Source organism: Bacillus sp. FJAT-27986, from assembly GCF_001685035.1.
In the GTDB taxonomy this organism is placed as follows: domain Bacteria; phylum Bacillota; class Bacilli; order Bacillales; family Pradoshiaceae; genus Pradoshia.
Genome location: NZ_MAYV01000001.1, coordinates 692,057 through 807,399, shown reverse-complemented (window position 1 = coordinate 807,399; position 115,343 = coordinate 692,057). Strand labels below are relative to the sequence as shown.

Annotated in this window: 121 protein-coding genes, 3 pseudogenes, 2 riboswitches and 2 other annotated features (2 of these 128 running past the window's edge); of the genes and pseudogenes, 92 read left to right on the top strand and 32 right to left on the bottom strand. The window is 37.2% G+C overall.

Features of this window, described 5'->3' with window-relative positions; all coding sequences use genetic code 11:
- The 10 genes from A8L44_RS03860 to A8L44_RS03815 form a co-directional block, all read left to right on the top strand.
- Positions 1 to 492, top strand: the 3' portion of a protein-coding gene (locus A8L44_RS03860) for a GNAT family N-acetyltransferase (RefSeq protein WP_175354226.1). 9 nt of this gene lie to the left of the window's left edge; the window shows 492 of its 501 coding nt (coding positions 10-501); its start codon lies beyond the left edge, outside the window; the stop codon is at positions 490 to 492.
- A 285-nt stretch (positions 493 to 777) separates the two neighbouring features.
- Positions 778 to 1,965 carry an MFS transporter gene (locus A8L44_RS03855; RefSeq protein ID WP_225983657.1) on the top strand — a complete coding sequence of 396 codons (1,188 nt, stop codon included), beginning with the start codon at positions 778 to 780 and terminating at the stop codon, positions 1,963 to 1,965.
- Positions 1,966 to 2,373: 408 nt separating this feature from the next.
- Positions 2,374 to 3,252, top strand: coding sequence for an SMP-30/gluconolactonase/LRE family protein (locus A8L44_RS03850; protein WP_066101746.1), 879 nt, complete (start codon positions 2,374 to 2,376; stop codon positions 3,250 to 3,252).
- A gap of 188 nt (positions 3,253 to 3,440) precedes the next feature.
- A complete protein-coding gene (locus A8L44_RS03845; protein ID WP_077247964.1) occupies positions 3,441 to 3,680 on the top strand; it encodes a helix-turn-helix transcriptional regulator in 240 nt (79 codons plus the stop codon).
- On the top strand, positions 3,670 to 4,014 hold the full coding sequence (locus A8L44_RS03840; RefSeq protein WP_066101743.1) for a DUF2178 domain-containing protein: 345 nt from the start codon (positions 3,670 to 3,672) through the stop codon (positions 4,012 to 4,014). The genes A8L44_RS03845 and A8L44_RS03840 overlap by 11 nt, the downstream gene beginning before the upstream one ends.
- Before the next feature lie 194 nt (positions 4,015 to 4,208).
- Positions 4,209 to 4,559 (top strand): hypothetical protein, encoded by a 351-nt coding sequence (locus tag A8L44_RS03835; RefSeq protein WP_066101738.1) that lies wholly within the window; start codon positions 4,209 to 4,211, stop codon positions 4,557 to 4,559.
- A gap of 381 nt (positions 4,560 to 4,940) precedes the next feature.
- Positions 4,941 to 5,564, top strand: coding sequence for a hypothetical protein (locus A8L44_RS03830; protein ID WP_066101735.1), 624 nt, complete (start codon positions 4,941 to 4,943; stop codon positions 5,562 to 5,564).
- Positions 5,557 to 6,318, top strand: a complete 762-nt coding sequence (locus tag A8L44_RS03825) for an ABC transporter permease (protein ID WP_066101732.1) — start codon at positions 5,557 to 5,559, stop codon at positions 6,316 to 6,318. The genes A8L44_RS03830 and A8L44_RS03825 overlap by 8 nt, the downstream gene beginning before the upstream one ends.
- A 25-nt stretch (positions 6,319 to 6,343) precedes the next feature.
- The gene (locus A8L44_RS03820; protein ID WP_175354225.1) at positions 6,344 to 7,012 is read left to right on the top strand and encodes an ABC transporter ATP-binding protein; all 669 of its coding nucleotides are present in this window, start codon (positions 6,344 to 6,346) and stop codon (positions 7,010 to 7,012) included.
- Positions 7,013 to 7,026: 14 nt separating this feature from the next.
- Positions 7,027 to 8,013 carry an ABC transporter substrate-binding protein gene (locus tag A8L44_RS03815; protein WP_066101726.1) on the top strand — a complete coding sequence of 329 codons (987 nt, stop codon included), beginning with the start codon at positions 7,027 to 7,029 and terminating at the stop codon, positions 8,011 to 8,013.
- A 119-nt stretch (positions 8,014 to 8,132) separates the two neighbouring features.
- Here A8L44_RS03815 and A8L44_RS03810 read toward each other — a convergent pair whose 3' ends face one another.
- Positions 8,133 to 8,561, bottom strand: a complete 429-nt coding sequence (locus tag A8L44_RS03810; protein WP_066101725.1) for an RrF2 family transcriptional regulator — start codon at positions 8,559 to 8,561, stop codon at positions 8,133 to 8,135.
- A 136-nt stretch (positions 8,562 to 8,697) separates the two neighbouring features.
- Between A8L44_RS03810 and A8L44_RS03805 the strand changes: the two genes are divergently transcribed.
- The 3 genes from A8L44_RS03805 to A8L44_RS03795 all read left to right on the top strand — a co-directional run bounded on the left by A8L44_RS03805 (position 8,698) and on the right by A8L44_RS03795 (position 11,072).
- Positions 8,698 to 9,456, top strand: coding sequence for an SDR family NAD(P)-dependent oxidoreductase (locus tag A8L44_RS03805; RefSeq protein WP_066101722.1), 759 nt, complete (start codon positions 8,698 to 8,700; stop codon positions 9,454 to 9,456).
- Positions 9,457 to 9,715: 259 nt separating this feature from the next.
- Positions 9,716 to 10,105, top strand: coding sequence for a hypothetical protein (locus A8L44_RS03800; RefSeq protein ID WP_066101721.1), 390 nt, complete (start codon positions 9,716 to 9,718; stop codon positions 10,103 to 10,105).
- 154 nt (positions 10,106 to 10,259) lie between these two features.
- Positions 10,260 to 11,072: an alpha/beta fold hydrolase gene (locus tag A8L44_RS03795; protein ID WP_066101718.1), complete on the top strand. Its 813-nt coding sequence runs from the start codon at positions 10,260 to 10,262 to the stop codon at positions 11,070 to 11,072.
- A gap of 70 nt (positions 11,073 to 11,142) precedes the next feature.
- Here the strand turns inward: A8L44_RS03795 and A8L44_RS03790 are convergent, their stop codons facing one another.
- Positions 11,143 to 12,348 carry an MFS transporter gene (locus tag A8L44_RS03790; protein ID WP_066101712.1) on the bottom strand — a complete coding sequence of 402 codons (1,206 nt, stop codon included), beginning with the start codon at positions 12,346 to 12,348 and terminating at the stop codon, positions 11,143 to 11,145.
- Positions 12,349 to 12,412: 64 nt separating this feature from the next.
- Positions 12,413 to 12,683 (bottom strand) — a binding site (T-box leader).
- 542 nt (positions 12,684 to 13,225) lie between these two features.
- Between A8L44_RS03790 and A8L44_RS03785 the strand changes: the two genes are divergently transcribed.
- Positions 13,226 to 14,128 carry a patatin-like phospholipase family protein gene (locus A8L44_RS03785; protein WP_066101709.1) on the top strand — a complete coding sequence of 301 codons (903 nt, stop codon included), beginning with the start codon at positions 13,226 to 13,228 and terminating at the stop codon, positions 14,126 to 14,128.
- Between the two features lie 166 nt (positions 14,129 to 14,294).
- Here the strand turns inward: A8L44_RS03785 and A8L44_RS03780 are convergent, their stop codons facing one another.
- Entirely contained in the window at positions 14,295 to 14,888 is a 594-nt protein-coding gene (locus tag A8L44_RS03780) for an SCO family protein (protein WP_066101706.1), read from the bottom strand.
- 197 nt (positions 14,889 to 15,085) lie between these two features.
- On the opposite strand from A8L44_RS03780, the gene A8L44_RS03775 reads away from it, so the two are divergent.
- The 5 genes and pseudogenes from A8L44_RS03775 (at position 15,086) to A8L44_RS03755 (ending at position 18,880) form a co-directional block, all read left to right on the top strand.
- Positions 15,086 to 16,342 (top strand): M48 family metallopeptidase, encoded by a 1,257-nt coding sequence (locus A8L44_RS03775; protein ID WP_066101703.1) that lies wholly within the window; start codon positions 15,086 to 15,088, stop codon positions 16,340 to 16,342.
- Between the two features lie 129 nt (positions 16,343 to 16,471).
- Positions 16,472 to 17,008 carry a DinB family protein gene (locus A8L44_RS03770; RefSeq protein ID WP_066101702.1) on the top strand — a complete coding sequence of 179 codons (537 nt, stop codon included), beginning with the start codon at positions 16,472 to 16,474 and terminating at the stop codon, positions 17,006 to 17,008.
- A gap of 65 nt (positions 17,009 to 17,073) precedes the next feature.
- Positions 17,074 to 17,538: an NUDIX domain-containing protein gene (locus tag A8L44_RS03765; RefSeq protein WP_308810514.1), complete on the top strand. Its 465-nt coding sequence runs from the start codon at positions 17,074 to 17,076 to the stop codon at positions 17,536 to 17,538.
- 46 nt (positions 17,539 to 17,584) lie between these two features.
- Positions 17,585 to 18,042, top strand: a pseudogene (locus tag A8L44_RS03760) (GNAT family N-acetyltransferase).
- Positions 18,043 to 18,064: 22 nt separating this feature from the next.
- Complete coding sequence (locus tag A8L44_RS03755) at positions 18,065 to 18,880, top strand: aminoglycoside adenylyltransferase domain-containing protein (protein ID WP_066101692.1); 816 nt, start codon at positions 18,065 to 18,067, stop codon at positions 18,878 to 18,880.
- A gap of 112 nt (positions 18,881 to 18,992) precedes the next feature.
- Here the strand turns inward: A8L44_RS03755 and A8L44_RS03750 are convergent, their stop codons facing one another.
- Positions 18,993 to 19,223 (bottom strand): IDEAL domain-containing protein, encoded by a 231-nt coding sequence (locus A8L44_RS03750; protein ID WP_066101689.1) that lies wholly within the window; start codon positions 19,221 to 19,223, stop codon positions 18,993 to 18,995.
- A gap of 258 nt (positions 19,224 to 19,481) precedes the next feature.
- Here A8L44_RS03750 and A8L44_RS03745 point away from each other — a divergent pair, with 258 nt between their 5' ends.
- Positions 19,482 to 20,078, top strand: a complete 597-nt coding sequence (locus A8L44_RS03745; RefSeq protein ID WP_066101684.1) for a competence protein ComK — start codon at positions 19,482 to 19,484, stop codon at positions 20,076 to 20,078.
- A gap of 12 nt (positions 20,079 to 20,090) precedes the next feature.
- On the opposite strand, the gene A8L44_RS03740 is transcribed toward A8L44_RS03745, so the two are convergent.
- Positions 20,091 to 20,465: a hypothetical protein gene (locus A8L44_RS03740; RefSeq protein WP_066101681.1), complete on the bottom strand. Its 375-nt coding sequence runs from the start codon at positions 20,463 to 20,465 to the stop codon at positions 20,091 to 20,093.
- A 214-nt stretch (positions 20,466 to 20,679) separates the two neighbouring features.
- On the opposite strand from A8L44_RS03740, the gene A8L44_RS03735 reads away from it, so the two are divergent.
- The 3 genes from A8L44_RS03735 (at position 20,680) to abc-f (ending at position 23,532) form a co-directional block, all read left to right on the top strand.
- Positions 20,680 to 21,291, top strand: coding sequence for a TVP38/TMEM64 family protein (locus A8L44_RS03735; protein ID WP_066101678.1), 612 nt, complete (start codon positions 20,680 to 20,682; stop codon positions 21,289 to 21,291).
- A 99-nt stretch (positions 21,292 to 21,390) separates the two neighbouring features.
- Positions 21,391 to 21,510 (top strand): RAxF-45 family protein, encoded by a 120-nt coding sequence (locus A8L44_RS19425; RefSeq protein WP_368072416.1) that lies wholly within the window; start codon positions 21,391 to 21,393, stop codon positions 21,508 to 21,510.
- Between the two features lie 129 nt (positions 21,511 to 21,639).
- Positions 21,640 to 23,532, top strand: a complete 1,893-nt coding sequence (gene abc-f, locus A8L44_RS03730; RefSeq protein ID WP_066101673.1) for a ribosomal protection-like ABC-F family protein — start codon at positions 21,640 to 21,642, stop codon at positions 23,530 to 23,532.
- 596 nt (positions 23,533 to 24,128) lie between these two features.
- Here the strand turns inward: abc-f and A8L44_RS03720 are convergent.
- Positions 24,129 to 25,139 (bottom strand): IS1595 family transposase, encoded by a 1,011-nt coding sequence (locus tag A8L44_RS03720; RefSeq protein WP_066101667.1) that lies wholly within the window; start codon positions 25,137 to 25,139, stop codon positions 24,129 to 24,131.
- A gap of 139 nt (positions 25,140 to 25,278) precedes the next feature.
- On the opposite strand from A8L44_RS03720, the gene A8L44_RS19140 reads away from it, so the two are divergent.
- From A8L44_RS19140 to addA, 5 genes are all read left to right on the top strand, one after another.
- A complete protein-coding gene (locus A8L44_RS19140) occupies positions 25,279 to 25,707 on the top strand; it encodes a hypothetical protein (RefSeq protein WP_225983659.1) in 429 nt (142 codons plus the stop codon).
- A gap of 7 nt (positions 25,708 to 25,714) precedes the next feature.
- Positions 25,715 to 26,335, top strand: a complete 621-nt coding sequence (locus A8L44_RS19135; RefSeq protein WP_254654685.1) for a hypothetical protein — start codon at positions 25,715 to 25,717, stop codon at positions 26,333 to 26,335.
- 32 nt (positions 26,336 to 26,367) lie between these two features.
- Positions 26,368 to 26,781: a GNAT family N-acetyltransferase gene (locus A8L44_RS03710; protein WP_066101664.1), complete on the top strand. Its 414-nt coding sequence runs from the start codon at positions 26,368 to 26,370 to the stop codon at positions 26,779 to 26,781.
- Positions 26,782 to 27,271: 490 nt separating this feature from the next.
- Positions 27,272 to 30,751, top strand: coding sequence for a helicase-exonuclease AddAB subunit AddB (gene addB, locus A8L44_RS03705; RefSeq protein WP_066101660.1), 3,480 nt, complete (start codon positions 27,272 to 27,274; stop codon positions 30,749 to 30,751).
- Positions 30,744 to 34,484 carry a helicase-exonuclease AddAB subunit AddA gene (gene addA / locus A8L44_RS03700; RefSeq protein WP_066102393.1) on the top strand — a complete coding sequence of 1,247 codons (3,741 nt, stop codon included), beginning with the start codon at positions 30,744 to 30,746 and terminating at the stop codon, positions 34,482 to 34,484. The genes addB and addA overlap by 8 nt, the downstream gene beginning before the upstream one ends.
- 123 nt (positions 34,485 to 34,607) lie before the next feature.
- On the opposite strand, the pseudogene A8L44_RS03695 reads toward addA, so the two are convergent.
- Positions 34,608 to 35,011: pseudogene (locus tag A8L44_RS03695) on the bottom strand (SMI1/KNR4 family protein).
- Positions 35,012 to 35,146: 135 nt separating this feature from the next.
- Positions 35,147 to 36,055, bottom strand: a complete 909-nt coding sequence (locus A8L44_RS03690) for a 3-hydroxyacyl-CoA dehydrogenase (RefSeq protein WP_066101657.1) — start codon at positions 36,053 to 36,055, stop codon at positions 35,147 to 35,149.
- A gap of 243 nt (positions 36,056 to 36,298) precedes the next feature.
- On the opposite strand from A8L44_RS03690, the gene A8L44_RS03685 reads away from it, so the two are divergent.
- Positions 36,299 to 36,601: an HNH endonuclease signature motif containing protein gene (locus A8L44_RS03685; RefSeq protein WP_066101654.1), complete on the top strand. Its 303-nt coding sequence runs from the start codon at positions 36,299 to 36,301 to the stop codon at positions 36,599 to 36,601.
- Between the two features lie 4 nt (positions 36,602 to 36,605).
- Here the strand turns inward: A8L44_RS03685 and A8L44_RS03680 are convergent, their stop codons facing one another.
- The 6 genes from A8L44_RS03680 to A8L44_RS03655 are packed head-to-tail and all read right to left on the bottom strand — an operon-like array spanning position 36,606 to position 38,487.
- Positions 36,606 to 36,824 (bottom strand): spore germination protein, encoded by a 219-nt coding sequence (locus A8L44_RS03680; RefSeq protein WP_066101652.1) that lies wholly within the window; start codon positions 36,822 to 36,824, stop codon positions 36,606 to 36,608.
- A complete protein-coding gene (locus A8L44_RS03675; protein ID WP_066101649.1) occupies positions 36,824 to 37,219 on the bottom strand; it encodes a spore germination protein GerPE in 396 nt (131 codons plus the stop codon). The genes A8L44_RS03680 and A8L44_RS03675 overlap by 1 nt, the downstream gene beginning before the upstream one ends.
- Before the next feature lie 13 nt (positions 37,220 to 37,232).
- Positions 37,233 to 37,412, bottom strand: a complete 180-nt coding sequence (locus A8L44_RS03670; protein ID WP_066101647.1) for a hypothetical protein — start codon at positions 37,410 to 37,412, stop codon at positions 37,233 to 37,235.
- A 5-nt stretch (positions 37,413 to 37,417) separates the two neighbouring features.
- Positions 37,418 to 38,035 carry a spore germination protein GerPC gene (gerPC, locus tag A8L44_RS03665; protein WP_077247963.1) on the bottom strand — a complete coding sequence of 206 codons (618 nt, stop codon included), beginning with the start codon at positions 38,033 to 38,035 and terminating at the stop codon, positions 37,418 to 37,420.
- Positions 38,032 to 38,253 (bottom strand): spore germination protein GerPB, encoded by a 222-nt coding sequence (locus A8L44_RS03660; protein ID WP_066101641.1) that lies wholly within the window; start codon positions 38,251 to 38,253, stop codon positions 38,032 to 38,034. The genes gerPC and A8L44_RS03660 overlap by 4 nt, the downstream gene beginning before the upstream one ends.
- A gap of 12 nt (positions 38,254 to 38,265) precedes the next feature.
- On the bottom strand, positions 38,266 to 38,487 hold the full coding sequence (locus A8L44_RS03655) for a spore germination protein (RefSeq protein ID WP_066101638.1): 222 nt from the start codon (positions 38,485 to 38,487) through the stop codon (positions 38,266 to 38,268).
- Between the two features lie 186 nt (positions 38,488 to 38,673).
- Here A8L44_RS03655 and A8L44_RS03650 point away from each other — a divergent pair, with 186 nt between their 5' ends.
- The 9 genes from A8L44_RS03650 to A8L44_RS03610 all read left to right on the top strand — a co-directional run bounded on the left by A8L44_RS03650 (position 38,674) and on the right by A8L44_RS03610 (position 46,191).
- Positions 38,674 to 39,864, top strand: a complete 1,191-nt coding sequence (locus tag A8L44_RS03650) for a DUF418 domain-containing protein (protein WP_066101635.1) — start codon at positions 38,674 to 38,676, stop codon at positions 39,862 to 39,864.
- A 125-nt stretch (positions 39,865 to 39,989) separates the two neighbouring features.
- A complete protein-coding gene (locus A8L44_RS03645; protein ID WP_066102390.1) occupies positions 39,990 to 40,874 on the top strand; it encodes a fumarylacetoacetate hydrolase family protein in 885 nt (294 codons plus the stop codon).
- An 80-nt stretch (positions 40,875 to 40,954) separates the two neighbouring features.
- The gene (locus A8L44_RS03640) at positions 40,955 to 41,311 is read left to right on the top strand and encodes a YisL family protein (protein ID WP_066101632.1); all 357 of its coding nucleotides are present in this window, start codon (positions 40,955 to 40,957) and stop codon (positions 41,309 to 41,311) included.
- A gap of 123 nt (positions 41,312 to 41,434) precedes the next feature.
- Positions 41,435 to 42,283 (top strand): GNAT family N-acetyltransferase, encoded by an 849-nt coding sequence (locus A8L44_RS03635; RefSeq protein ID WP_175354224.1) that lies wholly within the window; start codon positions 41,435 to 41,437, stop codon positions 42,281 to 42,283.
- 236 nt (positions 42,284 to 42,519) lie between these two features.
- Entirely contained in the window at positions 42,520 to 43,233 is a 714-nt protein-coding gene (locus A8L44_RS03630) for a copper homeostasis protein CutC (RefSeq protein WP_066101628.1), read from the top strand.
- A 442-nt stretch (positions 43,234 to 43,675) separates the two neighbouring features.
- The gene (locus A8L44_RS03625) at positions 43,676 to 44,236 is read left to right on the top strand and encodes a hypothetical protein (protein WP_066101624.1); all 561 of its coding nucleotides are present in this window, start codon (positions 43,676 to 43,678) and stop codon (positions 44,234 to 44,236) included.
- A 182-nt stretch (positions 44,237 to 44,418) separates the two neighbouring features.
- Positions 44,419 to 44,925 carry a DNA topology modulation protein gene (locus A8L44_RS03620; protein WP_066101621.1) on the top strand — a complete coding sequence of 169 codons (507 nt, stop codon included), beginning with the start codon at positions 44,419 to 44,421 and terminating at the stop codon, positions 44,923 to 44,925.
- A gap of 31 nt (positions 44,926 to 44,956) precedes the next feature.
- Entirely contained in the window at positions 44,957 to 45,427 is a 471-nt protein-coding gene (locus A8L44_RS03615; protein ID WP_066101617.1) for a DinB family protein, read from the top strand.
- A 227-nt stretch (positions 45,428 to 45,654) separates the two neighbouring features.
- Complete coding sequence (locus tag A8L44_RS03610; protein ID WP_066101614.1) at positions 45,655 to 46,191, top strand: DUF1572 family protein; 537 nt, start codon at positions 45,655 to 45,657, stop codon at positions 46,189 to 46,191.
- Positions 46,192 to 46,362: 171 nt separating this feature from the next.
- Here A8L44_RS03610 and A8L44_RS03605 read toward each other — a convergent pair whose 3' ends face one another.
- The gene (locus A8L44_RS03605; RefSeq protein ID WP_066101611.1) at positions 46,363 to 46,932 is read right to left on the bottom strand and encodes a DUF2777 family protein; all 570 of its coding nucleotides are present in this window, start codon (positions 46,930 to 46,932) and stop codon (positions 46,363 to 46,365) included.
- 221 nt (positions 46,933 to 47,153) lie between these two features.
- Here A8L44_RS03605 and asnB point away from each other — a divergent pair, with 221 nt between their 5' ends.
- From asnB to A8L44_RS03585, 4 genes are all read left to right on the top strand, one after another.
- Entirely contained in the window at positions 47,154 to 49,004 is a 1,851-nt protein-coding gene (gene asnB, locus A8L44_RS03600) for an asparagine synthase (glutamine-hydrolyzing) (RefSeq protein ID WP_066101608.1), read from the top strand.
- A 130-nt stretch (positions 49,005 to 49,134) separates the two neighbouring features.
- Positions 49,135 to 49,341, top strand: a complete 207-nt coding sequence (locus tag A8L44_RS03595; RefSeq protein ID WP_066101605.1) for a helix-turn-helix transcriptional regulator — start codon at positions 49,135 to 49,137, stop codon at positions 49,339 to 49,341.
- A complete protein-coding gene (locus A8L44_RS03590) occupies positions 49,338 to 49,745 on the top strand; it encodes a hypothetical protein (RefSeq protein ID WP_066101603.1) in 408 nt (135 codons plus the stop codon). The genes A8L44_RS03595 and A8L44_RS03590 overlap by 4 nt, the downstream gene beginning before the upstream one ends.
- Before the next feature lie 109 nt (positions 49,746 to 49,854).
- Entirely contained in the window at positions 49,855 to 50,781 is a 927-nt protein-coding gene (locus A8L44_RS03585; protein WP_254654684.1) for an aminoglycoside phosphotransferase family protein, read from the top strand.
- 122 nt (positions 50,782 to 50,903) lie between these two features.
- Here the strand turns inward: A8L44_RS03585 and A8L44_RS03580 are convergent, their stop codons facing one another.
- From A8L44_RS03580 to A8L44_RS03570, 3 genes are all read right to left on the bottom strand, one after another.
- Positions 50,904 to 51,386: a hypothetical protein gene (locus A8L44_RS03580; RefSeq protein ID WP_066101599.1), complete on the bottom strand. Its 483-nt coding sequence runs from the start codon at positions 51,384 to 51,386 to the stop codon at positions 50,904 to 50,906.
- Positions 51,376 to 51,759, bottom strand: coding sequence for a hypothetical protein (locus tag A8L44_RS03575; RefSeq protein WP_066101598.1), 384 nt, complete (start codon positions 51,757 to 51,759; stop codon positions 51,376 to 51,378). The genes A8L44_RS03580 and A8L44_RS03575 overlap by 11 nt, the downstream gene beginning before the upstream one ends.
- A 794-nt stretch (positions 51,760 to 52,553) precedes the next feature.
- Positions 52,554 to 54,296: a glycoside hydrolase family 13 protein gene (locus A8L44_RS03570; RefSeq protein ID WP_066101596.1), complete on the bottom strand. Its 1,743-nt coding sequence runs from the start codon at positions 54,294 to 54,296 to the stop codon at positions 52,554 to 52,556.
- A 334-nt stretch (positions 54,297 to 54,630) separates the two neighbouring features.
- Here A8L44_RS03570 and A8L44_RS03565 point away from each other — a divergent pair, with 334 nt between their 5' ends.
- From A8L44_RS03565 to A8L44_RS03540, 6 genes are all read left to right on the top strand, one after another.
- Positions 54,631 to 55,896 (top strand): extracellular solute-binding protein, encoded by a 1,266-nt coding sequence (locus A8L44_RS03565; RefSeq protein ID WP_066101595.1) that lies wholly within the window; start codon positions 54,631 to 54,633, stop codon positions 55,894 to 55,896.
- 196 nt (positions 55,897 to 56,092) lie between these two features.
- Positions 56,093 to 57,382: a carbohydrate ABC transporter permease gene (locus A8L44_RS03560; protein WP_066101593.1), complete on the top strand. Its 1,290-nt coding sequence runs from the start codon at positions 56,093 to 56,095 to the stop codon at positions 57,380 to 57,382.
- On the top strand, positions 57,382 to 58,227 hold the full coding sequence (locus tag A8L44_RS03555; protein WP_066101590.1) for a sugar ABC transporter permease: 846 nt from the start codon (positions 57,382 to 57,384) through the stop codon (positions 58,225 to 58,227). Before A8L44_RS03560 ends, A8L44_RS03555 begins: the two co-directional genes overlap by 1 nt.
- Positions 58,228 to 58,263: 36 nt before the next feature.
- Positions 58,264 to 59,805 carry an alpha-amylase family glycosyl hydrolase gene (locus A8L44_RS03550; RefSeq protein WP_066101587.1) on the top strand — a complete coding sequence of 514 codons (1,542 nt, stop codon included), beginning with the start codon at positions 58,264 to 58,266 and terminating at the stop codon, positions 59,803 to 59,805.
- Positions 59,806 to 59,882: 77 nt separating this feature from the next.
- On the top strand, positions 59,883 to 61,562 hold the full coding sequence (locus A8L44_RS03545) for a glycoside hydrolase family 13 protein (protein ID WP_066101584.1): 1,680 nt from the start codon (positions 59,883 to 59,885) through the stop codon (positions 61,560 to 61,562).
- An 18-nt stretch (positions 61,563 to 61,580) separates the two neighbouring features.
- Positions 61,581 to 62,600: a LacI family DNA-binding transcriptional regulator gene (locus A8L44_RS03540; RefSeq protein ID WP_066101581.1), complete on the top strand. Its 1,020-nt coding sequence runs from the start codon at positions 61,581 to 61,583 to the stop codon at positions 62,598 to 62,600.
- Between the two features lie 66 nt (positions 62,601 to 62,666).
- On the opposite strand, the gene A8L44_RS03535 is transcribed toward A8L44_RS03540, so the two are convergent.
- Positions 62,667 to 63,533, bottom strand: coding sequence for an SDR family oxidoreductase (locus A8L44_RS03535; RefSeq protein ID WP_066101578.1), 867 nt, complete (start codon positions 63,531 to 63,533; stop codon positions 62,667 to 62,669).
- A gap of 211 nt (positions 63,534 to 63,744) precedes the next feature.
- The gene (locus tag A8L44_RS03530) at positions 63,745 to 64,617 is read right to left on the bottom strand and encodes an SDR family oxidoreductase (protein WP_066101576.1); all 873 of its coding nucleotides are present in this window, start codon (positions 64,615 to 64,617) and stop codon (positions 63,745 to 63,747) included.
- A 209-nt stretch (positions 64,618 to 64,826) separates the two neighbouring features.
- On the opposite strand from A8L44_RS03530, the pseudogene A8L44_RS19130 reads away from it, so the two are divergent.
- Positions 64,827 to 65,007, top strand: a pseudogene (locus A8L44_RS19130) (hypothetical protein); the annotation flags it as partial.
- A gap of 83 nt (positions 65,008 to 65,090) precedes the next feature.
- Here the strand turns inward: A8L44_RS19130 and A8L44_RS03525 are convergent.
- The 3 genes from A8L44_RS03525 to A8L44_RS03520 form a co-directional block, all read right to left on the bottom strand.
- Positions 65,091 to 65,582, bottom strand: coding sequence for a YajQ family cyclic di-GMP-binding protein (locus A8L44_RS03525; RefSeq protein WP_066101573.1), 492 nt, complete (start codon positions 65,580 to 65,582; stop codon positions 65,091 to 65,093).
- A gap of 125 nt (positions 65,583 to 65,707) precedes the next feature.
- Complete coding sequence (locus A8L44_RS18405; RefSeq protein WP_077247962.1) at positions 65,708 to 65,842, bottom strand: DUF3941 domain-containing protein; 135 nt, start codon at positions 65,840 to 65,842, stop codon at positions 65,708 to 65,710.
- Positions 65,843 to 65,933: 91 nt separating this feature from the next.
- Positions 65,934 to 66,791 (bottom strand): DegV family protein, encoded by an 858-nt coding sequence (locus A8L44_RS03520; RefSeq protein ID WP_066101572.1) that lies wholly within the window; start codon positions 66,789 to 66,791, stop codon positions 65,934 to 65,936.
- A 135-nt stretch (positions 66,792 to 66,926) separates the two neighbouring features.
- On the opposite strand from A8L44_RS03520, the gene A8L44_RS03515 reads away from it, so the two are divergent.
- From A8L44_RS03515 to A8L44_RS03450, 14 genes are all read left to right on the top strand, one after another.
- A complete protein-coding gene (locus tag A8L44_RS03515) occupies positions 66,927 to 67,769 on the top strand; it encodes a YitT family protein (RefSeq protein ID WP_066101567.1) in 843 nt (280 codons plus the stop codon).
- A 458-nt stretch (positions 67,770 to 68,227) separates the two neighbouring features.
- A complete protein-coding gene (locus A8L44_RS03510) occupies positions 68,228 to 69,037 on the top strand; it encodes a YveK family protein (protein WP_066101564.1) in 810 nt (269 codons plus the stop codon).
- Positions 69,027 to 69,716 carry a CpsD/CapB family tyrosine-protein kinase gene (locus A8L44_RS03505; RefSeq protein WP_077247960.1) on the top strand — a complete coding sequence of 230 codons (690 nt, stop codon included), beginning with the start codon at positions 69,027 to 69,029 and terminating at the stop codon, positions 69,714 to 69,716. The genes A8L44_RS03510 and A8L44_RS03505 overlap by 11 nt, the downstream gene beginning before the upstream one ends.
- A gap of 18 nt (positions 69,717 to 69,734) precedes the next feature.
- Entirely contained in the window at positions 69,735 to 71,105 is a 1,371-nt protein-coding gene (locus A8L44_RS03500; protein ID WP_066101560.1) for a sugar phosphate nucleotidyltransferase, read from the top strand.
- Between the two features lie 275 nt (positions 71,106 to 71,380).
- Positions 71,381 to 72,052: a sugar transferase gene (locus A8L44_RS03495; protein ID WP_066102381.1), complete on the top strand. Its 672-nt coding sequence runs from the start codon at positions 71,381 to 71,383 to the stop codon at positions 72,050 to 72,052.
- A gap of 87 nt (positions 72,053 to 72,139) precedes the next feature.
- A complete protein-coding gene (locus tag A8L44_RS03490) occupies positions 72,140 to 73,594 on the top strand; it encodes an oligosaccharide flippase family protein (RefSeq protein ID WP_066101556.1) in 1,455 nt (484 codons plus the stop codon).
- A gap of 24 nt (positions 73,595 to 73,618) precedes the next feature.
- Positions 73,619 to 74,371 (top strand): sugar phosphate nucleotidyltransferase, encoded by a 753-nt coding sequence (locus tag A8L44_RS03485; protein ID WP_066101553.1) that lies wholly within the window; start codon positions 73,619 to 73,621, stop codon positions 74,369 to 74,371.
- A gap of 84 nt (positions 74,372 to 74,455) precedes the next feature.
- A complete protein-coding gene (locus A8L44_RS03480; RefSeq protein ID WP_066101550.1) occupies positions 74,456 to 75,214 on the top strand; it encodes a WecB/TagA/CpsF family glycosyltransferase in 759 nt (252 codons plus the stop codon).
- A gap of 13 nt (positions 75,215 to 75,227) precedes the next feature.
- On the top strand, positions 75,228 to 76,145 hold the full coding sequence (locus A8L44_RS03475) for a glycosyltransferase family 2 protein (RefSeq protein ID WP_066101547.1): 918 nt from the start codon (positions 75,228 to 75,230) through the stop codon (positions 76,143 to 76,145).
- 66 nt (positions 76,146 to 76,211) lie between these two features.
- On the top strand, positions 76,212 to 76,856 hold the full coding sequence (locus A8L44_RS03470) for a CatB-related O-acetyltransferase (RefSeq protein WP_066101544.1): 645 nt from the start codon (positions 76,212 to 76,214) through the stop codon (positions 76,854 to 76,856).
- Between the two features lie 59 nt (positions 76,857 to 76,915).
- Positions 76,916 to 78,577 carry a right-handed parallel beta-helix repeat-containing protein gene (locus tag A8L44_RS03465; protein ID WP_066101542.1) on the top strand — a complete coding sequence of 554 codons (1,662 nt, stop codon included), beginning with the start codon at positions 76,916 to 76,918 and terminating at the stop codon, positions 78,575 to 78,577.
- A gap of 45 nt (positions 78,578 to 78,622) precedes the next feature.
- Positions 78,623 to 80,059, top strand: coding sequence for an O-antigen ligase family protein (locus A8L44_RS03460; RefSeq protein WP_066101539.1), 1,437 nt, complete (start codon positions 78,623 to 78,625; stop codon positions 80,057 to 80,059).
- Complete coding sequence (locus A8L44_RS03455; RefSeq protein ID WP_066101538.1) at positions 80,056 to 81,219, top strand: NAD(P)-dependent oxidoreductase; 1,164 nt, start codon at positions 80,056 to 80,058, stop codon at positions 81,217 to 81,219. The genes A8L44_RS03460 and A8L44_RS03455 overlap by 4 nt, the downstream gene beginning before the upstream one ends.
- Before the next feature lie 27 nt (positions 81,220 to 81,246).
- Positions 81,247 to 82,386 carry a glycosyltransferase family 4 protein gene (locus A8L44_RS03450; RefSeq protein ID WP_066101536.1) on the top strand — a complete coding sequence of 380 codons (1,140 nt, stop codon included), beginning with the start codon at positions 81,247 to 81,249 and terminating at the stop codon, positions 82,384 to 82,386.
- A 47-nt stretch (positions 82,387 to 82,433) separates the two neighbouring features.
- Here the strand turns inward: A8L44_RS03450 and A8L44_RS03445 are convergent, their stop codons facing one another.
- The 3 genes from A8L44_RS03445 to A8L44_RS03435 form a co-directional block, all read right to left on the bottom strand.
- The gene (locus A8L44_RS03445; protein WP_066101532.1) at positions 82,434 to 82,628 is read right to left on the bottom strand and encodes a DUF3813 domain-containing protein; all 195 of its coding nucleotides are present in this window, start codon (positions 82,626 to 82,628) and stop codon (positions 82,434 to 82,436) included.
- The gene (locus tag A8L44_RS03440; protein WP_066101530.1) at positions 82,629 to 82,769 is read right to left on the bottom strand and encodes a competence protein; all 141 of its coding nucleotides are present in this window, start codon (positions 82,767 to 82,769) and stop codon (positions 82,629 to 82,631) included.
- A 77-nt stretch (positions 82,770 to 82,846) separates the two neighbouring features.
- Positions 82,847 to 83,665, bottom strand: a complete 819-nt coding sequence (locus tag A8L44_RS03435; RefSeq protein WP_066101526.1) for a Cof-type HAD-IIB family hydrolase — start codon at positions 83,663 to 83,665, stop codon at positions 82,847 to 82,849.
- Positions 83,666 to 83,795: 130 nt separating this feature from the next.
- On the opposite strand from A8L44_RS03435, the gene A8L44_RS03430 reads away from it, so the two are divergent.
- The 4 genes from A8L44_RS03430 to A8L44_RS03420 all read left to right on the top strand — a co-directional run bounded on the left by A8L44_RS03430 (position 83,796) and on the right by A8L44_RS03420 (position 86,371).
- The gene (locus A8L44_RS03430) at positions 83,796 to 84,560 is read left to right on the top strand and encodes a prolyl oligopeptidase family serine peptidase (protein ID WP_066101523.1); all 765 of its coding nucleotides are present in this window, start codon (positions 83,796 to 83,798) and stop codon (positions 84,558 to 84,560) included.
- Positions 84,561 to 84,631: 71 nt separating this feature from the next.
- Positions 84,632 to 84,940, top strand: a complete 309-nt coding sequence (locus A8L44_RS03425) for a metal-sulfur cluster assembly factor (RefSeq protein WP_066101520.1) — start codon at positions 84,632 to 84,634, stop codon at positions 84,938 to 84,940.
- Positions 84,941 to 85,090: 150 nt separating this feature from the next.
- Positions 85,091 to 85,192, top strand: a riboswitch (TPP riboswitch).
- Between the two features lie 65 nt (positions 85,193 to 85,257).
- Positions 85,258 to 85,360: riboswitch (TPP riboswitch) on the top strand.
- Between the two features lie 222 nt (positions 85,361 to 85,582).
- Positions 85,583 to 85,717, top strand: coding sequence for a hypothetical protein (locus A8L44_RS19305; protein ID WP_257468970.1), 135 nt, complete (start codon positions 85,583 to 85,585; stop codon positions 85,715 to 85,717).
- Positions 85,718 to 85,900: 183 nt separating this feature from the next.
- Positions 85,901 to 86,371 (top strand): GNAT family N-acetyltransferase, encoded by a 471-nt coding sequence (locus tag A8L44_RS03420; RefSeq protein WP_254654683.1) that lies wholly within the window; start codon positions 85,901 to 85,903, stop codon positions 86,369 to 86,371.
- A 117-nt stretch (positions 86,372 to 86,488) separates the two neighbouring features.
- Here A8L44_RS03420 and A8L44_RS03415 read toward each other — a convergent pair whose 3' ends face one another.
- On the bottom strand, positions 86,489 to 87,139 hold the full coding sequence (locus A8L44_RS03415) for an MOSC domain-containing protein (RefSeq protein WP_225983662.1): 651 nt from the start codon (positions 87,137 to 87,139) through the stop codon (positions 86,489 to 86,491).
- A 238-nt stretch (positions 87,140 to 87,377) separates the two neighbouring features.
- Between A8L44_RS03415 and A8L44_RS03410 the strand changes: the two genes are divergently transcribed.
- The 7 genes from A8L44_RS03410 to A8L44_RS03380 all read left to right on the top strand — a co-directional run bounded on the left by A8L44_RS03410 (position 87,378) and on the right by A8L44_RS03380 (position 93,609).
- Complete coding sequence (locus A8L44_RS03410; protein ID WP_066101510.1) at positions 87,378 to 87,584, top strand: twin-arginine translocase TatA/TatE family subunit; 207 nt, start codon at positions 87,378 to 87,380, stop codon at positions 87,582 to 87,584.
- Between the two features lie 535 nt (positions 87,585 to 88,119).
- Positions 88,120 to 89,157 (top strand): N-acetyl-gamma-glutamyl-phosphate reductase, encoded by a 1,038-nt coding sequence (argC, locus tag A8L44_RS03405; RefSeq protein WP_066101507.1) that lies wholly within the window; start codon positions 88,120 to 88,122, stop codon positions 89,155 to 89,157.
- A gap of 25 nt (positions 89,158 to 89,182) precedes the next feature.
- Positions 89,183 to 90,409 (top strand): bifunctional ornithine acetyltransferase/N-acetylglutamate synthase, encoded by a 1,227-nt coding sequence (argJ, locus tag A8L44_RS03400; protein ID WP_066101503.1) that lies wholly within the window; start codon positions 89,183 to 89,185, stop codon positions 90,407 to 90,409.
- Between the two features lie 14 nt (positions 90,410 to 90,423).
- Positions 90,424 to 91,194 carry an acetylglutamate kinase gene (gene argB / locus A8L44_RS03395; RefSeq protein ID WP_066101500.1) on the top strand — a complete coding sequence of 257 codons (771 nt, stop codon included), beginning with the start codon at positions 90,424 to 90,426 and terminating at the stop codon, positions 91,192 to 91,194.
- Complete coding sequence (locus A8L44_RS03390) at positions 91,194 to 92,357, top strand: acetylornithine transaminase (protein WP_066101497.1); 1,164 nt, start codon at positions 91,194 to 91,196, stop codon at positions 92,355 to 92,357. Before argB ends, A8L44_RS03390 begins: the two co-directional genes overlap by 1 nt.
- 57 nt (positions 92,358 to 92,414) lie before the next feature.
- Entirely contained in the window at positions 92,415 to 93,377 is a 963-nt protein-coding gene (gene argF / locus A8L44_RS03385) for an ornithine carbamoyltransferase (RefSeq protein ID WP_066101496.1), read from the top strand.
- 46 nt (positions 93,378 to 93,423) lie between these two features.
- Positions 93,424 to 93,609 (top strand): YjzC family protein, encoded by a 186-nt coding sequence (locus tag A8L44_RS03380; protein ID WP_066101493.1) that lies wholly within the window; start codon positions 93,424 to 93,426, stop codon positions 93,607 to 93,609.
- A gap of 25 nt (positions 93,610 to 93,634) precedes the next feature.
- Here the strand turns inward: A8L44_RS03380 and A8L44_RS03375 are convergent, their stop codons facing one another.
- Complete coding sequence (locus A8L44_RS03375) at positions 93,635 to 93,826, bottom strand: YjzD family protein (protein ID WP_066101490.1); 192 nt, start codon at positions 93,824 to 93,826, stop codon at positions 93,635 to 93,637.
- Between the two features lie 264 nt (positions 93,827 to 94,090).
- Between A8L44_RS03375 and A8L44_RS03370 the strand changes: the two genes are divergently transcribed.
- The 3 genes from A8L44_RS03370 (at position 94,091) to A8L44_RS03360 (ending at position 95,890) form a co-directional block, all read left to right on the top strand.
- Entirely contained in the window at positions 94,091 to 94,813 is a 723-nt protein-coding gene (locus A8L44_RS03370) for a hypothetical protein (RefSeq protein WP_077247958.1), read from the top strand.
- Positions 94,814 to 94,872: 59 nt separating this feature from the next.
- Positions 94,873 to 95,625 carry a hypothetical protein gene (locus A8L44_RS03365; RefSeq protein ID WP_066101488.1) on the top strand — a complete coding sequence of 251 codons (753 nt, stop codon included), beginning with the start codon at positions 94,873 to 94,875 and terminating at the stop codon, positions 95,623 to 95,625.
- Between the two features lie 76 nt (positions 95,626 to 95,701).
- Positions 95,702 to 95,890, top strand: coding sequence for a ComZ family protein (locus A8L44_RS03360; protein ID WP_066101485.1), 189 nt, complete (start codon positions 95,702 to 95,704; stop codon positions 95,888 to 95,890).
- 7 nt (positions 95,891 to 95,897) lie between these two features.
- Here the strand turns inward: A8L44_RS03360 and A8L44_RS03355 are convergent, their stop codons facing one another.
- Positions 95,898 to 96,143, bottom strand: coding sequence for a hypothetical protein (locus A8L44_RS03355; protein WP_139063793.1), 246 nt, complete (start codon positions 96,141 to 96,143; stop codon positions 95,898 to 95,900).
- A gap of 185 nt (positions 96,144 to 96,328) precedes the next feature.
- On the opposite strand from A8L44_RS03355, the gene A8L44_RS03350 reads away from it, so the two are divergent.
- From A8L44_RS03350 to A8L44_RS03335, 4 genes are all read left to right on the top strand, one after another.
- Complete coding sequence (locus tag A8L44_RS03350; protein WP_066101479.1) at positions 96,329 to 97,264, top strand: beta-ketoacyl-ACP synthase III; 936 nt, start codon at positions 96,329 to 96,331, stop codon at positions 97,262 to 97,264.
- 33 nt (positions 97,265 to 97,297) lie between these two features.
- Positions 97,298 to 98,539 carry a beta-ketoacyl-ACP synthase II gene (fabF, locus tag A8L44_RS03345; RefSeq protein WP_066101476.1) on the top strand — a complete coding sequence of 414 codons (1,242 nt, stop codon included), beginning with the start codon at positions 97,298 to 97,300 and terminating at the stop codon, positions 98,537 to 98,539.
- Between the two features lie 121 nt (positions 98,540 to 98,660).
- Positions 98,661 to 99,431, top strand: a complete 771-nt coding sequence (locus A8L44_RS03340; RefSeq protein ID WP_066101474.1) for a DUF2268 domain-containing protein — start codon at positions 98,661 to 98,663, stop codon at positions 99,429 to 99,431.
- A gap of 105 nt (positions 99,432 to 99,536) precedes the next feature.
- Entirely contained in the window at positions 99,537 to 100,298 is a 762-nt protein-coding gene (locus tag A8L44_RS03335; protein ID WP_066101471.1) for a YjbA family protein, read from the top strand.
- Between the two features lie 467 nt (positions 100,299 to 100,765).
- Here A8L44_RS03335 and trpS read toward each other — a convergent pair whose 3' ends face one another.
- Positions 100,766 to 101,755, bottom strand: a complete 990-nt coding sequence (gene trpS / locus A8L44_RS03330) for a tryptophan--tRNA ligase (RefSeq protein WP_066101468.1) — start codon at positions 101,753 to 101,755, stop codon at positions 100,766 to 100,768.
- A gap of 46 nt (positions 101,756 to 101,801) precedes the next feature.
- Positions 101,802 to 102,040 (bottom strand) — a binding site (T-box leader).
- Positions 102,041 to 102,087: 47 nt separating this feature from the next.
- Positions 102,088 to 102,468 (bottom strand): DUF3899 domain-containing protein, encoded by a 381-nt coding sequence (locus A8L44_RS19420; RefSeq protein WP_077247957.1) that lies wholly within the window; start codon positions 102,466 to 102,468, stop codon positions 102,088 to 102,090.
- A gap of 359 nt (positions 102,469 to 102,827) precedes the next feature.
- Between A8L44_RS19420 and A8L44_RS03320 the strand changes: the two genes are divergently transcribed.
- The 6 genes from A8L44_RS03320 to A8L44_RS03295 all read left to right on the top strand — a co-directional run bounded on the left by A8L44_RS03320 (position 102,828) and on the right by A8L44_RS03295 (position 109,975).
- Entirely contained in the window at positions 102,828 to 104,483 is a 1,656-nt protein-coding gene (locus tag A8L44_RS03320; protein ID WP_066101466.1) for a peptide ABC transporter substrate-binding protein, read from the top strand.
- Between the two features lie 125 nt (positions 104,484 to 104,608).
- On the top strand, positions 104,609 to 105,538 hold the full coding sequence (opp3b, locus tag A8L44_RS03315) for an oligopeptide ABC transporter permease (RefSeq protein WP_066101463.1): 930 nt from the start codon (positions 104,609 to 104,611) through the stop codon (positions 105,536 to 105,538).
- Positions 105,538 to 106,566 carry an oligopeptide ABC transporter permease gene (gene opp3C, locus A8L44_RS03310; protein WP_066101462.1) on the top strand — a complete coding sequence of 343 codons (1,029 nt, stop codon included), beginning with the start codon at positions 105,538 to 105,540 and terminating at the stop codon, positions 106,564 to 106,566. The genes opp3b and opp3C overlap by 1 nt, the downstream gene beginning before the upstream one ends.
- Before the next feature lie 18 nt (positions 106,567 to 106,584).
- Entirely contained in the window at positions 106,585 to 107,655 is a 1,071-nt protein-coding gene (locus A8L44_RS03305; RefSeq protein WP_066101460.1) for an ABC transporter ATP-binding protein, read from the top strand.
- Position 107,656: 1 nt separating this feature from the next.
- Entirely contained in the window at positions 107,657 to 108,604 is a 948-nt protein-coding gene (locus A8L44_RS03300) for an ABC transporter ATP-binding protein (RefSeq protein ID WP_066101457.1), read from the top strand.
- Between the two features lie 183 nt (positions 108,605 to 108,787).
- Positions 108,788 to 109,975 (top strand): putative glycoside hydrolase, encoded by a 1,188-nt coding sequence (locus A8L44_RS03295; RefSeq protein WP_375138407.1) that lies wholly within the window; start codon positions 108,788 to 108,790, stop codon positions 109,973 to 109,975.
- 253 nt (positions 109,976 to 110,228) lie between these two features.
- Here the strand turns inward: A8L44_RS03295 and A8L44_RS03290 are convergent, their stop codons facing one another.
- Positions 110,229 to 110,417 (bottom strand): hypothetical protein, encoded by a 189-nt coding sequence (locus A8L44_RS03290; RefSeq protein ID WP_066101454.1) that lies wholly within the window; start codon positions 110,415 to 110,417, stop codon positions 110,229 to 110,231.
- 293 nt (positions 110,418 to 110,710) lie between these two features.
- On the opposite strand from A8L44_RS03290, the gene A8L44_RS03285 reads away from it, so the two are divergent.
- From A8L44_RS03285 to A8L44_RS03265, 5 genes are all read left to right on the top strand, one after another.
- Positions 110,711 to 111,292, top strand: coding sequence for an acetyltransferase (locus A8L44_RS03285; RefSeq protein WP_066101450.1), 582 nt, complete (start codon positions 110,711 to 110,713; stop codon positions 111,290 to 111,292).
- A 355-nt stretch (positions 111,293 to 111,647) separates the two neighbouring features.
- Positions 111,648 to 112,043, top strand: a complete 396-nt coding sequence (gene spxA, locus A8L44_RS03280) for a transcriptional regulator SpxA (protein WP_066101447.1) — start codon at positions 111,648 to 111,650, stop codon at positions 112,041 to 112,043.
- 259 nt (positions 112,044 to 112,302) lie between these two features.
- Complete coding sequence (mecA, locus tag A8L44_RS03275) at positions 112,303 to 112,962, top strand: adaptor protein MecA (protein ID WP_066101444.1); 660 nt, start codon at positions 112,303 to 112,305, stop codon at positions 112,960 to 112,962.
- A 193-nt stretch (positions 112,963 to 113,155) separates the two neighbouring features.
- The gene (gene cls, locus A8L44_RS03270; protein WP_066101441.1) at positions 113,156 to 114,673 is read left to right on the top strand and encodes a cardiolipin synthase; all 1,518 of its coding nucleotides are present in this window, start codon (positions 113,156 to 113,158) and stop codon (positions 114,671 to 114,673) included.
- Between the two features lie 122 nt (positions 114,674 to 114,795).
- A protein-coding gene (locus A8L44_RS03265; protein ID WP_066101438.1) for a competence protein CoiA crosses the window boundary here: on the top strand, positions 114,796 to 115,343 show its 5' portion. The gene runs 598 nt beyond the window's last position; 548 of the gene's 1,146 nt are visible here — the first part of the coding sequence; its start codon is at positions 114,796 to 114,798; the stop codon falls past the right edge of the window.

Below are 115,343 nucleotides of genomic sequence, written 5' to 3'. Positions count from 1 at the left end.
CTATCAGACCGTTTATTGCTGAGACCATATAATAATCATGATTTAGATTTTCTTGAATCACTTTTAACGAATCCTAATATTGTGCGATATATAGGAAACGGACAAATAAGAGATCAAGAAGGAATTCAAAAATTTTTGAATTGGATTATTGATACATATGCCATTAATCCTAATTATGGATTGAAGCTCATTTTAGAAAAAGAAAGCAACAACAGAATAGGTCATGCAGGATTGGTACCCCAATTGATAGATGGAAAAAAAGAGATTGAAATTGGTTACTGGATTTCACAGGAATATTGGGGTAGGGGATTTGCAACTGAAGCAGCCAGAGGGGTAATGGAATATGGGAAGAATAAGCTGAAGCTTGAAAAAATGATTGCCCTTATTCAAAAAGACAACACTGCCTCTCAAAAAGTTGCTCAAAAGATTGGTATGCGAATAGAAAAAGAACTACTATTAAATGGAAAAGATGTTTTTGTGTACTATTGCTAATTTTCTTTTTTGGTCTGAAGCCGATGCAGATTTTATTGTGGATGATTTATCTGAAATTCCTGTGATTATTAAAAAGATGAACAATGTGTATTGTTGATTCAACATGAATTTAGTGCATAGGTTAATAAATGAAGATATATTAGTTTAACGATATGTAGTTAACTACTATCAGGTTCTGATTAAAGATAGAGAACAATGGTGAGACACGCTATATTGATACCAGACTAAATCAGGCGCTCACTGTGCTAAAACTTTATACATAAGCGAATAATGGAGGACTGCTTTTTGCGGAAGATAATTTTTATATTTATCATCTATGCCACTTATATTAGTTTAGGGTTACCCGATCCCCTTTTAGGGATAGCTTGGCCTGAGATGGTGGGAGAATTTAATGTAGCACATAGTGCGGCAGGCTTAATCTCAATGACTATTGCAATTTGTACTGTTATTTCTAGCTTGTCGACTATGCGAATTAATAAAAAAATCGGAACGGGAAGACTAGTTCTAGGTAGTGTATTGCTTACTGTGATTGGATTGATAGGGTTTGCGTTTACACAAAATTTCTTATTATTAATTGTCTGTGCATTACCTTTAGGTTTTGGAGCTGGCGCTATTGACACCTCTGTAAATGACTACGTGGCTGCTAACTTCAAAGCACATCATATGAATTGGTTACATGCTTTTTGGGGAGTAGGAGCAACTCTCGGCCCAGTTATTATGGGTGTCGTTTTAAATAATCAATTTTCCTGGAGAAACGGTTATTTTATTATTGGCGGTATTCAAATTGTATTAGCTATTATTCTCTTCCTATCTATTCCTCTCTGGAAGACAAATCAACAAAAGGGATCCGAAAAGTCTGAAGAGAGTCCCGTGTCCAATGGCTCGGTTTTGAAAGAAAAGGGAGTTGTTTTTGCGCTATTATCTTTTGTATTTTATGTTGGTTTAGAAGGTACAATATTTTTGTGGGGAAGTAGTTATTTAATAGAAATGAAGTCATTATCAGTAGCTACTGCTAGTTTCATAATATCAGTATTCTTTGCAAGTTTAACCATGGGAAGGTTTATTTCTGGTTTTATTACGTTTTGGCTATCTAATCAGAAATTGTTACTGTTTAGCGAAATTGCACTACTCATAGGAATTATTACGGTTGCTTTTGGAACAGGCAGCGTTTTGTACGGTGGATTCATATTAATTGGTCTTGGATGTGCGGCAATTTTTCCAACCATGATACATGAAACTCCAAGAAGGTTTGGGAAAAGGAGTGCAAGTGCAATTATTGGGCTTCAAGTAGCTTTTGGCTCTGTTGGGGTAACCATTTTACCTCCGTTAGTAGGAATCCTGTTTCAGAATTATACAATGAATCTATTTCCGGTCGTTTTAGTAATTTTTGCTCTTACGTTACTTGGGGCAACCATTATTATTGAAAAGAGGAAAAGAGCAACTGAGTTTGATACTTTATCTAAACAGTTGTAAAAAACTCTGGGGTGTATGAGTGCTTACTGATCTGAACATTAAGGAGAATCTTTACAACCTTGCGGGGTTATCATTTCTTTTGATTTACTTACAGAAAGTCCAAGCAACTTTTACCTTTTAAAGAATTATAAAGAAACAGGATTAATCATCATGACAAACACAGATATAGGTGTCCGCCAGCTGAAAGGAATTATTGGAGAAGTATTTCATTCATTCAATTTCAAGCTCTGAAGGAGATACCCAAAATAGGCACAGATTTCATCTTTAAATGAATGAAATCCGTGCCTATTTTTATTGCCGGGCCAATTTCTAGTTAGTAAAATGAGCCAGTTTAGCGAAAGAAGGATTACTTCTTATCGTTATAGAATAAAGGACATAGAGAAAATAATACTAAACGAGGTGTTTGGCTTGGTAGGAGTTTTAGAATTGGTTCTAGATGTAAAAGCGACACTGGGAGAAGGTCCATGCTGGGATAGGCAAAGACAATTGTTATATTGGATTGATATTTTAGAAAAAAAGATATACATCTTTAATCCAAATACAAATGAAAACCACGGAATTCAGTTAGAACAATATATTGGGGCAATAGTACCTCGAAATATAGACGAAGCAGTAGTGGCATTAGAAAATGGTTTTTATTTTTTGAATTACTCCACGGAAAAAGTAACCCTGATAAATGAACCGGAGAGTCACTTGATTAATAATCGGTTTAATGATGGAAAATGTGATGCTTATGGACGCTTTTGGGCAGGTACAATGGACAAATCTTATATTAGAGAACAAGGTTCCCTTTATTGCTTAGATACAAATAGAAAAGTAGAGAAGAAGCTGAGTAAGATTGGCTTATCCAATGGCATGGCATGGTCACCTGATAATAAATTTATGTATCACATAGATACTCTATCTAAAAAGGTTAGTTGTTTTAATTTTAATCTTGTTACGGGTGATATTGAAAATCCCGTGGAAATTATCAGTTTCAAAGAAGAAGAAGGAATGCCTGATGGTATGACTATAGATGAAGAAGGAATGTTGTGGATTGCCCATTGGGGTGGTTCAAAAGTATCTAGGTGGAACCCTAAAACAGGTGAACAGATAGGCTCCATAGAGGTCCCAGCACTAAATGTTACATCTTGTACTTTCGGAGGGAAAGATTTAAATGAATTATATATAACTACAGCAAAATCGGGACTTAGTGAAGAACAACTTAAGAATTACCCATTATCAGGAGGACTTTTCAGGATCAAAATGGATGTAAAGGGAAGTCCATCTTATTCGTTTAAAGGGTAATAAACCTGATTGTTGAAAGAACATCTCTAGGCTGTTTTTTTATAAATATAAAAAGGGTGAGAATCGATGATAGGATTCTAACCCTTTTTAATTTGCATAATAATATTTATCCCTTGTATAAGTTTACTTTACTTTTATAAAAGTGTAGTTTATTATATATTTATGGTAAAAAAAGGAAGGTGTTGACCTTGAAAGAAAAAATGGAGGATTACGTTGAAAATAAAGTATATGAGCATCGAGTTTTAAAAAGATTGTCCCAAAAAGAGCTGGCTGACGCTGTGGGAGTATCCAAACAAACCATATATGTGATGGAGAAGAATAATTACTCTCCTTCCCTTGTTTTAGCTTTTCGAATTGCTGAGTTCTTTAACGTAGATATTAACCATATTTTTACTTATGTGAAAGGGTGCGATCAAAATGAAAAGTGAGGAAATATCAAATACAACTTTTTATCCATTAAAAACTTGGGCGGAAGCATCAACTGGTAATTGGAATATGCTTATTGGCATCGGTATTTTATTGCTTATAGTCGGAGTAATTCTGTTGTACGTATTTTATAGAAAAATAGGTAAGGCTGACGAAAGAACAAATCAAATACACTTAAAAAGTACCTTCATTATGTTAAGCGTAGTAATTTTATGTGACGTAATTTTCCCGAAAGAATATATGTGGCAAATTTTCTTCTTATTTAAATATTCTCTTGCATTCATTGCTTCAGGAATATTTCTAGCTGTTCAATATAAAAAGGATTTTTTAAACTAAGTAGGAAACAGAAGATCATTTAATTCATACAAATTTAAAAAACGGGATATTACAATACTATCCAGAGCTGTGAACAGCTCTATTTTTTATGCAGCAAAAAGGGGATGTTTTGTAATAATATGTATATAACAGATATAATCATAGTATTGTATATTTGCAAGCTTCATTTATAAAGTTGAAATGGGGATTAACTAATGATTTGGAAACAAAATAGAAATTGCAACCATACTTCATATAAATTTGAAGCTGATTTTATGAGTGACCCAATTTGGTGTAATGATTGTGGAGTAAATTTGGAGATAGATAATTTCCCTATATCAGATAAATTACAGGAAGAACTATTGGAATGGATATCGGAATATGGCAATTGGATTGAGTTAGAAACCGACCTATTAAAGGAAAATGGAGTAAAGCTAGAGGAATGGCACAATGAAAAAGGATTGCGGCTGTTCCAGGAAGTGAAGAAACAATTACGCGGAAAATATCCAATCGTATTTGTCCCATCTAGTTCAGCACAACAATATAACGAGTTAGAAAATGGTTGAAGCAGTTAAAAGTTGAAGACCAAGACTGCTACTGAGTAGTAATTATGGAGGCTAATGGGACAGATTCTCTATTAGCGAAATAATAAGTTTTTATGGATAAAAGTATTTAAACAAATGAAGTCTTTCTAGAAATAACAAAGGACATAATCTATTATCCTAATAGGTTATGTCCTTAATTTATATATCTATTTTAAATTTGGTGATGATAAATTAAAGCTAACTGTAAGGACAGTAGATATTTTAAGGTTTAACAGATTTTACTTTCTTTGGCAATGATATAAATGAATATGAACTTCATTGATAACCATTATCATTTATGATAATATTATTCAGAAATAATTTTGTTAATCTTTATCACTTCTAATTAGAAAGGAGAAGGAAGTGAAAAAATATATTTGGCTAAATCCTGTTGTTTTAAAAATGTATGAACAGGAAGAATTATATTCTACCTTAGAATGCTTAGATTTTCAGGTTGTTACTTGTGAGGAAAATCACTTGATGACTGTGAAAAATAAATACAAAGAGCGATACGAAGGATGTAATCAGCTCCTTTGTGATAATAGATGTCCTAAAGCAATTTCCTATGTAAAAACTCATTATGATCAAATTGGCCAGGAGTACGCTACTATCCAACCAATCTTAATTCATTGTGCTGAAGAACTGGCTAATAGATATAAAGATGATGATGCAGAACTATATATCATCACTCCTTGTACAGATTTAAAAGACCTAGGAACTAGCTTGGCATTGAAAAATACGATATTTCAAACATGGACTGAATTTTGCAGAGATCACCAAATCAAGCTTAATAGTAAACCAACTGAAAACAGTCCGATTCCACCAGGCTTTTTTGATAATATCCCTAATGTAGTCAGCCTTGCATCGAAGGATGATATTGATTGCTTTTTCCAGAGTACTCCTAAGCAAGAAAAACAATTAATAGAAATGTTATATTGCCAAGGTGGCTGCCATAATGGAGATGGAGTTAGGATAACAAATGAATAATCTTATAAAAAGATTGATACCGATTGCTTGTATTTTAATCGCATGGTATTTATGCAGCTATTTCGAAGTTTGGAGTGCCTATATTCTGCCTAGTCCAATGCAAGTATGGAATACCTTTGTATCAATGGTACAAAACGGAGAATTATTTATTCATATCTTTGCAAGTTTATATAGAGTACTAGTCGGCTTTTCGATTGCCTTTGTATTCGCCTTTTTTCTAGGCATCATTGCTGGTTTAAAGCCTGCCCTTTCTCCTTATTACAATCATATTGTGGAGTTCTTCAGAAATGTACCTCCACTTAGCCTGATTCCCTTGCTAATTTTATGGGTTGGTATCGGAGAAGAATCCAAAACAATCATAATCATTTTAGCTTCCTTTTTTCCAATGTTTTTAAATATAAAAAAGGGCTTTGGTTCTTGTGATTATAAGCTTTTGGAGGTCGGAAAAGTTTTAGGATTAAATCCAAGGCAACGTTTTCTGAAAATAATTCTTCCGTCTGCTGTCCCAGATATTCTTTTAGGAATGAAGGTTGGCCTGGGATATAGCTGGAGAGCTATTATTGGTGCTGAAATGATTGCCGCTGCAAGCGGTTTGGGGTACTTCATATTGGATGCGCAGACGATGTCTCGCTCTGATAAAGTGATTGTGGGAATTCTGGTGATCGGCCTCCTGGGAGTCATCTGCGATAAAATTTTCTCGTTCTTTAGCAAGAAATTCACTCGTATTGGAGGTATAGACAATAGCTGGGATTAAAATAAATCAACTTTATAAAAGTTTTATGGTAGATGGAAAAAAGCATGATGTTTTAAAAAATGTTAATGTCGAATTCCCTCAGAATAGCATCAGTGTCATTCTCGGAAAAAGCGGATGTGGGAAGACGACACTCCTGCGCATATTAGCCAATCTGGAGCAATGCGATGCAGGAGAAGTGTCCATTAATAGCAATGAAAAAATTAGCTTTGTATTTCAAGAACCCCGTTTGATGCCATGGTTACCCGTATCTAAGAACATTACATTCGGTTTAGAAAAACAAAAGATTAATGATGTGGAAATAGAAGAGTTAATGAATTTGATAGGATTAAAAAAGTTTGAAAAAGCCTATCCACACCAATTATCCGGAGGCATGCAACAAAGAGTCGCATTAGCAAGAGCATTAGCCTATGACCCATCCTTTATCTTAATGGATGAACCATTTGCTGCACTCGATTATTTCACACGTGAGGCAATGCAGAAAGAATTAATAAGAATTAACCAACTAAAAAAGAAAAGTATAATCTTTGTTACCCATAGTATCGAAGAAGCCATAGCAATAGGACAAAATATCTTTGTAGTTAATGAAGGAAGGATTCATGCTCAATTTAACTTAGAGCAATATGAATATCCAAGAGATGTATTATCGCCTTCTCTAATAGAAATAAAGAAAAACATCATAGAAAAACTAGCGTGAGAGTGGGACATAAAATGAAAAAATGGTTATTATCTTTACTTGCTTTACTGAGCATATCAGTTATCGTTGCTTGTGGAAAAGATACCGATTCTGATAAGAACAGTACAAAAAATAACGAGGAGAACACGTATACTGTTGATAAGGTGCAGACAACTTATGTGCAATCTCCTTTAAATATTCCTTCTATTGTAGAAAAGGAAAAAGGATTGTTGGCCAATTCTTTTGCGGAAGAAGGGATTGAATTCGGCTATTCCAATTTAACAACCGGCCCTGAACAAACTCAGGCTTTGGCTTCAGGTGATATCCAATTCCTGAATGCAGTCGGTGCCACATCTGTCATTTTATCTGCATCGAATGGAGCGGATATCAAAATTATGAGCATGTATAGCCGTTCTCCTGAGGCTTTCATGTTATTTACAAACCTGAAAGATATTAAATCACCTGAAGATCTAGCAGGGAAAAAAGTTGCTGGTCCAAAGGGAACAATTTTACATGAACTGCTTATCAATTATTTAGCAACTGAAGGCTTAACAGAAAAGGATATTGAATTTGTTCAAATGGATATACCTTCTGCACAAGCAGCGTTAGTAGCAGAGGAAGTCGACTTTGCGTTACTAGCTGGCCCTACCGCATATAATATGATTCAAGATGGGTACCAGGTGGTTACAAATGGTGAAGGGCTGGTCGATGGAACAATTGTAGTTGCAACTAGTGAAGATTTCTACTCGAAGAATCCTGGCTTAGTAAAGAAATTTTTACAAGTACAAGAAGAGACACTGCAATATATCGATGAAAATTATGAGGAAGTCATGGAAATTACAGCAAAGGAAACCGAACTACCTCTAGATGGTGTAAAAGAAATGTATGAAATGTATGACTTCAATATGGAAATCAAACCATCAGATATCGAGAGTATGGAAAAAACAGTGAAATTCATGAAAGAGAATAATATGATCGAAAATGATATAGATATTGAGTCCTTAATTTTAGATGTAGAATAATAGTAAAAAGCATGTTTCTGTATCAAGAAGCATGCTTTTTTGATTAAAAGATATGGCAATACTAAACGGCCTCAATTTGATAGTGTAGAGGTGTTTTATTGTAAAATATAAAGGTAAAATCAAAAAAGATTCTTTTTTAAAGAACTATTTGCAAGATCATTAATAGAATATTGGCTCAAGACATCTTTTATTTTATGTTGTGCTTCTAGTAGAATATCTAAAATATTTTTGTCCATTTCATCGATTTCTTTATCCATTTTAGTCGGATGTGCGTCTTTCACAATGGCAACATACACATCATAAAGAGTTGTCTTTTCGGGATTAACAACCAGCTTATAACCACCGTAGCGCCCTTCAAAACCTTCAACCATTTTTTCCTGCATTAATTTAGCTAATACCTTCCTAATAAAGCTCGATTCAACATTTAGTTTTTCAGTTAAAGTGCTGCTAGTTACAAGCTTTTTTTCGTTTGCAAGTATTGCTAAGGACTTAATGGCAACGATGAAGTTCGTTTTACCTAAGTAGCTTAATTGTAAGAGGTCTTCCATACATTCACGTCCAATCTGTTACTATTTTAGCAATGAATTGTTTGAAATTAAAGATAAAATGATTGACCTTAAATGGATGGATTGTTAAGTTTTAAGTGTGATAAAAAATCACATTTAATCGAATGGAGGGATTTTGATGGGACGTTTAGATAATAAAGTAGCAATTATCACGGGTGCTGCGTCAGGTATGGGGTTAGCTGCAGTTCAATTATTCATAAGTGAAGGCGCAAAGGTTGTAGCAACAGATATCGCATTTGATAAGTTAGAAGAAGTAACTGCTGTAATAGAAGGCGATATACTATGTGCTCGTTTAGATGTCACTTCTGATGAAGATTGGAAAACTGTAATGGAACAAACAAAAGAGGCATTTGGTAAAATTGATATTTTAATTAATAATGCCGGTGTATCGTTTCATAAAACACTTTTGGAAGAAACATTAGATGGATGGAATCGTACTATTAACTTAAATTTAACCTCCGTGTTCCTAGGAATGCAATCCGTTATTCCTTATATGCAGGAAAATAGCGGTGGATCAATCGTCAATTGTGTATCTTTAGCAGCGATTATTGGAAGCGCTGACAATGGTGCAGCTGCGTATGCTGCAGCAAAAGGTGGTGTCCGTGCCCTATCAAAACATGCAGCTATCAACTTTGCTAAAGATAATATCCGAGTAAATTCTATTTATCCAGGAGCCATTTTAACAGGTGCTGCCGAGCGTCATGGTGTGACATCCCGAGAAGTATTGGGGAAAGCATTTGAAGGTACAATACCATTACCACCATTCGCAGGTGAAGCGATTGATATTGCTAACGGTTATTTATATTTAGCCTCTGATGAATCCAAATTTGTTACTGGTGAAGAATTAATCATTGATGGTGGATGGAGTTCTAAATAGTTTTATTTACCTTACTGAATTTACGGGGTAAAAACGGTAAATAAAAAGAGATATTTTACATTACTGGTGCTTTGACTTTGAATATGTATAATGAACCAAATGTTGCGTTGATTCAAAAGGATTAACGCTTTTTTCTGTTGAACCTCTTATGTGGTGGAGAAACAGTTAGCTGAAGAAGGATTTCTTAAACCTAATAGAGAATTTACTTGTTTAGAGTGACTTTTTGGAAGAGTATGCTCGTGATAAAGGGGGAAATATGATGCGTTTCACTGTCACAGGTCATGAGTTGAATACGGTACATGATATGAAAAAAATAACTTTATTATTAACTCAAGCAACCTTAGATGAGCTACATAAAGAAGAAAATAAAAAAATCCAAATAACGACTTCTCATTGTTTAATCATTGCCGACAAAATCAATACAAAAGAACCTATTATGGGTGAGATGTCTTTATTGGAACAATCAATCCTTGAAGCAGAAGATGATATACACAGCATTATTAATGAAGGCAATACTACCAATTTATCTGGAATGATATTGCTTAGAAATGTAAAAATAATTCCATTTTCAGCACCTGATAACTTCATTGAATTAGAATCCTATGCACTTTATACGGATCATATTATGGGCTTTAGTCTTACTGATTGATATGTATAGGTGAGAGTGATACTCCGAGCAGTCCGCTTCATATGATGTGACCAGCTCTTTTTTTCTAATTCTATAAACTGGGCAAGAAGGCCATGGAACGAATTATAGAGAATATTGAATGTAGGATTTACTGCTTAGAAATGAGGTTAATAGGATGCCATATTGCAAAGTCTGCCAGGCAGAAATATATTATGAAGACATAGGTGAAGGTAAACCCATTTTAATGTTACACGGGTATTCCCTCGATCATCGATTAATGAAAGGGTGTATGGAACCCATATTTACTGATAGAAATGGGTATCGCCGTATTTATTTTGACCTTCCTGGCATGGGTTTGACGAAAAACTATGATGACATTACAAATGCTGATGATATGCTGAATACCGTTCAAGATTTTATTCAAGCCATCCTGCCTGACCAAGAATATATCATTGCAGGTGAGTCCTATGGGGGATATATAGCAAGAGGAGTTATTCAAAATCAATATGATAGTTTATTAGGTGCTGCTTTTATCTGTCCGGTTATCTTCCCCTATTTAGAAAACAGAAGAGTGGAGAAACATCAAATATTTAAGACGGATGAAGAATTTTTAGCCACATTAACAACGGAAGATGTAGAGAATTTCAGCAAAAATAATGTCATACTTGATGAATACACATGGTTGAGGTATAAACGAGAGATTGTAAGCGGCAGTAAACTAGGTGATGAAAAATTTTTGATGGCGTACATAGACCAATATGGATTTTCCTTCGAGATTGACCAAACAAATTTTATTAAGCCAAGCGTTTTCCTGCTGAGCAGACAAGATTCGTCTGTTGGCTATCAGGACGCACTCGAATTAATTAAAAAGTATCCTAGAGCAACTTTCGCTATTTTGGATAAAGCAGGCCATAATTTACAAATTGAACAGCCCGAAATTTTTAACGTTCTAATAAATGAATGGTTGGATCGAATTGAAGGATTATGATAGATTATTAAATAATACAAAAAACAGGTACTTTCTCTTTTCTAGAAAGTACCTGTATTATTATTGTTTTTTATACTTGAATATAATAACTTCTTTTCGAATGATCAGATATAACAAAATTAATGACCAGCCCCAACAGGAAAAAAATAAAGGAACCCATGATATAAACAGGGCGAATATCAAATAGTTCGGCAGATAATCCAATTAAGGCTGTACATATGATGATTAAAACTGCCTCTAGCATCCCTAAGACACTGGAGAATCTGCCCATAATATCTACAGGCACATTGTTTTGGTAGAAGGTTAAAAAGCCTGTATTTGCAAATGATAAAGAAAATGTTAAAACGAAAAATCCTATTGAAGCCCATATAAAATCGTTTGAAAAGGCAAAGATTAGATAACCAATCGGAGTGAAGAACGCTCCAAGTCCCATTAGTACATTTATTTTCAATTGATTCGCAAAGATTGTATTTACTAGTGAACCCCCAATGATTCCTGCACCGGCAATACTAACAAGAAATCCATAGGTACTTTCGGATAAAAAGAGAACTTTGGTTGCAAATGCAGCCTCTAATGAATCTAAGGCAGACATACATACAGACATTCCGCTAAACAGAATATATATTAATGTTATATGTTTATTTGTTTTATTGAATTGAAGGATGATTCTCCAATCATTCACCATTAATGAAGGTTTAATTTTTTCATATATACGATCTTCACTCCCAAATTCTACATTTGGAAGAAACAAAATAATGATTACTGAAAAGAACAAAGCGAAAGAATTTATTTGGATTGCTAAATTAGGAGAACCAATGATAAAAAGGAAGCCCGCTATGGAAGGCCCTAGTATAAAACCACAGGAATTAATAAAATTTCGCATGGCATTAAATCGTTGTCGATTTGTTTTTGGAATTAATTTTGTCATGTAGACCATTGAGGTTGGTTCAAAAATAGACCTGGCAATATTGATGATAAATACAATGAAGTAAATAAATGGAAGTGAATCTAAAAACGGTAAGATAAAAATAAAAATGGCTCTTATAATATCTAGATAAATCATGAGCTTTCTTTTATTGAACCGATCAATTAAAGTCCCAGACCAGAAATTTGTACATAAGGATGCAATAGGCAATAGGATATATAGGATAGAAACGGCTAAGGGTGATTCTGTCTTATCCAAAATAATTAAATTTAATGCAATCAAATAAATCCATGCACCAACATTCGATACTCCAATTCCAAGTAAGAGTAAAAGGGGGTATTTCCACTTCATTTAATCCACTCCCAGACATTGATTTTTAGGCCAATAAAAAAGTCTCACCTCCAAGGTTAACAACCTTGGGGACGAGACTTTTGGAATTTAGTAGTTCGCGGTGCCACCCCAGTTTATTCCTGTGTCGCCACAGAAATCTTTTCGAGTACGCAGGACAAGGCCTGGTTATACTCTATCTCTTTAACGGGAGAAACCGACGCATAATCAATATCAGATGAAATATCCTATACGAAGCTCCGAGACTTGGTTCGGCGGGCTATTACATCCTCCATTCTCAGCTACTGGAGTTCTCTGTTATGCTTAAGCGCGCTTACTCTTCTTTTCATCGCTTTTTCCTTATTATGGATTTATAACATTATATATTGTTTTGGATAATATGGAAATACTAAAATAAAAATAAAAATGGGGATGTACTTCCTGATTTATAATTTTGTATTTACTAAGATTGAAATAGTATTTTTTTCAGTCACCACTTTGGCAGTCATTACAGTTAGAAAAATATATATTATTTGCCTTATAATAAATGTAAAGGGTCATAGCATAACTTCCTTGTTGAGGATTAGTTGTTCAACTTATTTAGTGGTATCAATAGATATATCAACAACGTCCTTGTATTATGGTGTTATGTGACCGGATTGTAGTGGAAGAATAAGTTTATTACTATCCTACCATTTAAATAGAATGTAAGAGCTGTCCTCTTATTAGCCATACTTCCCTGGCTTTCGGGACAGCTCCTTTTTACTAGGAAAAATAGTATAGATTAACCAGCGTTATAGAAGTTTTGATACGTTACAATTGATTGTGGATGAAGAGAGGCTTATGGCTTAAACAACATCTATAAACATCTATAATGAGCATGAATAAAGGAGACTTTTTGATGATTCCTATCAATATAAAAAATACGAGCTTGATCTTAGAGGGCGGAACATTCCGCATGGTATATACAGCGGGTGTCTTAGACGGTTTTTTAGAGAAAGAGATGATGTTTCCTTACATATTGGGAATCTCTGCGGGCGCTATTAGTGCTTGTTCCTATATTTCTGAGCAAAAAAACAGGACGATTCGCTTTATATCTACTTACCGGAATGATAAGCGCTATGTCGGAGTGCGCAATTTTCTAACGGAGCGAAGTCTGTTTGGGCTGACGTTTGCCTATGATACGGTTCCTAATCAGTTGGATTTCTTTGATTGGGAGACATATCAAAACTATCAAGGTCAAGTTTTGTTTGGCGTGACAAATGCCTATACCGGACAGGTAGAATACATGGATGGTAAAACAATGGACAAAGGGGCTACAATTTTGCGGGCCACATGTGCTATTCCAGTCCTGTTTCCTGAAATTAAAATAAATAATGTTCCTTATTATGATGGAGGATTAGCTGATTCGGTACCAATCCAAAAGGCGATAGCAGATGGCTATGAAAAGCATGTCATCATCTTGACCAGGCCGCGGGGCTACAGGAAGAAGCTCGACAGTCAGACAAAATGGGCAGTGAAGCTATTGCGTAAGAAATATCCGCAACTGGTTCAAGCCATGGAGAACCGTGCACATCATTATAATCAAACCATGGATTTGATAGAAAAGCTGGAGCAAGAAGGGAAAGCATTCGTTTATCGACCGCCGTTTGAACTTAAGAGTTTTGAAAAAAACACAGAGATTATGTGGAAATCACATAATAAAGGGTTAGAACAATTTCATGACCGAAATCAGGAATTACTAGATTTTCTTGGAGCTGATTATGCAGGCTGCAAAGCTGAAGCTTCTCTCTTGGAAATATAGGTTTCTCTAATTGTGCGAGGGATAGTATTTCCGCATAAGAACAAGACTGTCAATGGACAGTCTTTTCTTATACTCTTAGAGTGGATGGAGAAGGTTGATTGGTTTGATAATTAAAAAAGCTGTCTTTTTTTGCCTACACCTTTATATACAAATCTTCTGGAATCAGCTACATCTTTTCAGCATTCTTAACAATTTTCTTGTAAACTTCTTCTCGGTCAAAATCCTTTTCTCCCATTCCAAATACTTCAATGACACGGTTTTTTTCATTAATAAGATAAGTGGCATTTCTGTGGATTAGGAATCCTGAACCGGGGTCTTTATATTGGAAACGGAATGCATCTGCGAGCTTTCTTGTATCCTCTGCATCTCCACGCAATACATACCATCCGTCTGCAGCAGTTGTTTTAAAGGTCTCACCGTACTCTTTCATAATCGGGAGTGTATCCCGAGCTGGATCAATTGTGACTGTCAGGAATTCGACTTTATCGCCAAACAGACCGTCTTTCACAAGCCGATCGCGTATATCGACCATTTGATAGGTTGTATTTGGACAGACATCAGGACAGTTTGTATACATAAATTCCAATAGGCGTATTTTTTGTGGAATTTCCTTGAATGAATAATCCGTACCGGTAGTGGATTCCATTGTAACTTCATTAGGAAACTCCATTTGTGACTGCCTATAACCAGTGAAGTAGTATATACCAGCACCGATACTTAAAATTAATAAGATAGTAAAACCTATATATAACTTTTTCATATCGTTTAACAGTTCCCCTCTGTTTGTTATTCCTCCCCTATTTTACCATTATATAGATAGTGGTTATGGTAAAGTTGTTGGAAACTTGTGAGAAATGAGTGTCTATTTTGTGTCGTATGGAGAAAGAATGAATTAAGGTTCTAACTTGTACAAATGCCGGTAAACTATATAGATGGAATGTTTGAGGAGGGGTATATTTGCGGAGAAAATGGATTTTAATCATATTAGGCCTTTTTCTAATTTATGCATTGGCGATATATGTTTATCTTTTTCATGGTGCCAATACAGCTATTCCTGAATCGATGAGGGGAACCAATGCAGATCCCTCTACGTTTATGAATAAGGAATTGTTAGAAAAGAGTGAAACGTATTCTAAAATACGAAACTTTTTCTTTTTTATCAGTACACCGCTTGAGTGGCTATTCTATGCGATTGTTCTGATATCTGGATTGTCCAAAGGGCTAGAGAAATGGGGGAAGCAATCCTGGAAAAGACGTTCCGTTCAAATTAGCGCCTATGTCTTTTGGCTTTCACTCCTTTTATTTATTGTCTTCCTGCCGCTTTCATACATTCGATATAAAATATCGCTTGCCTATGGCATATCCTCTCAGGTTTTTTCCTCCTGGATGAAGGATAATTTTATTGAGTTTTGGGTGGATCTAGGAATGACTTTAATTGTTGTTCTTGTCTTGTATTGGCTCATTCGGAAAAGTCCCGCTCGCTGGTGGCTGTATAGCTGGCTTTTATGCATTCCATTCACGATATTCGTCATGTTTATTCAGCCGGTTGTCATCGATCCGCTTTACAATGATTTTTACCCGCTGAAAGATAAAGTATTGGAAGAACAAATCCTTGATTTGGCAGCAAAAGCCAATATTCCGGCTGAGCATGTGTATGAAGTAAATATGTCAGAGAAAACCAATTCTTTAAATGCTTATGTAACAGGGGTTGGCTCAAATTCCAGAATTGTACTCTGGGACACCACATTGAACAGCCTAGAGGATGATGAGATTTTATTTATCATGGCTCATGAAATGGCTCATTATGTGGAAAAACATATATACCTCGGTATTGCCGGGTATTTGGTTCTCATGTTGGTTGGTTTATGGCTGACAGATAAATGGATGAAAAGAGCCATACGGAACAGAGGGGAATTGTATCACTTAGAATCCATGAGTGATATTCGGTCATTGCCGCTCTTTTTACTGATTACGTCCATTCTGTTGTTCGCAGCAAGTCCCGTTACAAATTATGTATCCCGTGTGCAGGAAACAAGAGCAGACACCTATGCATTAAACATGACCGATAATCCTGAAGCAGCTATTTCCTCCTTTCAGAAACTTTCTGAAAAGGGGCTAAGCCAAGTGAATCCGCCTTTACTGATTAAAATATTCCGGAACAGTCATCCAACCATGCTTGAACGGATTGAAATGGCAGAGAAGTATAAAAAATAAAAAGTTATAATGAATAAAATGAAGAGCCCTTCGTTAGACGGAGTGGCTCTGTTTTTGCTATCGTGCAATAAAGGAATTTAAGCAATGAAGGTGGAATAAATAGAGGAAATACATAAAAGGAGAGGGAATATGCGAAAACAATTAAAACAAAATGAATATGCTCCTTATTATCAACCATATGTAGAATTAGTTCCGGAAGGTGATTTGATCCAAATTTTATCCGAACAAATAAAACAGACGATTGCCAATCTGGAAAAAACAACTGATACTCAGGCGGAATTCCGTTATGCCGAAGGAAAATGGAGTATCAAGGAAGTTATTGGGCATATGATTGATACAGAGAGAATCATGGCATACAGGCTTCTTGCAATCGCGCGAGGAGAACGCAGAAACTTGCCAGGTTTTAATGAAGAAGAATATGTTCAGCAAGCATCCTTTACAAAACAAACAGTAGAAGAGCTCCTACAAAACTTTTCTATCGTCCGTCAGTCAACGATTATATTATTAAAAAGTCTCCGCAGTGAAGAGTGGCTGCGCCGAGGCACAGCTAATGATTGCGATATAACGGTTCGGGCTCTGGCTGTTATCATTGCCGGGCATGAATTACATCATCGCAGTATCATCAGTGAACGATATATGAACGCTGACTCAATTCCAAATCAATAACCATATGAGCTGGATTTTCAGCTCTTTTTGTAATTTAAAATACATAGATAAAGGGATGAACGATGATGCCGATTCGAAATTCTGCTAAAGCCATTATTATTCAGGATGATCAATTACTTGCGATAAAAAAAGAAGATCAGGAAGGTGTCTATTATATATTGCCTGGTGGCGGGCAAGAGCATGGAGAAACCTTTCATCAAGCGTTAATAAGAGAATGTATAGAAGAAATAGGACAGGAGGTTGAAATTGGTGATTTAATCCTGATTCGTGAATATATCGGACAAAATCATGAACATGCTGCTTTTGATATGGAAACCCATCAAATTGAATATATGTTTTTATGTACGATTAAAGGAAGGAATACAGTGATTCAAAATGGACTAAATCCTGATGAGGGACAAATCGGAGTAGAATGGCTGCCGTTAAGTGATTTATTAGCATACAGACTCTATCCTCAAGCAATGAGAAAACAGGTAATCAACTATCACAAAGGTGATAAGGTTCCCGTCTATTTAGGAGACATAAATTAAAGATTTGTATATTCTTTTTGGGGCGTCAAAGGTGAGGGATGATTGAATGAAGATTAAATTGGATGATTTAAGAGGAACTGAAGTGGCTGCTTTAATTAGTAGCCATCTTTACAGTATGGCCGAGCATTCTCCACCTGAGAGTATACATGCTTTAAATCTGGAAGAGTTGAAAAAAACAAATATCACGGTTTGGAGTGTCTGGGAGAATGAGGAGTTAGTTGGCTGTGGGGCCCTGAAAGAACTTGATATGACTCATGGAGAGATTAAATCGATGAAAACTTCACTGAATCATTTAAGAAAAGGGGTAGCTAGAAAGCTGCTAGAGGACATTATCAATATAGCGAAGGAACGTAACTATAAGAAACTAAGTCTGGAAACCGGATCAATGGCTGCCTTTAAACCAGCCCAAAGGCTTTAGAGAGTGTTGGATTTCAATATTGTAAGCCGTTTGCAGATTACAAAGAGAACCCGAACAGTGTGTTTATGACAATAGAATTATACTAACTATAGTAATAGAGGGATAGGTATGTTGAAAATACCAAAAATCGTAGAAACTATTTTGAATGAATACGAAGGATTATTCAATGAATATCTGCCAAATGAGTTGGAGGGCTTGTATTTACATGGCTCCATTGCACTGGATGCCTTTGAAAAAGGTAAAAGTGATATCGATTTTATTTCTGTCACAAGTCGGCATTTCACAGAAGATGAAGCTGGTATTCTCTCAAAGATTCATAGAATGATCGCTCAAAAATATAAGACTCCAGAGATGGACAGTGTCTATATTACTTGGGGAGACTTAGGGAAAGTGAACAATAATCATCAAAATCATTTTTATTATAATAGCGGAAATTTAAGCTTTGGCCCCTATTTTAATTTCAATCCTGTGACATGGACACTTTTTGCTAAAAAAGGAATTACTGTTCTTGGGCCTGCTTCCTCGGATTTTGAACTGGAATTCCGCTCGAAACAATTACAATCCTATGTATTCGCGAATATGAATACATACTGGGGCGATCGAGTTCAGTGGTTGGAATCCTCATTCGATGAATTGCTGAACATGCCTGCTCACGATATACGGGAGGAAATAGAATGGACAGTTCTTGGGCTGCTTTGTCAATACTATACGTTAGCGGAAGACGATATCATTTCCAAGACAGGGGCAGGGAGATATGGTTTAAGCCATATGCCAAAAGAGTATCATCAGATTATTAATGAAGCTGTTCTTGCTCGCACAACTGATAAGGAGACTTTATATAGTTCAAACAAGGAACGTTTGGATTCGACCCTAACATTTTCAAAGTATTTGATTAAATACTGTCAACGTTTTCATTTTATTTAGGGAAATACCGTGATTAAAGAGTGAAAACAAGAAAATCACAGGGCGGGATTAAATGATCCTCGCTCTGTGATTTTGTTTATACACCGTATTTATTCGTTACAAGTTGTTTGAATTAATTCCCAAAGTTTTTCTCCAATTCAATTAGCTCGGCGGAAAGTTTCATAAATGCTTCTTTGTCCTTATTGTCCAAGGCATGATCGATTTCTTCTTTCAGTTTCCTATGTGCATGGGTTAGTTGAGCTTCGTAAATCATCATATCCATCAGTAGATCTTCCATGGTCCCCTGGTCAACAGTCACATCAACAGCTTTTACGATATCTGTATTTGCTTTTTCGTGATTCATGGATATCCCCCCGTTGCTTTTTTTTATTATAAGTCAGATGAAAAGAAAAATCAACTAAATATTTAAATTATTCAGAAAATTTACTTTGGTAGTTTGAAATAGTTATTTATCATATACCCAGAATATAAAATGAATTAACCGTAACAATCATGGGGGTTCTGGGTTAAAATTGAAATTTTGGTGAATAAACCAATTATTTTAAAATATTATGTTATATTGAAATTGTAGTTTAATTGCAGGATTTATAAGGAGGAAGCTATGGAAAAGAACGTGATTACCAGGAGAGAGGATTACGAAATAAGTCCATTTACATTTGCTGTTGTTCCAGTAGAATACGGATCGAAAACGTATTCTAAAGTGATTGAATTTGATGAAGAAATTTTAGTACCTTTTAGGCCATCGGAAGTAGTAAAATCCAGCTGTGATTATTTTGGGGCTGATTATCCTGGGAGGTGCCAGTCGACGAAAAAGCTCCTCGGTATCTCGCATAAAGTGCCGATATCGTTAGAACCGGCTAATCGATTATTCTTTTTTCCTACTACATCTCCTGCAAAAGAATCATGTATTTGGCTTTCTTATGAACACATTGTATCCAGAGTTAAGATTGACGCGACTAAAACCCAAATTAATTTTCATAATAAGCAATCTATCGTTGTTCCAGTTTCATATAGTATCATTGAAAACCAGATGCTCAGAACTGCAATGCTGAAGTCGAAGCTGCTTCAAACCTTAGCAGAGACGGAGCGAAAGACACATTATTTATATAACGCCATGCAAGTTAATGATAGGAATTCGGATTTCCAAGCAAAGCATGGTTTAATGCATTCATCAAATAGTTATAAGGAAGGTCGATGAAACTTATTGCTGTTAATTTTTCAGTTGGTCAGTCCACTGCTTCAAAAAATAATACTCCAGTAATTCCTGTACTTTATTTCGAATACGGGGATTGAAATAATTATGGTATTCCTCATAGCCTTTATACAGAAATAAAAAGGAGGTGAATGATTCGTCTCTTTTTGTTTCTTCCACTTTGAGTTGATGTGTCCTCATATAGTGGCTTGCTTGCTTCAATTCTGCTTGGACCTGTTTCATGGTTTCATCAATTAATAATATGTATGGTTGTTTTAATTTAAGGGGCGATGCTTTTACCACTTGAAGGTCTCGGGCAAGTACGGTGAGGACCATGGGTAGATAGATCGCTTTTTCCATTATATTGCGCTCTTCTGTAGGGATGCGGGTCATGTAAATCGCGTCCTTTCAATGTCTGTAAAAAAAAACGAACGTATGTTCCTATATAGAATAATCGCTTTTCACATTTTTGACAAGTTTATTTTCTAACTAATTCTCTCCTTACAGCAATCTGATATAATAGGGGTAAGGATTGTTTCAATCTAATGTATATGGGGATATTTATATAGTATGGACTGAATTTGTTATTTGTTTGTGAGGAGAGACTATGGATCTTAATTGGTTAACAGAATGGCTAACATTGGAGCATTTAGCCGAATTAATAAGTGATTATAGAAACTTAGGTCCCATTCCGGGATTGTTGCTCCCGTTTGTTGAAGCGTTCCTTCCTTTTTTGCCTTTGTTTGTTTTTGTGACGGCTAATGCCAATGCTTTTGGCTTATGGATTGGATTTCTTCTCTCCTGGACAGGTGCTGTCGCTGGTGCGATGGTTGTGTTTTATTTGTCCAGAAAATATGGAAAGAAAAAAGCCCTTTCATTTTTACATAGACATTCGGCTGTGCAAAAAGCGATGCTCTGGATCAATCATCATGGATTTGGCCCGTTGTTTATCTTGCTTTGTTTCCCATTCACTCCTTCCGCGATCGTAAATATAGTTTGCGGATTATCTGACATTAGTCCAAAACAATATATGCTTGCTGTCTTTGCAGGGAAATTGGTCATGATCTTTACTATTAGTTATATTGGCCATGACATTATGTCTTTAATTCGCGAACCAGTAAAAAGTATTATTGTTGGTATCGTCATTTTCCTTTTATGGCTAGTAGGCAAACAAGTAGAAATCCGTTTGAATCGGGTGGAACAGAAGGACCATTCGTAGAATGGAAGGATATCTGTGAAGAGTGAAAAAAGCAGTTGTTAATAGTTGACTGAAAGTTTATAATTATAACTAAATTATTCCATTAAAGGAGGTGTAGAGATGAATCGTTCTGTGAAGGTATGTTTGCAATGGCTTGAAAACTTGTCATTGATCCGTGCCATTTTTCATGTGCAATTTCGCCAAGGGGGTAGTCTGCCCTTTTCAGGAAATTTCATATGAAAAAGAACGATAATAAGTCTCTATACCCTTGATAAAATAGGAATTCAAAAGCCATGGGGAAGTCTTATATCGACTTTCCTATGGCTTTTTTTCATGTACAGGGTATGAGCATGAGAGGGGTTCATACACATGATTGTATGCAGTGTACAGCAAATTGAAAAAAACTATGGCGGAACAAAGCTATTTGAAAATATTACGTTTGAGATCAAGGAAGGAGAACGAGTTGGATTCGTCGGTCGGAATGGCTGTGGGAAATCAACAATTCTAAAAATGATAGCAGGCGTCGAAACAATTGATGAGGGGGCTATTCACATTAAAAAGGGTGCAGCAATAGGCTTGCTGTCACAAATCCCTGACTTTACTGACGGCATCACGGTATATGAATGCTTGCAATCTGCTTTTGGCCATATGATTGAGCTGAAGGAGAGACTGGATAAATTAGAACATAGTATGGCTACTGAGACCAATGATAGCTCATTGGCTCGCAGTATAGAACAGTATGGAGAAGTTCAGGAGCAGTTTGAACGGCTTGGTGGCTATGAGATGGATAGCACGATTATGAAGATAGCCAATGGGCTGATGCTCGATTTGATGCTCGATAAACGTTTTGTTTCCTTAAGCGGAGGTGAGAAAACAAAAGTTTGTTTAGGAGTGCTGCTTCTGCAAAAGCCAGATCTCCTATTGTTGGATGAACCAACCAATCACCTGGATATTGGTGCAGTTGAATGGCTTGAAGGATTCCTCGAAGACTATGATGGGACAGTTCTGATTGTCTCGCATGATCGATTTTTCCTGGATCGAACAGTTAAGAGGATTTTAGATTTGGACGATGGAGAGGTATTCGTATACGAAGGAAACTACTCTGAATTCGTGCAAGCAAAAGAAAAGCGGCTTTTGGAAGAATTTAATCAATATAAGGAACAGCAGAAGAAAATCAAAAAAATGAAGGAAGCGATAAAACGATTGCGGGAATGGGCCAATCAGGCGAATCCACCGAGTGAAGGATTGCATAAACGTGCCCGCAATATGGAACGTGCCTTAGAGAGAATGGAGAAAATTAAACGGCCCATTTTAGAAAGACGTAAAATGGATCTAGACTTCGACCAATCTGAGCGAAGCGGTAAAGATGTCCTGCAGCTTCATGGAATTACGAAGCGATTTGGTACGCAAACACTGTTTGAGAATATGAACCTGCTTGTTCAATACGGTGAACGAATTGCGATTGTTGGTGCTAACGGCACCGGGAAATCAACCATTCTTAAACTGGTTCTGAATGAGTTTACACCTGACGTTGGAGAGGTCAAACTGGGCAGCAATGTGAAGATTGGATACTTGTCTCAACAGCTATTTCAAGAAGGAAAAGACATGACCGTTTTGGAGGCCTTCCGCCAAGAGGTCCATGTTACAGAAGGGGAAGCCCGTCATATTCTGGCCCGGTTCCTTTTCTATGGTTTTCAAGTCTTTCAAAAGGTAGAAAAATTAAGCGGGGGTGAGCGTATGAGATTACGACTCGCTCAGCTAATGTACCAGGATATTAATTTATTGATACTGGATGAACCAACGAATCATTTGGATATTGATTCGAGAGAAGTGCTGGAAGAAGCATTAAGTGAATTTTCGGGGACCATTATTGTGGTCAGCCATGATCGATACTTGCTGAATAAGCTATTTCAAAAAACATATTGGCTACAAAATCGAATATTACAGGTTTATTTAGGAAATTACTCTTGGGCGAGAGAGCATATGCTTGCAGATATGTTACAAGTAAAGCAAGCAAGTCAATTGGTGACTCAGAGTCAGAGTAATGTGAAGCTTGTACACCATGTAATTTCGAATGAGACTTACGAATCACTGGAGAAAAAAATTGATAAAGTGGAACATCGCTTATCAGAAATCATTCGTGATATGGAGAAGGAGACAGCGGTAGAAGCACTTCAACTACTATATGTAAAAAAGAAAGAAGCAGAAGAAGTACGTGAAGACCTTTATGAAGAATTGGATAGGTTGGATTGTGGAGAGTAGATCACCTAAAATAAATCAAATAAAGGCTGAAGAGACGGCAAGCTAATGATTGCCGTCTTTTTCTTGCTTTTGAAAAAGAAATTGTGCAGGGAAAAAGTGGAATTTGTCGAATGAGATTGTTGTAGGCGAAGTGATTGATATTTTTATTTTTGGCTCTTTTCGTATAGATTGTTGCTTTTAGGTACAAAAAGGAATTATTTTCTTTTTATGGTATATTATAATATAAATGAAATAGGTGAGTAAATAATAGGAGGTTGAGAATTATGAGGGAAAAATGTATTAAATGCGAGTCGGCAATGGTTGAAGCTAAATTAGATAGCTACCCAATCAGGGTTTATAAATCAACAGAGAAGGCGAACTCAAAAACTATGAGTGAGGTCTCTCCTTGCTATGTTTGTTCTAACTGTGGCTTTATAGAACTTTACGCTTTAAATCCTGAAAAATTGAGTTAAAGCCAGCTTTAACTGAATAAGAAATACAGTCGTTCCGACATAGGAATGGCTGTTTTTTAATACCTCATTCAGGGATACTGAATATTACAAGTGCAATAGGTTTATTCCTTCACGTTCGGTACAGAAACTTAATAAAAATTGAAGTTACATTATCCCTCTTAATGTATTTACAGTTGTTTTATCAGATTTCTGACAGGCAGAAATAAGCATTTGATTGACTCGTTCATCAAGTGCTATTTTTTTGCCAATTTCAAGCCATCGGAACCAATAGAGATAGTTGTCCAGATATTTCGTTGCAACACCTTGAAAACGTTCCATCCAAATTTTTAGGCGATTATGAAAGTTATTGACGTGCTGAATGTGGTATATGCCTTTCTTTACACGCTGTTTTTGTCGCTCATTGACCGTTTCGTGCTGTAATCCCTTTACCTTTGCAAACTTTTTATAATTGGTTGCGGTATCTGTACATAACAAAGCAGACGGGTGAATATACTCACCTATCACAGCGTCAATTTCTTCGGCTTTTACACGCCCTGTTCCTGCTTTACGAGCAATTACACTACCATTACGGTCTTGTGCAACAACAACAGCAATTTTAAGGTTAGAAACCCCTCTTTTTTCGTCTTTTTCTCCACGCTTCTTGGGTTTTCTATGGGTGATTTCGTTACCTTTCATAGACTCACGAAAGAAGGTTTCGTCACTCTCAACGATACCTTGCAATTGATTAAATCCAAGACTTCCTAATGCGTTCAAGATTTTATGTCTCCAATAGAATGCAGTAGAGATGTGTATATGAAGTTTTTCAGCGATTTTTGGTAGGGTGTATCCTTCTACCATTAGTTCAATGTATTTCACCCATTTTTCGGGGTAGCGAGAGCCTGAAAATGGCGTATTCGTCATATCATTGAAAGATTTTCCGCAATCATTACATAGATAGCGTTGTCTTGAACGATATTTACCGTTTCGTTTAACCGATGTGCTACCACAATGAACACAACCCAAACCAGACGCAAATCGGGCTTCACGAATGCTTTTAAGTAGTCTCGTAATTTTATCTGGTTCATCTGGAAACAAGTCCTGCTTCATAGCGTTAAACAACGCCATTTGCTCTGATTTAGTTAATTCGCTGAAGTCTTCATACACATCTGTCCACATATCCGAACGCCTCCCTAAACCCCATTATAACCTTTAAAAGTATGGGCAAGAAAGCAACAATCTATACGAAAACAGCCTTATTTTTTAACACATATAGACAGAAAAAAGTCGAATTGTTTCGGAGAAAGGTGTGAAAATGGTGATTGTGAAAAGATTCTTATATCGAGAGTTTTTATTGATTATGCTGTTTCTGCTTGTTCTAATCTCTAATGTTTGTTTATATCGTACAGCGTTTGGAGTTGAAATTTTACAATACAATCCAAATGGTGCAGTGGTAGGCTCCATAATTGATTTGGCATTGGTTTTGCCGGTTTTATTTATGGCATGGAAGAGAAGCTGGGGATGGAAAAATATGATTTTATTGGCGGCCAGCGGTCTCGTTTTAGTCCGCTTCCTAATTCCAATGGAATATTTGGCGCCATTTGAATCAATCACTTGGGTCGGCTTTCTGATTGAAGGTTTATTAGTATGTTTTGAAGTGCTGCTCATCGTCTCATTGTTCAAATATATGCCGTACATTATCCGTGCTGTTAAAAATAGTCCACTATTCATTCTCGAATGCCGTTGAGCAAAAAATGAAAAAAACGCCTGTTATTATTCAAATGATTTGTTCAGAAATGCTGATTCTTTATTATGCTTTTGCAAGCTGGAACAAAAAGATGAAGCTGAGCGAAAATCAATATACCTTGCATCAAAAATCAAGCTATATTGCTTTCCAAGTGATGTTGATTCACGCGATTGTTTTTGAAACAGCAGCAATTCATTGGTGGCTGCATGAAAAATATTTTCTATTGTCCATGATCTTACTCCTTCTAAATTTATACTCGGTCATTCTATTTGTGGCAGATATACAGGCTGTCCGTTTGAATCCCTTAAAGATTACGGAGGACCATATGTATATATCTCTTGGATTAATGAAACGTATGGAAATAAAGTGGACAGATATTGAATCCATAATTGATGAACAAGAACAACTTAAGCAAAAGGTTACTGAAAAGACGATTGAATTCATTTACCGAGATTTAGAAGAAGTTTATCCAAATGTTATTTTAAAATTAAAACACCCCGTTCAAGCCACTCTCATAATGGGCATAAAGAAAGAATATGAACAAGTTGCGATTCGAGTGGATGAACCAGAAAGATTCAAGGTTATTCTGAGAGAAAAGGTCACATTAGATAGGGATACTAATCATTAGGAGTAACGATAAAAAAGGCATTGGGGGATATCATGATTCACATAGAGCATGGGCAGCCCATACAAATCCGCAAATATAGTGAGCAAGACTTTGTTTCTGTAAATAAGCTGAATGCGGAAGAACAATGGACAAACTTGGTTGCGGGGAAAGATAAAACAAAGCAAGCCTGGAACAATTCTAATATAGCATTTGTTGTACTTTCAAAAGAGGAAGTTATCGGATATATAAGGGGCTTTACTGATAAACATGTCACTCTCTATATTTGCGAACTTTTAATCGACAAAAGATACCGGGGGCTAGGGATTGGTCAGTATCTGCTAAAGTTTGTACATGGATTGTATCCCTCTACGAGAATAGAGATGCTGGCAAGCAGTGAATCTCAATCCTTTTATAACCAAATTGGTTACAGACCTTTTTATGGATTTAGAAAAACATTTGGTGAGTAATTTTAGTCATCTGTTTTCGTTTTTTTGAAAAGTTTAAAGTAAGGATAGCGCCTAATAAGAAACAAATATAAAGTGAGATATCCCAACGTATGTAAGTAACAGTAGATACTTCTAAAGTCGTACATCATTTAAAACTTAAAATGGTCTAAAGTATTTCATTAAATGACAACCCTTTTATCCATATATCGCTAATTAATAGTGGCTTAGAATTCAATAAAGAAACTAACCAAAACAATGATCACAATCCAGATGGTCATTGTTTTATTTTTGCAGTGAAAGTTTTCCACTTGCCGATTGTCATTTTCATATTAGTGCCTATTTTGACTTCTCCTCTTTCTCTCGTTTCCTGTGATATAACAAAAACGAATCTTCTATTCACCATTGAAATAAACCATTTTTTACAATGCTGGGATATAGAGTCAATTGAGGAGAAAACGCCATTAATTATGATAAAATAGAGAGATAGATATAAAGGGGGGAGGCACATTTAATGTCTTTGCAATTTTATATTGGAAAAACAGGTACAGGTAAGACAGAGACTATTTTAAATGACATTAGGACCAAGCTGGAGAGTGATCCGGAAGGTTCTTCGATTATATATATTGTTCCAGATCAGATGACTTTTCAGGCTGAGCTGGAATTAATTAATACGCCTAATCTGGGCGGGATGATACGTGCTCAAGTGTTTAGCTTCAGCCGTCTGGCATGGAAGGTTTTGCAGGAAACAGGCGGTATGGGCAGACGGCATTTAAATAATGTCGGTGTCAACATGGTGATTCGCAAAATCATGGAGGAAAATAAGGACGAGTTAAAGACCTTTCAACGTTCCAGTGATAAGCAGGGCTTTATTACCCAGCTGAGTGATTTACTGAAGGAATGTAAGCGATATTGCCTGACTCCTGAGGAAATGCTAAACCAATCAGATGGAAAGGTATCACCGATTTTACGATCAAAGCTTGATGATCTATCCCTTTTATACAATGGATTTGAGCGTGAATTAGAGGGTCAGTACGTGGATTCAGAGGATTACTTTACTTTATTAGTAGAAAAGATGCCTGAATCAGCTTACCTTCGCGATGCTGAAATTTATATAGATGGATTTTACAGCTTTACAGCCCAGGAATACGGCATTATGGCAGCTCTAATGCAACACTGTAGGAATGTGACGGTTTCGTTGACATTAGATCAGCCCTTTAAAGAATGGGCGCCTGATCCACTTCATTTATTCAGGATGACAGGGGAAACTTATTTTGATCTATACCAGATTGCGCTCCAAAACGGAGTAAAGGTGGAGGAGGATCGTTTATTTAAGGAACCGCATCGATTTATTCAAAATGAATCCATGCAGCATTTGGATAAATGGTTTGCCAACAGACCGGCACCAGTTTATGATCAGGAGCCGAATTTTGAATTTTGCCCAGCTGGTAACAGAAGGGCTGAGGTGGAAGGAATCGCACGTAAGATTCTAAAGAGTGTTAGGGAAGGATATCGATACAGAGATATCTTTGTGTTAATGAGAAATAGCCAGGAATATGCTGAAGTGGTGGAAACCGTCTTTATGGACTATGGTATTCCTGTCTTTATCGATCAAAAGAGACCTATGCTTAATCACCCTTTGATCGAGCTTATTCGTTCTACACTTGAAGCCTTAACGAATAATTGGCGTTATGAACCGATGTTCCGTGCTATAAAAACAGACCTTTTGTTTGATAAGAATGCCTATATACCAAAAGAGCGTGAGAGTGCTGCTCTGCTAGAAAATTATGTATTATCCAGAGGCTATTATGGTGACCGTTGGAGTAAGAAGCAGGGCTGGAAGTATAAAAGAAATCGCGGTCTTGAACTGGTTGCCAGTGTCCAGACAGATGAAGAATTGAAAATGGAATTGTTGCTGAATGAAACGAAGGAACAAGTGGCAGAGCCCATCCGTCGACTTGCAAATCGTTTTAAAAAAGCAACATCCGGAACGGATTATGCTCAGGCTTTATATATGTATTTAGATGAGCTTAACATACCGGAAAAGCTTGAAAAAATGGCTCGAAGCGATGAGCAGGAAGGCCGACTCATCCATGCAACCGAGCACGACCAGGCATGGAATGGTGTCATGGATTTGTTGGATCAATTTGTAGAAATTGTTGGGGACAGGCCGGTTACGTTAAAGAATTTTGGTGCAATCCTAGAAAGCGGGATTGAAACACTGAACTTCTCCTTAATTCCACCTTCCCTTGACCAAGTAGTCGTGACCAATATGGATTTATCACGTCCTCAAAATGTAAAGATTGCTTTCATAGCAGGCCTAAATGAAGGGGTGATTCCTTCAAAAGTAAGTGAAGGGGGAATCCTTTCAGATACGGATCGAGAAACACTGAAGTCTACCGGAATAAAGATGGCACCGACATCAAGTACCAAATTATTAGATGAAGAGTTTGCTGCATACAAGGCATTCCTGCTTGCATCCGACTATGTATATTTTTCTTATCCACTGGCTGATGACGAAGGAAAGCAATTATTGGCTTCCTCTTATATGAAACGAGTGAAGGATTTATTTGGTTCGGTGAAAGAAACTTTCTTTGTGCATGATCCGGCTGAAATGAGTGATGAGCTGCAACTGGAGTATGTGGTTCAGACGAGAGCAACGCTGTCATTCCTGGCAAGCCAGCTTCAACAGAAAAAAAGGAATTATCCGGTATCGCCTGTTTGGTGGGATGTATATAACGAATATGTTAAAGACGGTCCGATGAAGGATCAGGCGGCCTTTGTTCTTTCAGCGCTTTCGTATCAAAATAAAGCGAAGAAAATCCCTGACCAAAAAGCGGTTGAATTGTATGGAGATACAATCCAGGGAAGTGTGTCAAGAATGGAGCTATTCAATAGCTGCCCATTTGCGCATTTTTCCTCACACGGCTTAAAGCTTAGGGAACGGGATATCTACCGTTTAGAAGCTCCTGATATCGGAGAAATGTTCCATGGTGCTCTGCAATGGATGACGGAACAAATTATCGAACGTGGGACAAGCTGGGGAGCTTTATCACGGGAGCAATGTATCCAATTAGCCAGAACGGCTGTAGAGGTAATGGCACCGAAACTGCAGAATGAAATCTTATTATCTTCCAATCGATTCCATTATTTAAAAAGGAAACTGGAACAAATTGTGGCGAGAGCCTCAATCACTTTAAGCGGACAAGCGAAAAACAGCCAATTTTCACCGATTGGGCTAGAGCTTGGATTTGGCCGGAGAGGTTCTTTGCCGCCTCTGACCTTTGAGCTTAAAAATGGAACAAAGATGGAACTGGCTGGGCGAATTGATCGGATTGATCAGGCGAAGACAGATGATGGAACCTATTTGAGAATCATTGATTATAAATCGAGCTCGAAGGATTTAAACTTCACGGAAATCTATTATGGAATCGCCTTGCAAATGCTGACTTACCTCGATATCGTGGTCACACACTCACCACTGTTGGTTGGGGAACAGGCTAAGCCTGCAGGTGTCCTGTATTTCCATGTTCACAATCCATTAATTAAAAACAATGGAGTTTATACGTTAGACCAGATTGAACGTGAAGTCTTTAAAAGCTTTAAGATGAAGGGATTGCTTTTAGGGGATGACCAGGTTGTTAAAATGATGGACAGTGATTTGGAAAATGGGGAATCCCTGATTGTACCTGCTGGATTTAAGAAGGATGGGCATTTTACGGCGGCTTCACGAATCGCAAGTGAAGGAGAGTTCTCTCTTTTAAGCCGGCATGTGAAGAGAATGTATGCCGATACGGGTAATGCAATTACGAGCGGTGTAGCTGATATCAAACCTTATCGTTTGCAAAATAAATTACCATGTACCTTCTGTAATTATAAAACAGTTTGCCAGTTTGATCCTTCTCTTGAGAGCAACGAGTACAGAGTATTTAAACCGGCTAAAAAAGAAGAAATCTTTGAGGCTATACGGGAGGAGGAAGAAGATGATGAATAACCGTAAACAAATTCCCGTAAAACCGGCAGATGCCTTATGGACAGATGACCAATGGAAAGCTATCACTGCGGATGGAAATGATATTCTAGTAGCGGCTGCGGCCGGAAGTGGTAAAACAGCTGTACTGGTTGAGAGGATTATCAGGAAGATTATTTCAGAGGATAACCCTCTTGATGTGGATCGTTTATTGATAGCCACCTTTACCAATGCTTCAGCTGCTGAAATGCGCCACCGTATTGCGGAGGCGCTGGAGAAGGAAATTAAAAAGAATCCGGACTCCAGACATTTACGTAAGCAGCTCAGCTTGCTGAATAAGGCGAATATCTCAACCCTTCATTCCTTCTGCTTGGATGTAGTCCGGAGTCATTATTATTTGCTGGACATTGATCCTGGATTCCGAATTGGGGACTCAACGGAAATCGAATTAATTAAAGATGAAATTCTTGAAGAAGTATTGGAAACACAGTATGGAATATCTGATAATGAGCCGTTTTTCAGGCTTATCGATGCATTTACGGATGACCGCAGTGATCGTACGATTCTCGAAATTATCCGAGTGCTTGATGATTTTTCAAGATCAAATCCCAATCCTAAAGAATGGCTGGAAAGCCTTGCGGATATGTATGAGATAGGGGAACATACCAGGATTGAGGATCTGCCATTTTATCCAGTCTTGAAATTTGATATCATGATGCGCCTCGCTGCAGCTAAAGAAATGATCCATGAAGGCTATCAATTAACCTTGCTACCTGATGGTCCAGCTGCCCTGGGTGAAACATTTAAATTAGATGAAGAGCTTATTAACAAGTTATCCGAGTCGCTTGAAGCAGATTGGCAGTCGATGGCAGATGCATTTTCAGCGGTTAGCTTTGCAAAAGCAAAAACGATTCGCAAGGGAACCTGTGATGAAGACTTGGCAAAGCAAGCCAAGAAAATGAGAGATGATGTTAAGAAATTGCTGAATGGAATTACGAGCGATTTATTCTTCCGGAAAGCAGATAGTTTTTTAAAGGATATATCAGATATGAAGCCGTATGTAGTGACGCTTGCCGGGTTGGTCACAGCGTTCCAAAAACGATTCCTGGCAGAAAAGCTTGAACGCGGGATTGTTGATTTTTCCGACTTGGAGCATATGGCGTTAGAAATTCTTGGGACTTATGAGTATGGAACATTAAAGCCAACAGATGTTGCGTTGGAGTACCGTGATAAATTCAAAGAGGTACTTGTCGATGAATATCAGGATACTAATATGGTGCAGGAAACAATCCTTCAGCTTGTTACACAGGACGGTGAGTCAACCGGCAATATGTTTATGGTTGGGGATGTTAAGCAATCTATCTATCGATTCCGCCTGGCTGAGCCTAATCTTTTCATGGGGAAATACAGCAGATTTTTAACAGAGCCGACAGATACCGGAATGAAGATTGATTTGAATAAAAATTTCCGCAGCCGAAGTGAAGTATTGGCAGGTACGAACTTTTTATTTAAACAATTGATGGGAAAAACGGTTGGTGAAATAGAATATGATGAACCCGCTGAATTGAAAAAAGGAGCAGCCTATCCTGAGGATGAAGAGTACCCGGTGGAACTTTATTTGATTGATAAATCGGCAGAAGGAGCTGGTTACGGATCTGAGGATGATGACGAGGCAGACGAAGATCTTGAAACGGTACTGTTAGAAGCTAGGCAAATGGCTGAATTAATTAAACAAATGATTAATGAACGCCGTAAAGTGTATGATGCCAAAACGAAAACATACCGAAACATTACCTATCGGGATATTGTCATCTTGCTGCGTTCCATGCCATGGGCTCCTCAAATTATGGATGAATTCAGAGCGCAGGGTATCCCGGTTTATGCCGATCTCTCAACAGGATACTTTGAGGCGACAGAAGTAGCTATTATGATCTCTCTCCTGCAAATTATTGATAATCCATATCAGGATATTCCGCTTGCATCCGTGCTGCGTTCTCCTATTGTGGGGCTGGATGAAGAAAACTTGTCAGATATCCGGATTACCCTGCCAAAGGGGCAATTCTATGATGCGTTAAAGGCCTATTGCCAGTATGGTTCATTTGAAAAATACGGGACTGTCTATTTAAAAGTGAAGCGATTCTTTGATTATCTTCACGAATGGAGAAACCAGGCACGTGAGGGGGCACTATCCAGTTTAATTTGGCAGCTCTACCGGGACACGGGCTATTACGATTTTGTTGGCGGTATGCCTGGCGGCAAACAAAGGCAGGCCAATTTATTGGCACTATATAACCGGGCCAGACAATATGAGGAAAGTTCATTCAGAGGAATATTCCGCTTTCTCCGTTTTATCGATCGGATGAGAGAAAGGGGCAGTGATTTGGGTGCGGCACGTGCCCTCGGTGAACAGGAAGATGTTGTCCGGATTATGACCATTCATAAGAGTAAGGGACTGGAATTCCCTGTCGTGATTTTGGGCGGTTTGTCTAAGAAGTTTAATCAGATGGATCTAAAGCGTTCCTATTTAGTGGATAAGGATCTGGGCCTTGCATTTCGATATGTGAATCCGGAGTTAAGGATAACCTATCCATCCTTACCGCAGATTGCTTTTAAAAAGAAGCAGCTCCTTGAAAATATTGCGGAAGAGATGCGCGTTCTGTATGTTGCGTTAACCCGTGCAAAAGAGAAGCTGTACTTAATCGGAACACTCTCGGATGCTGAAAAATCGTTTAAGAAGTGGTCTGCCTACGAGAATAAAGAAGGCTGGCTTCTACCTGATTATACAAGGGCAAATGCCACTTCCTATATGGATTGGATTGGTCCGTCTCTAGTGAGGCATCGTATCTTTAAAGAAGGGGCAATCGCCAGTGATTCACTTGCTGAGATTGCTAGTCATCCATCAGAATGGCAGGTACATGTCCGGAAATCGAATACGTTGCAATCAGTTACAGAGGAAGAAAACATGGAAAGTAAACGATTATTTAAATCAATTGAACAAATGGAACCAATTGAGGTAGAGTCTGAGTTTAAAGAACGGGTCAGGGACCAAATGGAATGGGATTATCGATTTAAAAGCTCGACAACTGGGCGTTCTAAGCAGTCTGTGTCCGAATTGAAACGATTAAATGAATCAAAGGATGAATATAGTGCAACTGATTTGGTTCGGGCGACCTTTAAACGGATGAATTTAAAGAGACCGGCTTTTATGCAGCAAAAAACAATGTCACCTGCTGAAAAGGGAACGATGATGCATTTAGTAATGCAGCATTTGGACTTTACAAAGCCAGTCACGGAAGAGTCTGTTCAGACGTTACTGGGGTATTTGGTGATGAAGGAATACGCTACGAAGGAACAAGTCAGTGAGATAAGAACTGACCAGATTTTGAGCTTTTTTGAAAGTGAATTGGGTCAACGCTTGCAGCAAGCAAATAAAATACGCAAGGAAATTCCATTTACAATGGCACTTCCTGCACATGAAGCGTATCAGGATTGGCAGGATGGCGACGAGAACATTCTTGTTCAGGGGATAGTGGATTGCCTATTTGAAGATGAGAATGGGCTTGTACTGCTTGACTATAAAACAGACGCGATAACAGATCGATTTAAAAATGGATTTGAAGAAGCTGAGCCTGTATTAAAAGAAAGATATGAAAAGCAGATTCAGCTATATACAAGAGCGATTGAACAAATCCTGAAAAGAGAAGTTTCAGAAAGATATCTGATGTTCTTTGACGGTACACACGTATTGAAGCTTTAACTGCTGAAGGCGGCACATTTGGACGGGAAACCGTGCAGTTGTGTCGTCTTTTTTTATATTTTCTCTTTCGATACTGTCTAATTTGGGAAAATAAATGGCCAACAGGAATCGCTATATCATTTATTATTGGACCGATACGATAAATTTTTTCAAGTTAGAAGCTACTTCTTCTAGTTCGCCGGTTTCGTGATACCAAATATAAATTTTATCATCCAGGTTTGTATCTACAATCTTATAGCATAATTTGTCCCCTGTACCATCCTCGCCAATAGATATGAGATTTTTATCCATTTCTTCGTCTCGCATATCTTTATTTTGTCTTACAATATCATCCCATGTTCTTTTTAAATTTCTAGGATCTTTAATTGGGAAAAGGATCCATTCATCAATCTGTGCTTGGTTAGATAGTTTAAAGAGATCTTTATACTGTTTGGGGAAATTTCATCTAAGTGTTCTTCTGCTAATTTTATATCTAAATCTGTAACTCCAGGTTTTTTTGTATCAAGCAAATCGACAATATCATTCATTTAATACATAACCTCCCTTTTAATCTTATATAAAGATTCTTGATATATTTTTAAAATCCTTCTTCAGTGGACCTAAAGAAATCCTATTAGCATTTATGCCAATAGGATTTATCTTAGAAGTATCCGTGATCTGGTTTAAGGCTGTAGAAAGTCTTTTTTCTTATAGGCTGGATTCGGATATTTATAGAATCCTTCCCCTGTTTTCATACCCAATTTGCCTTTGTTAATAAATTCTGTTTTGACTAAATCTGCAATGTCCTTGAATGGATTTTGCTCTGGATTTGGATGCTTTGCTGCTTTAGTACTGACGATGTTATAAACTGTTTCCAAACCGACTACATCAATAATCGCAAATGGTCCAAGAGGTGCACCTGTAGCAATCATCCATGTTTTATCGATTGTATATGGATCCGCTACTCCATTTCCCCATAGATTTTGGGCTGCATCCAGTAATGGAACGAGTAAGCTGTTTAGAATATAGCCAGGTTGCTCTTTTTTTATATGGAGCGGAACCATTCCAATTGCGGCTGCGAATTGCAATACATCTTCAACCACTTGGTCATCAGTTTGAGGATGTGGCATGACTTCTCCAGTATTATTCATCCAAACGCGGTTTGCGAAGTGCAGGGCCAGGAATTTCTCCGGACGTCCGGTATATTCGGCAAAATCACTAGGAAGCATCGTAGAAGAGTTTGTTGCAAACACCGTATGTTCAGGTGCAACTTTACTCAACTCAGTGTAAAAGTTAATTTTGATTTCTTTTAACTCTGGAATAGCTTCGATGACCAAGTCGGCATTAGCTGTTGCGATTTTTAAGTCTGTTGCATATTGAATACGTGATTGAGCAGACCGGGCTGCTTCCTGTTCATTTTTAAAATAGGCAATGTAGGTATCTTCTAAATCGGTGATACGATTCTTTGCTTGTTCAATGGCGCTCTCATTAATATCATAAATGGTGACATTAAAGCCTTTAAAGGCTGTTTGAAAAGCGATTTGACTCCCTAAAACCCCACTGCCTGCAACTGTCACATTTTTATAATTCATGAATAAGTTCCCCCAATCTGTAAATTGGATATTAAGTTCTTACCAGTAAATATCCATACCCTTCAAGGAAAATATACTACTATATTGTTAAAAATAAAAATAGTAAGACTTTAGACTTGTTCAAGTGAAATAAAACGATATAGATAGGAGTAAAACAGGAATGGATGTCACTTAATAATGGAAATATAAATGAATACGATCATTGTGCTAATTTAGGAAAAGGTATGAAAAGGAGGGGATTATATGAGTAAAGCAAGGAGCGGTGTATGTGAACTCTGTCTACGAAATGATGTCGAACGGACGATTCACCATTTAATTCCACGCGAATATGGTGGGGGCCCCAATGATACCTCCAAGCTATGCATTCCATGCCATAAACAGATACATGCTCTTTATCCAAATTTGGATTTGGCTGTCAGACTTAATACGATTGAGAAACTGAGAGATGATCCTGAAATCAAGAAATATTTAAAGTGGATTGTAAAGCAGCCGGCAGGTAAATTACCGCGTATAAAAAAATCCGGCTATAAGGCCGGAAAAAGGTGATTGATTAATTATTCGCAGAGATGGGCTGATCAACCCCATTTATACCAATAACGGAGTTTCCGCTAAGTCCATTTGTATCAAAAATAATTCCACCGGTAATTCCAGAACCTGATCCATTCACACTTTTAGTTGCATATTTTGGGGAGATAACCAGAGAGTCGCCGAATTGAATAATTCCGCTTCCTGCATTAAGGACTTGAACGGAACCTACAAGAGCAGGCATTAAGTTTCCTCCCTTCTTTCATTTTTGGGCCGATTAAGAAGCTGTCTTACATTCATGACTCTAGTTTCGGATCGGATAAACCGGCCGTTTCCTACCTGTAATAAAGAGGAAGCAGAGATGGCCTGTGTTCGGATGCAATCAACAAAAAGGTATGGATTAACATTCTCAAAATTGATATGGACCATTTCTTCAATTGGTTCAAAGTCAGGAACTGTGTAAAATACTTTGTAATCTCCGAAATCACCTTCCTGTCCGTAAAAAATTTCCTGTTCCCGCTGATAGGCAAGGACATTGTCAACTGAGTAACTATATTGAAGTTCTCCTATATCAAATGTAGATCCCCTTGATAAAATGGATACATGAATATGATCGACTATCGATGTTCTTTCCCACATGGCATGGTCCTCTTTAACGATTAACAATAGGCTGCAAGGGTCCAAATTCTAATGCGTTTAATGGCGTGTCAGAGGCAGCAAATAGCTGCATGGTTTCTGTATCGCCGACTTTAATAGCAGAGGCGCTCGATACAGATATCAACTTTATACAGCCAACCTTAATTTGTTCGTTTACGACATGGAAATTCATCACATTGCTCACTGCTCCTTCATTGAATCAGGATAAACCTCTATAAATCTGATGATGGCGTTTTCGATATCTGTTTTGAGTACTTCTAATATTTGCTCCCGAATTGCCGGGATTTTTTGCTCAGTCCGGTTATGAGGTGGCGTTTGGTCCAAATAATGATGAATGCGCTGAGGAAGCTGCCGGGCTAGATCCTCCATGATAAAGGAGCGCATGGTTTCATCCGCTTTTTGTTCGCAGATATGTTCGGCTCTTTTAAAGATTTCATCCTTCTGATTATTTAGGTCAAGTAAAACCTCGCTCGTTAGTTGATGGACAAATTCATCCCTGGATGGAAAGAGAAATGGACCGGGAGGAGTGTGATTATTGATGGCCAACTCATCGATTTTTTCTAAATCTGATGGGGTTAGCCCAATATTTAAGGTACCCTCCAATCTTTCCACTTTCAGTTGGTCAAATTTATATTCTATCCGATCGACTCGAATCGGTGCCTGATGTTTTGCCTCTGTTAATTCTTCTTTTAATCTCTTTACGTCTTCTTCCAGTTTGCGGATAGCCTGCTGTTGATATTCCAGCGTATTTTGTAAGTAGTGTAGGAATTGGGTTAAATCCTGCTGCACATGACTCATCCTTTCCTATTCTGGACTTGAACCTGCGGAGAATCTTCTTCAGTCTCAAAAAGGGGATGGTGCGCTTCCGGAGCAGGTGCCTCAAAGCCACCGGAATTGGTCATGAGTGACTTGGACTTGATGATACCGGCACTGCCGATTTGCAGGACGGATGCATTGGCGATTGCGTTAATTTTAATGGTATTAATCATAATCGTTTGCTTAACAAAGATGTTCAATTTTTTTCACCTCTATAACGTAAATGCAATTGGTTGATCGACAACATCTGCATCAAACGTATTCGTAGCACTGTAAGGATTGTTTACAGCCACATAATCACCCGTATTAAATGAACCCGCTCCGGAAAATGTTTTAGCATTAGAGTAGGGAGTGACCTTGTAAATATCCCCCACATTAAATACACCGCTGCTCCCTACACTGAGAATTTGGACAACACCTACAATACCTGGCACATTTAACACCTTCCTTGGGTATACCTATATCTACCATCTTAACGTTCTTTAACAGTATATGAGGAATGGGCTGAAAGGTGAGGGAACCTCTGTGCTTCAGAAAAAACAGATAATTATGTAGGGGATTTTAGCAGAAACTGCTAAACTGGTTTTATAAGAAATTTTTAGGAGAGATGGGGTGTTCTATTGCAATCCATAACGGATAAACAAAGGATACATGTGGTTGATTTTCTGCGTGGGATTTCAATTGTAGGAATTTTATTGGTCAATATGCTCGATTTTCATTCGCCTTTTTTGTATCTTGAATTAGATTATTGGGATAACAATCTAGATCTCTATACATATGCACTCATTGATATTTTGGCACAGGGGAATTTTTATCCGCTTTTTGCCTTTTTGTTTGGGTTCGGTACGATTATTTTAATGACTAGGGCAGAACAAAAGGGGATATCGTTTCCTGTTTTATTTACAAGGCGGATGATCTTTTTACTATTGCTGGGCATAATTCATGCATTTTTAATTTGGCATGGTGATATTTTAATCACATATGCCGTCTGTGGATTACTTTTGCTGCTTGTTTATCGATTAAAGGGTAAAACATTGCTTCGTTTATCAGTATGGTTATATACCATTCCTTATGGAATATTTGGGCTGCTCATTCTACTGCTCGAATTATTGACCCCAACATCTGGATTGTTAAATACCGATTTTTCAAAAATAAATAAAGCCATTGAAATCTATTCAAGCGGGACGTTCACTGAGATTTTTTCACTGAGATTTAATGACTGGGCTGCTGTCAATGGACCGGCAAATATGTTTTTTTTATTTTTATCCGTTTTTCCATGTATTTTGGCAGGAATGGCATTTGCCAAATTGGAATGGCTCACCAATCTGAAGGTTCATCAGAAAAAGTTACAGATCATGTTCCTTGTATCATTGCCTATAGGACTGCTTTTGAAAATGTATCCGTATCTGTCGAGCCAAAATTATGCTACTGAATTTTGGCAGGATATTTTTGGTGGGCCCCTCCTGACACTGGCCATTATAACAGGGATTACTCTTATTTATGAGCAATCTCCAAAGGTTAGAAAAATGGCTGTTCCTTTTGTCAGACTGGGAAGAATGTCGCTTACAAATTACCTTATGCACTCCATTCTATGTACGCTGATCTTTTATTCATATGGACTAGGGCTATATGGCGAAGTGGGAGCTTTTATGGGTACTTTATTAGCTGTATTGATTATCCTGTTTCAAATGGTATATACAAAATATTGGTTACGCTCTTTTAGAATGGGACCAATTGAATATGGCTGGAGAATCGTTACTTACTGGGACAAAGCATCATTCAAGCGGGAAAAGGTATATGATACATTTTAATAAAGGTGGAACGCAGTTTAATAAGAGTATAGCTTAAAAGGATAGAGATACGTAATTTATCATTTTAGTAGCAGGGAAGAGCTGCATAAATGGTTTTAAACCAATATGAAAGGAATGTGGGAAGGATGAAATTTTCAACCGTCAATGATAATGGACAAGCAGTAGCAGGACTGATTGATCAGGATTTATTTTATTCTTTAGAAGTAATTAGGCAATCCAGTGAGGTACTGAAAGGATTGCCAACTTCTTTACAGGCTTTGATTGAAGAATCTGAAACATGGCTGCCAAAGCTTCAGGGATGGGTACAAGCTGCAGAGAAAACAGAAGGTAAATCAATCGACTCTTTAATATGGCTGGCTCCTCTTCCGCGTCCGCACAAAAATATTTTTTGTGTAGGTAAAAATTACGCTGCACATGCTACTGAATTTGATGGCGGGGTTCCACCGGAGGATATGATTGTATTTACGAAGGCTCCAACCGCAGTCAATGCCCATAAACAAGTTGTGCCTCTTCATACAGAAGTAACGAATGAGCTGGACTATGAAGGGGAATTGGCTATTGTAATTGGCAAAAAGGGAACCTCTATTTCCCGTGAAAAAGCTTATGATCATGTTTTTGGATATACCATCTTAAACGATATTACAGCAAGAGATTTGCAATCAAAGCATCAGCAATATTTCCTGGGAAAAAGCCTGGATGGTACGTGTCCAATGGGTCCATGGATTGTTTCAAAAGATCATGTGCCACATCCGTATGATCTGGAAATTAAAACAAAAGTAAACGGGGAAACAAGGCAGCATGCCAGAACGTCATTATTTTTGTTTCCAATTGACGAAATCATCGCTACTATTTCGAAGGGAATTACGCTGGAGCCTGGCGACATTATTGCGACCGGTACACCGGCAGGAGTAGGAAAAGGGTTTAAACCACCGCGTTATTTAAAAGACGGGGATGTGATTGAAATAACTATAGAATCGGTTGGGACTTTAAAATCTATCATTTCTAAATAAATTGTAAATACATAATGTTCGTAGAATACAACCTAGTATGCTACTATTATGTTGAATATTGCTGAAAGTGGGGGGATTTTATGAGCGGGTCTACTTATGAACATATTTTTATGTGGGTATTATCTATTGTTGTGTTCTTAGTATCTTTAAAAATGACAGGTAAAAATTTAAAAATAATGATGATGATTAATAGGGTACTATACATATTAATTATTGCAACAGGTATCATGATGTTAATGAATGTTTCCAATATTAGTGGTGAATACATCGCCAAGACGATTATTGGTGTTTGGGTAATCGCTGCAATGGAAATGACAAACGTGAAGCGATCAAAAGGAAAGAATCACAAATCTTTCTTCATCCAGTTTTGGATTGCGTTTGTTTTAGTGTTATTGCTAGGCTTTAGATTACCTATTGGTATTCAATTATTCGGATAAGCAGTGGCTCAGTCGATAGAGACTGGGCTTTTTTTATTTAATCTAATTCCTAATTTATTATAATAAAAGGTTTTTTCATTTTACTTCTAGAATTAATTTAAATTCAGAAGGGAGATGAAGTTCTTGAGATTTACGGAACGTACCTTGAGAATTTTTAAATATGCAGAAATAGAAGCCAAAAGGACAACTAATATCATTTATCCAGTTCATTTAGTATTAGGAATGTTGCTTGAAAGGACAGGTGTCTGTGCTGAGCTATCTATTAAGAATCCAGAACTTCGGGAGCTATTAGTTAAGCGGATTAAAGAAGTGTACTCGAATACTTACGAACATGGAATCAGTTATGAGCCCTTTAAAATGAACATTTCTTTATCGACTAATCAGGTGTTAATACATGCAAGTAACCGAATGAAACGCTTTAACCAGATTTATTTAAATGAAGGACATCTTTCTGATGCAATATTTAAAAGTAAGGATTTTTCAACCTATTCCATATTGGATGGCTTAGATGTTTCCAGCATACTTGGAATAATGTCTTCCCCGAGAGATATGGCTGTTCCTCTGAAGGATTATGAATTCCTAAGTATTTTAACAAGTAATATAAATTATCGGAAAGCGGAGCCAAATGATGCCGCATCGTTAAAAGTCTTTGTGGAAAGTGAATTTGGAGCTAGGTGGCTAGACTCAATTGAAAATGGGTTTTTAAAAGATAATATTCCTATTTTCATCGCTTTAGACGATAACCAAATTATTGGATTCGCTTGCTTTGATGTAGTAAGAAAAAGAAAGGGATTGTTCGGTCCGATGGGTACTACTCTATCAAATCGAGTCCAAGGAATAGGATTCATTCTCCTTCATCATTGTTTAAGAGAGATGCAGGAAATAGGCTATGAATATGCAATCATCGGGCAGGCTGGACCACTGGAATTTTATGAAAAAGCGTGCAATGCTGTCGTGATTCCAAGGAATTAGTGACTGTGATTTTGAACTTACAGATACTTACAGAGGGAAGGGGTTAAACCTATATTTGTAAGGTGAAAACCCTTATAGTATTCAATCTTACTATTTAGACCAATGGTTATATTTTGATTGTTTTATAAAATAACGCTCGGTTCGTTTTGTTATAATGAAGTTTATAAAATAATAATTTTCTCTATAGGGATATCATCCCGTGGATTAAATAATGTGAACTAGCAGCAGGTGATAATATGATTTTGGAATGTATAGTGGAAAATGAAAAAGATGCCATTAAAGCAGAGCAGCTTGGATTTAACCGTTTGGAATTAGTGTCTGCCATGTCGGAAGGCGGACTAACCCCAAGTTATGGAACAATAAAACGTGTAATCGAAAATGTGAAGATACCTGTTCAGGTGATGCTGCGACCGCATAGCTATTCTTTTGAATATGATGAGTTCGATTGGATGTCGATGAAAGAAGAGCTTCAAGCCTTTTCAGATTTGGGTGTACAAGGGATTGTATTTGGCTGCTTGAGGAATGGGAAAATCGACCAGGATCTACTGGAGAAAGTGATAAAGGAAGTACCGCATTTTGATATTACGTTCCATAGGGCGTTCGATGAACTAAAGTCTTATGTAGAGGGACTCGAAGTGCTTTGTCAGTACTCCCAGCATGTAAAGCGGATTCTAACTTCCGGCGGTGAAAGTAGAGCCTATGAAGGCAGGGAAACACTGCAGCAGCTGATTACGTTATCAGATGGATGGTCGGGTCCTGAGATCTTAATCGGCGGTGGCCTGGATAAGGAGCATATTCAGGAATTGCATTCATTCCTGAATGCAAAGGAATACCATTTTGGGTCCGGGGTCCGAAAAGACCGTTCTTTTGCCAATGGGTTCGACACCGAAAAAATAGAGTACTTGCTCGAGTTATTTGAAAGTAAATGTCGAAGAAATACTACTCTATGATTCATAGAATATTAATTTTAGTTTATCCGGTATCTTGGATATTCAAAGAAACTATTAAAACTATATGGTCATTATGTGGATTGTCCGTTATGGTTCTATAACCTAGTGAATGAAGGTAGCTAGAAACAGTCAGAGGCAATGGCTAAGCCGCTTTTTTATTATTCAGTCAGGATAAATACTTGGTAGTTTCATATCAATTTAATAGGATAGAAGCATTTTTCTGTGATAATGAAGTGTGTGAATATCATGCAACATAGCGGTGTTCATATATTTTCTTACCAAACAATGAGAAATGTTAATTGAGCTAGTTGTTCAAATGGATCTTTGATGCTGCCGCCAAATGTGCGGCTTTTTTTATTTATTACGAATATAAAACGCATCCATACATTCAGCATATTTTATTACTAAATATAATTTTTTGACAGCGAGAGGAGAAACAGTGATGCATAGAATTAAAATCGAAACAATCACTTTTTGGATAGTTACACTGTTAATGGGGGCTGCAACGATAATAATGTTCATAGAAGGTGACGGTACGAAAGGATTCATGGGTATTTTAACTTGTATAAGCTTAGTAGTATTAGGGGGGTGGCAATGGAAAGCAAAAAAGCCGCTTGACGGGCCGCTTATGATGATGACGTATTTATTTATTTTCATTTCAGTAGGTATTGGTACATTTGGCGGAGCGTACGCGATTAAGCACTTTGATGATTTCCTCCATGTTACCTCAGGTATTTGGCTTGGGTATGCAGCATTGGTACTCACTAGGCAAATAATTGGTGAGAAGCTTACACAAAAATTGCCGAAAGCGTTTCTGGCTAGTATCATGGTTATCTTTGCGCTTTGCCTAGCTGGTGCATGGGAGCTGCTCGAGTTTGCGGGCGATCAATTATTTCATTTTACCGCTCAAGGGCGAGATCATAAGGATACGATGTTTGATATGATGGATGGATTGATTGGTGGGATTATTAGCGCAGTTTTTTACCTTATCATCAGAAAATAATAAATGAAGTCGGCCGCATGATTGTGGCCGGCATTTTTACTATTTTATTATTTTTCGTTTGAGTTAGTTAGATACGTTGATTTTAGAAGGAGTAACACTAATTTTGTTGAAATTATAATATTGAAGTTCGGTAATAGAAGAAGGATATAGTCTAAAACTTTTTATTTTGACAGGGGATTCATATGAAAAAAATCATGCTTATTGGTTCTGGAGGTTCAGGGAAATCAACTTTAGCAAGACAACTAGGTGGAAAGTTGAATATAAATGTCTATCATCTCGATTCATTATTTTGGAAACCTAAATGGGTAGGCATTCCTAAAGAGGAACAAATACAGGTTCAAAATGAGCTAGTAACAAAAGAATATTGGATTATTGATGGTAATTACAGTAGCACGATGGATATAAGGTTAAATGTAGCCGATACGATAATCTTTCTTGATATACCGAGAACAATCTGCATTTACAGAGCATTTAAAAGAATGCTCCAATATCGAAATAAAACAAGACCAGATATGGGAGAAGGCTGTGAGGAGAGATTTTCTTTCGAGTTTTTAAAATGGATCTGGGAATATCCAAAAAAGCAAAAACCAAAAATTTTAAACAGACTCAAACAGCTAGCGGAAGACAAAGAGATTATCATTTTGAAATCAAAAGGAGAAGTTGAAAGGTTCTATGAAAAGATTAAATGATTATATTTACTGAAAAAGGGGGAGGATTTTTTTGCAAATCTTTTTTAAATATAACTGGATGGTAAGAGAAGAATGGTATCGTTGGTGCGAAGGGGTAAGTGAACAGGAACTTCTGCAAAAAAGAACGGGTGGAATGGGAAGTATATTACATACACTTTTCCATATAGTTGATGTTGAATGGAGCTGGATACGTTTATTGGAAGGTAAAATAGAATTTCAGGAGAGTTTTGAGGGTTATAGAAGTTTGGATAAGGTCCGGAAATTGGACGCAGAATTTCATCTGGAAGTGGCAAGCTTTGTGAATAACTGGAATGCTACAATGGAAAATCGGTTATTGTATGGTACCTCATATGATGGAAAAGTTGTAACAGATACTTGGGGAGAAATCATGAGACATACCATTGCCCATGAAATTCACCATATGGGACAATTATCAATTTGGGCAAGAGGAATCGGAAAAACGCCGGTTTCTGCAAACCTTATTGGACGGGGTCTTTCATGAATTCAAATTGAATTTACTTTAGTCGGTATCTGTAAGTGCAGTAATTAAAATGATACTGAATAGCTTATATGTAAAAGTTGGATGGATAGGAGGGTGTCTATTTTCTTCCGCAGCATAGAAAACTTTTTTTATTGATATTGGTTAAATTGTTCAAAGTAGATTTTAAACAAGAAATGTTTACGGGTAATGATATAAAATTTCCTGACTTATGATGTGGGAGGATACTGATGAGTATGGAGAATGAGTATTTAAGGATTATTAAGGAACGATTTAAAAGTGTTAAAAGTCTTGGAGATAAAGCAATTTCACAATTATCAGAAGAAGATATACATTGGGCTTTAAATGAGGAATCCAATAGTGTAGCTGTTATCGTACAGCATTTAAGCGGCAATATGGTATCTAGATGGACCGATTTCTTGAATTCGGATGGAGAGAAGCCTAATCGGAATCGGGAACAGGAATTTATAACTCATCTTTTAACAAAGGATGAAATGATCGGTATTTTAGAAGACGGATGGAATACTCTCTTTAAAGCATTACATAATTTAGGCGGTGAAGATTTATTAAAGAAAGTATATATACGTGCGGAAAGCCATTTGGTAATAGACGCTATTGAGAGACAATTAGCTCATTATGCGTATCACATTGGACAAATCGTCTATATAGGTAAACAAATAAAGAGTAAAGAGTGGGAAAGTCTTAGTATACCAAAAGGCCAATCAGAAGCTTATTTGCAGCAAATGCTGAAAAAACATCAATCCTGAAATAGGGTATCCTCCTAATAAAACCCCTCTAAAAATTGCCTATAGCAGACAGCCTTTCACTTGAAGTAAACAGTATATAACCTAAAGTGCTCACGAGCTGAAAGTACTTTAGGTTATCACGATTTAAAATGGATTGGAGATGTGTGAAAATGAAATGAGCTGCCAGTGTCCTTAATCCTTGTTCTTTACTAATTTTTCAATGATCATTCGTTTTCCAGTATTCAGGGTAAATTCAAAGCGGTTTTGTTCTTTGTTGTGCTCGTTAAAATGGTGGTGGACAGAGCAGATATAATCACCATTATCAAAAATGAAAAAGTTCGTGCCTGATGACTGGGCTGTAGATGAAAAGGATAATTGGTTATAGCCATAGATACAGTCATAAGCAGAGAAATCCATGCTGTTTAACGTCGTGATGAATTGAAAGAAAGCATCATCCCTTAATTCCTCCAGTAAACGTTCCAAAGAGTATTGTAAATTTTTTTTAATACGAACCTGGTCTTCATCTTTTATAAAAATAAGCTCTTTGCCCGATAAAAGCTTCCCGTCTTCTACTAATGTCCCTTTTCTCCAACGATTATTACGATAAATGGATATCTCATTATTCATATATTCCTCAAGTGGGTATGCCTCATCTGTTTCTTCATCGAAGAAGACCCATTGATCATTGATGTTTTCAAAGATTCCTTCTGTATATGCTCGCAGCTGTTTACTTAATAGTTGATTTCTAAGTTGATTTTTCATTTGTGCGCCTCCAAGTGCAGATAAAAGAGTCTATGTAGAACTCAAATTACTGCATATCCGTTTTGTAATGATAAAATTTATGGCACTGTTTTCTATTTCTTAACATAAGCATCTTCTTTTATAACCCCACCCCTTAAAGTTGGACAATTAACAACTTTGTGTAAGATGCATATCATGTTAGCAGGAATGGGCCATTTGCTTGTTTGAAAGGATGATGCATTTTGTGCGGTATTACTGGCTGGGTTGAATTTAATCGATCTATTGATCAAGAGAAAGAGATTCTCATTAAAATGACAAATACACTCTCAAAACGTGGACCGGATGACACGAATATTTGGGATAGCCAACATGTCGGTTTGGGACATAAAAGGCTCATTGTGGTGGATCCGCTCTGTGGAAAACAACCTATGATCCGTGAAAAAAATGGGAATCAATTTGTACTATGCTATAATGGTGAACTTTACAATACAGAAGATATACGAAAAGAACTATTATTAAAAGGATATTCATTCACTGGCCATTCGGACACTGAAGTTCTGTTAACTGCCTATATGGAATGGCAAGAAAAATGCGTGGATTTTTTTAATGGGATATTCGCCTTTGCGATTTGGGATGAAGCCAAACAACAATTATTTGTGGCAAGAGATCGATTAGGGGTAAAACCTTTTTTTTATTCCCTACAAAATGGCCAATTTTTATTTGGTTCTGAAATAAAAGCTATTATGGCTCACCCGGGAGTCAAGCCGGTTCTGACAAGAGAAGGACTTGCAGAAATATTCGGACTTGGTCCTTCACGATCACCTGGTTCAGGGGTTTTTAAAAATATTCATGAACTCCGCCCAGGACATACCTTAACCTTTAATAGAGATGGACTTAAAATTAACCGATATTGGAATGTGAAGAGTGAAACACATCAGGAGAGTCTAGATGAAACCGTGGAAAAGGTCCGTTTTCTAGTGACGGATGCTGTAAAAAGACAATTGGTTTCAGATGTTCCATTATGTACATTCCTATCAGGCGGACTTGATTCAAGTGCCATTACAGCAATTGCTGCCAAGCAATATCAGATGGCCGGGAAACCTGCTCTTAATACGTATTCGATTGATTATGAGGATAATGCTGCTCATTTTCAAGCGAATGAATTCCAGCCCAATGCGGATGGTCATTGGATTGAACTAATGAATCAGGAATTTGGCACGAAACATCACTATTGTGTCATCAGTCAGGAAGAACTGATTAATAATTTGGGAGAGGCCGTAATCGTAAAAGATTTACCGGGTATGGCAGATATCGATTCTTCTTTGCTTTGGTTTTGCAGAAAAATCAAAGAGGACTATGTCGTCGGTCTTTCTGGAGAATGTGCGGATGAGATTTTTGGAGGCTATCCATGGTTTCATAATCCTGAACAATTATCAAACGATACTTTTCCATGGATGCGCTCTATCCATGAACGAAATCAATTACTTAGACAAGACTGGAGAAAAAAGCTATCTCTTGAAGAGTATGTAAAGCATAAATATCAAGAAAGTCTACAGGAGACGCCTTTGCTTTCGGGAGAATCTGACTTAGAAACAAAAAGAAGGCAGTTATTTTATTTAAATATGACCTGGTTTATGACCAATCTGTTGGATCGTAAAGACCGAATGAGTATGGGAGCAAGTTTAGAAGTACGTGTTCCATTTGCAGATCATCGTCTAGTGGAATATGCCTGGAATATACCGTGGGATATGAAAATGGCAGGTAACCGGGAAAAGGGAATTCTAAGGAAAGCCTTGAAGGGAATCCTACCGGAAGATGTTTTATACAGAAAGAAAAGCCCATATCCGAAAACGCATAATCCTCTTTATACAAAGCTTGTGAAGGATTGGCTTGAGGAATTATTAGAGGATGGGGATTCCCCCCTATTCGAATTCTTCGATAAAGATCAGCTGAAAGCCCTTGTTGATACTGGAGGATCTTCATTTAAAAAGCCATGGTTTGGGCAATTGATGTCCGGTCCGCAATTACTTGCTTATTTGATTCAAGTACATTTATGGTTTAAGCATTACAATATTACTTTGGAGGATTCATAAGTAAAACTAAGGCTGCCTATATCATGGCAGCCTTTTCTCGTGCAAAATACGGTATAACTGAAGAATCTCGTTATGTAATTTATATTTTACATTATGGAATATATATGTTACTTTAACATCGAGGTGTATTATGGAAAATTTAGTAAAAGTTGCTCGTGTAAGAGTAGGTTTGACGCAACAGCAATTGGCTGAAGCTGTTGGTATTACAAGGCAAACGGTTAGTCTTATTGAGAAAGGGAAATACAACCCATCATTAAAGCTATGCTTGCAAATTTGCTATACAGTAAATACAAAATTAGATGAAATCTTTTGGATTGAAAAGGAGGATATTGAATGAAAAAGATTACAGATGAGAGGCTTATCTTCAAAAATTTACAAAATATTAAAATAGCTTATACCATACAAACACTTGGTATTCTATGTATACTTGGATACGATTTTTTTCAGGGCGGCCTTGAACAAATGCGTTCAAATCCTTTTTGGTTTTTATTTATATTAACTTCTGTTGTGTCTGCTTATTTATCAATGAGTGTAAGTATCGAACATGAGAAAGAAAACATTAATCCTAAAAAATCATTTATGATAAGTTTAACAGTATTGACAGCTATTGTAGTCATTTCTGCCTCTCTCATTTCAATTACACCTGGCTATGGATGGGGGGAAGGTCTGCTTGTAGGAGGTGTTATTTTTATCTGTGGTCTTACACCTTTGTATTATGTTTACCGGTTAAGAATGAAATAAGGAAATAATTTTGTAGATGAATAAGTATATAGAGATATGGTTTAGCAGCTTTATAAGGTCTAAGAAAAAAGTGATTCTACATAAAAAAACATGAGACGGAGGTAGTATATTGATCGATTTCTCTTTTTGCTTCAGTCAAACCGAAAGTGAAAAAATAATTAATCGCTTTGGGTTGGATTTTTATAAGAAGGTCTTGTTAGATCTTGTATATTATGCTGACAAGTGGAGTTTAACAGCTATTCAATTCATTCCGTCTTATTCCGCAAAGGTAGTGTTTAAGTGTCAATCTAAAAAATATGGTGATGTGGTCCTGAAACTAGGTGATCCTTCTTTAGGAGAGATTATTTCAGAATATCATACATTATGTCAATATCATGCGCGGGGATTTTGTAGAGTGATTGAAGCGGACATTGAAAATGGTGTCATTCTTGAAGCCCGTATACAGCCTGGTACATCTTTGAGAGAAGAGAATTCACTTGAAAAAAGATTATCTGTTTTTTGTCACTTTTACAAAGGACTTCATATCTCCCCATCTAAATCTGTGGTTTATCCTAGTTATATGCAATGGGTCGATCGAATAACAGAATACATGAGCAAACAAAAAGATTGTAGAGAGCTATATTTATATATGAAAAAAGCGAGGAATATTTATTTATCGATTTCAGCTATGTATTCTGAAAAGGCGTTGCTTCATGGTGATTTACATCATGATAATATCCTTCTTGGTATGGATGGAGAATATATAATTATTGATCCTAAGGGTGTCATCGGTGACCCAGTGTTTGATGTTCCGCGTTTTATATTAAATGAATTTGATAATAAAAAAGATAGGGAAACGTATAAGAAAATAAACAATATCATTGAAGTTTTAGAAAAAGAGCTTACTATCCCAGATTCTATTATAAGGCAATGCCTATATGTCGAAACTCTTATGAGCGTGTGTTGGTGTATAGAGGATGGTGGAGAATATTCAAGTGTTAAGAAAGATATTATATTAGCAGAAGCTTTGTTGAATAGCTGCTCTTTAAATCTCTGAACTAAATAGAAAGTTATTGGAGGATTAATCCATTATACTAGAAGAAAAACAGAATGAAACAATATATATAAAGCCGGAAACCTTCAGAGTAAATTTAGTCTCCAAGACTCCCGGCCATTATATTACTTGAATATATGGTTAATGACTTCATCCATGGACATTGTACTATCAACTTCAAATACGCCAGGCTTCAGTTTGTTTTCCAGCTTTCTGCTTTCAATTGTTTTCGTAAAGCTAGAAGCATCATTAATGATTTTTCCTTTAACCAACGCTTGAGCAACATCAATACTGGTCATTCCGCTAGCTACATTTATTACTGTTTTGTAGATAACTTTTTGATCCTGCTGTTCAGAGGTTTCTTTTGCAGTTTGCTCTGCTTCTTTCAGTTCAGCGGAATATTCATCCTCTGTTTTTATAACATATCCCAAAGAAGATAGCTCATCTTTCATTTCATTTTCTGTCATTTCTTTAGTGATGGTATTTTTGGGAGATTCTGCAGCTTGAGTAACCGTTTCTTCCTCAGAGGAGGAATAATATACGGCGCCGCACACACCTGCTGCCACAATGATCCCAGCAGCAAAGCTACTTAGAACTTTAGGCGTCATTGGCTACTTTCCTCCTTCTTTGGCTAGGGCCTTCGTATGGAGCAAGCAATTCTACTACTTCTTCCTCCGTAAGTTTGTGCATAGAGGCAATACTTTTAGTGGAATAGCCGCGCTTATATAAGTCTAGCATTTTCACCATAGCTTGGCGTTCTTCAGAGTGATGAGTCATGATACCAGCTTCCTGAGCAGTAACCTCTGCATTTAATTCTAGTCTATTGATTTGCTCCTGCAGTTTGTTCGTTTCATCGAGCATGACTGCATAATAACTTTCTAACTGCCTTTTTTCCTCTTTCGTTTGCTTCTTCATTTTCATAAATGCAATAAGAAGTAAAACGACAGCTGTACTAAATAAGATAATTAAAGCTATATTCATTTGTTTATATCCTCCTATAAAAATCCTCTATTTATTATACATATAAAAATAGCATTTACGACAGAAATTGCCCAAAAGAAAAAAATTTGTAATCTTCTTTTCAAAAAAAGTGCTCTTTAACAAGCGATATGGATGACTGTTATACATAACTTGTTATTTTATTGGTAATATAGTAAATATTTAGGTGTGAGTTAAAGCAGGTAAGTTATAGATAAGTTTCATTTAATAGGAGGAAGGCAATGGTTAGATTGGAAGAAATGAAATCAGATGAGTTTCAAAATTATCAAGTTATGCAATTAAAAACTATGCAAATGAACACGTAAAGGCTGGTAATTGGAAGGAGGCAGAAGCAATTGATCAGGCTGCTGCAGAATTTAAAAGGTTATTATCTGATGGAAAAGATACCGCTAATCATCACCTATTCTCTATTCGTGAGGAAGAGAGAGAAGTAGGTATGATTTGGCTTGCTCAGCTTTCAACGATTAATATTTGGAAGGATAATCAAGGACTTGGTTATGGAAAAGAGGCAATGTAAGAAATTAAAATCTTCGCCCAAAATCAGGGTCTTAACTATATAGGGCTTCACGTCTTTGGTCACAATAAGTGGGCACGAGATTTATATGAGAAATTAGGATATATAGAAACGGATATTATCATGAGGAAAAAATTAAGATAAAAACAGTCCTTAAGTGGATTATTTGTATCTATGGTAAGTTTTATGGAGATAATTGCTGAAGAATGGAAAGCATTTTGTTGAAAAAAGCCGCCCAAAAACAGGCGGCTTTATAGATACTTTATTTAGAAACAGAAAGAATCGTATATCCGTCTTCAGAAAGTGTAAGCTGACCTTTATCATTCCATTGACTTTTAGAATCCATGTAAAGTGGCTTAGCACTCTTCCATTCTTTCAAAGAAATAGACTTTGATTGTTTGCCAAGATTAATGCACACATAGGCAAGAGATTCAGAGCTTTCTCTTTTATACATAACTACATCAGGATCATGAGCTACAAAGAGAAGATCACCTTCATTGGCGAGGACCTTATGATCTTTACGTAAGTTAATTAAGGATTGCACATGCTTACGAAGCTCGAGGTCTTGATTTTTGTCCTCCCAAGGCATACATTTACGGCAGCCCGGATCATCTTCACCATCTAGTCCAATTTCATCGCCATAATAAATGCATGGCGTTCCCGTAAAGGTAAGTAATATCGTGAAAATTTGTTTGATTTTATCAAGATTACCTTCACATTCTGTTAAAATCCTAGGTGTGTCATGGCTTCCGATTAAATTGAAGGCCGCCATATTCACAATATGTGGATACATATGATAAACCTTCGTCATTTTTTCAGCAAACTGTGTAGGTGTGATGGTGTTTTTGGCGAAAATTTCCAAGATTGCAGTTAAGAATGGATAGTTCATTACAGCATCAAATTGGTCTCCACGCAGCCACGGCATGGAATCATGCCAAATTTCGCCGAGTATGTATGCATCCTCTTTTTCAGATCTAACTGCTTTACGGAAATCACGCCAGAAATCAAAATCTACTTCATTGGCTACATCTAGTCTCCAGCCATCAATATTGCATTCACGGATCCAATACTTAGCCACATTTAGCAAGTATTCTTTTACTTCTGGATTCTTTGTATTTAATTTTGGCATTGTTTCTACAAAACCAAAGGCATCATAGTTGAGATTTTCTTCAACCATTGGAAGGCTGCGCGTATGGAACCAATCCTTATACTTGGAATCCTCTCCTTTTTCTAATACATCCTGGAATGGCTTGAAATGATAGCCGCTATGATTAAATACCGCATCAAGCATGACCCTTATACCGCGCTTGTGGCTTTCTTCAACGAGTCGTTTTAATGTTTCCTTCGTTCCAAATTGTGGGTCAAGCTCCATATAATCAATGGTGTCATATTTATGGTTGGAATAAGCATGAAATACAGGGGTGAAATAAATTCCAGTAATGCCTAAATCCTTGAGATAATCTAAATGATCGATGACCCCTGCCAAGTCACCGCCAAAGAAATTGGTTGGTGTCGGTGCGGCACTTCCCCATGGCAAAGTACCTTTAGGATTTAATTTTGCATCCCCGTTTGCAAACCGTTCGGGGAAGATTTGGTACCAAACAGTATCTTTAACCCACTCTGGTGCGCTGAATACTTCTGTATGATGAAGATATGGTAAAGCAAAGAGAAGGCCGACTTTAGGAAGTTCCTCGTAAAAACCTTTTTCAGAATAATAGGCTGTTTTAGCATTCTTATCTGTTAAACGGAAAGTATAGCGAGCTCGGCGGTGGGGAAGATCAATGGTAGAACGCCAATAATCATACAGTTCATCACTGCCGGTATAGTCCATATTTTTTGCTTTGTAAATCCATTCACTGCCCTGAAAATCATAGGGATCACCATATAGTAACTCCATCTTTTCAATATCATCTTTTTTACTCATGATCATAATCGTAATGGAGTTTAATGATGAACTATACATAAATTGATCTCTTGCAAAGTGAATAACAGATGCTTTTTCCATGTAACCTTTCTCCTCTCAATATACAAGTGAATATTAATGCAAACGCTTGCGCCTTCTATTCATTAACTATATCAGTTAATGATAAATTTTCAATATCGAAAATTTCAGATAATAACAATGTGTTTTTACCCATAAAACGATGTAAAATAACTTAATAAATAATTCACAATTTTATTATTGTTAAATTTTGATAAATAAGTATAATAAAGGTGTTGAGTCTGCAATCGTTTTCATTAGAAAATTAATACAAAAATTATTATATTTGAACATCAAGTGCATTCTTATGTGCAAACGTTTGTTTACTTAGCGATATTATAAGAGGAGGGGTTGACCCATGAAAAAAGCATACTCCATGTTAATGGTGCTCATGCTCGTAATTGGCGTACTGGCTGCTTGTGGACCAGACAGAGAGAAAGAAACAGGCAGTAAGGAAGATACGAATACGGATAAACCTGAAAAACTAGTCATTTGGGAAGATACAGATAAAGGACCTGGCTTAGAGCCGGCTATAAAAGCATTTGAAAAAGAGCATGGAATTAAAGTTGAATATAAAGAAATGGGTATGGCAGATAAGATTCGTGAACAAATCAGATTGGATGGACCAGCTGGAAAAGGTCCGGATGTTATCACATTGCCGCATGATCAAATTGGTCAATTAGCTATTGAAGGTGTATTAGCTGAACTAAAAGTAGACCAAAGTGTAATCGATACTTTTACAGAATCTTCTGTTCAGGCACAAACCTATGATGGTAAATTATATGGCTTGCCAAAAGCTACTGAAACACCAGTCTTTATTTATAACAAGAAACTTATGGAAAAACCGCCTGCAACAATGGATGAATTATATACATTTGCAAAAGAGAACACAAAAGGCAAAACATATGGATTTACAGCTAAATGGGATGATTTTTATCATGCATATGGTGTAATTGGCGGTATGGGTGGTTATGTGTTTGGAGAAAAAGATGGATCTCTAAACCGTGATGATTTAGGACTAAATAATGAAGGTGCAATTGAAGGCGCTGAATTTATTGCTAAATGGTATAAAGAAGGCCTGTTCCCTAAAGGGATTATTGGAGAAAGCGGCGGTTCAGCACAGGATGGTTTATTTAATGAAGGAAAACTGGCTTCCGTACAAAATGGACCTTGGGCTTTCCAAGGATATAAAGATGCAGGTATAGATATTGGAGCAACTGCATTGCCGACACTTCCAAATGGAGAACACATGAAAACCTTCATGGGTGTTAAAGGATGGCACGTGTCAGCTTACTCTAAAAATACAGATTGGGCTACTAAATTGGTTGAACACTTAACTAATTATGATAGCGCGAAAGTTCGTTATGAAAAAACACAGGAGATTCCTCCGGTTAAAAAATTGATTGAAGATCCAATTATTGCTGACAATGAATTTTCTAAAGCAGTAGCAGAGCAATCCCAATATGCGATTCCAATGCCTAATATACCAGAAATGGGAGAAGTTTGGTCCCCGATGGCAGCGGCTTTAGAGACAATCGCAACTGGTAAAGCAGATGCTAAATCTGCAATGGATGAGGCAGCGAAGACAATCAAAACAAATATTGATACCAACCATAAAAAATAATGCTAGGTAAGGGTTAGGCGGTATCCAATTATTCTGGATATGGCCTATCCTTTTATAACAAGGTATTGGTTATATTGCATTTTAGTGAAAACTCGGGAAGAGACTTTCTCTTTGTTCATCTTCCCTTTAGAAAGTTTGTTTCTGGGCTTTCACAGAATATAGCCAATTCTTTTCGTAGAAAGGGGAAAAACCCACGATGGATATAATTCCTGCTCAAACAAAAACCAACTATGCTAAAAAGGCTGCTTTATTTTCGATTATTCCAGGGTTTGGACAGTTTTTTAATAAACAATACATAAAAGGAATTATCTTTCTTATTTTGACAGCCTCTTTTTTTATTGCTTTTGCAGATATGTTAAATATTGGATTTTGGGGATTGGTCACTTTAGGTGAAATTCCGAAGCTTGATCATTCTGTTATTTTATTGATAGACGGCATTCTAACGTTAATTGTAACGATTATTGGTTTAGGTATTTACGCTTTTAATATTTACGATGCTTATAACAATGGTAAAAAGAGAGACCAAGAGATTGCATTAAATTCTATACGCGAGCAATATCAAAATTTAATTGATAATGGATTCCCCTATCTAATTGTTTCTCCGGGATTTTTGTTATTAATTTTCGTTGTTATATTTCCGATTATCTTCTCTTTCCTTTTGGCATTCACAAACTATGATTTGTATCATTCCCCGCCTGCAAATCTGGTCGATTGGATTGGATTTCAGAACTTTATTGATATTTTTAAAATAGAAATATGGAGAACCACATTCTTTAAAGTGTTTGGCTGGACTATTGTATGGACATTTACAGCAACGACTTTACAAATTGCACTCGGAGTCTTTCTGGCAGTATTGGTTAATCAGAAAGATTTAAAGGGCAAGGCTATCATTAGAACCGTCCTGATTTTGCCTTGGGCCGTTCCTGCCTTTGTATCCATCCTTGTATTTTCAGGTATGTTTAATGAATCATTTGGTATTATCAATACGACGATTCTTCCGGCTCTTGGATTACCTCCAGTGGATTGGATGACGGAAGCAAACTGGACAAGACTTGCTTTAATTCTCATACAGGGCTGGTTAGGATTTCCGTTTATTTTTGCCATGACAACAGGAGTCCTTCAATCTATACCGGAGGATTTATATGAAGCGGCCACGATAGATGGGGCTAGCTTGATGCAGAAATTCAGAAAAATTACTTTACCGCTCGTTTTGTTTGCCACTGCGCCTATACTAATCACACAGTATACGTTTAATTTTAATAACTTTAATTTAATCTTTTTATTTAATAACGGAGGCCCTGCCATACCGGGTCAAAATGCGTGGGGTACGGATATATTAATTTCGTGGATTTATAGATTGACAATGACATCGGCTCAATATGGAAAAGCTGCCGCAGTTACGATGATTCTTTCACTAATTGTCATGTCTGTAGCATTATGGCAATTCAAACGGACTAAGTCTTTCCAAGAGGAGGATATGATGTAATGAAGAGTTCAAAAAAGAATAAAATGATCCGCTTAACCTTATCTTATATAGTCATAGCCATCATGTTTGCCATTGTCATCTATCCAATTCTTTGGATTATAGGCTCATCCTTTAATCCGGGGAACAGTTTGTCCGGTTCAACGATGTTTCCCAAAAATCCAACGCTCGACCATTATAAAGAGCTATTTGATATGAAAAACAGTGATTATCTGATTTGGTACTTTAACTCTCTTAAAATTAGTATTATGACAATGATTTTAACGGTTATTACGGTTTCTTTTACAGCCTATGCGTTTTCACGATATCGGTTTGTTGGGAGAAAAAATGGATTAATGACCTTTTTGATTTTACAAATGATCCCGAACTTTGCAGCCTTGATTGCCATTTATGTATTGGCCGTTCGGACAGGATTGCTGGATACACATATCGGCTTAATTTTACTGTATGTGGGTGGACAAATTCCGATGAATACGTGGTTGATGAAGGGGTATCTTGATACCATTCCACGTGAACTCGATGAAAGTGCGAAGATGGATGGAGCTGGTCATTTACGTATATTCTTCCAAATCGTCCTGCCTTTGGCAAAACCAATCATAGCGGTTGTAGCGTTATTCGCTTTTGTTGCTCCTTTCGGAGATTTTATTTTAGCGAAAATATTAATTAGCTCAAGTGATCAGTATACGATTGCAGTTGGTTTATATGAACTGGTTGGTAAGAAATTTGGAGCAGAATTCACCAAGTTTGCAGCAGGTTCGGTTTTAATTGCTATTCCAATTGCTACCCTTTTCCTATTCTTCCAAAAATACTTTGTTTCCGGATTGACGGCTGGCGGTACAAAGGGATAAGGTTATTTTGATGGGAGAAATAAGGGGGAAATTAGTATGTTAAAAAAAGTAATGGCCATTCTGCTGGCGCCGTTTATCTTACTTTCGACAATTCCAGTATCTGCGGAGGAAATAGAGGGAAGAGATTGGCAGGATGAGTCCATCTACTTCATCATGGTGGACAGATTTTATAATGGTAATACGAAAAACGATCATAGTGTGGACCTTGATAATCTTAATACATACCAAGGCGGGGATTTTGCCGGTATTATGCAAAAGTTAGATTATTTGCAGGAAATGGGCTTTACCACTATTGCACTGAATTCAATCGTTGAAAACACAGAATCAGGCTATCATGGAGATTGGGCTCTGGATTATAGAAAGATCAATGCGAATTATGGAACATTAAAGGAATTTAAACAGTTAGTGCAAGAAGCTCATAAACGTAATATGAAAGTGATCGTTGACTTTAATGCGAATCATGTCGGACCTAATCATCCATGGCTTAAGGATTCGGCAAAAGAAGATTGGTTTCATGAAAGAAAAGATGTGACCTCTGCAAGTAACCAGGAAGGGAAGCAGGCTGGATGGATAGATGGATTACCAGATTTAGCACAGGAAAATCCTGAAGTATCTGCTTACTTGCTGGATGCTGCGAAGTGGTGGATTACAGAAACCAATATTGACGGCTATCGCTTGAATGATTTGGAGTATGTTTCTGTTGATTTTTGGAGTAATTTCAGTAAAGAAATGAAATCGGTTAAAAATGATTTCTTTCTACTTGGTAATGGTACTATAGAAAATACATCTGATTTGGTTGGCCTTCAGGAATCAGGCATTGATGGTGTACTAGATAAACAACAAATGGAAGCGTTGAGAGAGGTATTTGCTAAACCGGATCAGAAGATGAATTCATTATTCACTATCTGGAATGAACGAATGCAAACGATAAGTCAGCCACATCAGTTGGGAGTTATGGTTGATACAGAAGATATACCTAGATTCACTAAGTCAATGCAGGATCATAATCAATTCCCTGGAACGAGATGGGAATTACTAATGACCCATATGTATACCATGCCTGGTATCCCAATGGTTTATTACGGATCCGAAATAGCCATGAATGGTAATGAGATACCTGATAATCGCCGTATGATGGATTTCAGAACAGATAAGGATTTAATTGAATATATTGGTAAAATAGCTGCACTGCGTAAAGAATATCCTGCTTTAAGGAAAGGAACTCTTGAACTTTTGAACGAGCAGGATGGAATGGCCGTCTACAAAAGAGAGTATGAAGACCAAATAATGATAGTTGCGATTAATAATAGCTCGAAAACAAAAACCATTCAACTTGATGCAGCTAATCTTCCAGCAAGTGAAGAGTTACGTGGCAGGCTTAATGCAGATATGGTCAGAAAAAGTAATGATACCTATTCAATTACTTTGGATCGTGAAACATCAGAAGTCTATTTGGCAGCAGAAAAAAGCGGCGTAAATTATGTATTCATTGCTGTAATCGTTTTAGTTAATATCTTGTTCTTTGGGTTCCTTTATTTGGCACGAAGAAAAGGCAAACGGCAAAACAATCATAATTGAACGAAAATGGAGGGATGTTATTTCTCTCCTTTTTTTTAATAATAATCATAGACTAGCATAAGTGAGGATGAAAGTGCTTGAATAAGAAATGGTGGAAGGAAGCAGTTTGTTATCAAATATATCCAAAGAGTTTTAAAGATTCCAATGGAGATGGGATTGGAGATTTACGAGGGGTAATTAATAAACTTGATTATTTAACCGAACTGGGGATAGATGTTATCTGGATTTGCCCTATTTATCAATCCCCCAATGCGGATAATGGTTATGATATCAGTGATTACCAAGCAATCATGGACGAGTTTGGAACGATGAAGGATTTTGACGAATTACTGGAGAAAGTTCATAAACGGGGTATGAAATTAATAATGGATCTGGTTGTTAACCATACAAGTGATGAGCACCCGTGGTTTTTAGAATCCAAAACATCAGTAGATTCACCTAAAAGAGATTGGTACATATGGAGTGATGGAAGCCCTAGTGGCCCACCGAATAATTGGGAGAGTATTTTCTCCGGCAGTGCATGGGAATATGATGTGGAAAGTGGGCAATATTATTTGCATGTATTTGCAACAAAACAGCCTGATTTGAATTGGGAGAACAAGGATATGAGAGAGGCCGTTTATAATATGGTCAATTGGTGGTTAGATAAAGGGATTGACGGATTCCGTATTGACGCTATTAGCCATATAAAAAAGAAGGCTGGTTTTCCAGATGCAGCAGGATTAGATGATAACGGGATAAAAGGTTTCAAGATGTATACGGACCAGGATGGGATTCATGATTTCCTTCAAGAATTAAAGATGAAAACATACTCAAACTATGACATTATGACGGTGGGAGAAGCAAGTGGGGTAAGAGCCGAAGATGCAGACCCCTGGGTAGAAGAGCAAAAAGGTGCTTTTGATATGGTATTTCAATTTGAGCATTTGAGCCTATGGGAAAAAGAAACTGAAGTTGATCTCGACCTTGTATCATTAAAAAGAATCCTGTCAAAATGGCAAACTGTATTACATGGTAAAGGCTGGAATGCGTTGTTCATTGAAAATCATGATAAACCACGTATTGTATCCGTACTGGGAAACGATCAGGAGTATTGGCAAGAAAGCGCTAAGATGCTAGGAACTATGTATTTCTTCATGCAGGGTACCCCTTTTATTTATCAAGGGCAGGAAATTGGCATGACAAATGTAGCCTTTCCTTCTATTAATGATTACGATGATATTAGCATGAAGAATTACTATCAGTTAGAAACTGCCAAAGGAAGAGACCATCTTGAAATTATGAAGGTAATATGGAAAAACGGACGTGATAATTCCAGAACACCAATGCAATGGGATGATTCGTTAAACGGTGGTTTTACATTAGGAATACCTTGGATGAAGGTGAATCCAAATTACCAGGAGATTAATGTAAAGCATCAGCGTCAGGATTCCAATTCGATTCTTTCCTTTTATAAAAAAATGATTCGCTTGCGCAAGCAGTATGATTGTCTTGTTTATGGTGAATATAAGCTTTACCTTGAAGATGATCCTAATGTGTACATGTACTCCAGATATACAGATGAACAAACCGCTTTAGTAATCTGTAATTTCAATAAAGATAGTGAAGCTATTACTTTACCGGTGTTCAATGGGTTGACAGGGGAGCTAATCCTTAGTAATTATAATAATCATAGTGAAGAAACAGACGAACAGGGTAATATCTATTTATCACCATATGAATCAAGAGTCTATCTCTTCAAACAGATCGCTGAATAGGAAATGGGGAACAATCGTATGGCGATAACGATAAAAGACGTAGCGAAATTGGCAAATGTGGCACCTTCGACAGTTTCCAGAGTAATTGCCAACAATCCAAGAATAAGCGAGAAGACAAAAAGAAAAGTAAGAGAAGCAATGGAAGAACTCGGCTATCATCCAAATTTTATAGCGAGAAGCTTGGCAAACAAGTCAAGTGAGGTTTTAGGAATCGTTATGCCCAAGTCTGGAGATGGATCTTTTTTAAATCCATTTTTCTCTACGGTTATGAAGGGTTTAAGCCAGGCTGCGCATGAAGACTTGTATGGCTTACATATTACTACGGGGATATCGGATGAAGGAATATTTAATGAAGTTGAAAAAATGGTACATGGCGGCAGAGTGGACGGAGTTATTTTGCTTTACTCTAAAGTTGACGATACCGTATTGAACTATCTATATAAAATAAATTTCCCATTTGTTGTTATTGGAAAACCACCAATGCATGACAGCAGTATTACGTATGTGGATAACGATAATTTTCAGGCCGGCAAGGATGTAGCCGATTATTTACTTGCGAACGGGCATAAGGATATCGCCTTTATTGGAGGGAGTGCCCATCTGGTCGTCACGATTGAACGGATGAGAGGGTACGAGGAAGCATTGAAGGAAGCTGGAATACCTATTTTAAAAGAATATGCGATTCATGAAGATTTCATGCTTGAAGGCGGTAAAGAAGCAGTCAAGCAATTAATGAATCTTGAAAAACCTCCTTCAGCATTGATAGTTGCTGATGATTTTATGGCACTTGGTGTACTGAACATGCTTGATGAAATGGATATCAGTGTTCCAGAGGATATCTCAGTAGTAAGCTTTAATAATGTCTTAATTTCTCAATTGTCAAAGCCTCCTCTTTCCTCTGTGGATATCAATATAGAGAAATTGGGGTATCAGGCAGTCAAATTGCTGATTTCCAAAATAAAGAACCCTCAGGGACCAACAATGCGTATGATTATTCCGCATCAATTCATTATTCGATCATCTGTTACAAAAAAATAAGGTACTTTTATAAAGAAACGGTGAAGACATCTTAAAGGTGTCTTCACCGTTTTCTATCTTTATCCATTATCCATTAACGACACTGCCGCCATTTACATGCAAGGTTTGTCCAGAAACATAGGACGAGTCATCACTTGCCAGGTAAACATAAGTAGGAGCCAATTCATCAGGCTGCCCAATACGGCCAAGCGGTGTATTTTGACCCCAGCTTTCTTCAATTTGCTCAGCAGAGAAGGATGCGGGAATTAACGGTGTCCAAATAGGGCCCGGTGCAACGGCATTCACATAGATTCCCTTAGGAGCAACACTATTGGAAAGGGCACGGGTAAAGGATACGATCGCTCCCTTTGTAGATGAGTAATCAATTAACAATGGATTACCCTGGTAAGCTGTTACACTGGCAGAATTGATAATCTTGCCGCCCTTCGGAAGATGTTTCATGGCTGCTTTTGCCATATAAAAATATCCGAATATATTGGTTCGGAATGTGCGTTCCAATTGTTCTGACGTTATGTCAGTAAATTCTTTTTGAACATGCTGTTCTGCAGCGTTATTGACAAGAATATCGAGTTTACCGAATGTTTCAACGGTCTTTTCTACAGCATTTATGCAAACATCTTCATATCCAACATCGCCTGTGATTAACAGGCATTTTCGGCCTTCCGCTTCTACAAGCTCTTTTGTTTTTTCGGCATCTTCTTGTTCTCTATCGACATAAAGAATAGCTACATCGGCGCCTTCTTTGGCAAAGTAGACTGCAACTGATTGGCCAATTCCGCTGTCACCGCCAGTAATAATAGCCACTTTATCTTTTAATTTCCCACTGCCTTTATAGGAAGAAGTAACGGTAATAGGTTCGGGATCCATTTTATACTGCAATCCCGGTTGTACTTCTTGCTCTTGTCCTGGCGCATTATTAAATCTTTCACTCATAACTGAATACCTCCTATATTTTTCATCTATGTGTATACTTTTCCACTGTTTGTTGAAACAAAACATTTTTCGTCATGAAGGTCGCTGAATAAGATTATATAGTCGGCGTCAAGTGAGGGGCGATAAACTATATAGAAAGAAAATCGAAAAGGGTAACACCCTCAATTGAGAGTGTTACCCTGTCTTTGTGTATATGATCTAGAATCGTTAATTACCCATTCACAACAGAGCCGCCATTGACATGAAGGACCTGTCCGCTGACATAGCTGGAATCATCACTTGCCAAATAAACATAAGTTGGGGCTAATTCGGATGGTTGTCCAGCACGTCCAAGTGGAACGTTTTTACCAAATTCAGCCACTTTATCAGCCTCGAATGTAGCAGGAATTAATGGTGTCCAAATTGGTCCCGGTGCTACTGCATTCACGCGGATTCCTTTGCTGGCAATACTATTGGAAAGCGCACGTGTAAAGGATACAATGGCACCTTTCGTTGAAGAATAATCAATCAATTGTGCATTACCTTGATAGGCTGTTACAGAAGTTGTATTAATGATGGAGCTTCCTTTAGATAAGTGAGGAAGGACAGCTTTTGTTAAATAGAATTGTGAAAAGATATTGGTTCTAAATGTTTTTTCTAATTGTTCATCACTGATATCCAACAGGCTCTCCTGAGGATGCTGTTCAGCTGCGTTATTGACTAAGATATCAATTTTGCCGAATTCACTTTTAACTTTTTCGGCGACTTCGCGGCAAAAAGCACTGTCACCTATATCTCCAGCCAATAGCATGCATTGTACGCCTTCGTTTTCCACTAAATCTTTTGCTTTATTCGCATCCTCGTGTTCATTCAAATACACAATCGCAACATTGGCGCCTTCTTTAGCATAATAGTGGGCAACAGATCGGCCAATCCCACTGTCTCCGCCTGTGATAATCGCTACTTTTCCTTTTAATTTATCGCTGCCTTTATAATTTTCATCGACTTCTTTTGGTTCAGGATGCATTTCGTTTGTTACACCAGGTTGAGTATCCTGTTCTTGGGCTGGAAATCCATCTTTACCGATTTTTATATCTTCATTCATTTCACAACATCCTTTCCAATTAATGTTTCCCTATTGTTATTCCTCATTTATGGAAAAAGAAACATGGAAATAGGATTAAAGTTAAGGATGTTTTATTACTTACAAAAAAAGCACTGGAAAATAAGGTGTATGTAAAAAAATGTGATGATTTGCTGATTTTAATGTCGTTTTGTTAATGCTCAAAACAATAGGATCCAAGTAGTGATAGTGAAGAAATTCAGGATTTTTTAACCGAATTAAAAATAAACCCTTTGAGAAGGTTGGGCTATTAAGGGTAATGCTCACTGGATGGACTGAAAATTTTAAAGCATTAGAGAATAAGAGTTTTATTCCTGGGCTTCAGTGGGCATCACTGCACAAATAGTTCCCTATATTAAACCTGAAAAATAGAAAAAAAGCCATCGTGTAGCCGATGGCTTTTTAGATGCAATTCAATATGCCTCTATAAGTAGCTCTTCAAACCTATGTAACTACTAGCGGAAGTTGATAAATTGAACTTCAATAGAAAGATCCGCTTCCCGAATGGCTGCAATAACTTGCTGAAGATCATCCTTGCTTTTTCCGGTCACACGGATTTGATCGTCCTGTATTTGGGATTTAACTTTGTTACCCACATTTTTAACAATTAAATTAATTTTCTTTGCGTTGTCTTTATCTATTCCTTGAACTAATTTAGCTCGTTGACGAACTGTGCCGCCTGAAGCGCCTTCCATTTTTCCATAATCAAGGTTCTTGATGGGAACGCCGCGTTTTATGAGCTTGCTCATCAAAACATCCTTTAACTGCCCCATTTTGTAATCATCGTCAGAAACAAGCACGAGTTCCTCATTTTCCAGCTTAATATCACTTTTGCTACCTTTAAAATCATAACGTGTTTTTACTTCCTTCATTGCCATCGTTACAGCATTTGTTACCTCTGATAAATCGATTTTTGACACCACGTCAAATGAGCTTTCTTTAGCCATACGATCCCTCCGTTTTTATTTTATTATAAAAAAAGCACTATATAAGTTCAATTACAAGTAAAAAAGAGGATTTTTTATTGAAATCCTCTTTATACACAGTTAATATGTTGAAATGGAGATTTTACTTATAAGTGATCAGTCTTTTTTGAAAAAGATTTTTTTCCGGCTTTTCGGTTTTTCTCTTCCTGAATATTTTTAATTTCATTTTTAGCTTGGTTATCTCTGGCTTTTTTATCATTATCTGAAGTATGATATCCCATGTGTGCTTACTTACCCCTTTGCAAATTATTTACTACGAATATGTGTAGTATGCTGCAAGTAGGGGAAAATATGTATACATCAGAATGTATTTCAGGATAGTTTATTTAAGAAAAATATCGCAATGGTACCTGGACCGGCATGAGCGCCAACAGTTGCACCGACAGATGAAATATATACGGATTTTGGTTGGAAATTTTCTTCAATTAATCGCTTGAATTCCATAGCTTTTTCGATATCATCGCCATGACTGATTCCAATTATTTGTTTATCTAATTGGTCTCCTCGTTCTTTCATTACATCGATGACGGCTTGCATCAGTTTTTTGCGGCCGCGGAATTTATCCAGTGGAACCAGTTTGCCATCTTCAACATTTAGCAGTGGCTTGATATTCAATAACCCGCCGAAAAAAGCAGATGTTTTGGAAATTCGGCCACCTCGAGCCAGGTATTCCAAATTGTCTACCGTAAATAAATGTTCCATATGGGAGGCTGAAAACTGTGCTGTTTCTTTCAGTTCTTCAAGACTGGCTCCTTTAGCAGCTTTGCGTACGGCTTCCATGACGACTAGGCCATAGCCCAAAGACGCGCATTTACTGTCGACAATTTCTAATTGAAGATCCGGGTACTCAGCTTTAACTTCGTCTCTCATCATAACAGCTGTTTGATAGGTACCGCTTAATTCGGAAGAAAATGCGACATAAAGTCCGGGTTGTTTATTTTTTGCCAGCTCTTCGAATTTTTCGTAAAAACTTTGTGGAGACACCTGTGATGTTTTGGGTGCTTTTCCTTCGCGCATGGCATCGTAGACTACTTTTGGTTTGATTGTAACTTGATCATCATATTCATTGTCATCAAGATGTACTTTTAATGGAAAAAGAATGATGTTGTTATCCTGGAAGTATTCTAATGGCAAATCGCTTGCACTATCAGCCAAAATTTGTACACTCATATAGACACCTACTTTTTTAAAATTTACTTAGTTTAATTATAAGTCTATTATCTTTTATAGAAAACAAAAATTGTTCACATATCTATCTATCATGGGGAATTTATTTTCAGTTGTCAACTTAAGGAGGAGCTAAATTTGGTTTGGAATGAAACAAAAAAAATACTGGCTGTTGTGGTTGGAGCTTTATTAAATGCAATCGCAATGAATTATTTCTTGATACCTGCAAACGTGTTTGCGAGTGGGTTCACGGGTACAGCCCAAATTATATCAGCAGCATTGGACATGTTTACGAATATTAATTTATCTACAGGTATATTATTACTTGCTCTTAATATTCCGATTGCTATTCTTGCATGGTTTAAGGTTGGAAGGTCTTTCACAGTGTACAGCTTTTTAGCTGTTGTATTAATGTCATTATTCTTAGAAATATTACCGGTACAATCCTATTCAGATGATATTATCCTAAATGCTGTTTTCGGCGGTGTAATTGGAGCGGCCGGTGTGGGAATCACACTGCGATTCGGTGCTTCCACTGGTGGTATGGATATCGTGGCAATGATTCTTTCTAGAATCAATGATAAGCCAATCGGCATTTACTTTTTAATGCTGAATGGAGCTATTGTAGCCATTGCGGGGCTTATGTATTCAGAAGAACAGGCACTTTATACATTAATTTCATTATATGTTTCTACGAGAGTAATTGATGCTATTCATACAAGACATATAAAAGTTACAGCTATGATTGTAACAAGACATGCAGATGAATTGAAGCAGGCGATTCATTCCAAGCTGGTACGCGGAATAACAATGATTCCTGCTGTTGGAGCCTTTACGGGCGAAGATAAAAATATGCTAATGATTGTGATAAGCCGTTATGAGCTATATGATTTACAAAGTGTTATTCAGGAAGTAGACCCACATGCATTTACAAATATCGTTCAATCTACCGGAGTTATCGGTTCTTTCCGGAAAGATTGACAAGGAATAAACCCTTTCCGTGTGCTTTAGAGCGAACGGAAAGGGTTTATTTTTGAATGTAGGATAAGAATGAAGATGCATAGAGAACTAACTATCCTCAATATAGAAAGCGCTTACAATAAATGCTTTTTTTTGCGAAAAACATTTATCTTATAAAAAAGCGAAGGTAAAGTAATTTAAATTATTTTGAAATGGTGTTAAGAAAACATGGCCAAGGGCTGTTCATTATAAATTATTACCTTTGATTATTAAATCGACTGGTGGATAAGTATATAAAAATACGAAAAGGCTTACATTCATTATTTAGAATCAATATAAACTGAAATACCCTAAAATAAATAAATTTTACCAAAATACAAATTTTGACAATTTAAACCCTTTTCTAATTCTAGGTTCTATACTACAATCAACAATAAGTTCTCTTTTGAGAACAAAAAAAGAAATGTATGGAGGTTGGGATGGAAGATACAGTAAGTTTTAAGGATATTTTAAGTGTATTAAAGAGACGGTTAGTACTTATTATTTTGATGACGTTAATAGCGGCTCTGGCCAGTGGCATTATTTCCTATCTCTTTTTATCTCCTTCGTATGAATCATCCACACAAATTCTTGTCAACGACACTATGAACACGAACGAACAACAAAATCAGGATAAGAAAACAAAAAAAGAGGACGCCAAAACTGATAGCAATGAAACTAATTTAATCGACCCTAATCAAGTCCGTGCGAATATTGAATTGATTCATACATACAGTATGTTGATCAAGAGCCAGGCTATTCTAGCAGATGTAATTAGTGAGCTCAGCCTTGACAGAAGCATCGATAAATTAAATGAGCAAGTCACAGTAAACACGACTCAAAATTCTCAAGTTGTTGAAATAGTCGTCAAGGATCAGGACCCTGTTCTGGCAGCGAAAATGGCCGATAGTATTGCGACAGTATTCCAGCAAGAGGTTACTACATTAATGAATATTGATAATATTCATATTCTCGCGAATGCAAATGTTGAAGAGCCTTATGGGATATTTAATCCAGATATGATTAGAAATGTACTGATTGGTTTTTCATTAGGCTTATTTTGTGCTATTGGGGTAGCTTTCTTGTTGGAGTACCTCGACCCTACAATCAGAGATGAAAAAGATATCCTTTATGAATTAGGTATACCGGTTATCGGAAATATCCCGGAAATTAAAGTTAGCAGCAAAAGCATGGAAAGGCAGATGGAGGACAGCCGGGTGAAAATAGGAGGACGTACATTTGAGTCGTAATAGAAATAAAGACTTGCTGGTGAGCAAGGAAAGAGCGAAATATGCACAAATTTATAAACAATCGATTGTGAGTGAGCAGTACAGATTGCTGCGCTCAAGCATAACGTTTTCTCGAATTGGTAAAGACATCCAGACTCTGCTTGTCACATCTCCAAACCACGGGGACGGCAAAACGACCACCGCCGCAAATCTGGGTATCGTGCTGGCCCAGCATGATAAAAAAGTCATCGTCATTGATGCTGATTTAAGAAGACCGAAGATTCATAAATTATTTGACCTTAAACAATCTGATGGCTTAACAGCTATTCTTGCTGGCAAAGCGACTGTGGATGAAGCTATATGCATTTCAGATATACCAAATCTCCATATCATCCAGAGCGGTCCCGTAACCAAAACATCGTACGAGCTCTTAACAGCAAATCGAATAGAGGACATTATCTCGATTCTAAGCCAGCAATATGACACCATAATATTTGATACTTCACCTATCTTGTATACCGCTGAAACGCAAATACTTGCTAATCTTTGTGAAGCTTCCATGCTGGTCGTGAAAAGCGGTCAGACATTAAAAGAAGATGCAAGAAAGGCAGTAAATGTTTTACAAGATTCCAAAGCGGAATTATTGGGAGCTTCATTAAATGGAAATCCAATAAAACCAAAGGCTTATCAATATAACTGATTATTAAGGAGTGGTTAAATGCAGGTTATCCTTTTATCTGGAGGATCGGGGCAAAGATTATGGCCTTTATCTAATGATTCACGTTCAAAGCAATTTCTGAAAGTATTGGAAGGGCATGATAAGACAAACGAATCAATGGCTCAGAGAGTATGGCGACAAATGGATGAAGTAGGACTAATGAAGTCGGCAGTTATTGCGACGAGTAAGAAACAAGTGGATATCCTGAAAAATCAGCTCGGCTCAAACGTTCCCCTTATTATTGAGCCAGAGCGGCGGGATACTTTTCCGGCAATTGCTCTTGCTGCCTCCTACCTATATTCGATCAAAGGAATCAGCCTAGATGAAGTAGTTTCCGTTTTGCCCATTGATTCTTACGTGGAAAATGATTTCTATGAATCTGTGAAAAAATTGGAGGATACGCTAAACACAACAGATTGCAGTATTGCTTTAATGGGAGTGGAACCAAGCTATCCTTCTACTAGTTTTGGCTACATCGTTCCAGAAAAGAAAAATAATGGGCTAGTTCTTGTTAGCCATTTTGTAGAAAAGCCGACAGAAGAGTATGCACAAAGATTGATAAAGGAAGAGGCATTATGGAATTGTGGTGTATTTGCATTTAAGTTAGGTTTTATGATTTCGATTTTAGAAGAAATGAATTTGCCTATAGAGTACGAACAGCTACAAAATGTCTATGAACTCCTGCCTAGTATTAGTTTTGATTTTGAAGTTGTCGAGAAAACGATGAATATTGTCGCTCTCCCCTATAAAGGAATATGGAGGGACCTGGGGATTTGGAGCACCTTAACTGAGCAAATGATCGAGACTGTTCAAGGCTTAGGTGTTATTTGCCCAAAATCTCATAATACCCATATCATCAATGAGCTGGACATTCCAGTTGCGGTTCTTGGTATGCCAGATGCGGTGGTTGTCGCGAGCCCCGATGGCATCTTAGTTGCCAATAAAGGTTTGAGTCATGATCTTAAGAAATTCATATTTCATTTTAATCAAAGGCCGATGTATGAAGAGAGACGATGGGGGTCGTATAAAGTCCTTGATCAAACCGTCTATGATAATGGGACAGAAGTGCTCACAAAAAGAATAACCATTCATGCCGGCAGCAATTTAAGCTATCAGGAGCATAATAAGAGAAAGGAAGTTTGGACTATTCTCAAAGGTGAGGGTTCTTTGGTACTGAATGAATATATATACGATGTGAAGCCGGGAAGCGTAATTGAAATTCCAGCTGGCACAAGACATGCATTGAAAGCTATTTCCGACTTGGAATTAATTGAAGTTCAAAAAGGTAGTTCGCTGACGGAGGAAGATGTGCATAGAATTAGCATGGAATGGGATGAAATTCTTCCTATGATTAGCTCAGTGACTCTTTAGTACATTTGTATAGTTCGTTATTAAGAACAAAGAGAGCTATATAGAAACGTAATAGAAGGACTGAATATTCAAGCCAAAAGTAAAAGTAAGCATATTCATGGGAAAAAGAGTGAATGAAATTCTTTCTCTGATTAATTCAATCACTCTTTAGTATACCTATAAAATTCGTTATTGAGAACAAAAGGGGGCTGGAATGGAAAAATAATTAAAGGACTGGAACAACTCAAACCAAAAGTAAAAGCCACCATATATCAGGGGAAAAAGGAGTGAATTCATTGATTTCTTCTAAGGCAGGGACTGCACAGGAAGCGTTCGCAGAACCGAATGAGCTTGATAACAAGAAATTATATCTAGTATCTAAAAGATACTTAGACATTATTCTAGCTGTAGTGGGTCTTCTGCTGTTAATTCCTGTATTTTTTATTGTAGCCGTCTTGATAAAAATTGAAGATCCTAAGGCTTCTGTGTTCTTTAAACAAATACGTGTAGGCAAGGATGGAAAAACATTCTGTATGTATAAGTTCAGATCTATGGTGATGAACGCAGAGCAACTGATAGAGACACTGCTCAATCAAAATGAGTCCAGTGGGGCTATTTTTAAAATGAAAGAGGATCCTAGGGTTACAAAAATAGGACGTTTTATTCGCAAGACGAGTATTGATGAATTGCCACAACTGTGGAATGTTTTGAAAGGAGAGATGAGTTTGGTCGGTCCCAGGCCGCCATTGCCGAGAGAGGTAGAAAGTTACTCTGACTATCATAAACAGCGTTTGTCCGTTATTCCCGGCTGTACAGGATTATGGCAGGTTACTGGTAGAAGCAGTGTCGGCTTTGAAAAAATGGTTGAGCTGGACCTTTATTATATTCGTAAGCGCCATTTCTTTTATGATATAAAAATCATTTGCAAAACGTTTATCGTAATGTTCTTTCCTAATAATGCTTATTAGGAAAGAACAATAAGAAAGAAGTGATAGTCATAAATAATATTTATGTTTTATATCGACTTATTCTAAATCGTACGGTGGGAGTTACTGATGATTAAAGAATCAATGTTGTTATCAATTAATCGATTTGCCAAATCAATTGTCCAAGTTTTTTTAACTATTCTTATAGCCAGATTACTGACCTTAACAGAAATGGGCCTTTATCAGCAAATCTTTTTGATTGCAGTAATGGTAGGTGCTTTTATTCCGTTTGAGATGCATACAACGTTCAGTTATTTCTTTAACAAAACGGATAATGAACGTGAAAAATCATTAGTGATAACCAATACGTTCTGGGTTTTGTTCATTCTTGGTGTACTGATGATTTTCGGCCTGTATACTCTATACAATATTGAGTTTTTATTAAAGGATAGCCCATTGCGCAAATATGAGATTTGGATTGGATTTTGGAGCTTTGCAACCATAATGGGCTGTTATTTAGAAAATTTGTTTGTTTCTATTAAGAGGGCTAAAATTTATAGCTTTATTAATTTATCTTATTATTTTGCCTATTTCCTGATTATTGGCTATACATTATATGCGACAAAGGAGCTACTCTTAACAATTAAACTGATTGCCCTGTTTGAAATCGTTAGAGTCATCATTTTGCATCTGTTTTTCCATAAGATTCATGGCATGTCTTTAAAAGGAGATCTGCCATTATTAAAACAGCAGCTTAAATATACAGCGGCAGTTGGAGCAGTAACAGCCATCGATGTGATTACACAGACAAGTGATAAAGTCATCATTTGGTTATTCTACTCAATAGAATTGTTTGCAATTTATTCAATATCATCAAAAGAGATTCCTTTCATGTCTATTATTACTGTAGCTGTTATAACAGCGATGCTACCAAGACTAGGTCGTTTATACAGCATACAAAGGCGGAAGCTAGAAGCCTTAAATCTCTGGTCAGAATCAAGCCGATTACTATCATTAGTCATGTTCCCTATTTTTTGGATTCTATTTTTCTATCATAAAGAGTTTATCGATCTTTTATACTCTGATACTTATTTAAGCGGATCCATCATCTTTTTAATATATTTAATGAAATTCCCGCTTCGCTTTACAGTTTTTTACACGCCTTTACTTATATCCGGTAATCAAAAGCTAGTTTTAAAAAACGCGCTTATCACGGTTATTTGCAATATCGTTCTAGGACTAGCATTGATGGGGTTATTTGGGTACATCGGGGTAGCTATAGCTTCTGTTATCTCATGTTTTATTAGTATTTACCTGCAGCAAAGAGATGTATGCAAAGTATTTGAAATTCGGCAAAGGGAGCTTCTACCCTACAGGTCAATTTTGATGACATTTGGAACCTCAGGTTTCACCGCAGGAGTGGTCTATTTAATTATCTCCTTTTTGCCTGGTCATCAATTTATCCATTTTTTTTCTGGCGGCATAATCACCATGTTGTTATGCATAGGGATCGCGCTAGTGAGAAAAGAAGTATCTATTCCCTTCTTATTCAATAAACCGATTGTTTTAAAGGTTAGGAGATAAAAAACTTAATAGGGAGTGTTGTAAATGAAAGGAATTATCCTTGCTGGAGGTACCGGATCGCGGCTTTATCCTTTAACAAAGGTCACCAATAAAAATCTGCTTCCAATCGGAAAATATCCAATGATTTATCATTCAGTTTATAAACTGAAGGAGTCCGGAATTGAAGAAATATTAATTGTAACGGGCAGAGAACATATGGGGGATGTAGTTGATTTGCTTGGCAGCGGCTTTGAATTTGGAGTTGAATTTTCTTATAAGGTGCAGGAAAAGGCCGGCGGTATAGCAGAGGCTCTTGGACTTGCTCGCGATTTCACTGAAAATGAGAAAATGGTCGTCATTCTTGGAGACAATATTTTCACAGATACAATTCGACCTTATGTGCAGCATTTTGCGCAACAGGAGAGTGGCGCGAAAATTTTAATTAAAGAGGTTGAGGATCCAAAACGTTTCGGTGTTCCGGTTATATATGACGGCAGAATCATCGCGATAGAAGAAAAACCAATGGTACCAAAATCGAACTATGCAGTGACGGGCATTTATATGTACGATTCGACCGTTTATAGGATAATTGACCAGCTTACCCCATCAGCGCGAGGTGAAATGGAAATTACAGATGTCAATAATCACTATATTAAGGAGGGTTTACTGAAATTTGATGTGCTGAGAGGGCGGTGGACAGATGCTGGTACACATTCTTCTTATGCACAGGCTAATATAATGGCTCAAAATATGGATTTCAGCAATTTATTTGAAAAAGAAGCAGTGCTCATGAAATAAAATTCAGCAATCATAGATAGATTCATTGAGTTTATAATGAGCAGATAAATGGACTGAAAATAGGGGTTAAGGAGACTGATCCAAATGAAAAAGTCCCATTTGGGCAATGTTGCAATGGATATCTTTAATATAAAGGAAGGCTTATGTGTGATAGAATCCCGTCTCATAAACAAAAAGAAAGCAGCAATCTATTTCTTAAATGCCCATTGTTATAATATCGCGCAAAGGGACAATGATTACAGGGAAATCATCAATAGAGCTGACTTTTTGCTGAATGACGGCTTTGGGATTAGATTAGGAGCTAAGTTGTTCGGTATCCAGCTTAAGGAAAATTTGAATGGAACTGATTTTATCCCAATGCTGTTGCAATTAGCGAGCGAAAAAGAGTACAGTGTGTTTTTGCTTGGAGCAGGTCCTGGCGTTGCTGAACTAGCTAAACAAAATATACAGGCAGTCATGCCGAATATTAAGATTGTTGGACAACGGAGTGGATATTTTAGTGATGAAGAGAATCAAGAAGTTATTCAGCAGATTAACGATGTATCGCCAGATATCTTAATTGTTGGCAGAGGAGTGCCTATCCAAGAAAAATGGATTGACCGGAATAAAGATGCACTTGATGCTAGAGTCATACTTGGCGTTGGCGCTTATATTGATTTTGCATCAGGTCGGATCCCGCGTGCTCCTAAGCTTATAAGGACCTTGAAGATGGAATGGGTGTTCCGTCTTATGTTAGAACCGAGACGCATGTGGAGGAGATATTTGATTGGCAATTTCCAGTTTTTTTATTACACCGTCAAAAATAAGTTGTTAGTTAATCAGGAAGCGGAGATCCAACGCTAATAGAGGAAGGAATATGGTGCGTATGAAGCCAAAGGTTTGTACGATAATTGTGAATTTTAATGGTACGCAAGATACGATTGCTTGTTTGAAATCACTGAACAATATAACATATGCCAATCATGAAGTAGTTGTCGTAGATAATGCTTCAAAAGAGAATGCTAGTTTAAAAGAATTTATAGAAGAGTCCAGGTTCCATTTTCTTGAACTGGGTGGGAATCACGGATTCGCCGCTGGGAATAACAAAGGGATTCACTATGCGCTTAGCCATATTGCTGATATTGACTACTTTCTCTTACTAAACAATGATACAGAAGTTGATCCCTATTTTCTTGAACCGCTTGTAGCTGAATGTGAGAAGGATAAAGAAGTTGGTGCTTGTTGTTCCCATATCAATTACCACAGTAAACGCAATAAAACATGGTATGGGGGCGGAGATATAAAGTGGTTAACAGGACGAGTACTGCATAAAACATTGGAGAGGAATGGAAAAATAGCTAGTGATGAGAATTTTCTAACTGGTTGTGTGTTTTTATTTCCGGTGGACATTCTTGATAAAGTTGGGTACTTGAATGAAGATTATTTTCTTTATTATGAGGATGCAGCCTATAGTCTTGAAATAAGAAAGGCTGGATATAAATTACGATATGTCCCTGATTCACTTGTTTTTCACAAAATCTCAGCAACTACCGGCTATCGTTCACCTCTCTCCAATTATTACGGAACAAGAAATAATTTGCTGTTTATGTCCATTTATGCCAACAAGTTAAATTTTCTTCTATTTTTAATGTTCTTTATCGGCAAAAATTTTGTTAAATACTGTTGGTATATTTTAAGGGGCAAACAATTTAAAAAGGTTGCGTTTGCCATCCAAAAAGCATTCTCCGATTTTGCTGCGTCAGCAAGCGGAAAACGTGAATATCCTTTTATGTAATAAATAAAGGAGGAGCTCATTATCAAATTTTTATATGGTCTGATCCCCCATTCGCTGAAAAGGGGATTGAGAGTCTATATATTTAAGAAGAATAATAAGTCAGTATTTATTGGTCCTTATGTTGAAATAGATCCGGCAACAACAAAGGTCGGAAAAAATTGCGCAATAAATTTATACACAAGTATTTCGAAGACAACTATTGGTGATTACACCTATTTTTCTGCTAACTGTAGTATCATGCATGCCAATATAGGTTCCTTTTGTTCGATAGGTCCAGACAGTAAAATCGGTCTCGGCAGTCATCCGACTGACTTCATATCGACATCTCCCATTTTTTATTCCACCTCAAAGGTGGTTAATAATATCAATTGGGTAGATCGGGATTACCATGTGGAATTTAAGAAAGTGAATATTAGAGATAACGTCTGGATTGGGGCAAATGTCTTTATTATGAATGATATCGAGATAGGTGAAGGAGCGATTTGTGCCGCAGGTTCTGTCATTACAAAGGATGTTCCACCTTATTCCATAGTGGGAGGAATACCTGCAAAAGTATTAAAATATCGCTTTGATGCCAATACGATTGAACAGTTGCTAGAGTTACGATTATACCAAAGAAGTGAAGAATGGCTTAAGGAAAATTTATGCGGTGCCATTACACCGGAAGAATTGCTAAATAAGGAAGTCACTAAGACGAAATCAATAATTTAAGAATACAAAGATTTGACTGAATTTATTAAATGGCAATCCACTAAAAGGGAGTAGACTAAATGATGCCCATACTTATACAAGTTCGTTTGACTTCACTATTGAAGGATACGAAATTTTGGTTAGTTATCTTGATTGTTATGAGTGCTCTTTTTTTTCTAGCTGTCCAAATCAAGCCCCCTGATAAGACAGATGGATTGCCAGAATCATCAGTTGATGAGGTGGCCAAGTCAATCGACCTTCAAGAGGAGATCGACCAGGTGAGTGCCAATGGGGGAGGGATTGTTAACGTGCCTAAAGGCGTTTACGAAGTCGATACAAAAATTATTTTAAAGTCAAATGTCCACTTAAAAGGTGCAGGGATAGGAAAAACCATTCTTAAGCTAAATCTAGAAAAGAGTAAAGGTACACCGGATGATTCTTCTATTCTCGTATCAGAATCGAATGCTCAAAATATTAAAATCAGTGCTTTAACATTTAATGGGGAGAAGGAAAAACGGGAAAAGCAAATTAATGACGGATATTCTCATACAGTTGTTTTGCAATTTGTGGATGGCTTTGATATTAGCGAGGTTGAAGTTGTTCGTTCTCCTAGTGCCTCTATCATGCTCTTTAATACGAAAAACGGAAAGGTCAGAGATTCAAGAATCATTGATGGGGGCTCAAATGGAATAATCGGGTTGCAGAGTACGGAAAATGTCCAAATCATGAATAATATCATCAACCACACCGATCATCAAAATGGTATATTCATCAGTTATCAGGAAGGAAAGTCCAGTCATAATATCACCATTGAGGGAAATAAGGTCGATGATGCCGGTGATTTTGGGATTGAAGTCGGGCATCTTGTTGAAGACGGCCATGAGCAGCATGAAAATATTGTTGTTCGAAATAATGAAGTAACTGGCTCACGGAATTCAGGGATTGCCTTTCGCACAGTCAGCGATGGGGTAATTGAAAACAATACAATTAAAGGCTATGGAAAAACAGGCGGATACGGTGGAGATGGCATCTTTGTAGAAGGCTGGAAGAATAAGTCCGTAAATGTCAAAGTTTTGAATAATAGGGTTGAGCAAACATATAACACTGGTGATGCCAATGCTATTTACGTGACAGGAATGGACAATACAATCATTGAAAATAATGAAATCATCGCCAGCAGAGGGAAAGGTTTATTCATTCAAGCATCCAAGATTGGAAAGCAGACAGGAGATTTTCCAGATGGAATCAGGCAATTCAATGACATTACTGTTCAGGGTAATCGGATTGCTGATGGGCGTAAGGAAGGAATCCACATCCAAGGTTATAAGGCGCACGGAATCAGCATTTCTGATAACGAAATCAGCCATAACCAGTCGACGGGACTCTTCATTGCAAATTTAAACGTAATGAGCTCTGGTCTTGAAGTAAGAAAAAATCAAATAAGTGAAAATGGGCTGGCTGGGATTGAAATGTATAGCCAGGAGGATTTTCTCCTTGAAGGGAATTATTTAAAAAATAATGGAAAAAAATCCGAGGAACTGAAGAACCGATCTGCAGTCGTTCTCTCTCATGTTGGAAATGGCAACCTCAATCAAAATACATATGAAGATGACCAAAAATTGCCGACGCAGAAATATTATTTACAGATAGCAGAAGCTACAGCAACAGTCAGTCAAGAAAATATGGACTTCATTGGTACTAATCCAAGATTAAGAAATAGTACGGCCCATTACTTAGAATAGTCATTGGAAATCATAACGGTGGAGTTCCTAAAAGGAGGGGGATCGGTGAACAGCTTGCTCATGAACACCAATAATCGGCAGTTTATTCAAATAGCAATGGCGGTCATTCTTGCGATGGTCGTTGGAGTCTTTGCTGCCTTACCGCTTGTCTATTTACCTATCATCATATTGATTATAGCGGTCATTTTTTTCTTTCCATTATCAGTTGAGAGAATTTTCACCTTCATTGCCCTGTCCATTTTTATTGACCGATCGTTTATTACCTTTCAGGGATCATATATACGGATCTTTCAAATATTGTTTCTAGCATTATTTTTAAAGTTTGCGATTGAATATTTGCTCTCTAGACGGGAAATTGTACATGCCCCCTTATTTATCCTGATTAATTTATGGGTCTTCAGCTATTTTTTTAGTATTGGCCATTTAATCAGTGTGGGGGATTTCTGGGAATCTGTCGTTGGGCAACTATTTTTGAACCTATTCTATTTTATTTCTGTGCAATGCATCTATAGTAAAGGACTTTCTTACTTTGACAAGATTTTGAAATACACCATTATTTCGGGTGTTATTGTAACTTTTGTCGGAATCCTGCAATGGATTGGATTCTTTTTTGGATTTGAATTTGGGCTCAGCCATTATGAAGAGATAGGAATTCCTAGACCTTCATCATTTGCCCATGAACCTGACTGGTATGGCTTATTTGCCGGATATTCCGCTGTCTGGTTTGTCGTGATGTATTTAAGAAAGGATTCCCGTTTATTTTCACAGCTCTTTATTTTGATTGGCATGTTTATGTGTTTTGTAGGTGTATTTATCAGTATGGCCAGAGCAAGCATTCTATCCTTAATTGTAGCAATACTCTTTATTTTAATTATCACAAAAAATATGAGAGCGATTAAACTGCTTGCGAGTTCAGCCATTATTATGATTGTGGGGGCGATGGTACTCTTCATCATAAACCAGGACATTTTCATGAAGGTATATGATCGCTTCAATCCAAGCACAAGTCTTGAAACCGACCAGGGAGCAGCAGACAGCCGGTTTGCATCAATCCAGCTGATGCTTGATTATATCCCGAAGCATCCGCTAGTCGGCAATGGCAGCGGCGGAATGTCGGAATTATCAATGAGAGATGATATTAGGCAGGAGTATATTTATGGAGGGGAATTAAACGCTGGGAAAGGGAATGCCAATATTTTTTTAACCGTATTGTTTGATACGGGTATCATTGGTCTGATTATTTTCCTGCTGATTCTTGGAAGGGCCGCCTGGATGATTCTGTCTGTTTATCATAAATCTAATTTCATACCTCTTGGCTTTTTAGCAGCTAGTATTTTTATCTTAGTTGATTTCAATTTCAATAATGGATTTAGAATGGGATTCGTGTGGTTTCATGCTGCTTTAATTGCAAGCTATTTCCTTCTCATAAGAAAAGAAAAGAGAAGACTTAATACCATACCGGGGGGAGAATTGGATAGATGATGAAACAAAGAGTGGGCATTATCGGAAGCGGGTTTATTGGGAAAGGTTTAGTAAATGCACTACATTTATTTAATGATATAGAAGTGACAAAGGTATTAACAAGAAGTAGGGTAGATACTCGAGGAGATTACCGATATCCTGATTTACTGACCCATTCAGTCGATGAGGTGATTGAGCATTCAGATGTAATTGTTGAGTGTACAGGGGATGTTTTGTTTGGCACCGATATGATTGCTAAGGTGATGGAAGCAGGAATTCCTGTCGTGACAATGAATACGGAGCTGCAAGTTACAACAGGCTCCTATTTTGCCAAACGAGGTTACATTACAGAAGCAGAAGGAGACCAGCCTGGTTGTTTGGCGGCTTTAAGAGAAAATGTTCTTCAGATGGGATTTGAACCAATGGTTTTTGGCAATATAAAAGGATTTTTAAATCCTAATCCTTCACCCAAGGATATGCTTTATTGGTCGAATAGAAATAAAATCAGCTTAGAGATGGTTACCTCGTTTACTGATGGAACGAAAGTGGAGTTTGAACAAACACTTGTGGCAAATGGGCTTAATACAAAGTTTTTGCCATCAGGGATAATGGGAATAAGCGCGGAAGATTTACAGGAGGGGGCTAATGCACTCGCATTAGAAGCCGATCAATTAGGATATCCAATCAGCGATTATGTTCTGTCGTCAAAGGCTCCTGCTGGGGTATTTATTACGGCTAAGCATTTGGATATGCAGGGGCAGCGTAATGCACTTCAATATATGAAGCTAGGGGATGGTCCTTATTATACGATTATCCAGCCTTTTCATTTATGCCATCTTGAAGTGGTCAAAACAATAAGAAGGGTTTTTGAAAAGAAAGAAGTATTATTAAATAATAGCTGTTTTCCATCCTATAGCATGGGATCGATTGCTAAGAAGAAGCTGAATATTGGAACTGTCATCAATAGAGGCATTGGAAGTTTTGAAGTGAGAGGGAAAGCGTTAAAGATTGAAGATGAGCCTAACCATATACCAATTGGACTCTTAGATTCGGTAAGGATTATAAAACCTGTAGAAGAAGGGGAAATACTGACCTTCTCACATGTTGAAATAGACGATAGTCTGGCCTATAGGGCATGGATGGAAATAAAAGAACAGTCCATATTATTGCAGGAAATTTAATGAATATATGAGAGGATGTGAATCATCATGAGAGTTCTCCATGTCATCAGACAATACAAACCAGTTATTGGAGGTATGGAAAATTATGTGGAAAACTTGGCCGTCCACCTAAAAGAAAGAGGGATTTATTCGGAAGTATTAACGTTAAATGCAGATTTTTCAAATGGTGAAAAATTTTCCGATTCTGCCATTATAAATGGGATTAAAATCAAGAGAATTCCTTATTTCGGTTCGCGGAGATATCCGATTGCGTTATCTGCTGTCAACTATATCTCTGAATTTGATTTAATTCATATCCATGGGGTTGATTTCCTGCTCGATTACTTAGCTGGATTAAAACCATTTCATAAAAAAACGATGATTCTCTCTACACATGGCGGGTTCTTTCACACGAAGAAGTTTTACCTTTATAAAAAGCTTCACTTCCATACTGTAACGAAGTATAGTTTGAAGAATATGAAATGGATTGTCGCTGTCAGTGAAAATGATTATAAATCATTTCGACCAATCTGTCCTGAGAGGCTAGATTTGATTGAATGCGGAATAAACTTTGACCATTATCATACGATTGCAGAGGAAAATGGGTACCCGAATCGGTTTATCTTTGTTGGAAGATTCTCGAAGAACAAACGAATAGACAAGCTTCTGCTTTTGATTAAGAAGCTGAAGGTAGAATTCCCAGATGTGCACCTATCCATTGTGGGAAGGGATTATGATAACTTAAAGGGAGAGTTAGAGAAACTTATCGATGAATATGAAATTGGAAATCATGTGGCTATTTGTGAGGCATTATCTGAAGAGGAACTCCTCAAGGAAATGGCCAAGGCGTCCTATTTTATATCCGCTTCCGAATATGAAGGTTTTGGGTTATCTTCATTAGAGGCGATGGCAGCGGGAAGGGTAGCATTGCTGAACAATATCCCCTCCTTTGAAAAAATGATTCAGGATGGCAAGAATGGCTATTTGTTGTCTTTCGATGATGTCGATTCTGTTGAACAAAAGGTTAAGGAAGTTTTATTCAACAAAGATATGGAAAAAGTCAGGCGGGCAGGAGTAGAGAAGGCTAGGCAAAATTCTTGGGGAGCAGTAGTGGAAAGGTTCATTGATTTGTATGAATCTATTCATAAAGAGGCAAATGATACCCATTCAAAATTGGCAAGCAAGTGAAATAAAGAGAGGGCGCAAGGAGTGTACCTTGGTGCCCTCTCTTTTTATTATTGAATGCTGTTTTCTAGGGAGTCAAGCACATCTTGCATTTGATGGAGTTGCGCCTGCTCAGCCAGTGTTGAATTCGCAAATGCAGAAGATAGCTCATTGCGTGCTTTAGTGATTAGTTCCTGTTGATTAGAGCTTTCTATCTGTGCCAATTCCACAGCTTTTTGAGCCCGACTAAATAATTCATTGCGCATTTACAGTCCTCCACAGGTAGAAGAATCTTGATTCTCTTCAGCCTCAGCCATCGTTAAACGATATGGGAATCGCTCACTATGTTTAGACACAGCCGTTTTACCTTGTTGAACAAAGCGCTTTGATTTATTTCTTTTTCCCATGGAAGTACCTCCTGCATTCAAGGTGTGACTCGAAAGGAAGAGTCATATCTATCATAACCAGACGGAGATTATGTTAGTCACGCAGATTTTATATTAAATTTCTCTTCAAGGAAGACTGCAATTCCATCTTCCTCATTTGATAATGTAATGTGATTAGCAACATTTTTCAGCTGTTCAATACCATTTCCCATGGCTACGCCGGTTCCTACATAATCAAGCATTTCTAGATCATTATCTTCATCGCCAAATGCGATAATATTTTTTCTGGAAATTCCTAAATCTTTTGATACCAAATCAACACCAACTGCTTTGCTCATTCCATTTCTAACGATTTCGATGACATGCCATGGATCTGCCCAGCGTCTGTGATCAATGACTTCAGCATGGACATCCGAAAGGTGTTTCCTGATTCCGGCGACATCATTTTCATCGGAATGAATAAGCATCGAAGTAGGGGAAGCCTGTAGAAATTGGCGTAGATCACCTGTAGTTATATTGCTGCTGCCGTGATGCAAAATATCAATTAATTTTTCATCATGGTAATGGAAATACACATCATCCTTTACCTCGGCAATAATATTGTGTAAACGATAATCGTCCATAGCTTCCACAATGTCTTTTGCCACTTTTATATCTAGCGGCGAATGATGCATGCCCCAGCCTGTATGGAGGGGATGGTGAATAAAAGCTCCATTAAAATTCACAATCGGGGTTTTAAATTGCATTTCACGATAATAAGGTTCACTGGATCGGTATGGTCTCCCAGTAGCAATCATCACTTCATGACCATTATTTTGTAATGTTTGCAATACTTTTTTAGTACGTGGAGAAATGGTTTTATCATCTTTCAATAATGTTCCATCTAGATCAAGTACAATTAAATGTTTATCTGACATATGGCTCTCCTTCTAAAATTATAAGTTGAATTAATTCCATTTAGATTCCTATTTTATATATCATAACAAGTATAGCCGTTTAATGGTATCGTTTGGTTTGTAAAAAAATATATAGAGAAGGGGAATAATAATGATACAAGTAGAGAAAGTATATGTTGAACATATTCCAATGCTTATAGTAGGTAAGCAGGATATGAATAATGTACCTCTCCCCGGATTTATTTTTCTTCACGGTTTTACCAGTGCAAAAGAGCATAATCTGCACTATGCTTATCTTCTGGCGGAAAAGGGGTTTAGAGTATTTTTGCCTGAAGCATACTTGCACGGTGAACGAGAGGAACGGGACATGAAGAAGGATTTATCGAGTTCATTTTGGAAAATTGTTATTTCCTCTATAAAAGAATTGCATATGATCAAAAAATATATTACAGAGCATGGATTAGCGATTTATGATTGTATTGGTCTTGGCGGTACATCTATGGGTGCAATCACGACACTTGGCGCACTAACTCAATATGATTGGATTCGTGTGGGAGTCAGTCTGATGGGAAACCCGGAATATAAAGAGTTTGCGCAGTATCAAGTGGAGGAATTTGAAAAACAGGGGATTGATTTAGGGTTTACGGAGGAAGAGAAATTGAAAGTATTCAGTACTCTTGAAGAACTTGATTTATCCTTGCAGCCCGATAAACTAAATAATCGCCCTCTTTTCTTCTGGCATGGGGAAAAGGATCCTATTGTACCGATTGCAGGTGGCCGTGCGTTTGTTGAAAACCTCCAGGAAAAAGTAGATTCTGGCAGAATTACTTACATATCTGATAAGACGGCCGGTCATGCTGTTACTAGAAGTGGATTACTGCAGGCCGTTAACTGGATAGAAGAGAATCTTGTATAAGGATTAAGAATGGTCAGATTAAGTGAAATTTGGTAGGATTGAAACAAGAACGTTGAGGAAGGAGATTTAACATGGATCAAGATATGAAAGATAGCCTTATGAGTGCATTGGAAGAAGTTTTGGACCCTGAATTGGGAATTGATATAGTAAACCTAGGCCTAGTCTATAATGTCGATATGACCGACGAAGGCGATGTGACAGTAACGATGACCTTAACCGCGATGGGCTGTCCATTGGCAGGTACCATTGTCGATCAAGTACGTTATGCATTAAAGGAATTGCCTGAAGTGAAAAACGTAGAAGTAGACATTGTTTGGACACCGGCATGGACAAAGGATCGTATGTCACGTTATGCGAAAATTGCCTTGGGTATACAATAATAAAGATTGAATATATTTGGAGAGCTGTGTTTAAGGCTCTCTTTTTTATGAAAAAAAATATCTTTAAGATATTCAAATATCAACTGGGTTAATAGAATCGGTTGGTCCTATTGGAATTGGTTTTTATTTCTGATAAAGTTAAAATAATCAAATTATTTGCAGGGGGACTCTTGTTACGAGTTGAGAAGGTTAAAACCTGACCCTTTGAACCTGTCAGTTAATACTGGCGCAGGGAGCATGAAGTACATAAGTCTACTCGATATGTGCGAAAAGCTCTTTTAAGATGTATAGAAGAGCTTTTTTGTTTCCAATTAAATAGTTGATTGCGGGGGGACTCAAATTGCGAGTTGAGAAGGTTAAAACCTGACCCTTTGAACCTGTACAGTTAATACTGACGTAGGGAGCGATAACATCACTTTGTTGATGCGAGACCCTTTTTTAGTATAGGAAATACCTGGTGCAGATGGAGTGGCTGTTGTTTCTGCTATTGCTTTAAGTGATTATCCACTTCAAGCGGTCGAATCGTTTAAGCAGCAGTTTGTATGTTAAGTATCATGAAATGAATTAGGGTTTATGGGAAGGATAAAAGTGAAAGAGTGAGAATCTCTTCCGCTATTATTCTTGATAGGAGGCATAACAAACATGCGTGAATATGACCTAGTCCAATTAAATGAAGAACAGGTAAGGCAATTAAATGAGTACCAGGAAAAACTCAGCGAGCAATTAGGCCAAGATATTATTCTGATTGCTTATCATGATGAGGAGGAAAGCATTTAATTCCTGTAAAAAGGCGATCAGCTATATAGCAATGAATCGCCTTTTTACATATTAGAAAAAAGATTTGGTGAACTGATCAAGAATATAGGAAGATTATAGATAGATGGTTTACAGTTAATATAGGTATTTATGAATCCTAAAACCATGCACAGAAGAGAAGGATAGAAGAAGGGATAGAGAAGAGTGATAGGGAATATTCGCATATGTACGGAAATTACCGAAAAACACTGGCGGTTGTTAATGGAGGCAGATCCTTCAAGACAGCAAATCGAAAAATATAGCGATACAGGCTATACCTTTGAACTTCTTAGTGATGATGATATAGCAGGAATTATTATTGTAACTCCAAAAACAACGGAACGAGTAGAAATTATGAATCTATCCGTAGATGAAAAATGGCGGGGCAGAGGATATGCGAAGGCACTGATTGAGTATGCTTGTTCGTTTTCAGCTGCCAAAGGGTATCGCATCGCAGAAATAGGTACTGGAAATTCCAGTATCTATCAACTTGCACTCTATCAAAAGGTTGGTTTTAGAATTATGGGTATCGATCATGATTATTTTAGTAGGAATTATCCTGAGCCAATCTATGAAAATGGTATGTTATGCCGGGACATGATTCGTTTAGAAAGAAAACTTCAATTAAATAAGTAGTAGGTAGTAGCACATATCATTTTGGGAAGTGATTTCATATTTGCAGTTTATCTATAAAATGAAGAATTAGAGACTGGGCATATGAATGTGACGGCCAGTCTCCATAAAAGATGTATATTATTTAGCCGAAGCTAAGACCCTACTAAATTTCTCTTTCCAGCTTTCTGATAAAGCATCGACGGAAAGGATACTTTGGATGGCCTCTCTATTGCTGGAGTCATGATGCATAATTTGATTGGCATATGCAATCGTAATGCTCTGTGGGGCTCGATCGATAATTTCAATGACAGAACCTTTAGTAAGGATACCCTCCTCCAAAACTCGTAAATAATAGCCCGAATAGCCACTTGCTCTAATCCAAAAAGGTAATTGGTCTATATTATGCCGAGCGGCAATTTTATAACAGGGTTCCCGTGGTTGGGTAACTTGAAATAGGCAGCCATCTGCCTTAAGAATGTCGCCAATCCTAACCTTATCCTCCGTTAATCCAAATATAGTTAAATTTTCTCCAAAATCCCCTGCTTTAAATAATTGTCCGATTTTCTCTGACCAGTAAGGGTAATGTTCTGAGGGATATACACATATTGCTTTATCAGGACCTCCGTGATGATTAAGGTCACTTTGTTTATCACCTTCTAAGTTGGTCTTTGAAACATGTATGGGATGGTGGACTTCATCTTTATAGATAGCAGATTGTACAATTTTACTCTTATAATGCAGAGATGCAGGTTTTCCTACACGTATTGACTCGATTGTTCCGCTGATCAAGCTAATCCCCTCTCTCATCTTTATTTCTTTAATAATAGCAAAAATAAAGACAGTCTATTCCGCATAGACGCAACTTATTACAAAATTAAAAATAGTGCCATACCCTTAGGGAAAAGTATACCTGGCAAACTAATAATAAGGAAATTCCATTATTTGTTTTTCAATGAAGAGAATGGTAGGATAGCTATGTGAACATGCTAATGTTTAGTAGAGATAGATTGAGATGGGAGAGAATAATATGTTTTCAAATATTGGAGTACCTGGGCTTATTCTTATATTAGTTCTCGCATTAATGATATTTGGGCCATCAAAGCTTCCTGAAATAGGAAGGGCATTTGGGAAAACATTAAAAGAGTTTAAAAATGCTACAAAAGATATAATAGAAGATGATGATGAAGTTAAAAAGAACAATAAGGTCAATATTGAGAAAACGCCAAATCCTTAATGTTTCATAAAAATTAAAAAGTACTATGATAAACCACCCTTTATTTTGCAGGCAGGGGTGGTTTTTAGTTTCTTCCTAGAGTAGTGCCCAAAGATGCAGCAATATATAGAGTACACGGTAATGAGGATATAGTAGTAAAAGACAATCTTTTTATATAACTATGTATAAAGGAAACTCCATTTTGAATCTTTTTTCAAAATGGAGTTTTTATTTTTTTGTTAAATGAATAGCTTTTAAAGCGACGAATAAATAATTAGGTCATTATTTAACCTGTCTGGCAGTGAATAACAGCATTTGTAGACTATAAAATGAAAGGTAAGGGGTAATTGTTTGAAAAATTTATGGAAAAGTAATCAAGGTCATAATACTACCTTTGACATAGTTTAATGATGATGAAGTTATATATTTTGAACTATATACATTAGGCAGATGACTATTTTTCTGAAAATAAATAAAAATACATTTGATTTTATAAATATACATACTATAATAGATAGATATTACAGAATATACAATCAATGGATGGGGTGGAAACATGAATGTATCTGTTGTAGGGGCTACAGGATATAGTGGAATGGAATTAATACGTTTACTTTCGAGTCATCCAACATTCCATTTAACGGCTGTATATTCATCTTCGAGTGCAGGTAATCGACTTGATCATGAAAATAGACAGCATTTTGGACTGATTCCCCATGTTTTAAGTGAAGTGGATCCAGGGCTAATTGCTAAACAAAGTGAACTTGTATTTTTGGCAATGCCCAGTGGCGTATCAAAGGAACTTGTTCCGGAACTGTATAAGAAAGGCTTGAAAATTATAGATTTATCCGGAGATCATAGGTTGAAAAGCGGAGAATTATATGAAAAGTGGTATAAAGGATCACCGCCATCAAACGATTTATTACAAAATAGTGTGTATGGACTATCTGAATGGAATCGGGCAGCAATCCGTGAGAGCCGTTTAATCGCAAATCCTGGCTGTTACCCGACAGCTACTTTGTTAGGATTGGTTCCGCTTTTATCAAATGAATTAATTGAATCATCTGACATTATTATTGATGCTAAATCAGGTGTTTCAGGAGCAGGTAAAAAGAGTAATGATTCGAAACATTATGCCCATGTAAATGATAACCTATCAATCTATAAAGTACATCAACATCAGCATATACCTGAAATAGAGCAACAATTATCAGAATGGGACTCTGAGCTGGCGCCTATTATGTTTACTACTCATCTCATTCCTATGACACGTGGAATAATGGTGACGATGCATGCAAAGGTAAAGCCTGAAGTAACAGCTGAACATATTCATAATGCTTTTCTAACAGCTTACCAAAATGAATTCTTTATTCGTTATAGGGGTGAAAATAGCTTTTCATCGACAAAGGAAGTGTATGGCTCCAATTTTTGCGATATAGGTTTCAGAATGGATGAGAGGACAGGAAGAGTCACCGTCGTTTCTGTAATTGATAATCTCGTCAAAGGAGCAGCAGGCCAAGCGATTCACAACGCAAATATTATGATGGGACTTGAAGAAACAGAAGGTTTACGTTTTTATCCAGTCTATCCTTAAGGAACAAAGGGAGTGGAGATAATCTATGAAGGTGCTAATGAATGGGGACATTAAGGCAGTAAAAGGAGGTATTCTTATACCAAAAGGATATCAGGCAGAAGGAATCCATGCAGGCTTACGCTACGCGCGTAATGATCTAGCTATTTTATATTCGACTGTTCCAGCGAATGCAGCAGCCGTATATACGTTAAACACTTACCAGGCAGCTCCAATCCTTGTTACTAAGGAAAGTTTGAAAATAGAAGGAAAACTGCAGGCAGTCGTAGTAAATAGTGCGTGCGCTAACGCTTGTACCGGAGAACGTGGATTGAAGGATGCCTATTGTATGCGATCACATGTAGCGGATAAATTACACATACCTCCGTCCTACGTGGCGGTTGCTTCTACTGGAGTGATTGGTGAATTTTTAGAGATTGATAAGATATGCACTGGAATTGAAAATATTCATCTGACAGATCAGGAGGCGGGAGCTGAACATTTTGAAGAGGCTATTCTGACAACGGATACAAAGACCAAGAGCTGTGCTTTTCAAACTATAATCGATGGGGTTGTCGTTTCAATGGGAGGAGCGGCAAAGGGATCTGGCATGATTCATCCTAATATGGCAACGATGCTTGGGTTTATTACAACGGATGCAAATGTGGAACAGAGTTCCTTGCAAAGAGCATTAAGAACTGTGACAAATGTTTCGTTTAATCAAATTACAGTCGATGGAGATACTTCAACCAATGATATGGTTGTTGTTATGGCAAATGGAATGGCAGAAAATCAAATGCTCTCTGAAAAGCATCCGGAGTGGAATCGCTTTGTATATTTATTAAAAGAGGTTTCCGAATCGTTGGCAAAACAAATCGCGCGTGATGGTGAAGGTGCCACCAAGCTGGTTGAAGTGGTTGTAAAAGGAGCAGAAACAGACCAAGAGGCTCAAGCACTTGCAAAAACAGTCATAGGATCAAATTTAGTGAAAACAGCTGTTTATGGGGCCGATGCCAATTGGGGCAGGATTGTCGGAGCGATGGGGAGAAGCAATATCCCTTTTAATCAGGACCGGGTAAGCATTTTTTTCGGACCGGTGGAGGTTCTCCATTTTGGTGCACCCATTATTTTTGATGAGGAAAAAGCTCGTGATTATTTACTAGGCAATGAAGTCCAAATCAGAATCGAATTGACAGATGGACTCGGCACCGGAACTGCATGGGGATGCGACCTTACGTATGATTATGTAAAAATTAATGCAAGCTATCGAACTTAAGGGGAGATGTTTGGATGAAGATAATTGTTGTCAAATGCGGGGGAAGCATTATAGATCAATTAACCGATCATTTTTTCAATAGTTTAAGGGAACTGGAGGATAAAGGATATTCCTTTGTATTCGTCCATGGGGGCGGACCAGATATAAATGATATGCTCGCTAAATTTGAGATCCCTGTTCAGTTTGAAAAGGGTTTAAGAAAAACATCTGTCAAGGTCCTTGAGATAGCAGAGCTTGTCCTTGCTGGGAAGACGAATAGGCAGCTTGTGCATAAATTACAATCAAAAGGGTTTCAAACAATCGGAATAAATGGGTCGGACGGATTCATATTAGAGGCGGAGTATATTAATAAAGCAGAGCTTGGTGAGGTAGGAATGATTAAAAAGGTAAACAGCCATCTTTTAGAGAGTCTGTTATCGAATGGGGTCTATCCCGTACTCACCCCGATTTCCATGACAAAAGAAGGACGAAAGCTTAATGTAAATGCAGATTCCGCTGCTGGTGCTGTTGCGGCAGCCCTAAGAGCTGAAATGTGCATTTTTATAACGGATGTCAATGGAATAAGGAATGGTACAAAAACCATTGAGCATATAACAGAATCAGAAATCACCCAAATGATTGATCAGGGAACGATATATGGTGGGATGATTCCAAAAGTGCAGGCTGCTTTATCTGCTAAAAAGCAAGGTGCGTCAACAATATTAATTACAAGCGGTGTATCCAGATTCTTTGCTGATGAAAAATGGCAGGGTACATTCCTTGGAGCTGAGGAGAGGGTGATGTGATGTCTGCGCTATTACCGGTCTACAAAAAATGGGATATCACACCAATAAAAGCGGATGGCTCATGGATTGAAGCAGAGGGCGGAAAGAAATATCTTGATTTTACATCCGGTATTGGTGTGGTTAATCTCGGGCATAAAAATGATGAAGTCAAAAAATCTGTCGAGGCACAAATGGAACTGTTCTGGCATACGTCCAATTTGTTTCAGCTTCCCATCCAGGAAGAAGTGGCATTAAAGCTGAACGAGCTTACCGGATTGGATGGTGTTTTCTTTTGCAATAGCGGTGCAGAAGCAAATGAAGCGGCACTAAAGCTGGCCAGAAGAGCAACTGGAAAAACGAAAATCATTACATTCCAACAATCTTTTCACGGTCGTACATTTGGAGCAATGGCTGCTACTGGACAAAGTAGTATCCATGATGGATTTGGCCCATTACTGGAAGGCTTTGTTTATGTTCCATTTAATGATATTGATGCAGTCCATAAGGCTATAGATGAAGATGTAGCGGCTATTATGGTAGAGATCATTCAAGGTGAAGGCGGGATTATTCTTATTGATGAGGGCTTTTTAAAGAGTATTAACCAACTATGCAATGAGAACAATATATTGCTGATTATTGATGAAGTTCAAACGGGAAATGGGAGAACAGGCTATCCTTATGCTTATTTAAAGTATAAGGGAATCAAACCGGATATTGTGACCACAGCTAAGGGTCTTGCTAATGGTCTGCCCATAGGTGCGATGGTAGCCAAAAAAGAGCTGAAAGAATCATTCGGCAAAGGTGTTCATGGTTCTACCTTTGGCGGAAATCCAGTATCATTGGCGGCAAGCAAAGTGGTGTTGAATCAAATAAGCAATCCTCAATTTTTAGCAGAAATCAGAGATAAAGCTGAGTGGTTTATTAGTGAACTGAAGATAGCAGCCGAGGATATCCCGGTTATAAAAGAGATCAGGGGAGAGGGTCTGATGATCGGGATTGAATTAAAGGAAGAAGTAGCTCCCTATATTAAACAAATAATTGAACATCAATTATTTGTCTTACAAGCCGGCTCGCATGTGATTCGTTTGCTTCCTCCGTTGACTGTTTCACGAGATGAGCTTTTATTAGCTTTAGCCATTTTAAAGGAAGTATGCAAAACCAATCTAACAATGACGAAGGCCTAAGTTATCTGATGCCTCGTTCGTATAGTCTATAAATTTCAAGTGAGAGGAAAGGCAGATATGAAACTACTGTATGGAACTAAACGAATAATCAGTCAAAAAGATTTTTTATCCATGGAAGCCATTACGGCGCAGCAATTGAATGAATTATTGGAGCTCGCAATGGATTTAAAAGAAAGGCTAAATAAAGGATATTTGGATACCCCATTAAAGGGGAAAATATTGGGGATGATCTTTGAAAAAAATTCAACAAGGACACGGGTTTCTTTCGAAGCAGGCATGCTTCAGCTAGGGGGTCATGCCATTTTCTTAAGTAGAAATGACACGCAGCTTGGCAGAGGTGAACCGATTTCAGACACAGCACAAGTGTTATCAGAATATGTGGATGCAATCATGATACGTACTACTGGCCATGATAGAGCGGAAACATTGGCAACAAGCTCCAGTGTGCCGGTTATTAACGGATTGACTGACCTTGAGCATCCATGCCAGGCATTGGCTGACTTGTTAACGATTAAGGAAGAGAAAGGAACTCTCCAGGGAATCAAGCTCGCTTATATCGGTGATGGGAATAATGTTGCCAATTCTTTGATGATGGCTGCTGTTAAATCGGGTATGCAAATTGCGATTGCAACGCCTCCTGGTTATGAACCAGATCTTCTTTTGGTCGAGAAAGCTATGACTGAAGCAATAATCAATGGAGGGAAAATAGAACTGTTTCACGATCCAGAGGCTGCTGTTAAGGAAGCTGATGTTATTTATTGTGATGTTTGGACCAGCATGGGCCAAGAAAAAGAAAATGAAAAAAGGCTGGAAGATTTTAAAAAATTTCAGGTAAATGAGCAATTGGCTGCTGGCGCCAAACTCGATTATTTATTTATGCACTGCTTACCAGCACATCGCGGTGAAGAGGTGACATCTTCCATTATTGACTCATCTAATTCCATTGTCATTAAACAGGCGGGAAATCGTTTACATGCTCAAAAAGCACTTTTGGTTGATTTAATGGTCAAACCTAACTAATAGTTGAACAATAATTGGGGATTCTAGAACAAAAGGAGGGATTTTTTTGGGACAGAATCGTCATTTTAAACATGGACAAAAGGCACCAAATAATGGTGAATATATCGAAATAGGGGAGACTGGCAGCAATGTCGTTAACCCAAAGAAGATTAAGCTGAAAGCAGGAGAGTATTTTCCTGAGACAACCAATGATGATCGTCATTGGACATATGTATCAAAAAAGGGCCGCTAATTAGCGGCCCTTTTTTGAAAATGAATTAATGTCCGGATTCCTGTACCGGATCATTTGGTATTACAGCTGAAACCACTAAAATTAATAGGGTAATGACCACACTAAGAATGGAAGCTGTATTGAAATCGTATTTACCGCCTTCAACCATTGAGCTTGTTACATAAATCACCATATGTGTTAATGCAAATGTCCATATAAATGTCAAAATATATTTCAATTTTCTCACCCCGTTCATCTACAATCCGTTATTATTTTATCATACCATACGTAACACTGGAAACAATTTAAATTATTTAGGTAAATATGGTTTGTACTTTATTACTTTGGGTTTTATCATAACATAGCCCAAAATGCAATTGATTATGAATACAAGTTAAAAAATAAATGGTTATTCTAAGCAATCAGAGAGATAAATAGCCCGGACAAATTGATTTATAGTGACATACATTAACATGGACTAAGGTTATTTGAGGGGAAAGCTATGATAAATCACAAAACGTTTCAACTGAATAAAGAATGGACAACCATTTTTTACCCGGAACAACCGAGTGGCTTTGCCATTATGTTACTCGGTGGAGATAAGCATTATATAAATGAAAAAGCTAATTTTTGGCTGGATCATCCAGGCAAAAAACAAATGCTTGAGTATCTGTTGAAGAGAGGGTATACGGTTTTTAGCTCTTATTTATCCGGTGCGCATTGGGGTAATGCTGAAGCTGCAGATTTAGCTATGGAAATGTATGCATTTTTTATCCGCAAGGAAATCGTAAACGAAAGAATTCATATCATAGCGGAAGGAACTGGCGCGTTGGTGTTAGATACAATTTGTCATAAATTAAAAGAAAAAGTACGATCTGTTGTATTACTAAATCCCATATTATCCGTAAAACAGAGCTATGAAAAAGAAGAAATAAATAAATTTTTCTTTAAGAAAATGAAAAAAGAATTGTACCAAGCCTACCATTTGGATGATCATACATTTAAAGAATGGATGGAGAAGAAGCCGGATACGACATTAGGAAAAGATATGCCGGTCTTAATCGTGCACGTCCTCGATAGGCTGGAAAGCAACCTGCCGGTTAAATATAGCTCATTCATTAACAATCATCCTTCATCAGAAATTAAGTATATTACACCGGAAAAAAGATATATTATTCCTTATCAAATCAATTCCTTTTTTAAAAACCATGAAAAAGATTTATAAATCTGAATAACCCTCGGGTTGGTTTAATACATTTATATAAACCGACAGGGGGTTTTTATATGCCTGAACATATTGTTCTGTCTCCGTATTCCTTTGTTGGATTTGAGATATGCAATAGGTTAATGGAAGAGGGTGTAGAGGTTATTGGGGTGGATCTACCTGTTTTGGTCGATCCAAAAGAAAAGGAAGAAAAAGAATTATTTTTAGGTAGAAATTCAAATTTCAAAGTAAAGAAACATGATCAGGTTATTAATGAAATAAAGGATGGCTATTTTTTTTATATTACTGATATGGATAATGAGTGTGAAAAATGGCTTGAATATGTAGAAAAAATCCCTAAAAAAATTGAGGATACGTTTATTTATGTAGGTATGGATAAAGAGGGATTGGTTAACAAGGATATTCCTAATCGAGTGGATACCACTATCATATTGCCAACCGTATACGGTCCATGGCAGCCGGAAAATACCGTCTTTTACAATTGTCTTAGTCAATCTCAATTTCCTTTTGAGCTATATGATTTAGAAAACAAAAGAGATGCTATCTATATAAGCGATGCCATTACAGCTATTTTTGAAATATCAAAATTTGAGCATGGAATCTACCAGGTTCAATCTGATATAAAAGAACATTGGCACCTTTTATTAAAAGAGCTTGGTTATCGGATTATCGCAGAAACTGGTGAAAAGCGAAATCCTGACCTTCAAAAGCTGAACATTAGGGAATATTTAGCGGTAACAAAAATATCCCCGCATGTGGGAATCAATTTAGTTAAGCAGCATATAAGGATTAGGAACCTCATGAGCTATTAGAATACTTTTTATATAATCGCCCCTTTCTATCATTATTAAGGGGTTTTTACAATTATTTGGAAAGGCGGTGGTTAACATGAAGAGGAAGCTTGAATATATGGCAATGGGCATGAAACACTATTCAGAAATCAAAAAGAAATTAAGTGAAGCGGGCTTAGATATAGATCGTCAACAATTACAGCCATTTATGGACATTTTCTTTACGGTTATGGATGAGGCTTATGAAAAAGGATATAAAGATGGTCGTTTAAAAAAAGGTGAGTGAAAGTCCTTCACTTGATTAAATTTGTAAATTTACTTATAAGGGATGGAATCTTTTTGAAATAAGGACTCAATTCGCTGATAGTGGACATTAGAACATCAGATTGTTCCATCAGTCTAGTGAAATCAATATTGGATGCTTGCTGTTCTTCAGGGGGAGGATCTTCCTTCGCCTGATTTTTCGTATGACGATCACCAAACATAAATCGATTAAAAGCCTCCTGATTGTCTGACCTGTTTCTATGATCATTGTTCAAGACATTCACCTCGTTTTTCACATATTCTTACTAATTAATGTATGTTGATATTGCTGGCTTGTATGGACATTCATTCATCTTTTTCGGAAAATTTGTTGCAATAAGGATTGATTTCTTTTAGAATTAGTACCAAGTCATAATATCAAATAATATAATCAGATGAATATAGCAAGAGGGGTGTAAGGATGAATGCTGGCATAATCGGAATTGGCAAATATCTTCCTGAAAACGTGGTAACAAACTTTGATTTGGAAAAAAAGATTGATACGTCAGATGAATGGATCCGAACACGCACTGGAATAGAAGAAAGAAGAATTGCCGATGATACCGTTGATTCTTCACATATGGCCTACGAGGCAGCAGTCAGGGCGATGGAGAATGCTGGAGTGACTGCTGAGGAAATTGAATTAATTCTAGTGGCAACTGTCACACCGGACCAATCCTTTCCTACAGTTTCCTGTATGATTCAAGAAAGATTGGGCGCAGTTAATGCAGCAGCTATGGATATTAGTGCAGCCTGTGCAGGATTTACCTATGGAATTGTAACTGCAAGTCAATTTATTAGGACAGGCAGCTATCGCACAATCTTGGTAGTAGGTGTGGAAAAGCTTTCAAAAATTACGGATTGGAATGACCGTAATACGGCTGTACTATTCGGAGACGGAGCAGGAGCAGCAGTATTGGGTCCTGTCAGTGATGGAAAGGGCATTCTATCTTTCGAGCTTGGAGCGGACGGTTCTGGTGGCATTCATTTAGAGAAAAAGCAAGATTATCTCACGATGAATGGCCGGGAAGTGTATAAGTTTGCAGTTAGACAAATGGGTGAATCATCCATCAATGTTTTAAATAAAGCAGGTTTGACAAAAGAGGATGTAGACTTTTTAATTCCGCATCAAGCAAATATACGAATTATGGAAGCTGCGAGACAAAGATTGGAGCTTCCAATTGAAAAGATGTCCAAAACGATTCATAAATATGGCAACACATCGTCATCTACTATTCCAATTGCGCTTGCTGAAGAAGTGGAAGCAGGAAAAATAAAAGACGGTGATTTGCTAGTATTAGTTGGTTTTGGAGCCGGTTTAACATGGGGAGCAGTTGCGATGCGATGGGGCAAATAAGAAAAGCCGAGATTAACTCAAGGAGAGATTGTAATGGAGAGTAAACGTGTAGTTGTGACAGGTATGGGGACCATATCACCTTTAGGCAATACTATCCGGGAGAACTGGGAAAACTTAGTGGCCGGAGTTTCAGGAATCGGGCCATTAACCAGAGTTAATGCGGATGAGTACCCTGCTAAGACAGCGGGGGAAGTAAAAAACTTTGAGATAACAGATATTATTGATCGGAAAGAAGCTAGAAAAATGGACCGGTTCACCCATTATGCGATTGCAGCATCAAAAATGGCAGTTGAGGATGCTAAATTGGAGATTACTCCTGAGAACGCAAATCGTGTTGGTGTATGGATTGGTTCCGGAATTGGCGGCATGGAGACATTCGAACAGCAATATGAAACATTTCAAAAAAGAGGCTATCGTAGGGTCAGTCCATTTTTTGTGCCGATGCTTATTCCGGACATGGCTGCAGGGCAAGTATCCATACTTCTCGGAGCTAAAGGGGTAAATTCCTGTACGGTGACAGCATGTGCTACAGGAACGAATTCAATCGGAGATGCGTTTAAAGTTATCCAGCGCGGTGATGCGGATGTGATGATTACAGGAGGTGCGGAAGCCCCTATCACGAAAATGTCTGTAGCTGGTTTCTGTGCGAATACTGCTTTATCCTCTAACCCAGATCCTAAAACATCAAGCCGTCCATTTGATAAAAATCGAGATGGATTTGTTATTGGAGAAGGTTCAGGCATTCTCGTACTCGAGGAATTATCACATGCAATTGCGAGAAATGCGCCGATATATGCTGAAATTGTCGGATATGGATCAACAGGGGATGCCCATCATATAACCGCTCCAGCCCCTGAAGGAGAAGGTGGCGCAAGAGCGATGAAAATGGCTATTGATGATGCAGGTCTTGATCCGGAACAGATTGATTATATTAATGCTCATGGAACAAGCACAGAATACAATGATTCCTATGAAACGATGGCCATTAAAACAGTCTTTGGTGATCACGCTTATAAACTGGCAGTAAGTTCAACAAAATCGATGACCGGTCATTTATTGGGAGCAGCAGGTGGCGTTGAAGCAGTCTATACGGTTTTGGCAATCAAGAATGGTATCATTCCACCGACTATTAATCTTGAAACACCGGATCCCGTGTGTGATCTTGATTATGTCCCGGTTGAAGCAAGAAAACGCCAAGTTGACTGTGCGATGAGTAATTCACTTGGATTTGGCGGCCACAATGCCACAATCGTTTTTAAAAAATATAACGGATAGAAAACTTCAAGCGGCCTCTCTTTTTGGTTCATCTACCAAAAAGGGAGGCTATTTTGATTCCCATAGGATATATCCTTTCATATAATGCTCTATTCAAATATAAACAGGATAGGTGAATGGGATGGGAGTTATCAGAACGGATAAATGGTTGGAGGAGTCCTTTAATGATCGGTTAAAAATAGAAGAGAATATTTTAGACACAGTAAATATGCGAGAACATGTTCTAATTGAAGTTTTAAATAGAATTGGCCTATACCAGCCCAACCTAAAAACAAACAAGACATATCAAAATATGAAGGAACGGAAGGTGTGGCATAGAATCGCACTTTATCATAAAAAATATAAAAAAGCATGGGATGGTCCGGATATTCCTATTTTCCTATTTCCGATGGCAAGTGAAGTGTTCAGCTTATTTCGCTCTCCCAATAAACATAAATCAGGGATTGCTTTCATTGATAAATTGTTTTTATTTATATCGGAGAAGGTGAAGGATAAAGAACTGGAAGCTCTATTTGTCCATGAATATCATCATACAACGAGATTGGAATCCCTGGGGGGGCAGGTTAAGCATAGATTGGCAGACTCTATTATTATGGAGGGTCTTGCAGAATTTGCGGTATCAGAATATTGCGGTGAATCGTATTTGGCGCCTTGGATAACCAATTATCAAACGAAGGAAATCGAAGAACTGATTACAGAAAAATTCAAACCGAACTTTGATATGAAGCGATCTGATCCCCTTCATGATAAGTTGTTATTTGGGCATGGTACAATGCCAAAAATGGCCGGATATGCGGCAGGTTACAAACTTGTAAAGGATTATGCAGATCTTCATTCCATGAAGACTAGGGATATGATTGGTCTTTCTACTGATAAAATAATCAATGGATAATTCACTATGCAAAGAAAATCAATTTGCCACTCATACAAGGAATATTTTACAGGAAACTTGCCTATAATGATTGACAAATAGGATAGAAGTGAGGGATATTCGGGAATGTTGTATCTCCATGATGTTTGGGTAAATTGGTTTGAAGGTGAAGAAAACAGTTATAACATTTGCAGCTTTCACGAGTGGAGGAAAGAGGATACGGTTGAGTTACTTGACCAGGTTCCGCTTTTGAAGTTGGAGCCGGTTCTTTTTCACTACATTGAAAATGATTTATTGGAATTGCCTTCAAGTCTTCTACAGGATGTTTATAAGAAGGCGTATATTCGGAAGAATCATGAAAGACTTCCGATGGATTATTGTTTTGTTGCTACAGATGGGACAGGCATCATTGCTATTGATACGATAGGATACACCATACCAATCCGAAAGAGTAGATTAATTCCAAGGCAGGAGCAATTGGCTTATGATATGGTACGTAATGTGGATGCGCATCAGTATGACTATCAGTCAATGATTACAGATTATCAGAAGAAAGAGTATCATATCCTTTCCCCATCTCCTGATTTTATGCTGGGGTTAACACGCAAGGAACGTCAATTAAAGCAATTATTGTTCATGGTACTTGATCAATTAAAAAGTTCAAGCAATACAGCTGAAATTCGTTATTGGTATACAGAATGGGCGCCTGAACAATATTCCACAGTTTTAAAAATGGATTTTGATGAAATATGGCACAAGCTATACTCGGAAATGAAGATAGGCTGGTCAGAAAAACACGCCATGTTATGTGAACGTTTAATAAAAGGCCAACCATTTTTCGAAAAGCTCTGGGAAATAGAAGTAGGAGATCGACCATCCATGCTGTAATGGATGGTTTTTTTATATAAAAAGCTGAGGCGACTGCCCAGGAGCGAAGAGCATAAGACGAATACTCGGAGGGAGGTGCTTTTCCCTCCCGCAGAGTATTTGCTTATGACTCAAGCTCCTAGGAGCCGAAGCTAGATTAAGTAAAAAGCTGAGGCGACTGTTCAGCTCCGACAAGCATAAGAGGAGGCACGTAGGGAGGCGCTCTTTCCTCCCGTAGTGGCTACACTTATGACCTCGAGGAGCTAGGAGCCGAAGCTAGATTGAATAAAAGCTGAAACTAACTTAAGGAACGAAGACTAAAAGCGCCACATCGTGTGACAACGTCTTTGTGACCAACATCCTGTTGGCCTCCGCAGAGTATTTGCTTATGACTCGAGTTCCTAGGCCCTGAAGTCGAATATAATAAAAAAGTGCTGAAGCTAGATTCAATACAAATCTAGCTTCAGCACTTTAATTTAGAACAATCTTTATCTTCTTTTACGACCTAAACCAATTGCGTTTTTCATTTTTCGTAATGTTTTATTAGCAGCTTTATTTGCCTCGAGAGCTCCTTTGTCGAGGATTTCATCCAATTCAGGGGAATTCAGTAATTCCTGATGACGTTCCTGAATAGGTCGTAGTGTTTCAACCACTACATTGGCAACCTCTGCTTTAAAATCTCCATATCCCTTACCTACAAAGCGTTTTTCAATGGATTCTATGCTTTCACCGCTTAGTGCAGAGTGAATGGATAGAAGGTTTGAAATACCTGGTTTATTTTCCTTGTCGAATTTCACGATTCCTTCTGAATCCGTAACCGCACTCTTGATTTTCTTCTCAACCTGCTTTAGATCATCTAATAAAGAAATAGTTGATTTTTTATTTGGATCGGATTTGCTCATTTTTTTGGTTGGCTCCTGTAAAGCCATGATTCGCGCCCCTGAAGCAGGTAGTTGGATATCAGGGATTGTAAAGACATCTCCATATTTTTTATTGAAGCGTTCAGCAATATCACGTGTCAATTCAACATGCTGTTTTTGATCATCGCCTACTGGAACAATGTTGGTTTGATATAAAAGGATATCAGCAGCCATCAATGGAGGATAAGTCAGAAGACCGGCTGAAACAGATACCTGTGATTTAGATTTATCTTTATATTGAGTCATTCGCTCAAGTTCACCAATAGAAGTATTACATTGCATAATCCATCCGGCTTCTGTATGAGCGGGAACCTCAGATTGGATAAAAATTGTCGCTTTCTCAGGATCAATCCCAACAGCCAGATAAAGGGCTGCAAGATTTCGAATGTTCTTTCTTAGTTCGAGGCGATCCTGCGGAACCGTAATCGCATGGTGATCAACTATGCAAAAGTAACAATGGGAATCATTTTGCAATTCTACGAACTGCCGTAATGCTCCTATATAATTACCAAGGGTCACCAGACCGGTTGGCTGAATGCCAGAAAAAATAATACTCATTTTCATTCTCCTTTCAATATAAAAAATCCCATTCGTCTCCACTATTAAAAGGGACGAATGGGATTCGCGGTACCACCCTAATTGTTTACGTTCTATACATAAACCACTCAGGAATATCCAAAAAGATATTCTTGCCCAGTAACGCGGGCAAACGTCCTGTCATACTGTCATTTTTCCTACAGGAGGCTTAAAAGTCCATTCAGGTATACGGGCTGTTTGTTCGCAGCAACCACAAACTCTCTGAAAACCTTGTACTACCTTACTACTCTTTGTCATAGCCTATAATAAATATTAAGTAATGATATTCTACTTAAACCTGATTAGAAAAGCAACTATCCAAAGAAAATAATTGAGCAAATAAAGGTAATGACACATGAAAAGATACCTGCATAAAGTAAAGGGCTAGTCCAGGAAAAGGTAAGTACCTCCATATTCGGGCCTTTATCTTTAGAATCGCCTTCTAGTTCAGATATATATTCTTCTTTTTTTGAATTGATTTTCCAGAATTTTTTAAACGAGTAGGAAAAGAAAGAAAAGAAACCTCCTCCTATTACATATAGGAGAGCGCCGGCACAAACATAAAAGAGGCCTATCATAAAATAGCTATCAATCAATGAAAGCAGAAAGGGACTTTTTATATTAATTGAATAGATAATTGAAATTAGAAGGCTGATACCGTTTAATAAAAGAAATTTTTTTTGTGAAGACTTCATGGGTTTCCTCCGAATATAAGTTGTTTTATAAAGTGTATTTAAATTTTATACCAATAATTTAAAAATTAAAAGTTGCAAGTTTATTTATAAAATTTTATTATATTCATAACGTTTCATTTTAATTAAATATGCTTTTCTGGTTGGAATTATCTGAAAAATATAATTTTTTTGTTTTTATAGGATATTTTACCCAGACATTGGTGTATCAAGGTTTGTTGTTAATTCTTGTATTCGAAATGACATATGTTCGTAAACAAAATGTAAAAAAATGATTGCAAAAAATTCTGAAACGTTTTATGATTGGTTACGAAATCTTCTGAAAATTAGAAGAGTAAAAAATAGGGAGGTCATTTACTAGTATGAAAGCAAAAAAAATCTCATTATTTCTTGTAATGATTCTTGCTTTGAGCACTTTCCTTGCAGCTTGTTCCGGCGGAGACGAAGAGACAGGTAGCAATGATAAAGGTGAAGGCAAGAAAGACGTTGAACAAGTACTTAACTTAGTGGAAACTTCTGAAATTCCGTCTATGGACACTGTAATGGCTACTGACTCTGTTTCTTTCAACGTTATGAACAATACGATGGAAGGTCTTTACCGTTTAGGTGAGGGAGATAAAGTTGTTGCAGGTGTTGCTGAGGGAGATCCAACAGTAAGTGAAGATGGAAAAACTTTCACTATCAAACTGCGCCAAGATGCTAAATGGTCAAATGGTGATCCTGTAACAGCTCACGATTTCATTTATGCTTGGCAAAAAGCTGTAAATCCTGATACTGCTGCTGAATATGCATACATGATGTATGTAATTGAAAATGCTGAAGAAATCAACACTGGTAAAAAGAAAGTGGAAGAGTTAGGTGCTAAAGCGCTTGATGATTACACTCTTGAAATTAAACTAACAAATGCTATCCCTTATTTCCAATCTCTACTTTCTTTCGGAACATTCATGCCACAAAATCAAAAATTTGTTGAAGAACAAGGCGAAAAATTTGGTCTTGAAGCAGATACAACACTTTATAATGGACCATTCACGATGTCTGAGTGGAAACATGAAGAAAGTTTCACACTTTCTAAAAATGATCAATACTGGGATAAAGATACTGTAAAGCTCGAAACAATCAATTTTAAAATCGTAAAAGATACTAACACAGCCGTAAACTTATATGAAACAGGTAAAATTGATCGTGTAGGATTGACTGCTGAAAACGTTGATAACTACAAAGATAGCGAAGAATTCGGTACGGAAAAAGATACTTCTGTATACTTCCTTCGTTATAACCAAAAGAACAAAGCATTAGCAAATGTTAATATCCGTAAAGCAATTGATATGGCTTATGACAAAGATGCTTTTGTAAAAACAATCTTAAATAATGGATCTGTACCTGCATACTACTTGGTACCAAGTGATTTTGTTAAAGGTCCGGACGGAAAAGATTTCCGTGAAGCTAACGGAGATATGAACGTTACAAATAAAGATGAAGCTAAAAAGCTTTGGGAACAAGGCTTGAAAGAAATCGGCGAATCCAAAGTTGAGCTCGAATTGCTGAATTATGATGGTGACTCTGCTAAGAAAACTGGTGAGTATATCAAAGAACAGCTTGAAACTACTCTTCCAGGACTTACAGTTGGCCTTAAGCAACAACCATTCAAGCAAAAACTTGAATTAGAATCTAAAGGTGATTATGACTTCTCTTATGCTGGTTGGGGTCCAGATTATCAAGATCCTATGACTTTCATCGATATGTTCGTAACTGATGGAGCTCATAACCAAATGGGATACTCAAATCCTGAGTATGACAAATTGGTCGAAGAAGCTGGATCTACATTATTAAGTGATTTGCCAGCACGTTGGGAAGCTCTTCAAAAAGCAGAAAAAATCCTAATTGAAGAAGATGCGGCCATCAGCCCACTTTATCAACGCGGACTTTCATTCCTATCGAAGGATAAAGTTAAAAATCTATACAACCACGCCTTTGGCGGAGATTACAGTTACAAGTGGGTATCAATCGAGGAATAATAGCTCGTGTGCCTGAATGGGAGAGTGCATGCCTGAAATGGCCATGTGCTCTCCTTTTCCCTAGTTATAGGAGAAAATTCAGAATAGAAAAACAATTGCCAAAAACTGAAAAAGGGGGGCTAATAATGCTGCGATATACATTACAACGGATATTCTATATGATTATTACTTTATTTGTTATTACAACTGCTACCTTTTTCTTGATGAAAATGCTGCCGGGATCTCCGCTGAAAAATCAGGAAAAGCTTACTGCTGAACAAAAAGAGATTATTTATGAAAAATATGGACTGAATGACCCAGTGCCGAAGCAGTATGTCACTTATATGACAAATTTAGTTAAAGGGGACTTAGGTACTTCTTTCCAATATGACAACAGACCGGTTACAGAATTAATTGCTACACGGATTCCAAATTCTGCCCATCTGGGTTTTCAAGCTTTGCTGTTTGGAACGATTGTTGGCCTAATGTTAGGAATAGCTGCTGCACTGCGTCATAATACATGGATAGATTATGGTGCCACTGTTATTGCTGTCCTGGGTGTTTCGATCCCATCCTTCGTTTTTGCAGGATTTTTACAGTATTTCTTAGCCGTTGAAAATCAAATCTTCCCGGTTGCTTTCTGGGATGGATTCGAATATACGATTTTGCCAACACTGGCGCTTTCCGCTGGGGTTATAGCAAGCATCGCTCGTTTTATGAGGTCTGAAATGCTAGAAGTTATGGGATCGGATTATATTACTCTTGCAAAAGCAAAGGGTTTATCTGGTGTAGCTGTAGTATTTAAGCATGGTATAAGAAATGCATTGATTCCAATTATTACGATTCTTGGACCAATGGCTGTCAATATTATGACTGGAACACTAATAATTGAACGAATCTTTGCTATTCCTGGATTAGGGGAACAATTTGTTAACTCTATTAATATGAATGATTATCCAACCATTATGGGTACTACGATTTTTTATAGTGCACTATTTATTCTTGTAATCTTCTTGGTGGACATCATGTATGGAATTGTTGATCCTCGTATCCGCCTTGCTGGGGGGAAAAAATAATGGAAAATAATCTAAAGACAGAAAACCTTTCTCCAGAATTATTTAAGGTTGTAGGGCAAGAATCTCATGAAGCAGAGAAAATCGTTCGCCCCAGCCTAACATTTTGGCAGGATGCATGGAGACATTTACTTAAAAATAAAGGTGCAATTTTTGGACTTGTCATGGTTGTGATCTTCGGTCTTTTAGCAATCTTTGCACCAATGACGTCTGGTTACACATATAAGCAACAGGACATAGCAAATTCTAAATTGCCGCCTCGTGTTCAGGGGTTGGAAAATATCAGCTGGCTTCCATTTGATGGTACAGATAAAAATGGTGTGAATGTCTATGAAAAAAATGGTATTGAAGACAGATATCACTGGTTTGGTACAGATGATTTAGGGCGTGACCAATGGACAAGGGTTTGGTACGGCGCAAGGATTTCCTTGTATATCGCTATATTGGCAGCCGTAATTGAGTTTTTCATTGGTGTAACCTATGGAGGGATATCCGGTTTCTTTGGAGGCAGAATTGACGCTGTCATGCAGCGTATTATTGAAGTGCTCGTCGGTATTCCATATCTAATTGTTGTTATTTTAATGATCCTAATTTTCGAAAAACCTGGGGTAATTTCGATTACACTCGCCATGGTTATAACCGGTTGGATAGGAATGGCTCGGATGGTTAGGGGGCAATTCCTGAAATTAAGAGATCAGGAGTATGTTTTGGCTTCGAAAACGCTAGGTGCTTCAAATAGAAGCTTAATATTCAAGCATTTACTACCAAATGTATTAGGACCCATTATTGTTACATCGATGTTTACAATTCCGGGAGCCATATTCACCGAGGCATTCCTAAGCTTTATTGGTCTGGGAATTGCTGCACCTGAAGCTTCTTTGGGTTCTTTAGTAAATGACGGTTTTAGATATATAAAATCATATCCATATTTATTGATCATTCCATCCTTAGCTATCAGTATACTAATCTTAAGCTTTAACTTATTGGCTGATGGTCTCCGTGATGCGCTTGATCCAAAAATGCGAAAATAATAGGGAAGGAGAATTATAATGGAGAAATTACTTGAAGTAAAAAATTTGCATGTCTCCTTCGATACCTATGGTGGTGAGGTTAAAGCTGTACGTGGAGTTAGTTTTGACTTGTTCAAAGGAGAAACATTGGCAATTGTTGGAGAATCCGGTTCCGGAAAATCCGTTACAACAAAGGCATTAATGAGATTAATTCCGAATCCTCCAGGACGTATAAAAGAGGGACAAATACTTTTTGGAGAAAATCGTGACCTTGTTAAAATGACTGAAAGAGAAATGCAACGAATTCGCGGTAAAGAAATGTCAATGATATTCCAGGATCCGATGACTTCTTTAAACCCAACCATGAAAGTCGGTAAGCAAATTATGGAAGGGTTAATCAAGCATCAAAATTTAAGCAAAGCAGCTGCCCGTGAGCGAGCTATCGAGCTTTTAAGATTAGTAGGGATTGCCCAGCCTGAAATTCGTATGAACCAATATCCTCACCAATTCTCAGGCGGAATGAGACAGCGTGTAGTTGTAGCGATTGCTCTTTCATGCAATCCAAAAGTGCTGATTGCAGACGAACCAACAACAGCCTTGGATGTTACCATTCAGGCCCAAATACTAGAATTAATGAAGGATTTACAAAATAAAATTGATACATCCATTATCTTTATTACACATGATTTAGGAGTTGTTGCGAACGTAGCTGATCGTGTAGCGGTTATGTACGGAGGACAAATTGTTGAGACTGGAACGGTAGATGAAATTTTCTATGATCCGCGCCATCCGTATACATGGGGGCTATTATCCTCAATGCCTAGCCTAGATAATAGTGGGGATGTTGAGCTTACAGCGATTCCTGGTACTCCTCCGGATTTGATTCATCCACCGAAGGGGTGTCCATTTGCACCAAGGAATCCCTATGCTTTAGCAATTGATTATGAAAAGGAACCGCCTATGTTCCAGATTTCAGATACTCATTTTGCAAAAACTTGGCTCCTACATCCTGATGCACCAAAAGTAAATCCACCGGAGCTAGTCCAACAGCGTATTCGCCATATGGCCTCCAATTTTGAAAAACCTGTACAAGTAGGAGGGGTTAACTAATATGGCTACAAAAGAAAAAATTATCGAAGTCAAAGGACTTAAACAATATTTTAATGTTGGTAAACCGAATATGGTTAAAGCGGTGGACGATGTATCTTTTGAAATCTATAAAGGTGAAACATTCGGTCTGGTGGGAGAATCTGGATGTGGCAAATCTACAACAGGGCGATCCATTATCCGTTTATATGATTTGAGTGGCGGAGAAGTCATTTTTAAAGGGAAAGAAGTCCATGGCAGAAAATCAGGTAAGGATCTAAAGCAATTTAACCGAGGTATGCAAATGATCTTTCAGGATCCTTACGCTTCATTAAATCCTCGTATGACTGTGGGCGATATTATTGCTGAAGGCATTGATATACACGGATTAGCGAAAAATAAGGAAGAACGTATGAAACGCGTATACGATCTTCTTGAAACGGTTGGACTTAACCGTGAGCATGCGAGTCGTTATCCGCATGAATTCTCTGGTGGTCAGCGTCAAAGGATTGGGATTGCCCGTGCACTCGCAGTGGATCCTGAATTTATTATTGCCGATGAGCCAATCTCAGCGCTTGATGTTTCCATTCAGGCACAGGTTGTTAACCTTCTGAAAAAGCTTCAAAAAGAAAAAGGGTTAACATATTTGTTCATCGCGCATGACTTGTCAATGGTGAAATACATCAGTGACCGTATTGGTGTTATGTATTATGGTAAATTGGTAGAAGTTGCAGACAGTGAAGATCTATATAAAAACCCAATGCATCCATATACACAATCTCTACTTTCTGCGATTCCTCTGCCGGATCCGGAAAGTGAACGCACGCGTAGAAGAAAACCGTATAATCCGGACGTTCATGGTTATGATGAAAATGAACAACTAGAAATGCGTGAGATTGCACCAGGACATCATGTATTGTGTTCATTAAATGAATTTGAGCAATATAAAAAAACATATATCAAAAAAAATTAGTATGAACCGTTTGTGGTTCACGAGTCTTATTTGGAATATGTAGCAAAAAGGTTATCCTTCTGTGGATAGCCTTTTTGATGTATTTTTGGAAAAAGAGGGAAGTGAGATGTTTTTTCATATTTATAGGAGGTATAATAATAGTGACATGAAGGAGTGATGTGGGGGATGAAATTGGTTAAAAAAATGGCAGTGTTAATGTCAATCCTAATGATAGGGACACTGTTTACAGAGGTATCATATGCTGCTACAGAGGCTGAAAAAGAGTTTTTACTACATAGTGGACAGAGTATTGTTCTAGAAAACAAGGAACTTCCTGAGGGGATGCAACGATTTATAAAAGAATCGAAATATTCATTTACATATCCTGATGCAGTAAGAGGCATTTATGTGACAGGAAATTCTGCAGGGGGCAGTAAATATAAAGAACTGGCAAAATTAGTGGATACAACAGATTTGAATGCGATGGTGATTGATATAAAAGATGACTTCGGTAAATTAACCTATAAACCAGATGCATCTAAGCCATATGCTGAAGCTGGAACAAATCTAATTAAAGATCCAGATAAATTATTAAAGGATATGGAAAAAAGAGAAATCTATCCGATTGCCAGAGTGACGGTTTTTAAGGATAGTTATTTGGCAAATAAAAAACCTGAATGGTCATTTTTAGATGGAAAAGAAGTATGGAAAAATGGCAGAGGAGAATCATTTGTTAACCCATTTGTAAAAGATGTATGGGAATATAACGTTGAGATTGCAAAAGAAGCAGCTGAAATGGGTTTTCAGGAAATTCAATTTGATTATGTTCGCTTTCCCGAAGGATTTGAGAATCGCGATAAAGAATTGAAATACTCAGTGGGTAATTACGGAGATAAAGCTGTAGATAATGTTCAGCATCGAGTAAATGCTGTTACAGACTTTGTAGAGTATGCTAAGAGTGAATTAGAGCCATATGGAGTAAAGGTATCAGTTGATATTTTTGGCTACTCTGCTACTCTTCCAGAAGCGCCTGGGATAGGACAAAACTTCTCTAAGATATCTGAGCATGTTGATGTCATTTCTTCTATGATCTATCCGAGTCATTGGACATCCTATTTTGGAATTGCCAAGCCAGATTTAGAACCATATAAACTTGTAAAAGAATACGCAAAACTAGAGAATAAAAAATTGAGCAGTTTAGAGAGTCCGCCAATCTCCAGGCCTTGGATTCAGGATTTTACGGCACCATGGCTAGGTAAAGGAAATTATAAGCAATACGGAAAAAAAGAAGTAGAAGATCAAATTAGAGCGTTAAAAGAAGAAGGAATCAATGAGTATTTATTATGGAACTCAGGAAACCGTTATACCTCCGGAGTAGACTATAAACAATAATAAAATCATATAAGCTGAAACAAAGGATTGGCTAAAAAAAGCCAATCCTTTTCTTTAGCTTATTTCATACTCCAATCGGGTGAGAATTTTTATTAGTAATGTATAATTTGGGGAATTTTATCAACAGGTTCTTAAGAAGTAGAATACTGGCTGCATCCGCCATTTATAATAATGTTTAAAGCCAGTGATGATTATGCAGTTTATTTCGCTACGCGAATACAGCTCTGTTAGGAAGGTTAAGAAATTGAAATGGTTATTTGTTTTTCTTGCCGCCAACCTTATTAAATCCGGTTGTTGATCTGTTCGTTTGTATCACAAACTCAGAACGCTTGTGCCTGCCGAAAATCAGATTTCCAATACCATTTGTTAATGGACCCATAAAAGCAGTTAGACCAATAATTAAAAAGGATACCAATATAAAATCAAGGATATATTCGCTCATTCGTTCCTCCTTTTATATTTCGACTGTGTAAATTTCTTTACATTTTTATTGTAATAGATTAAGAAGTGGGAGAAAAGGGAAAAGGTAACTTGGTTGCTAAATTTTATACATTTAATAAAATATATCACCTTAGAAGATAGAAAAAATCATGCGAATAGGCAGGATGCTTGTTCTAAACTATTAATCCATGAGATAGGTAACACCTATCATTTAACAACCTATAAGAATATGTATGAATGTAAAATCAAAATTACTAGATACGAACTAGATAAACAAAGGAGCAGATACATCAGATGAGTTGGTATAAAAGATTGCGTGAATATTTTCCGGAAGAGGAAATGAAATCAGAAGAACATATAAACATGCTGTTAAATCATGGCCAAAAGGACTACTTCCTTGATAATGGGAAAAATCATATTTTATTATATGCAGAGAAAGAGAACTTTATCTTTGTTGATTACTTATATGTGATGGGTAATGCAAGAGGAAATGGTACAGGAAAAAAGGTTTTGGACAAACTGAAATTGAAGGGAAAACCAATCTTTTTAGAAGTAGAGCCGATAAATGAGTCGGAAGAGGATTCAGAGAAAAGATTACGATTTTATAAACGAGAGGGTTTTAAGCATGCGAATACCGTCTCCTATATTAAAAATTCACTCGCTACAAATAAAGATGTAGAATTGGAGATTCTTTATTGGAGTCCGGAAGCAGATAAGCATATGGATCAAGAGGTATTAGATGGAATGAAAGAAATCTATCGTGATTTGCATACTTATAAGGATGAAGAATTATATGGAGGGAAATACCGGCCAACTGAGAAAGCCTTGAAAATAAAAGAAAATAAATCTGATATTTTAGATGAAATAACAAGCTGAAGATTTAACTTCAGCTTGTTTTCTTTTTACCTCAAATGTTTAACGGCTTCGCTCTAGGGTATATAAATAATAGAAATTATTTAAAAAAAGAGACACAGGCCAAATGAAATAGGGCAAAGGAATGGAGTAATATAACAATTATTTCAATAATATGATAGTAAGGTTAATGTTTAGTAAACCCGGAAACATTTTCTAAAAAATCTCTACACATTCCATTATTAATCATGTATAATAATTTTATATGTTCCTTAATTATAATTATTTTAATTTAGATAGTATCATAAGCATTGTGAAATGTTAAATATATAGCTCTAACGGGATAAGGGAACTTAAAGAATAGGGAGAGTGACAGGGAATGGTTACACTTTACACATCACCTAGCTGTACGTCATGTAGAAAAGCAAAAGCTTGGTTAGAAGAACATGATATTCCATATAAAGAACGTAATATTTTTTCTGAATCATTAAGTCTTGATGAAATAAAAGAGATTTTACGTATGACTGAAGATGGTACCGATGAAATCATTTCAACACGCTCGAAAACTTTTCAAAAGTTAAATGTAAATCTTGATAATTTACCTTTACAGGAATTGTTTAATATCATCCAACAGAATCCCGGATTATTAAGAAGACCAATTATCATTGATGAAAAACGTCTGCAAGTTGGTTACAACGAAGATGAAATCAGACGATTTTTACCTCGTAAAGTAAGAACATTTCAACTTCGAGAAGCACAGCGCTTAGTTAATTAATTTTTATATTGTTCATAAACCCCCTTCCTGGACAGCGAAGGGGGTTTTGGTGTATCTTAAATTATTAGACATAATTATTTTATGAAATATAGGCTTTTTGTTTCCCACTATTTACTATTTATCATAAAATATAACTACCACCTGCTTTATAAAAAGAACATCCATGATTAACATTTTTAAAAACAGGGAAAAGATATAACAACCTAGTTTGGGGGTATATCCCTTCAATTACCTCAAACCAGAAGGGAGAGAGTGAATCATGGAAATCGAACGTATTAATGAGAATACTGTAAAATTCTACATTTCATATGGGGATATTGAAAAGCGAGGCTTCGATCGAGAAGAGATCTGGTATAATCGTGATCGAAGTGAGGAACTTTTCTGGGAAATGATGGATGAAGTGCATGAAGAAGAGGATTTTACTGTTGAAGGCCCACTTTGGATTCAAATCCAAGCACTTGAAAAAGGGTTGGAGATTTTAGTTACTCGAGCGCATCTATCCAAGGATGGCCATAAATTCGATTTGCCAATTGATGATCCCGCCAATTCCGTTGATGTGAAGATAGAGTCTATGCTTGAAGAGCATTTTCAAACTAACCAAGCAATAGATGAGCAAATAACAGAGGATGATACATTGGAATTTGTCCTTTCATTTAAAGACTTTGAAGATGTCATTGCATTAAGTAAAACGAACGGAATTCAAGGAGTTGTGACCAAGTTATACTCCTTTGAAAATATATATTATTTGTATGTAGAATTTCCAGATGGAGAGTTTGTGGAAGAAGAGATTGATAATAAGCTATCAATTATACTTGAATATGCTGATGAATCTCCTGTTACAATCCATCGTCTTGAAGAATATGGAAAAGTCATTATACCTAAAGATGTATTCTCGACTGTAAGCCAATACTTTTCTTAATACTCATTAATTGAAAGCTGATTTCCACTTGGAAGTCGGCTTTTTAGTTCTTAAATTGGTCTGGAATCACCACATTGAGGACCCCCTATTTAGAAAGTGTGATTGAAAAACTAATCGAGGGTTTGCGTCATTCAGACCATATTGGGGTATAGATAATGAAAGTTTTCAATGAAAAATGGATAAGGTGAGAATTATGAAGAATTTTATTAATGTTCTTTTATTTATCGCAATTTTAGGGATTGTGGGATTTATATATCAGAAAAATTTCGATGGGGATTATATTCAATATGGAAGTATATTATTTACAATAACTGTTGTTTTTATTGGATTTATTATATTCCTGGAAAATCGTCATCCTGCCCAGACACTAGCATGGTTAATCGTTTTGGGTGCTTTTCCGGTAGTTGGATTCTTGTTTTATTTGTTATTTGGAAGGAATTTTAGAAAAGAAAAGATATTTAAGAAAAAATATTTTTTAGATAAGCAAAAGTATATGGATATTACAGGGGAAAGTGAGAAAAGATTATTAAGATTAGATAATGAGAATCATGATTATAGCCAATTGTTTAATCTAGCTGATCAGATTGCCAACACCCCTATCTCTTTATCTACGGAGACTAAAGTTCTTACAAATGGAAAAGAAACATTTAATTCTATTAAAGAAGCTTTATTGCAAGCAAAACATCACATACATATGGAATATTATATTGTTCGCCATGATACCTTGGGGAATGAAATTAAAGACATACTTATTAATAAAGCGAAAAACGGGGTGAAAGTTAGATTTCTTTATGATGCAGTCGGATCATGGACTCTTTCAGGGGAATATATTAAGGAAATGAGAAAATGGGGGATTGAGGTAGTGGCGTTTGGCCCTGTTAAGCTCCCCTTTTTAAATAATAAATTTAACTTTAGAAACCATCGAAAAATTGTTGTAGTGGACGGAGATATTGGCTTTGTTGGTGGTTTAAATATCGGTAATGAATATTTGGGTAAAGATGAGAACTTTGGATTTTGGCGTGATACCCATTTGAGGTTAAATGGAGAAGGAGTCCGCAGTTTACAATTAATCTTTTTGCAGGATTGGTATTACATGACCAATCACAGTTTCTTAACAGATGAGTATCTTGCTCCTGTAACAACAGATCATGAAAAAGGGCATCATGGGGGAGTACAAATAATTGCAGGTGGGCCTGATAATGAATACAGTACCATTAAAAATATATTCTTTTCTATGATTGTTTCTGCAAAAAAATCAGTTTGGATTGCCTCCCCTTATTTTATCCCAGATGAAGACATATTTTCTGCCTTGAAAATTGCTGCTCTAAGTGGTATTGATGTTCGCTTATTAGTACCTAGTAATCCGGATAAGAGAATTGTCTTCCATGCTTCGAGGTCCTATTATCCTGATTTATTGGAGACAGGAGTTAAAGTCTATGAATATCGTGAGGGTTTCTTGCATTCAAAAATCATCATTGTAGATGGAGAACTTGCATCTATAGGTACCTCAAATATGGATATGAGAAGCTTTCACTTGAACTTTGAAGTCAATGCGTTTCTCTATAAGACCGATAGTGTACAAACATTAGTAAATGATTATCTACATGACTTATTAGTTTCGAATGAGCTGCATATTGAGGTATTTAAAGGTAGACATTTCGGTATGAGAATGATGGAATCATTATTTAGACTACTATCACCGATGCTATGATGAAAAAGCTCCGCCTAGTTGAAAAGTTCAACAGATGGACATATAGAGTTCATTTAGAATGAAGGTTTATTAAATAGATAACGAGAATTTGATAGGTATCCTATAGGAAAAGGAGCCTGTACATGCTGGTTGCAATTAATAAAGAAGATAAACAAATTCATGCCAACCAAATTATAAAGAGACACGAGGAAGAGTATCGCTGTCCTGCTTGCCGGAAACGTGTGATATACCGTTCCGGCCCGCGGACGATTCCCCATTTTGCTCATCAAACAAAGGGGAATTGCCAAGCAGCAACTGAATCTGAAACAGCAGATCATCTATCAGGGAAAAATAATTTATACCGTTGGTTAAGAAGCTGTCAGTTGGATGTTGAACTGGAGAAATATATAGCTATCATAAAGCAAAGACCTGACATTTATGTAAAGAGGAAAAATCAATATTATGCAATCGAATATCAATGTTCATCTATTCATGAAGAGTTATTTTTGAAAAGAACAAAAGGATACTTGGATGCAGATGTTGTGCCTATCTGGATTTTTCACAGCCACTTCATTAAAAGAAACGGAGTTTATCTGTGGAGGCTAAATTCACTCCTTAAATCTGCTCTTAGAAAATCTTCATCACCTTTTCTCCTCTTTCACAACCCCAAGCAAGCAAATTCCATACTGGC

Bases quoted from the DNA above. Each gene is read 5' to 3' on its own strand.
- A8L44_RS03840 (WP_066101743.1), top strand. From the start codon at position 3,670: ATGAAAAGTGAGGAAATATCAAATACAACTTTTTATCCATTAAAAACT.
- A8L44_RS03835 (WP_066101738.1), top strand. From the start codon at position 4,209: ATGATTTGGAAACAAAATAGAAATTGCAACCATACTTCATATAAATTT.
- A8L44_RS03825 (WP_066101732.1), top strand. From the start codon at position 5,557: ATGAATAATCTTATAAAAAGATTGATACCGATTGCTTGTATTTTAATC.
- A8L44_RS03820 (WP_175354225.1), top strand. From the start codon at position 6,344: ATGGTAGATGGAAAAAAGCATGATGTTTTAAAAAATGTTAATGTCGAA.
- A8L44_RS03815 (WP_066101726.1), top strand. From the start codon at position 7,027: ATGAAAAAATGGTTATTATCTTTACTTGCTTTACTGAGCATATCAGTT.
- A8L44_RS03810 (WP_066101725.1), bottom strand. From the start codon at position 8,561: ATGGAAGACCTCTTACAATTAAGCTACTTAGGTAAAACGAACTTCATC.
- A8L44_RS03805 (WP_066101722.1), top strand. From the start codon at position 8,698: ATGGGACGTTTAGATAATAAAGTAGCAATTATCACGGGTGCTGCGTCA.
- A8L44_RS03800 (WP_066101721.1), top strand. From the start codon at position 9,716: ATGCGTTTCACTGTCACAGGTCATGAGTTGAATACGGTACATGATATG.
- A8L44_RS03795 (WP_066101718.1), top strand. From the start codon at position 10,260: ATGCCATATTGCAAAGTCTGCCAGGCAGAAATATATTATGAAGACATA.
- A8L44_RS03790 (WP_066101712.1), bottom strand. From the start codon at position 12,348: ATGAAGTGGAAATACCCCCTTTTACTCTTACTTGGAATTGGAGTATCG.
- A8L44_RS03785 (WP_066101709.1), top strand. From the start codon at position 13,226: ATGATTCCTATCAATATAAAAAATACGAGCTTGATCTTAGAGGGCGGA.
- A8L44_RS03780 (WP_066101706.1), bottom strand. From the start codon at position 14,888: ATGAAAAAGTTATATATAGGTTTTACTATCTTATTAATTTTAAGTATC.
- A8L44_RS03770 (WP_066101702.1), top strand. From the start codon at position 16,472: ATGCGAAAACAATTAAAACAAAATGAATATGCTCCTTATTATCAACCA.
- A8L44_RS03765 (WP_308810514.1), top strand. From the start codon at position 17,074: ATGCCGATTCGAAATTCTGCTAAAGCCATTATTATTCAGGATGATCAA.
- A8L44_RS03755 (WP_066101692.1), top strand. From the start codon at position 18,065: ATGTTGAAAATACCAAAAATCGTAGAAACTATTTTGAATGAATACGAA.
- A8L44_RS03750 (WP_066101689.1), bottom strand. From the start codon at position 19,223: ATGAATCACGAAAAAGCAAATACAGATATCGTAAAAGCTGTTGATGTG.
- A8L44_RS03745 (WP_066101684.1), top strand. From the start codon at position 19,482: ATGGAAAAGAACGTGATTACCAGGAGAGAGGATTACGAAATAAGTCCA.
- A8L44_RS03740 (WP_066101681.1), bottom strand. From the start codon at position 20,465: ATGACCCGCATCCCTACAGAAGAGCGCAATATAATGGAAAAAGCGATC.
- A8L44_RS03735 (WP_066101678.1), top strand. From the start codon at position 20,680: ATGGATCTTAATTGGTTAACAGAATGGCTAACATTGGAGCATTTAGCC.
- A8L44_RS19425 (WP_368072416.1), top strand. From the start codon at position 21,391: ATGAATCGTTCTGTGAAGGTATGTTTGCAATGGCTTGAAAACTTGTCA.
- abc-f (WP_066101673.1), top strand. From the start codon at position 21,640: ATGATTGTATGCAGTGTACAGCAAATTGAAAAAAACTATGGCGGAACA.
- A8L44_RS03720 (WP_066101667.1), bottom strand. From the start codon at position 25,139: ATGTGGACAGATGTGTATGAAGACTTCAGCGAATTAACTAAATCAGAG.
- A8L44_RS19135 (WP_254654685.1), top strand. From the start codon at position 25,715: ATGAAAAAAACGCCTGTTATTATTCAAATGATTTGTTCAGAAATGCTG.
- A8L44_RS03710 (WP_066101664.1), top strand. From the start codon at position 26,368: ATGATTCACATAGAGCATGGGCAGCCCATACAAATCCGCAAATATAGT.
- addB (WP_066101660.1), top strand. From the start codon at position 27,272: ATGTCTTTGCAATTTTATATTGGAAAAACAGGTACAGGTAAGACAGAG.
- addA (WP_066102393.1), top strand. From the start codon at position 30,744: ATGAATAACCGTAAACAAATTCCCGTAAAACCGGCAGATGCCTTATGG.
- A8L44_RS03690 (WP_066101657.1), bottom strand. From the start codon at position 36,055: ATGAATTATAAAAATGTGACAGTTGCAGGCAGTGGGGTTTTAGGGAGT.
- A8L44_RS03685 (WP_066101654.1), top strand. From the start codon at position 36,299: ATGAGTAAAGCAAGGAGCGGTGTATGTGAACTCTGTCTACGAAATGAT.
- A8L44_RS03680 (WP_066101652.1), bottom strand. From the start codon at position 36,824: ATGCCTGCTCTTGTAGGTTCCGTTCAAGTCCTTAATGCAGGAAGCGGA.
- A8L44_RS03675 (WP_066101649.1), bottom strand. From the start codon at position 37,219: ATGTGGGAAAGAACATCGATAGTCGATCATATTCATGTATCCATTTTA.
- gerPC (WP_077247963.1), bottom strand. From the start codon at position 38,035: ATGAGTCATGTGCAGCAGGATTTAACCCAATTCCTACACTACTTACAA.
- A8L44_RS03645 (WP_066102390.1), top strand. From the start codon at position 39,990: ATGAAATTTTCAACCGTCAATGATAATGGACAAGCAGTAGCAGGACTG.
- A8L44_RS03640 (WP_066101632.1), top strand. From the start codon at position 40,955: ATGAGCGGGTCTACTTATGAACATATTTTTATGTGGGTATTATCTATT.
- A8L44_RS03630 (WP_066101628.1), top strand. From the start codon at position 42,520: ATGATTTTGGAATGTATAGTGGAAAATGAAAAAGATGCCATTAAAGCA.
- A8L44_RS03625 (WP_066101624.1), top strand. From the start codon at position 43,676: ATGCATAGAATTAAAATCGAAACAATCACTTTTTGGATAGTTACACTG.
- A8L44_RS03620 (WP_066101621.1), top strand. From the start codon at position 44,419: ATGAAAAAAATCATGCTTATTGGTTCTGGAGGTTCAGGGAAATCAACT.
- A8L44_RS03610 (WP_066101614.1), top strand. From the start codon at position 45,655: ATGAGTATGGAGAATGAGTATTTAAGGATTATTAAGGAACGATTTAAA.
- A8L44_RS03605 (WP_066101611.1), bottom strand. From the start codon at position 46,932: ATGAAAAATCAACTTAGAAATCAACTATTAAGTAAACAGCTGCGAGCA.
- A8L44_RS03595 (WP_066101605.1), top strand. From the start codon at position 49,135: ATGGAAAATTTAGTAAAAGTTGCTCGTGTAAGAGTAGGTTTGACGCAA.
- A8L44_RS03590 (WP_066101603.1), top strand. From the start codon at position 49,338: ATGAAAAAGATTACAGATGAGAGGCTTATCTTCAAAAATTTACAAAAT.
- A8L44_RS03580 (WP_066101599.1), bottom strand. From the start codon at position 51,386: ATGACGCCTAAAGTTCTAAGTAGCTTTGCTGCTGGGATCATTGTGGCA.
- A8L44_RS03575 (WP_066101598.1), bottom strand. From the start codon at position 51,759: ATGAATATAGCTTTAATTATCTTATTTAGTACAGCTGTCGTTTTACTT.
- A8L44_RS03570 (WP_066101596.1), bottom strand. From the start codon at position 54,296: ATGGAAAAAGCATCTGTTATTCACTTTGCAAGAGATCAATTTATGTAT.
- A8L44_RS03565 (WP_066101595.1), top strand. From the start codon at position 54,631: ATGAAAAAAGCATACTCCATGTTAATGGTGCTCATGCTCGTAATTGGC.
- A8L44_RS03560 (WP_066101593.1), top strand. From the start codon at position 56,093: ATGGATATAATTCCTGCTCAAACAAAAACCAACTATGCTAAAAAGGCT.
- A8L44_RS03555 (WP_066101590.1), top strand. From the start codon at position 57,382: ATGAAGAGTTCAAAAAAGAATAAAATGATCCGCTTAACCTTATCTTAT.
- A8L44_RS03550 (WP_066101587.1), top strand. From the start codon at position 58,264: ATGTTAAAAAAAGTAATGGCCATTCTGCTGGCGCCGTTTATCTTACTT.
- A8L44_RS03540 (WP_066101581.1), top strand. From the start codon at position 61,581: ATGGCGATAACGATAAAAGACGTAGCGAAATTGGCAAATGTGGCACCT.
- A8L44_RS03535 (WP_066101578.1), bottom strand. From the start codon at position 63,533: ATGAGTGAAAGATTTAATAATGCGCCAGGACAAGAGCAAGAAGTACAA.
- A8L44_RS03530 (WP_066101576.1), bottom strand. From the start codon at position 64,617: ATGAATGAAGATATAAAAATCGGTAAAGATGGATTTCCAGCCCAAGAA.
- A8L44_RS03525 (WP_066101573.1), bottom strand. From the start codon at position 65,582: ATGGCTAAAGAAAGCTCATTTGACGTGGTGTCAAAAATCGATTTATCA.
- A8L44_RS18405 (WP_077247962.1), bottom strand. From the start codon at position 65,842: ATGGGATATCATACTTCAGATAATGATAAAAAAGCCAGAGATAACCAA.
- A8L44_RS03520 (WP_066101572.1), bottom strand. From the start codon at position 66,791: ATGAGTGTACAAATTTTGGCTGATAGTGCAAGCGATTTGCCATTAGAA.
- A8L44_RS03510 (WP_066101564.1), top strand. From the start codon at position 68,228: ATGGAAGATACAGTAAGTTTTAAGGATATTTTAAGTGTATTAAAGAGA.
- A8L44_RS03500 (WP_066101560.1), top strand. From the start codon at position 69,735: ATGCAGGTTATCCTTTTATCTGGAGGATCGGGGCAAAGATTATGGCCT.
- A8L44_RS03490 (WP_066101556.1), top strand. From the start codon at position 72,140: ATGATTAAAGAATCAATGTTGTTATCAATTAATCGATTTGCCAAATCA.
- A8L44_RS03485 (WP_066101553.1), top strand. From the start codon at position 73,619: ATGAAAGGAATTATCCTTGCTGGAGGTACCGGATCGCGGCTTTATCCT.
- A8L44_RS03480 (WP_066101550.1), top strand. From the start codon at position 74,456: ATGAAAAAGTCCCATTTGGGCAATGTTGCAATGGATATCTTTAATATA.
- A8L44_RS03475 (WP_066101547.1), top strand. From the start codon at position 75,228: ATGGTGCGTATGAAGCCAAAGGTTTGTACGATAATTGTGAATTTTAAT.
- A8L44_RS03465 (WP_066101542.1), top strand. From the start codon at position 76,916: ATGATGCCCATACTTATACAAGTTCGTTTGACTTCACTATTGAAGGAT.
- A8L44_RS03455 (WP_066101538.1), top strand. From the start codon at position 80,056: ATGATGAAACAAAGAGTGGGCATTATCGGAAGCGGGTTTATTGGGAAA.
- A8L44_RS03450 (WP_066101536.1), top strand. From the start codon at position 81,247: ATGAGAGTTCTCCATGTCATCAGACAATACAAACCAGTTATTGGAGGT.
- A8L44_RS03445 (WP_066101532.1), bottom strand. From the start codon at position 82,628: ATGCGCAATGAATTATTTAGTCGGGCTCAAAAAGCTGTGGAATTGGCA.
- A8L44_RS03440 (WP_066101530.1), bottom strand. From the start codon at position 82,769: ATGGGAAAAAGAAATAAATCAAAGCGCTTTGTTCAACAAGGTAAAACG.
- A8L44_RS03435 (WP_066101526.1), bottom strand. From the start codon at position 83,665: ATGTCAGATAAACATTTAATTGTACTTGATCTAGATGGAACATTATTG.
- A8L44_RS03430 (WP_066101523.1), top strand. From the start codon at position 83,796: ATGATACAAGTAGAGAAAGTATATGTTGAACATATTCCAATGCTTATA.
- A8L44_RS03425 (WP_066101520.1), top strand. From the start codon at position 84,632: ATGGATCAAGATATGAAAGATAGCCTTATGAGTGCATTGGAAGAAGTT.
- A8L44_RS19305 (WP_257468970.1), top strand. From the start codon at position 85,583: ATGCGTGAATATGACCTAGTCCAATTAAATGAAGAACAGGTAAGGCAA.
- A8L44_RS03410 (WP_066101510.1), top strand. From the start codon at position 87,378: ATGTTTTCAAATATTGGAGTACCTGGGCTTATTCTTATATTAGTTCTC.
- argC (WP_066101507.1), top strand. From the start codon at position 88,120: ATGAATGTATCTGTTGTAGGGGCTACAGGATATAGTGGAATGGAATTA.
- argJ (WP_066101503.1), top strand. From the start codon at position 89,183: ATGAAGGTGCTAATGAATGGGGACATTAAGGCAGTAAAAGGAGGTATT.
- argB (WP_066101500.1), top strand. From the start codon at position 90,424: ATGAAGATAATTGTTGTCAAATGCGGGGGAAGCATTATAGATCAATTA.
- A8L44_RS03390 (WP_066101497.1), top strand. From the start codon at position 91,194: ATGTCTGCGCTATTACCGGTCTACAAAAAATGGGATATCACACCAATA.
- argF (WP_066101496.1), top strand. From the start codon at position 92,415: ATGAAACTACTGTATGGAACTAAACGAATAATCAGTCAAAAAGATTTT.
- A8L44_RS03370 (WP_077247958.1), top strand. From the start codon at position 94,091: ATGATAAATCACAAAACGTTTCAACTGAATAAAGAATGGACAACCATT.
- A8L44_RS03365 (WP_066101488.1), top strand. From the start codon at position 94,873: ATGCCTGAACATATTGTTCTGTCTCCGTATTCCTTTGTTGGATTTGAG.
- A8L44_RS03360 (WP_066101485.1), top strand. From the start codon at position 95,702: ATGAAGAGGAAGCTTGAATATATGGCAATGGGCATGAAACACTATTCA.
- A8L44_RS03350 (WP_066101479.1), top strand. From the start codon at position 96,329: ATGAATGCTGGCATAATCGGAATTGGCAAATATCTTCCTGAAAACGTG.
- fabF (WP_066101476.1), top strand. From the start codon at position 97,298: ATGGAGAGTAAACGTGTAGTTGTGACAGGTATGGGGACCATATCACCT.
- A8L44_RS03340 (WP_066101474.1), top strand. From the start codon at position 98,661: ATGGGAGTTATCAGAACGGATAAATGGTTGGAGGAGTCCTTTAATGAT.
- A8L44_RS03335 (WP_066101471.1), top strand. From the start codon at position 99,537: ATGTTGTATCTCCATGATGTTTGGGTAAATTGGTTTGAAGGTGAAGAA.
- trpS (WP_066101468.1), bottom strand. From the start codon at position 101,755: ATGAGTATTATTTTTTCTGGCATTCAGCCAACCGGTCTGGTGACCCTT.
- A8L44_RS19420 (WP_077247957.1), bottom strand. From the start codon at position 102,468: ATGAAGTCTTCACAAAAAAAATTTCTTTTATTAAACGGTATCAGCCTT.
- A8L44_RS03320 (WP_066101466.1), top strand. From the start codon at position 102,828: ATGAAAGCAAAAAAAATCTCATTATTTCTTGTAATGATTCTTGCTTTG.
- opp3b (WP_066101463.1), top strand. From the start codon at position 104,609: ATGCTGCGATATACATTACAACGGATATTCTATATGATTATTACTTTA.
- opp3C (WP_066101462.1), top strand. From the start codon at position 105,538: ATGGAAAATAATCTAAAGACAGAAAACCTTTCTCCAGAATTATTTAAG.
- A8L44_RS03305 (WP_066101460.1), top strand. From the start codon at position 106,585: ATGGAGAAATTACTTGAAGTAAAAAATTTGCATGTCTCCTTCGATACC.
- A8L44_RS03300 (WP_066101457.1), top strand. From the start codon at position 107,657: ATGGCTACAAAAGAAAAAATTATCGAAGTCAAAGGACTTAAACAATAT.
- A8L44_RS03295 (WP_375138407.1), top strand. From the start codon at position 108,788: ATGGCAGTGTTAATGTCAATCCTAATGATAGGGACACTGTTTACAGAG.
- A8L44_RS03290 (WP_066101454.1), bottom strand. From the start codon at position 110,417: ATGAGCGAATATATCCTTGATTTTATATTGGTATCCTTTTTAATTATT.
- A8L44_RS03285 (WP_066101450.1), top strand. From the start codon at position 110,711: ATGAGTTGGTATAAAAGATTGCGTGAATATTTTCCGGAAGAGGAAATG.
- spxA (WP_066101447.1), top strand. From the start codon at position 111,648: ATGGTTACACTTTACACATCACCTAGCTGTACGTCATGTAGAAAAGCA.
- mecA (WP_066101444.1), top strand. From the start codon at position 112,303: ATGGAAATCGAACGTATTAATGAGAATACTGTAAAATTCTACATTTCA.
- cls (WP_066101441.1), top strand. From the start codon at position 113,156: ATGAAGAATTTTATTAATGTTCTTTTATTTATCGCAATTTTAGGGATT.